We start from the raw sequence: 115,343 nt of genomic DNA on the forward strand, positions 1-115,343 counted from the left end.
GCGTCCCTCGGTGCCGTCACGTCCGACCGGCCCCGGCCCGAGGTCAACCTGACCCTGCGCGGTCAGGGGTACGACTCGACGGAGGAGAGCGAGTCGTCGGGCTGGTCGGCCAAGGTCGGCTTCGTGGGTCGCGGGCGCGGGGCCGGGGCCGCTGGCGTCGGTGGCGGCACGGGACGGGTCGACTACGACTGGTCCTCGTCGCGGGAGCACGGCGAGGAGCACGCCACCAAGGACATCTTCCGGTACGGCACCTCCGGGTCGCACGAGCTGACCAACCAGGTCCACTTCACCGTGGAGATGCGGTACACGCATCAGATGCCGTTGCAGCTGCAGGTGGTCGGGAACGCGGTCCGGTCGCTGCTGATGCCCCTGACGACCGGTTTCCCGACGCTGCGGGCGCTCATCGACCCGCAGCGCAACGCCTGGGAGATGGTCGATCCGCGGCCGCAGGCGGGATCGGTGCGCCGGCTGCTCCCCGCGTTCCTGACCGGGCCGGCCGACAACAACTCGCAGCGCTGGGAGCCGCTGCTCGCGCACGGCGAGCCGATCAGCGCGCAGGCGTGGAGTGAGTCACCGCCGCGCGACATGGGGCTCAACGACCTCGTCTCGACCGATCCCACCTTCATCCCGATCGCCCTGCCGATCACCGCGAACCTCGGCCGGGACCTGATCCGGGCGCTGGAGCCGGGCGGCTCGCAGACGCAGCTCTCCGCCAAGGTGGCGCCGACCAACCTGCTCGGTCAGCTCGTCTTCCGCCATCTGCTGGGGCTCACCGGGTTCGCCCTCGGGGACGTCCTCGTCGACCCCGGGCAGTTCATCGCGGAGACGAACCTGCGCCCGCGGATTCAGCAGCTGCTCGACCACCAGTACCGGGTGCCCGGGACCGACGTCCGGCTCGGCATCGTCCTGACCGACGTCGCGCAGCTGCTCGACGAGAGCGGCATGCCGGTGAACCCCACCGAGAAGGCGCGCCGGTACACCCAGGAGGAGACCAAGCCCGTCGTGGAAAGCGGCTCCTCGCGCGGCTGGGACGCGGGAGTGACTGTCGACGCGGCGGCCGTCCCGGGCGGGAAAACCAGATCCGCCGGGGCCCGGCTCGGTGCCAAGGCGGGCAGCCACTCCGGGGAGAAGTTCACCGCCGAGCTGGCCGAGATCGCCGAGCGCAACACCGAGTACAAGGCCCGGCACACGTTCTACCACTACGGACTGACGCTGGTCGTGCACCTGCCGGACGGCCGGACGGTCAACGTGCCGTCGCCCGAAGGCCTGTACGGGCAGAGCCAGCGCTCGCCGGAGGGCCTGCTCAGTCCCGGCGACCCGCGCCGGGAGCGCCTGACCGTGAACGGGCGCGTGTTAACCCCCGCGCGTCTGCTCCAGGCCACCGACCTGGCTGTCGAGTCGGTCGGGCCGGACGCGGAAGAGCTGGCCGTGCTCGGTGCCCTCGCCGAGCAGCTGTACCCGGCCGGGGTGCGCCCGCCACTCGGCCCGGAACACGTGAACAGCGGGACTCGACCGGATGCCGACGACTTCTCCCGCCTCGACCACTGGAGCCGGACCGCGTCGTGGGAGGCGGTGCCCGAGACGGTGCGCAGGTTGGGGCCGGGCAGCGCGGCGCTCGTCCTCGACCGGGACGGCGACGGCGGCGAACGCGCCTCCGCCGTCTACCACACCGCCGGCGGTCGCATCTTCTGGAGCGACCCGCACGAGACCGGGGACCGGCGGCTGATCCCGGTCCCGGACGACGGGACGGCCGACGGCTGGGCACCGGTGACGGGCGACCCGTCAGACGCCCGGATCCTGTTCATCGACCCGTCGGGTACGACGGCGGAGAACCGTCGACCCGTACCGGAGGGGTTCACGCGCCGCCCGCGGCAGGACGGCCCCACGCTGCCGCCGACGCCGCCTGCCCCGACCATGGACCCGGCGCCAATCGATCCGGCCACCCCGGGGACGACTGTCGCGGAGGGCCACGGCGGCGACCTCCAGCGCGACGACCGGGAGCGGGAAGCGCGGGAACGAGAGTTCCTGGCGCCGCTGCCCTACCCCGTGCCGCCGGCGCCGGCCGCAGCGCAGCACGTCACCGTGGTCCCGGACCTGCCCACGACGCCGGCACCGACGAACGGGCCCGCGAACGCCGCCCCAGCGACACTTCCCCGATCGTTGCCGCAGTCGTCCGATCCTGACGGCCCTCGGCCGAATGACGCTCCTTCGCCGCCCGCTCGACCGTCACCCCCGACGACGAGCGGGGCCGCCCCCGCGGCCGCCACGCCGGCACCTTCCGATCGGCCGAGCGCGGAGGCGGCGAGCGGGCAATCGCTGTGGGCCGGACCGGTCGAGATGCAGGCGGTCGGCCTGCTCGACATCGTGGCCGGGACCGACGGGTCGGCGGTGCTGTCCCGCGGCGAGCTCGCCCGCCACCTGCGGGAGATACGGGGCGCGCACGGGGAGGACCCGGCACCGGATCCGGGAGCCGCCGTGGCCACCGGGACGATCCGGTGGATCAGGGACCGGGCCAGGGCGGCGACGACGGACGCCGCCATGGTGGAGCTGCTCGGCCCCGAGCCGATCGTGGATCCACGGCCACTCGCCGTCGAGGTCGAGATCGGTCTGCAACCCGCACCCGCGGGCGAGGTCCCCGCCGACCGCGCCGCCCGGCAAGCGCGGGAGGCGGACCTCGTCGCATGGCTGACGAGCCAGCTTAACCTCCAGCTCGCCCTCGGACTCACCCGCTGGAGCCAGCGGCAACCGGCGACGCGGGCTGTTCCTCGGGTGCAGGTGCGCTTCTCCGTGGTGCGGGAACCCGCCGCCGCGCCGGGAACACCGGCCGTGGACCGGCTCCGCCTCCGCGCCGTCGACCAGGCGCCGACGGCGATCGAGCCCGGGACGCTACGCGGCCAGCGCGAGCTCATCCCCAACGGCCGAGCTTTCGTGGTGCCACGGGTACCGTCGACCGGGCTGCCCACCCGGGAGGGCGCTGCGGACATCGACGAACTGGCCGCCGAGGTCGCCGTCCGAGCCGTGGCGCAGCAGCGCTTCGGCGACACCCCGGACCCGGTCGGTACGACCAGGGTGCCTTCCCCCATCGAGGTCATCGTCGTCGGGCAGTACGACGAGCGCCACGGGGAACCCGACGACGGGTACGGCGGGGCCGTCCTCGACGTGCAGCCACGGTTCCACCGCAGCCTGGAGGCGGAGGTCGCTCGGCGGATTGCCGAGCTGACCGGCAGGGCGGCCACGCCGGCCGAGGTGCGGGAGACCCTCGCCACCGTCCGCTACGACATCCAGACCCGACCGATGGCGGAGCTGGATCCGAGCCAGCGGAACGCGCCGCCGGTGGAACTTCACTACGTCGTTCCCCCGCCGCGCCCGCCGGTCCAGGCGGAAGACTACGAGTTCCCGCAGTCGGACTACCTGAGCAGCTGGCGCCTCGCGGCGGTGTCGACCGCTGCGCCTGGCTGGTGGCGAGCCGACACACCGGTCCCGAACGTCGACCAGATCCTGACGGTGCTGCCGGAGGCGGCATTCCGGCGAGTCGACGCCGAATCCGCGGAAGCGGGCGAATCGCGTGCTCGCCCGGAGCTGCTCGCCGGCTACCGGTCCAACGTCCGGTACGACGTGGCCCGGGTCGCGGTCGAAGAGACCGACCCGGCTGGCGCACCGATGCCCGCACAGTCCGTCCGGATCTTCCGGCTGCGGATCCACCTCGCCGCCGACGACGACGTCGCCCACGCCGACGTCGAGGCGTTCATGGAGCACGCGCGCGCCGCGGTCACACAGGAGATCAACGGACGCTTCCGATTCCCCGACGGGGACCAGTTCCACCTGGTCGTGGAGTTCACCGACAACAAGGATGACGCGCACCACGTCGTCCAGGTGCCGGCGACCGGCCCGATGAGCAACGTTGCCTGGCCGGTCAGCGCCCTGCGAGCTGCCCGACCGGAGCAGGGTCCGCAGCGCATCCAGGACTGGGTCCTGCACGAGATGATGCACCTGCTCGGCCTGCCGGACGAGTACCTGGCGGCCGGGAGCGCGGCGGGCGTGCACAGCATCGCGGCGGTCTTCCGGAACGCTTACCGCGATCCGGACTCCCCGCGCAGACGCCGGCCCGACCTGCCGTCGGCGTTGATGAAGGACGTCGACCGGCTCGGTGGGCCCGACATCATCGCCGCCCGATACCTGTGGGAGCTGGCGTTCGTCCAGGAGAGCAGCACGATCGCCCCGCTCACCACCGTACGGCGAGGCGACGGCACCGCCGTAAAGGTCGTCTCCGTACCCCCCGACCCGTCGGACGGCGCACGGTACGCGGCGCTGCTCGACCGGATGGCCGGCGAACACTCTGCCGACACCAACGCGCGGGTGGCGGAGAACTGGCGCTACGAACGCGACGCGACCGAGGCGGTGCTCGCTCGGGACGGGCAGCGCGAATGGGGTCGCAATTTCGTGATGCTGCCCGCCGACGTGGGCGCACGCCTCGTCGACGGCGAGCGGTTCCTGCTGCGAGCCGAGAGCAGCGACTTCGACGAGATCCCAGCCGGATACGAAGTCGTCGTCATCGACTCGTACAGCTGGGTGCTCTCGGGTTCCGATCCGGAGCTGAGGTTCGTCGTCGCCGGACCCGAGGAGCCGATCGCCTTCCAGGGACGACGGGGGGACGGCCGGGCACACTTCGGACCGCCGCACGAGAGCGCGCCGACGGAACCGGACGACGCGGACCTGGGCTACCTTGACGAGTTCACGCTGACCGTGGACGACGACCCGGACGCGGACTTGGACCTCGACTTCGACCCGGCCTCCGGCCTGGTGATGGACCTGTCGGACCTGCGGTTGGAGGAGCCCGACTTCGCCGAGCCGGCACCGCACCACCGGCCCCTGCCGCCGCAGCCCGAGACCGCCCGGGTCGGCTCGCCGTCGACCTCCGAAGCCAGCCGGGACGGCTCGCCGTCGGCGCCGGAGAGCGGCCGACCCGACCACGAGCAGCCGACCCGGCTCGCGGCCGACCTCGGCAGGCTCCTCAAGGCGTTGAACAACCCGTTCCGGCTGCCCGTTCAGCACCGGCGCGCCGTCGACGGCCCGTACGAGGCGATCAGCACAAGTCTCGGTCTGCTCGCAGCCGAGTCGGTGGACCCCTCGTGGCGGGAGCAACTGCCAGCGGTCCGGCAGCAGTTGGACGTCCTCGACCGGATCCTGCGGGCGGCCGCCGCGACCGACCCCGAGCTGCGGAGCAAGCTCCCCGAGCTCGACGCGCTCAAGGCCGATCTCGTCCGGCAGATCGACGATGTCGTACCCGAACCGTCCCTCATCGACTTCACCGACGCCGACAAGCGGCCCGCCGACACTTCGGCGGACTCACGCGTCGGCGGGCCAGGCCGTGGCGCAGGGCCCGGAATCGGCGGCGGGCGGGGACCGGCCGGCGGATCGGTGCGGGTTATCCCGTCCCGGTTCGCCGACGACGCGTCGGCGCGGGCCGCGTACCCCTGGCTGACGCTGGTCAACCCGAGCGGGTCGGACACGAACTGCGTGCTGACCGTGATCGTGTCGGACATGAACGCGGCCGAGGGACGGAACTCCAGTTGGCAGGCGCCACCGGAGAGCGCCCAGCCGGAGGAACACCTGCTGAACTACCAGCGGCAGCAGTTGGCGCTGCCGGACGACGCCGCGCCACCGGTGTACCGGACCGACGTCGAGGCGGTCCGGGCGGCGATGGAGGCCGCGCCGGCTGGGACGCGGGGCGTGCTGCTGGTCCGGGATCCGGTGACCGCGGCGGGGCTGGGCGGAACGTCGCACGCCTTCAACGTGCTGCGGGACGAGAACGGTGTGGTGTTCCTCGACGGGCAGCACGGCGGGTTGGCCCGGATGCCGGCGTACGTCGGTGAGCTGTTGTTCCTTCCGCTGAGCAAGGACATCCCCCGGCCGGAGGGCGCGGCAGCGGTCGACCCGGCCGAGTTGGGTGGCGCGGCCGGCACGCTCGGCAACGGCGAGAACGGCGACGGCGCACAGCGCCGCGAGAGCGGCGGCGACGGCCGCTCGTCGTCCGGTCCGACGCCGGGGAGTTCGGGCGCTGGCCCGGGGACGCGCCGCGGCACGTCCGGGTCGCTGCGACCGACGTTGCCGCCGCTGGTCGTGCCGCCACCCCCGCTGCGCAGCGGGAGCATGCTGCCGCCGGTGGACGGACCGGCGGCGGCCCTGCTGAACGAGCTGTACGCCTGGGAACAGCCGAGCGTCGTGCCGCACCCCGCCGACCCGGTGCTCGGACCAGACCTGCTCGGGCTGCTGGAACCGGCGCCGATGCCGAACTTCCTGGCCGACGACTTCTCGTACGACCAGCTGCGCACCGACCAGCTCTACGCGTTCTTCGACTTCCTGGACATGGCGCACCCCGAGCGGGTGGAGGGCTACCAGGTGCGCCCGGAGGACCTGCCAGCCTTCCCCGACACGGTCTGGCAGGACGTACGGGCACCGATTCCGCAGGACGGCACCCCGGACCGGCGGCGGTGGGCACCGAACACCGCACGCCTGCCCGAGGACCTACGCCGCCTGCCGGACGTCATCGAGCTGCCGCTGATGGTGCACGCCATCTGGCTCGGCGGTCCGCTGACCGGTACGGCGACGACGGACGACTTCCGGCGGAACCTGGAGGCCTTCGCCCGGAGGACCGGCCGGGAGGGGTTCCGGACCAACCTGTTCACCGACGTCACCCGGGCGGAGTTCCTCGCCGCCGCCCGGCTGCCGGAGTTCCGCAGCGTCGAGGAGACGGAGAACGACCGCCTCGACGCGGTACGCGACATGCTCGACTGGGCGCAGCGACACAACATCCGCCTGATCAACATCGATGAGGTCTTCCACGCCGAACTCGGCCTGCCGATCCAGCGTTTCCTGCTGGCCGAGCTGAACAAACAGCATGGCCGTGGCTACGCGGCGGGGGCCGACATCATCAAGGTGCTGCTGCTGACCATCTTCGGTGGGTGGCAGACCGACGGCGACAACTCACTGTCGAGGGCGGTGCTCCACTTCGACGATGGGACGAGGACCCCGGCGTGGCTGGACGAGCTGATGACCCTATTCCAGGAGGACGGGTACGCCATCCACGCCCAGCCCGATCGCCAGCTCGTCGGCAACTCGTCGATGTTCTCCTCCCGCGGCCACCCCTTCTTCTGGCGCTACCTGGAGCGTCTGGAGCAGAACTACGGGAAGACGCAACGCGCTTTGGTGCCGATCCCGGACAGCGAGCAGCGCGACGCGGCCGAGATCTGGGTACGACAGCCGATGCTGCGGCCGCGCCGGCACTCGGTGATGAGCCGTACCGGCCCGGACAACCTGGGGCGGTTGAGCCAGGACGTCGGCCACCGGCGGCCGTATCCGGACCTGCCGCACCTGCGCCAGGTCGGGATGGGTACGGCCAACAGCTGGATGTCCCGGCGACCGTTCGACCCGCAGCGGGCGTACCTGCCGCACGAGGTGCCGGAGGTGCTGGCCCGGGTCACCGCCACGCTCATCCGTGGTCTGCACAACCGGGAGGGCGACCTGCACCTGACCGGCGTGGCACCGGTGGTCAACGGTCTACCCGATCCGGCCGCCGCCTGGGAGGCGGTGGTCGAGTACATCCTCGAGACGCCGGACCTGGCGCGACAGGTCCGTACGGTCACCGACCGGGCTCTGGTGCCGCCGGAGCACGAGGACGGCCCGGTGGACGTCGAGGTGCTCGAGCTGCCGCCGGTCGTGCGGCAGCGGTTGGGCCTGACCGAGGTGCCCGGGCAGGATCCGCCCGGGACCTGGCGCCTCGCGGAGCTGGCCCGGCCCGTGACGGTCGTGCCACGGCGGGCCGGCAACACCCCGCTGACCGCGGTCGGCTCGAGCACCACCCCACGCCGGCCGCGCTTCCTCGACAGCCCGCCGGTCACACCGGACACTCCGCGTCGGTCCGGCCGCCCTGAGGGAATCGCGCCGCCCTCGCCGGCGTCGCCCTTGCTCCCGCGCTCGCCGCGTTCCCCCCGATGGCTCGGAGCGCCGGACTCCGGCGGTGCGGCGCCGGCGCCGGACGGGTTCGCCCGGCAGGACTTCGCCGATCAGTTGGTGACCGATCTGAACGCACTGAGCCTCGGTGAGTCCCGGGACCGGCGGCAGCACCTGGAGGCGGTGCGGGACGCGACGCGGTGGTGGAGCGAGACGACCTCGGAGGGTCGGCTCGACGGACTCTTCGCCGCGGTACGCAACCTCGAGGCGCTGCTCGGGCTGGACGCCGCCGACGGCAGGCCGCCGCTGCTGTCGCCGGAGGAGACCGCGACTGTCCTGGTCGGCGTACACACCGCCACGGACGGGAACCTCACGGCGATGTCGGCGCGTCGGCGCGACCGAATCGGTATGGCGGCCGACCAGCTCACCGTGCTCCTGGAGCGGCTGACCGACCTGCGTACGCCCGCCCCCGAGGTCGCGCACCACCTGCTTCAAGCGCAGCGTCACGCGACCGACCTCCGGTCCACCCTGCGCGCCGTCGCCGACCAGGCCGGCACCGCCCTGTCCCCGTCACCCACCGCGACCGGCCCCGGCGGCGCCGGCCCCGCAGGTGTGGCACGCGGTTTGCTCGACCCGTCGACGCGCCGCTATCCGGGCATGGTTCCGAACGGTCCGGAGGTGAGCACCGACCCGTCCGCCGAGGTGTCGCCGGCGATCCGGGCGGCGATTGCCGCCCTACCCGAGTGGGACGGCACCAGTCCCGACTGCGCGCCCCGGGTGCGGCGCCTGCTGATGGCGCTCGGGGCCCGCAACCGGGACCGCGACGACCAGGCCGGGCAGCGGGACGTCGACACGATCGCCGGCCAGTTGGGCGGCCGGTTCCGGGACTCGGATCTGGAGCGTCTGGCGGACCTGCGGCCGGGCGGGGTGACCGCGGTCTGGGTGGCGATCCCGAACGACCAGATGCACGTCGTGCTGGTCGAGCGGCTCGACGAGCACCGCTTCGCGCAGATCGAGACGCAGCCACGGCAGGGCAACGGCGTCACCGTCTTCCGGCTCGACGACCGGTTGTCGGGCCGGGAGCCGCTACCGGCGGTGTTCGGCGGCACGGTGCACCTGGTCCTCGACGAGAACGGCGAACTTGGTCACTTCCTCCCCGCGAGCACCGGCTCGGCCCCGGAGAACCCGGAGGCCACGAAGGCCACGAAGGACTATCCGGGTCCGCCAGGAAGCGCACTGGCCGCCGAGCCGCTGCACCCGAAACTGGCCTCGACCCGGGCGCTGCCGGGCGGCGTACGCCTGCTCCCGCCGCCCCCGGACGGCTCGGTGACCACTGCCGATCTGGAGGCGGCCGCCGCGCGGCTCACCGTGCCGCCGGGCGCGACCGTGCTGGCCGCCGTGCTGCCCTCGCTCGACATGGACCCGCCACACCTCGCGACGACCGGTCTGACGGGTCTGGTCGAGGTCTCCGACCTGCTCGACGACCTGATCCCCAGCAGCACGGACGACGTCCTGCTGCTCTACCTGCACGACGCCGACCTGAACCGGTCGGCGACGGCGGCGCGGGACATCCAGGCGGTGATCGACGAGCGACGCCGCCGGGGCGAGCCTGTTCCGGCCGCGGTCCTGGTGTCGGCGCCGGCCGCGCCGTCGGTGTGGGACTGGGTCGGGTGGCGGTCCGGACCGCGGTGGATCCTGCACGGGGCCGTGTACGAGGACCTGGCCACCGCGCTGACCATGGCGCGGTCGACCGCGCCTCCGCCGATCGATCTGCACGCCGAGGTTCGGGCCCGGCTGCGGGGCGAGCCCAACCGGTACGGCTTCACCGACGCGTCCCTGGCCGCACGGCTCGCCGCCGAACACGGGTTGGACGACGGCGAGTTGCAGGTGGTGCCGAGGTATTCGGCCACGGTCCCGCCGGCCGCACCCGACGGTCCGCTCGGCCCGACGGTCCGGGTGCCCATCGGCGACGCGGAGCACCCCGCCGACCGGCTCAGCCGGGTCCGCGACTGGCTGCGGCTGGGTGCGCTTCGGCCAGTGCCGGGGCCTGGTGAGCGAACCGTCGAGGTGCGGCTGCCCGACGGGCTGCACGGGGGAACCGTCACCCTGCCCCGATCCGGTGCCGGCCCCGAACAGCACCTGGTGGTCCTCGCGCCCAGGTTCCTCACCGTGCCGGACGCGGAAGGCCAACCGGTCCGGCACGAGGTCGACATCTGGGTGAACGAGCACGCCGACGGGCGGCTGGTGGCGACGGAGGCGCACGCCGCGGTCCGGGGTCTGCTGCTCGACAGCATCCCACCGGACTCCATCGGCCGCATTCGCGTCGAGACCGGACTGCTCAACGACCAGACGGTCGACGGCCACCCACCGGGGACGCTGCTGAGGTCGGCGGCGGACGGTGAGTGGATCGCCGCCGAGCAGTACGTGCAGTCGATGCTCCCGCCGACTGGTGACGGTCAGGGCCGGCCGATCGTGGTGCTGCCCTATCCACCTGGCGACGTCCCCTGGCACGAGACCCCGTTCCATCAGGCGCTGGAGCAGCACGCCATCGTGGTCTCCCAGCGTCGCGAGCAGCGGAAGGTCGAGGGACGCGAGTCACCGCAGCACTGGGCCGCCCGGCAGGGCGGTGCGGCGGTGTGGACCAACCGCGATCAGCGCGGTGTCGCCCAGATCCGCCGGTTGACCCTGGCCACGCTGCTCACCGATCTGACCGGTGGCCAGCGGCCCGGTGGTCGGGCGTACTCGGGTGAGGCGGCGGTGCACGCGCTCGCCCGGACGGCCGGCCCGGTGGTTCCCGAGGTGTTGACCGCGGCCCGCCGGGCCTTCGACAGCGCCCCGGTGCCGGTGGACGACCGGCCACGCTGGCTCACCCTGCCGGCGGAGCTGGGGCAGGCCACCGCGCGGAACACCAACGACTGGCTGCGCGGCCAGGAGTTGGCCGCGCTGCACCCCGACGACCGGTACGTCCAGACCCGGATGGCGGTACCCGGCCGGTACGTACGCGACGTGCCGGTCGAGTTCTCCAACGGTCAGCGGCGGACCTACCAGCTGGTCGACCTCGCCGCGATCGTGGCCGACCGGCCACGGGTCCGTGCGTACGCCAACGGGAGCCTGCGGCTGGAGACCACCGGCGCCGGTCGGCAGAACCCGGTGGCGCCTCCCCCGCCCGACTACGTCGACCCGCCGGCCTACGGGACGCCGCCGGCGAGCACATCACAGACCGGCAACGCGGCCGAGTCGCAGGCCCGCCCGCCGGCCGGTGGCGAGCGCGAGCGGCACGCCCGCGAGCCTGTTCGACTGACGCCGCAGGGCCTCGACGACGTCCTCGACGAAGTCGTCGGCGAACGGACCCTGCTGGACGCGCTTCTGCTGGAAGACTGCGCCGACCTGGTCAACCAGTTCGCCGGCGCGGTCTACCGGGACGGGATCCGGCCGGCAGAGGCCGCGGACGACTCGGCGGCCGCCCGGGGCGGTGTCGCCGGGGTACGGGCCGGGCTCGTCGCCGGACCCGGCTGGTATCGGGCAGAGCCGGCGGACGCCCTGCGTGACGTGGTGGAACGGGCCGGTGTCGGTGCCACCGCTCTGGTCGTGGTCAGCCGTGATCACGGTCAGACCGGACACGTGCTGGCACTGCACCACACCGTCGAGGGGGTCCGCTGGGCCGATCCGCAACGGCTCTCGGACGGTCGAAGCCAGACGAGCACCGACGTGACACCGGAGATCGTCCGCCAGGCGATCGACCTCCACTTCGTGCTGATCAGCCCGCACGGTCAGGTCGTCACGGTCGATCACCCCGCGCTGGGCGACGTCGTCGCCTCGGCGACGCGGCCCGAGTCAGCTTCTCCGGGCGCCGCCCTGATCGATGCGGCGCTGAACCACGACGTCGGTTACGGGGCTCCCGAGCTGGAGCTGCACGACGTGGAGGTGGAGTACGCCGACCAGGAGCAGGGAATCGAGATGCTCCGCACCGCGGATGGGCTGGTGCGGGTCAAGGTCGACGGCGCGAGGCACTACAAGGGCTCGGACGGCAGGTGGTATCTCGATCGAGGCAAGATGCCCGCCGGGGTCACGGTGGTGCAACGGGAAGACCTCTACATTCCCGAGATCGTGCCCCAGCCGTGGGGAATGCTCAGGGGCGAGCGAATTCAGAACGCGGCCCGGATCAAGCAGCACATCGAAGAGATTCGGCGCGTCCTGCGCAGCGCCCCGAACGTTCCGCTCGGCGATCTGTTCCGCGACGGCTACGTGCTGGCGGACGAGGCCCGGAATTGGAAGATCACCTCCTGGACGGATCGCTTCCCGCACGAGGACACGCTCTTCCAGCAGATCACCGCGGGACTACCGGTGCACACCCTCCTCAACGTCCTCGCCGGAGTGCACCCGCACATCCGCGACGGCGAGGCGAAGGACATGGTCCGGGCCGGCCGCGACTTCGCCGCCCGGGTCGCGGCGATGTACCTCGGGCGTCCCGGACCGGCGGCCGACGACCGGGCCGATGGTGCCCGCGCCAACGAGGACGCCGACTTCGTCCGTGCCCTCGCGCACTTCGACAAGGACGTCAGCCTGCTGGCGGGCGTGCTGGCACTCGGATTCGTCCAGGCCGCGGCGATCCCGTTGTGGTGGACCCACGGCCGCGGCGCGGGCGGGATCCCGAAGTCGTTCCTCACCGCCGCGTCCCGGGTCTCCCTCCACGATCTCCGCGGCAAGCTGCCGGAGCCGATGCGGACCTGGCTGCACCAGAACCGGCACGCGGTTCGAGCCATCTTCGCCGCCACGCTCCACGAGAACATGAGTAATCGGCCCGAGAGTCCGGCCGACCTGCTCGGCATGTACCTCCGTGCCGGAAAGGGGCTCCCGGATGACGCGCCGCCGTCCCTCGGCACGGTGACCGCTCAGCGCTTCCTCGACCAGCTGCTGGTCGGCGACGAGAACCTGAGCCAGGCGCACGTGCTCGACGTGGCCGACGCGATCGACACCCCGGCGCGCAGCAGGAGGGCTCCGCTCGTCCCGGTCGAGTTCCGGCAGGTCGGTCCACGCCTCACCAACTGGGACCAACACAACAAGGACGTCGAGACGGTGACCGGGATCGTCCGAAGCGCGGACGAGATGGCGACCATCCTCCTCAACCTCCCGGACACGGCGACGGGTCGCACCCTCGTCCAGACGTTGCGGGCGGTGGTGCTGGCCGCGCCCCCGGTGGACCCTTCGGCGGTCATGCCGGCCGGGTTGCGGCTGACCTCACCGGTCCGGGCCCTCCGGACGGCGATCAACGACTTCGTCGACGCGGACCCGAATCACCGGCAGGTCGCCGAGTTCGTGTTGAAGTCGGTCGGCAGACTCATCAACGAGCCACTCGTCGCCCTTCTGCCGCCCGCGGACGGGCCTTCGGCCACCCCGACGTCGCAGCCCGCGCCGGACCGCGGGGGTAGCGACGCGCCGCCGACCGGTACGCCGCGGGAGCGACGGGGCGTGGCACCGCAGCAGCTGACGAGCCGGCCACCGGCTGCCGCGGCCGCCCGCCCCGACGCCGGGGCGCCGGATCGTCCCGTCGGTGGAGGCTTCTTCCTCGGCGACTCGAGTACGACCAGCGCCGACCTACGGTCGGTGGCGCAGCTGACCTCGAACGAGGACGGGACCTGGTTCGCCGACGGCGCCGAGGTGCTGCTGCGCCGGGTGCCCGAACTGCGCAACGGGTGGGCGCTGCTCGCCGACAGCGAGCTGAACCAGCTCGCTGGACGCGACATGCTGGCCGCCGGAACCAGTACCCCGGTGGCCGTGCACCCCGCGGGCGACGGGGTCCGCGTACCGGTCCGTGGATCGGACGGCGACATCCGCGAGGTCCGCGTCACCGCCGGCCAGCTGGCGACCATCCTGGCCGGCCGGCTCCCAGAGGCCACGCCCATCGCCCTGCTCTCCTGCGCCGCCGGCGCGCTCCCGCGCGGCTTCGCCCAGCAACTCGCCACCGCCACCGGGCGCGACGTCGTCGCCGCGCCGACCGACCTCTTCGTCGACGTCACCGGCCCGCAGCCCGAACTCAGCACCGTCGACGGTGAAAGCTGGCAACTCTTCACTCCGGACGGCACACCGTGGGACGTCGTCAACGACGACATCGACGGCGAACGACGACCCTTCGACGGGCTCCTCTCGACGCCGCCGCGCTGGTCGGCCTCGAACGACAGCGCCCGGACCGACAGCTCGGCGGAGACGCCGAACCAGCCGACCCGACAGCAGCCCGAGGCGACCCCCGTCAGGCGACGCCGGGTACTGCGTAAGCCGAATCCGCGTCCCGCGGCGAACCAGCGAGGCACCAGCCCCCGGCACGTGCCGGACCGCCGCGCCCAGAATCCCGCGCTGACCACCCTGGAGCCCACGCGACGCATGCGGGTCACTTCCGGACCGGTGACGCCGCTCAGTGCGGCGACGACCCAGCCGTGGCAGGTGCGGCAGCGGTTGGCGGCCATGCCTCCGGCCGACCTGCGCCGGTACCGGCGATGGGCGGACGAGGTGATCGGGGAGCGGCGACGGCAGCCGGGTGTCACCGCCACCGTCGACACCCTCGCACCGGTGCAGCGCGCCGAACTCGTCGACCGGGTGGTGGACCTGCTGCGGACGAGCGACCACCTGGAACGGCACGAGACCGAGCGCCTGGCGGGCGACCTCATCGACCGGTTCCTGCGGGAGGGTCCGGCACCCCTGCCCGCCCCACCGTTCCGGCGGGATCTCGACACCTCGTTCGCCTTCGATCCGGGCGCGATCGAACTCTCCTGGGCCAACCGGGCCGAGCTGGACGCCTACGTCCGCTCGATCGCGGCCGAAGCGTCCCGCCGGGCCGACGAGGGACTTCCGCCGTTGCGTCTGCACGTGGAGGTCGGGCCGGGCCAGAGCACGCGGCTCGTCGACCGGCTCGTCGAACAGCTGCTGCCCGTGCTACCCGGCGCGAACGGAGGCCGCCGGGGGCCGGGCGGGCGGATCGCCGGCTCCCGCGCGGCCGGGCTCACCGCGGTCCTTCGGGAGCTGCTGACCAGCCACGCCGGGGCGAACGACGCGGTTGTGCTCAGCAGTCGCGTCGCGACCACGCCGCTGCCCGGTGCGGGACCGTTCGGCCAGGGCCCGGGCCGGGACTGGGCGCGGATCTGGGTCAGCGTGCCGGCGAGCGAACACGGTCGCGCCGACGGCGGCACCAGCGCGGATCGGCAACGGCTGGACGACCAGCGCTGGGATCCATGGACGACGGAGGAGACGGTCGATTCGGAGTCGTCCCGGCCCCCCTCGCAGGCGGCACCGGAGAGACGCCGCCGGGGTCGCCGGGGACGGCGGTTCGCCGTACGCAGCACCACCGGCTCGCACTCCGGCACGTCGCGTGGGGCCCGGTCGGCAGTGCGTCCGACCCGTCCGAACACCTCGGGCGGCACCTCGCCGCGTCCCGGCGGCACTTCGCAGGGTCCGGCCGGACCGAGCCGCTCGCAGACGTCGACATCGCCGCCCCTCAGTGCGCTGACCCCCGCCGAAACCAATGGCGCTCTCGACGCCTACCGGGCGTTCCGGGCGAACGCGCTGCCGGCTCTGACCGGCGACGTCGCGGAGCCGGTGGCGGACGACCTCTCCTGGGCCACCCGGCCGGGAGCGCTCACCCGGCCCACCGCGGCCGTCCTCGACCGGTTCGGGTTGCGGGCGGTCGTGGCCCCGGAGGACAACATCTTCTCCGTCGTCGCCGCCACGCTCACCCACTACCAACTGCCGGGCAGCGACCTGCTCGCCGCCCAGCCCCCGGACGCGTGGCCGACCACCATCGCGGGAATGCTCCTGGCGGAGCTGAGCGGCGACGACGCCCCGGGCCCCCGGATCGGCCTGGACCCGACCGACGAGGCAACCGTCCGCGAGGTGACCACCTGGATCGGCAACGGCCTGCGCGCCGACCAGGTGCCCGGGTCGATCCTCGCCGCGCTGGATCTCGACGACGGCATGAACGGCAATCTCGGGGCGATGCTCACGCTCACCGCCAACCTGATCGAGCGTCCGATCGCGGCGGTCTTTCCCAACGGCGAGACCATCCTCACCGGCACCACTGGTCAGGAACGGGGTGCCCTGCTCCTGGTCGCCACCGACGACGGCGAACTGCTGGCCACCGCGCCCCGCAGTGGCATCCCGGCGCTGATGCGGGCCGACGCCGACCAGGTCCTGGTCACCGAGGGTCCCGGCACGGCCGGGCACATGCCCAGCGACGTCGCGTCCTTCTCCGCGCTGGACCTGTTCCTCCAGAACATCCTCGGGCGCGAGGCCGACTCGTCCCTCCCGGCGCCCGAGGTGGCTGCCGCTGCGCTGCCCGAGGCGCTGGCCGGAACCGCCACGCCGACCGGCGGCACCCTCGCCGGACTGCTGCGCGAGACCCGGGCAGCTGCGGCGGCGGAGCCCACGCCACCCGCGCCGGACCCGGCGGGCTGGACCGTGCTGCCCCCGGGCTCGACGACCGTGAACCGGCTGACCGACTCCCAGGTCGCCCGGCTCGCCGAGGCCGGCGTGGGTGCGGTGTGGACCGACCCCGGTCCCGACGCGCTGTTCGAGGCTCTGCTGCGGTCCGCGGCGTACGGGCAGCCGGGGCTGTCCGGACTCGCCGGGTGGACCGCGCCCGCGCTGCGCCACGCCTTCGCCACGCTGCTGCAGGCGGACCTGGCGGCGACCGGCGGCACCGCCGCTCCTCTGCTGGGTCTCTCGCCGCAGGTCCTCGGGGCGCGGCGCGACCGGGTCCTGTCGTGGATCCGGAGGCTCGCCACGCCGGGAGTTCCCCTGCCCGAACACGCTCCCCGGCGGATCGCGCAGACCCTCGCGCAGGTTCTCGGGGTCCGCGTGGAGCTGATCCACCCCGACGGCGTCCAGGTGGTGCCGCGCACCCGTACCGCCGCGCTCGACCTGGCCGGCGCGCCGGTGCTGCGGCTGGTGGTGACCGCGGACGGTCACGTGATGCCCACCGTGCCGGTACCGGACCGGCACGACGCGATCCGCCGGCCGGGCCACGTCGAGGGCGACCCCACCGATGCGGCGCCGAAGCGGGACGAGGAATCGCCGGAGGCGGCGACCGGCGGCCCGCAGTCGTCGACGGTACGCCCGCCGGAGCCGAACTCGATCGTGCACACCATCGGCATCCCGCACCGAACCCTGCCCTACCTCGACGAGGTGGCCGACCGGATCGTGGCGGCCGTACGTGCGCGAGACGTGGAGGTGCCGGACAACGAGCGCAGGGTGCTGCCGGCCCGCCTGCTCAACAACTACCGCGAACTCGTCGGCGGTGGCCACCTCGTCCAGATCGGCACTGTCGAGGTGCTGGTCCAGCTCGACCCGGCCGACCCCGCGCTCGCGCCGAATCCCGCCTACGCGCACCCCGGGCGCCCACCGATCGACGACTGGGACGCCGAGGACGACGGCTCGACCGGTACGGACGAGAAGGGCGAGGGTCGGAGCGACTCGGGCGGCAAGGGCAAGCGGCGTGACGACTCCGACGACCCGAAGAAGGTCTTCCACGCGAACCAGGCGACCACCGGCGGCTTCAACACGGGCGGCACCTCCCACACCAACAGCGGGCAGGCGGGTGCGCTGCGTCTGGGCCTCGGGTTCGGTGTCGGCGTCGGCATCGCCCCCGGTCTGTTGCAGGTCGTCCGGTTCGGCGTGAACGTCGCCGGCACGGCTAACAAGGTCGACCGCAGCACGACCAACGTCAAGGACGCCGAGTCGGGCCGGGTGGAGGACAACCGGATCGACTCGACGCTGGTCTCGTACACCCCGAACTGGACGGTGCGGGTACGCACCGACACCTCGCAGTGGACGCTGACGGGACGCCGGAGCAGCTCTCCCGACTGGGCGGAGGTACCCCCGGACTGGTCCAGCGCGGACGAGCATCCGACCGACCAGGAGCGCCTGGAGGTGTGGATTCCGGACCACTACCTGGAGGGCGGGAAGCCGCAGGTGACCGCCGCTCCGCCCACCGACGAGCAGTTGCGCGCGGAGTTCGAGGCGCGGCAGCAGCGGATCCCGGACACCTATCACGCCACCGGGCTCACCGGGCTGCCCGAGCTCTACCACCAGATCGTCGACGGGCTGCGGAGCATGGGCCTGCCGCTCGACGCGGACGGCCCGGAGCGCCGCGAGCTACGGCAGACCCTGTGGAAGCTGGGCATCAACCTCGACGCGGCGGTCAACGACCTGAACGACGGCTACCCGATCACCCTGCACGACAAGCACGGTGACGTCGTCGCGACGGTGAACGTGCACACCAGCCGGGTGCCGGGCACGCCGCAGCGGGAAGGGGCCACCAGCGCCAAGTCGCACATCGAGCGGGTCAGCACCGCGATCATCGCGCACAGCGGAAACTCGAGTCTCGCGAACCAGAGCGATCTGCGGATCAACGGCGAACTCAACCTCGTACCCCTGCCGGGGCTGGTGCTGGGGCCGAGCGTCGGCCTCGGCTGGAGCTGGACCAACCAGGACGCGATCAACGCTGGACGCACCGGCATCTGGGTGCACGTCTCGCGTTACACCGGTCGGACCGCCGGCTACCGGACTTCGCTCCGGCACACGGCCACCCTGTCCGCGGCGAGCCGTCCCGACGGTGAGCCGCAGTCCGTCGCCGGGGTTACCGGTACGGCCCTGCTCCGCCTGCCGGAGCCGGACGCGTTCGCGCACGGGTTCCCGGTCGACGTCACCGCGTTCCGGCAACCGCTGCCGCCCGGCACGTCGGCGGTCCCCTACGCTCCAGGGTTGATCGACGACGGCAGTACGCCGGCGAGCGAGCTGCACGACACGATCCTCCCGCACCATGTCGCACGGGGTAAGGGCATCGGCATGGGGCTGGCGAAGGTCGACGACGACGTCGCCGCGCAGCTGCGCCGGCAGATCCTCGCCGAGCTGCGCCGCACCGGGTACGTCCCGCGCCGCGCGCGGCACCCGTTCGCGAAGAACCCGAAGCTCGGCAACGACGCGCGCATCGGCAAGAACAGCCGGTTCACGAACCTCTCCGATGTCTACAAGTTCATCTCCAGCAACACCTTCTCCGCCTACTACGACCAGCTCCACCAGGACGGCCTCTCCGTCACGCTGCGTGGCGACCCCAAGGACAGGCGGCTGCGGCAGGCCCGGGTGACCATCCAGGCGACGCAGGACCCGGCCGAGCTGAGCCGGCTCGGCCAGAACAACAACTCCGCGCACCTGCAACGGCGAACGAGCGAATACCACCTCGTGAACCTGTCGATCGGCGGCAGCGCGGGCTCGTACACCGCGAGCGGGTCGCGCACGTTCTCGGTCGGTCCCCGATTCTCCGCCGGCGTGCGGCTGATGCAGACCTGGGGCATCGGGCTGGAGTACGCCCGCACGAAGGGTGCCTCGCAGACCGCCGGCCGGGTGCTCAACGAACCTCAGCTGCTGGAGTACCCGGGGACCTCGAACGAGTACCGCCTACCGAGCCGGTTCCGGGTCCGCGTCGAGTACGACCACCGGACCCGCCGACGGGGGCAGGAATCGGCTGAGCGGACGGCGACGGACGCCGGCGCAACGGCCCGCGGCTCCCGCGCTGGCGACGCATCTCACGCAGGTCGCCACCACGGAGCGACTTCCGCGCGCACCTGGAACAGCGGCGAGGTCGACGGCACCTCGACGGTCCATCTCATACCCGGGATCAACACGCAGCGCCTCGCGGTGACCCCGACCGGTGAACCCACCGACCTCAGTGTGATCGAGCACGCCGTCGTCTACTACGTGGACGCCACGGGTCTGCTCCAGGCGGCGCGCAACCTCCAACCGACGCTGACCGGCCCCGGCCAGCCGGGTGACGAGGACGTGGCGAACTTCGTCAGCACCACCTCGGTACGGTCCTACCTGAAGGAGATCCTGCACGACGAATACGAGTCCGAGAACTTCTTCAAGTCCGGCTTCCTCGGCCACAAGCAGGGCGCGCTCGGGGTGCACGGCGCGCTCGGCCCCAGCGCCTTCGTCGGCGCGACACCCGAGAACTTCGTCGCCGGTCTGATCAAGCTGTACCTGTCCCAGACATCGCACTCGCACAGCAGCGGTCACGGCATCAAGGTCTCGGCCGACGACAAGCTCCACGTCCCGCTGAGCGACGTCGACAACCTCGCCGCGATCACCGGCCAGAGTTCCGCCTGGTTCCGGGTCGGCTCGAACAAGTCGAAGTCGATGTCGCGCACGGGCGGCAAGGAGATCCTGGAACTGAGCTTCCACCGGGCGTACGCCTTCGTGAGCACCGTCGACCTCACGGTGAGCGGGGTCCGTGAATCGCACGGGAAGTTCCGGCCCACGGGGGTGGACCGGCCCGATTCGGAACACGTCGGTCAGCGTCCGATGATGTATCTGCTTCCGGAGCCCGAGGCGCTCGCCCGGTACGGCGAGGGCCAGCTGTCCATCGACCACGACCAGCTGATGGACGCGCTGCGCCGGTGGAAGGACGGCAACGGGAACCCGGACGAGCGGCTCGACCTCAACGCCCAGGTGGTACGTGCCGTCCTGGACCGGATGGACCGGGAGTCGGAGGGGCTGGCGGAGGACCCGAACCGGGGCGAGCGGGCGGCGTTGCGGGTCGTGCTGGCCGACCCCACCCACGACGCTCTCAGCAACCGCCTGCTCGAACTCGGGCTGAACAGCGTCGACGAGCTGAACATCCCCGACTATCTGGAGCCGGATGCCCCCGTCGCCCTCGGGCACAGCGGAATCCACTCGTTGACGTTCTACCGGCCCGCCCCGGAGGCCGACGCGCCCGGCGCGTCCGGAGCCGCCGGCCCGGCGGGCACGGCGACCTCTGCGCCGGCGGCCCCGGCCGGCCCGGCGACCCCGCCGGGCCCACCCGCCCCCGGCCGGCAGACGATCCGGCCGATCGAGATGCTGCGCGAGGCGATCGAGACGGCGGCGCCCGGACTGCTCGGCGCCCACCGCACGCAATGGACCCCGAACAAAGCGGGCCGCAGCGGCTTGAAGCTGTGGTATCGCCGCGTCGTGGGCGAGAAGGCGGTCATGGGACAACTCGTCGGTGGCCTCGATGTCATCGACGGTCTGTTCTCGGGAACCCGCCTGCATCCGATGATCGAGGACCTCGTACAGGTGCACGGCACCACGCTGCTCCTGACGAACCGGGTCGGTCCGTTCCTGGCCGACGCGGTGGAGATCAAACTGAAGTTGAGACTGGACTCCCGTCCGAAGATCTTCGACTTCGTCAACAAGAACGGCATCGAGAACTACAGCCACGCGCACAGTGGGCAGAGTGAGGGCCGGTCGAAGAGCTTCTCCTACGGTTTCTCGCCGGCCAGAACGGAACTCGGTGGCGCCGGGAAGACCTCGAACACCAGCGGTCCCCTCGACGTCAACTTCTCCGGCGGGACCAGCTCAGGCGTGACGCAGTCGCACCAGAGCAGCGAGCAACAGACCGTCTACGACTGGATCGCCCACTACCGTGCCCGCGCGGCCGTCTCGTTCGACATCGAGGTCGTACGCCTCGACACGGCCAACCGGCCGATCAACAACCTCCTCACCCACGGCTACCGCAGATGGACGGAGCGCGGCGAGCCGGTGCGACGCAGCTTCGACGGCGAGCTGGTGCTGAAGCTGCCGCACAGCATCGTCGAGACCCGCCGTCTGCCGAGCTCGCTCGACGAGAGCGACCTGAAGCCGCTCACGCGGCTGCCGGGCGACAAGCACATCGTCAGTGCCCGGCTCGACGACGCGCTCAACGTGGGGTGGGACCTGCTCGGCCGGATGTTCGGCACCGAGGCCAACGACGTCACCTTCCGCTCGGCGGTCACCCTGCAACCGCTGCTCTCGCCGAGCCACCTCAGCAACTTCCTGCACAAGGCGGTGGCCGGCGGACGCCACAAGCTCGCCGACGACATCTTCCTGCCCGGTCACTCCGGCACCCGGGCCAGCCTGTACCTGGTGGGCGACCTCTACCACCTCAAGGTGCTCTACCCCGTCGAAGGCAGCGGCACGGGCCGGTACGCGAAGGACCAGGCCGGTACGAGCGTCAGCGCCAACCGGAGCCATCTGCGCGCTGCCGTGGTGGGCGGCGTCAACCAGGGCGTGCCGCTCGGCGTGAACGACGCCGCGCCCCCGACCGACCCGGCGCACACGCACAGCAGCGGGTTGAACACCGATCAGTCCCGGGTCGCACCGCGCGGCGACGGCATCGGGCAGACCGTCAACTACCGCTACGAGCAGCACCTCAAGCAGCAGGGGCGGCTCTACGCGGTCGAGATGCGGTTCGTGGGCCGTCTCGAGGCGGACCGCACCGAGGGCGGTGTCCCGAACGGCAGGTTCGTCAGCGACCCGATCATGGGCCCGGTCTACGCCCAGCTGTTCGGCTACGAGGTGGCCGACCTGCTGGACCAGCTGGAGAGCACCCCGGAGCCGGGCCCGGCGACCGACCCGAGCGAGTGGCCCCGGCCCGACGCGCACACCCCGCGTCACAACCTCGACCAGCTGTTCAGCGGAGCGCTACGGGCCGGCGGCGACCACCTCACCATCGCCGAGGAGATCTCCCGCTACATCCGCGGCCACGCCCGCACCAACCAGGTCGTCCTCTCCTCCTCCGTCTCCCGGCAGGTCTACGAGCGGTACCTGGTCGTCGAGGAGTGGGCGATCGACCAGCTCAAGTCACACGACCCCGGCGCGGCCGAGCGGCTGCGGCAGCAGCGCGGCGAGGGCCGTTACCAGCTCATGTGGCTCATGGCCGGCATCGCGTCGCCACCGCCGGCGCAGATCGACGCGCTGCGCAACCGCACGAACGCCCTGATCGACCAGGTGCGCAGGTACGATGCCTCGCTCACCCCGCCCGACGGGTTCGCCCCCGAGGCGTACGACCCGTTGCTCACGGCCCGACTGATCGCGCGCAACCTGCACCGGTACGTGCACCTCACGGTGACCCTGACCGACGGCAGCCGGGTACATCTGCGCATCGATCCCTCGGGCCACGCCGTACTCGACGAGGAGCCGGAGGCCTGACGCCGGCATGCCCGCCGCACGGCCGGAGGGAGCGCCCGATCGGGACGCTCCCTCCGTCTCAGGATGTGCCGGGTCAGCCGTTGAACTTGAAGTAGGCGCGGTACTGGAAGCCGTCGTCGAGAGTCAGGACGAACTCACGGCAGGTGCCGGCCCAGGCCGCGTCGGTCTTCCACGGGTAGTTGTACCGCCCCGTGGCGTTCACCGACAGCTTCGACCCGCCCGGGTTGCGGGCGGCGACCGGGAGAGGTCGGGGGGTGACAGCGCCGTCGGGGCCGACGGTCTGCAGGGTGTCGCAGTCGACCAGCCGCGAGTAGGGCGAGCCACTCGCGAGGATGTCCAGGCCCCGGTTGCCGGCCAGCTGGAACTTCATCGGCACGGCGTCACCGGCGTCGACCGGGTTGAGCGCGGGCTGCGCGGCGCGGCCGATGAAGTCGGCGCGGCAGGACGGGTGGGTGTCGAACGCCTCGCTGTTGTCGTTGCGTCCGGTGGTGCCTTGGACGGCGCTGTAGCCGAGGCCGCGCCGGGCGAAGGACGCCCAGAGGGTGCAGGCGTTCTCCCCGCCGGTGAGTACCGCGTCGGCGGCGATGATGGCGTTGCGCCCGGTCACGAAGCCGGGGCCGCAGCCCTGCATCTTCAGGCCGTCGATCACCAACTGGAGGGCGAGGTTGTTGCCGCCGGTGTTCCACGGCTCGTAGACGTTCGGGTTGAACCCGTGCCGGTCGACGAGGTCCCAGGTCATGTCGTACAGCACGGCCGCCCAGCCGTGCCCGATGCCGTGCGGCGCGGCCAGCGAGGTGCCGTCCAGCCAGCCGCCGGTCTTGATGCTGTCGTAGGTGAACGGCTGGATCTCCATGTTCCGCGAGTACGGCCGCGGCCGGATGCCCGGGCCCACCCGGCTGTCCTGGAACAGGGCGTACTGACCGTAGCCGCGGGCGTTCTCCGGGTCGTCGATGGCGGGGTTGAGCAGCGAGGTGATCGCGAGGAAGTCGCTCCAGCCCTCCCCCATCTGCTCCTCTCCGGTCAGGCAGTTGACCGTCGGGCCGCCGGTGAGCCGGTTGGACACGCCGTGGCCGTACTCGTGGAAGATCGTCTCGGAGCGGAACGAGGCGTCCCGCATGGCGGGGCGGGCCAGGTTGCGTTGCACCCGGCCGGAGGCGGGCAGGCCGGCCTTGATGCCGGCCCCGTCGGCCTGGCTCACCATGACGGCGGGAATGCCGACCGCCGGGTCCATGGAACCGTTCATCACCGCGGGTGCGCCCGCGACGTTGTTGACGACCACCACTGCGGCCGCGCCCGCCGTCTCGGCGTTGACGACCTGGGTGTGGTAGTTGCAGGAGCTGCTGCGGTCGACGACGGCGATGGCGCCGCCGGGCAGGGTGTACGGGGTGCAGCCGTCGCCGTTCGCCCCGACACCGTCGTCCACCTGCACCAGCTGACCGGCAAACCCGGCGCTGGTGGGCGCGGGGGTGAACCGCGCGTACTCCGCCTCGTACGTACCGGCGGCGGAGCCCGCGTCGATCGTCACCGTGTTGGGCAGGCCGAACTGGTTGCCCGGCCAGAGGAACATCTGCATCCGCGGGCGACCACCGTCCATCGCCGGGGTGGAGAAGTTGGCGTTGTTCTGGCCGGAGCCGTCGTGCGCCTCGCACTGCACGTCGTCGCCGCCGTTGCCGCCCCGCCCGTAGTTGTTGACCTGGAAGTTGCCGGACGCCTCGTCGAAGCCGTACCGGTAGGTCAGGTCGTGCACGACGTTGCACCAGTAGAACTGGTTGACCACGGCGGCCTGGTTGTACGTCTGCGGGTGCTCGTTCAGGTCGGCCGGGAAGTTGAAGGTGAGGCCGGCTCCGCCGTCGGCCGGGCTGCCCGGGTCGACCTGGTTGTTGGCGTCCTGGTCGGTGTAGGCGTGCGCGTTGTTGCCCCGGGTGGTGGTGTACTCGGCGCCCGGTGTGCCGTCGGTGTCGTGCCACCCGTACGGCGAGGCGTCCCCGTCGGCCGGGTTGGTCACGAGGCTCTGCGGGCCGTCGTTCGGGTCGCCCTTCGGGAACTCGAAGACGCGGTAGCTCGACCCGTCGTCGACCGGGTTCGGCGGGGTGATCCTCGCGGCCGGGACGTTCGTGGTGGCGAGCGTCGCGGTCGGCGCCTCCCGGCGGCCGAGGGTGGTGGCGAGGTCGGCCGGGGCGTCCTGGTGGGTCCAGTCGTCGGCGCCGAGCAGCTCCCCGGTCTCGGCGTCGACTGTGGCGTTCCACAGGTGGACGTCGGTGGAGTCGTCGATCACCATCTGCCAGGCGAGGCGCAGCCCCTTGTCGGTGGGCTGCCAGCCCAGCTTCGCCGGGATGGGCTGCTCGGAGATGCCACTGCCGGAGACGACGGTGCGCTGCGCGGCACCGGCGCTGCGGCTCATCACCCGTGGGGTGGCCGGTTCGGCCAGGTCGAGGCCGTCGGCTGCGGCCCGCACCGCCTCGACGGCGTCCAACGCGGCGACCTTGGTGGCCGCCTCGGGCAGCCCGGTGACCAGCGAGTTGCCGACGAAGACGACGCTGCCGTCGCGGGCCACGTTGACGGTGGCGGTGGCGCCGAAGATCTCCAGGTCCTTGTGGCGCTGGGCCAGATTGACGTGGGTCACGCCGTTGTGCGGGCTGGTGTAGCTGGAGGCCACCGCGAGGTCCGAGAGGTCGGTGGCGGTAACGCCGTGTTCGGCCGGGTGCGCCCGCAGGTAGCGGACGGCGATCTCGTTCGGCGCGCCCTCGTTCGGGCCGGTGAGGAAGGCCGTTCTGCCCGGGGCGGTTTCGTCCGGCTCGGCCCAGGCGGGTTGCGCGACCAGCGGCGTCAGGGACGCGACGAGCGCCGTGGACAGCGCCAACGCGGCATGGCGTCGCCTACGGAACGGTTGTAGGGGCACGTTGCTCCTTCGGGGGTCGGTGCCGGCATGCCCGCCGCCCGTGGGCCGCCGTCGCGGTGCGCCGCCCAGCTCCTGCGGCGGCCACCCGGCGGTCACGTGCGGCGACCACGCCGGCACGAAATGCATCGACGCTACGGCGCGACCCGCGGATCGTTCATCCGACACGTGGCGCAACATCGAAGCAGATCACTCCTACGCCTGTCGCGGCCGGGGAAAGTGGGCAGCCGGCCCCAATGGCTCGTCGCCACGGCCGCCGTACCGACCCGCCCCGCCGATTCGCCGCCTCCGGACCCCACTGTCCACATAGGATGTTGCGCGTTCCGCGCTCGGGACGGTCCCGGCGACCACGTCCGTGCCGGTCGCCGTCTCGCGACTCGAACGACGCGTCTCCTCCCGCCCGAGCTGCGGAATCGCATCCCGTACGTTCCTTCTTGGAGGCCTCACGTGGCCTGGTTCATCAACCAGTCGCTCCTCATCATCCTGGCAGCGTTCCTGCTGGGGCTGCTCGTCGGTTGGCTCCTCTGGGGCAACCGGAAACCGGAACCGAACTCGACCGGCGCCGCCGCGCCGGTGCCCATTCCCGCTGAGCCCGCCCGCACCGGTCACGACGATCTGGAGCGCATCGAGGGCATCGGCCCGAAGATGGCGGCCGCGCTGCGTGCCGCCGGCATCCACTCCTTCGGCCAGCTCGCCGACACCGACGACGACACCCGGCGCGCGGCGATCGAGGCGGCCGGGCTCACCTTCGCTCCCAGCCTCGTCACGTGGGGACGCCAGGCCCGGCTGCTCGCCGACGGCGACGAAGCCGGCTTCCTCGAACTCACCGAGCGACTGGTGGCCGGTCGGGACGTCGACGCGGCGGCACAGGCGCAGGCGGCGGGGCGGGCCCGATGACGAAGACTCCTCTCCCGAGCCACGGGCGCCGGATCAACCCGATCGTCGCGCTGATCGTGGCGATACTCGGTCTGGCCGTGCTCGTCACGGCCCAACAGCTGCCGAACCGGCACCGGATGGAGACGGACCTGACCGAGCGCTCCACGGTGGCGCTCCGCGCGGCCGGCCTCTCCGACGTGCGGGTCACCTTCACCGGGCGCGACGGGAGACTGACGGCGGGCTCGGCCGCCGAAGCCGACCGGGCACTGGACGTCGTCCAGGCGCTGGAGGGCGTACGGACCGTCGAGTCCGAGGCGCCCGCGGCGGCACGGGAGCCGGTCCCCGTGCCACCCACCGTGGTGGTGGCCCTGGGCCACGACACCGCGTCCCTGCGGGGCACCGTACCCACCGTGGGTTCCCGGACCGCGCTGGTCGACGCGGCGACAGCGGTCTCCGGCGCCGCCGACGACGACCTCAGCGTCGACCCGCGCGTGGGCGACGCGGCGCTCGCCGGCCTGCCGGACGTGCTCCGCGCGTTCGGCCGAGACGCTGACCGCGCCCGGGTCGAGCTGGGCGGCGGGACGCTGTCCCTCACCGGAGCCGTCCCCTCCGAACTGCACAGGAACGCGGTGCGCACGGCCGCCCGGCACACCGGGGCCGTGGTCGTCGACCGGATCGAGGTTCCTGACGTTCAACGACAGTTGAACGAGCTGCCGCGGCTCACGTTCGCCTCCGGCGGCGACTCACTCAGCGCCGACACCCGTACGAGTCTGGTGACGGTGGCCAGGATCCTCAAGGTCAATCCGAGCGCTCGGGTCCGCATCGAGGGTCACACCGACTCCACCGGTTCGGCCGACTCGAACCTCGCCCTCAGCCGTGCCCGCGCTCGTACGGTGCAGGATTTCCTGGTCGGGCATGGTGTCACCGCCGACCGGCTGAGCGCCGAGGGATACGGCGAGACCCGCCTCGAAGTCCCCGACGTCACCGGCAGCGGCCGAGCGCAGAACCGCCGCGTCGAGCTGCTCGCCACCGTCACGTCCCCGCCGACCGACAACGACACCTGAGAGCCGACCGTGCGCCCGACGTCGGGTGGCCACGGCTGACGGCGACGTGCCGTCCGGCCCCCGGTGCCCGGCACCGGAGGCCGGACGGCGGCGACTCATCCGGCGGCCACTCGGGCGCGCAGGGTGTTGACCGTGTCGACTGCCGTGCGGACGTCTCGACACGTGATGAGGCGTCGGGTGCCGTCGGTCAACCGGAGGGTCAACACCCGGCCGGGAAGCAGCGGCAGCGTGGGGTCGGTCGCGCCACGCGGCGTTCCGCGGGCGAGCCAGGTCGACGCGTCGAGGCGGGCCTCCTCCGCATGCCCACGAAGGGCACCAGCACGGTCGCGAGCAGTGGACCGGAGAGCGCGAGCGCGGCCGCCGCCCACACCACCGGACGCAGGAGACGCGACTCCCACCAGAGCAGTCGCTCGGCGTTGCGCTCCGCGGCCGGCCCGGTGGGCTCCGCCGCGGCGACGGTAAGAGGCTCGTGGGAATCGGATCGCCGCGCCGGGACCCGGCCTGCCAGCAGCAACGCCACGAAACCCGAGATCACGGCGGCCGCGGCCGGCAGGATCATGGTCGCGGCGAAGTAGGCCCACAGCTCGTCCATGCCGACACCGGCGCGTCGCGCGTCGGCCACCAGCCGCCGCACCCACTCGATCACCTGCGCCTGTTCCCGGGGCGCCGCGCTGGTCACGACGGTGCCACGGCCGCGCCGCAGCTCGATCAGCCCGTCGTCACGCAGCGCCGCGTAGGCCCGTAGCACGGTGTGCATGTTGACGTTCAAGGTGTCGGCGAGCTCCCGGGCCGCTGGCAGCCGGTCGCCACGCCGTACCGATCCGTCAACCAGCGCACGGCGCACGCTGGCGGCGATCTGCTCTTCCAGCGGCATCCCGCTCTCCGGCACGACAGTGAACAACTCGTTCGCGTACTACTAGAACAACTACAGCAGAGGGCGAGAGCCGGGCGACCGCGCGAGGAATGCGATCGATCGATCGTCCAGAGTGGTGGACCGGCGATCCGCTCGACCACCGGGGCGGAGCGCGGCGGCGCCGCGTACATCTGGCGTTACGGCGGTGGCCACGCTCATTTGATGGCGGATTCGGATGCCCTCCGTAGCGTCCCGGCCATGACTGTCCCATCCGCACCCTCACCGTCCGGCCGTGCCGCCGCGAGGCTCGCCGTGACGCGTACCCGCGTCGTCGCCGTCGCCGCCGCGCTCGCCGTGGCCGGCGGCGCCGCCGCGACGGCCATCACCGGCTCGTCCCCCGCCGCCGCCGAACCGGGCGCTGTCGTCGTCTCGGAGAACTTCTCCTCCGGGTCACTGCCCGCCGGCTGGAACGCGGTCGACGGAGCTTGGAAGGTCGAGAACGGCAGGTTGTACGGGACCTCGGCCAGCGCGAGCGCGAACAACAAGGTCACCTTTGGTCGGCACCTGAACGACTTCCGGTTCGAGGCGACCATGCGCTTCGAGTCGGTCTCCGCCGCCACCCGCTGGGCCTCGCTCGGCATCGACGTTCCGGCCGACGGCGCCACGCCATGGTGGATCGCCACCATGCGCAGCGGCACCACCGCCGCCAACGGCCTCGAGTTCGCCCAGCGGACCACGGCCGACGCCTGGGTGGTGACGAACACCGCCTCCGCGCCGTACGCCGCCGGCACCGGCCGGGACGTGCGGGTCGCGGTCGAGGTGCACGGCAACCAGGCCCGCTGGATCTTCGACGGGCGCGAGGCGATGCGGACCAGCAGCCTCCAGCGCTCCACCGACGGCGTCCAGGCGCTGTTCGTCAACGGCGGCACCGTCTCGTACGACGACATCCTCGTCACCGAGCTGCCGCCGAACGGCTACCTCCGCCCCGAGGGCAGCCCGTTCACGGTGATCGCGCACCGTGGCGCGTCCGCCGCCGCGCCGGAGAACACCCTGGTCGCGCAGGAGATCGCGCGCAAAGGCGGCGCCGACTGGATCGAGAACGACGTCCAGCCGAGCAAGGACGGGATCCCGTTCATCCTGCACGACGACACCGTCGACCGGACCACCGACGGGACCGGGAAGATCCGCAACCTGACCGCCGCGCAGATCAAGGCGCTGGACGCCGGCTCCTGGTTCGGTCCGCAGTACGTCGGCGAGCGGGTGCCGACCCTCGCCGAGCAGCTCGCCGACCTGCGTACCCGGGGTGGCAACCTGCTGCTGGAGATCAAGGGCAAGCACACCAAGGACGAGGTCGCGACGATCATCCAGGTGATCCGGGACGAGCAGATGATGGGCCGGGTCTTCGTCCAGAGCTTCGAGGTCGACGCGCTCAAGTACACCTACGAGCTCGCCCCCGAGCTGCCGCTCGGCCTGCTGCGCAGCAGCCTCGACGCCGACCCGGTGGCGATCTCCAAGGAGCTGCACCTGACCGCGTACAACCCGGACGGCAACGCGCTGCTGGCCAGGCCGGAGGTGATCGCCCCGCTGCATGCCGCCGGGGTCGCGGTGATGGCCTGGACGATGGACTCCGCCAGCCTGTGGCAGCGTCTGGAGCGGATCGACACGGACGCGATCATCACCAACCGGGCGTCGGAGTTGGTCGGTTGGAACTCCGCGTTCATGCAGCGGGCCTCCGCCGAGCCGACCGTGGAGATCACTTCGCCGGCCGACGGCGCGCGGCTCGACCGGGCCCAGTCCCCGGTGATCGCGGTCGCCGCGACCAACGCGGACAGCGTCACCGTCACGCTGGACGGCGAGAAGTCGGCCGCCGGGCACCAGCTCGACCTGGCGAAGCTGACCCCGGGTCGGCACACCATCAGGGCGGAGGTGACCGGCCCCGAGGGCACCGCGACCGCGACCAGCACCTTCACCGTGACTGTCAGCCAGGCCGGGCTCGGCTACCTGATCCTCACGTCGGGCGCCGACGAGTCCGCCCTCAACACGATGAGCGTCAAGCTCGCGCACGGCCAGTACGCGCAGCTGGCCGGCTGGGTGGACCGGCAGGCCGGCAAGACCGTACCGGCCGAGGCCGCCGCCGTCATCGCCGCCGACGCCCGGACTCTCGCGCTGGGCTGATTCTCACCACAGTGGAGTCCCCGCCGTCGGTGCCGACGGCGGGGACTCCTTCGTCACGGGGTCAGCGATGCCCTCGGCCGTCCGTGCCGCACCGGCCCAAGGCCGGTTCCGCGCCGCGCGGGGCCGACGCGCCGGCCGATCGCGTGCAGGCATACGCCCCGCGGCCCCGGGTAGCCCGCTGGCATGGTGCGGTACACGGACCCCGAGCTGAGACAGAAGATCAAGGACGAGATCCAGGCCTCCGACAAGGGCGGCAGACCCGGCCAGTGGTCGGCACGTAAGTCGCAGCTGCTCACGAAGGAGTACCAGAAGCGCGGCGGGGGTTACCAGGGTCCACGGGACGAGCGGCAGCGGAATCTGCAGCGCTGGGGTCACGAGCAGTGGCAGACCAGGGAGGGCGGCACACGAGCGCGCAAGGACGGCGAGACGAGCCGCTACCTGCCCAAACGGGCCTGGGCTGAGCTTTCCGACGAGGAGCGTCGCGCGACCGACGTCAAGAAGAGAAGGGCGTCCAGATCCGGCAAACAGTACGTGTCAAACACCGGACCGGCGAAACGGGCCCGCAGCGACACCACGTCGATCGACCGGCTGTTGGACCTGCGAGTCAACGAGGCGGTCAAACGCGTCCCCCATCTTGAGACGGGGCAGCTCAGGGCCGCGCTGCGGCGCGAGCGCGACGGCAAGGGACGTAAGACGCTCGTCCAGCGGCTGGAATCGGAACTCGACAGGCGCTGACCTTTCCCCGCCGGCCCGTACGAACCTCCGGGCGCCTGGAACCGGCGTGGTTTCCCGCCGGTCGGCGACGCAGCCGGCGGCGGCCCGGCGCGTCGCTCACGCCGCGGTGCGGTCCCGATGATGCGCCGAGCCGGGATAGGGCGGCAGGAGCCGCAGGTTCGGTGCCTCCGCCTCGCCCTCCGCCGGAAGACGCCAGTGGGTCTCGTCGTCGCCTCCCCGGCTGGCGGGTCCGTCCGGGCGCAGTCGGGGCCGGGACAGCGCTATGACGATCGCGTAACCCGCGAGCAGGAACCCGTGGCTGACCAGCCGGGCCACCTCGACCCGACCGGTCACCATGTCGTTGGCCGACAGCAGCACCAGGGTGCCGACGAACGCGCTCAACATCGGCACCAGCCCGGTGGGCGGGGTGCGCCGGGCCGCCACGAAGAGGAACCCGGCGCCGACGGCGACGTTCCACGCCGCGGATTCGTGCCAGAGGTGCCCCGACGCCAGCGCCCCCGCCGGGTGCGGGTGTTCGCTGGTGGCACCGCGCCCGATCTGCGCCAACCCCAGAATGAGCTGCATTGCGCCGACCAGGCTCAGCGCCCCTCTGAGCGTGAGCACCAGGCGGTTCCGCCTGTCGCGTTTCGCGGGCGCGGGCAGCGCCGCCAGGACCACGTCGGTGAGGTCGCGGCCGACCGCCGGTACGGAGAGGCGGGCCCGACGGGTCACCGCCGCGGCCCGGTCGTACCACGTCCGGCAGTCGTCGCACCCGGCCAGGTGGGTCTCGGCCGCCGCCCGCTCGGCGGGAGTCTCTTCGCCGTCGAGCTGCGCCGACAGAACCTCACGCCACTGCTCACACCTCATGTACCGGTAGTCGGAACGGCGGCCGCGTTGGTTCCCGCGGATTTGGCTCCGGCGCAGGTCAGCGGGGATGCCGGCGTCAGCCGACCTGACCGCCGCGACGGGCCGTCGAGCTCGACCGGACGTCCATGGCGACGAGCAGATCCTCCCGAGCACGGGCCACCCGGGAACGGATGGTGCCGACCGGGCAGTCGCAGACCTCGGCGGCCTCGGCGTACGACAGACCCAGCACCTGGGTGGCGACGAACGCCTCCCGCCGGTCGTCCGGTAACGCCGCGATGAGTCGTTCCAGCACCACCTGGCGCTCGAAGCCGCCCCTGGCGGCGTCAGCCGTGTCGTACCCGTCGGGCATGGGCACCGTCCGGGGGCGGGACATGGCGGCCCGGACATGATCGACAGCCACCCGGCGGGCGATCGCGAGCAGCCACGTCCGCGCGGAGGATCGCCCGGCGAACGACGGCAGCGACCGCACCGCCCGCAGGAACGTCTCCTGCGCAAGGTCGTCCGCCTCCGAGGGAGCGGTAAGCGCCGCGAGGAACCGCCGCACCTGCGGCTGGGTCGCCTGGACGAACCGGGCGGCCGCGGCGCGGTCACCCTGGGCGGCAGCCAGCGCCCATACGGTGATCTCCGCCTCGTCGTCCGCCATCTCCACCTCCGGTCACGCCGCCGGGCCACGGCCGCAGTACGACGAACTGTAGTAACAGGTTGGCAGCGTATCCCATCCGCGTGAGCGGCAGAGTAGGAAGTTTCGTACCGCTCTCCGACCTGATGGGTCGATCGAGGCAGAACTTTTGGCCATCCGTATAAAAGGTTATCGAAGTATTGATCGAAACTCGACCGTCGTGAGAATGCGATGATGCCTCTCCCCCCGGCTCCCGGACGCCTCGTCTCAGGCCTGCTCGCGCTCGTCCTCAGCTCGGCGGTCGCGGTCCTCGCATCCGCCCCGCCCGCCGCGGCTCACGGCACCCTGGCGACGTCCGCTCCGGCGGACGGCTCGGCGGTGAGCCGGCCGCTCACGGCCGTGGAGCTGTACTTCACCGAGAAGGTCGCCGGCAACGCGTACTTCACCGTCACGGCGCCCGGGGGTGTTCGGGTCGACAGCGGCTGGACCCACGGCGAGCCGAAACCGCTGGACCAGCCGGTACGGGAGTACTTCCTGGTCGACGGCAAGTTCGAGCCGCGCGAGTACGCGACCGGGTTCCCCGCCGTGGTGCGGATCGCGCACCTGCCGGCATCCGGGCAGTACTCGGTGAGTTACCTGACGGTGGCCTCGGACGGCGACACGGTGCGCGGCGCGACCACCTTCCGCTACACCGGGCCCACGACACCGGCACCCCAGGGCTGGCAGCCGCCGACCGACCAGCCCGACCCGGCGCTACTCGCGGCCACCGAGCAGCACTCGGCGCCCGGACCGGGTCCGACGATGTCGGGAAGCCCGTCCGCCGCACCGACCGCGTCGTCGCCCCCCGCGGCCGCTCCCGCCACGGTCGCCGACGACGAGGGTGACCTCGGTCGGGTGGTGTGGACCGGATTGGCGGTGGCGGCCATGGCGGTGGCCGGCCTCGTGGTCTGGCGCCGCCACTCCGCCGGCGGCACCTCGGGCCGGAGCCGCGCGTCGGGCGTGGCCGCCGGCCGCCGGGGTGCCGGCAGCCGTTCCCGAGCAAGGGGTGCCACGACCCGTCGGGATGACGGCGCCCGGACGCTCCGGCCCCAGCTGAGCGCCCCACGTCTCGCGTTGCTCGTCGGCGGGCTGGTGGTTGCCCTGCTGACCGGCTTCGGTCTGGGACGGATCGGCGTGGGCGACCAGCGGGCCACCACCGGAGCGCACGTTCCCGCCACCCGCCCCGGCGAGCCCGTCGCCGCCGGGCAGGCGATGTCGACGGAGGACGGACACCAGCACGCGGCGGGCACCGGACCGCACACGCACCCCGGCGACGGCGGCGCGAGCCGGACGCAGGCGGCCGGCACCACGGTCAGCGCCGGCGGGTACACCCTGCGACCGGTGGAGCGGTCCCAGCCGGCGGGCGTCACAGTGGACTACCGCTTCCGGATCATCGGGACCGACCGGCGGGCGGCCACCGGCTTCGCGGTCGTGCACGAGAAGACGTTGCACCTGATCGTGGTCGGTCGCGACCTGGCCAGTTACCAGCACCTGCATCCCACGATGGCCTCCGACGGCACCTGGAGCGTCCCGCTGAAGCTGTCCCGGCCCGGCGGCTACCTGATCTACGCCGACTTCTCCGTGACCACCCCCGGCGGCAGCCGGCTACCGCTCGTGCTCGGCGTCGACCACCTCGTACCGGGAGCACACTCCCCGACCGCGCTGCCGCCGCCGCACCCCGCGGCGACCGCCGGGCCGTACACCGTGTCGATGGACGGGACACCGGCGGTGGGAATGATGTCCCCCACCTCGTTCCGCGTCGACCGTTCCGGCACACCCGCCCGGATCGAGCGCTATCTGGGCGCCTACGGGCACCTGGTCGTCGTCCGCGAGGGCGACCTGGGCTACGTACACGTCCACCCGGAGCCGGAACTGGTCGACGGGAAGGTCAAGTTCTGGCTGACCCCGCCGAGCCCCGGCCGCTACCGGGCGTTCTTCGACTTCCAGGTCGACGGGACGGTGCACACGGCCGAATACACGATCGATGTGCGCTGAGCACCGCCCCGCCCGCCCGCACCGTCAGCGCGTCGCGGCGACGACCCGGCGTACCTCGTCGCCGTCGGTGGCCTCGCGCCCGTCGAGCTGCACCGGTGCCCGCAGGTGCACCTCCCGCGCCCCGGTCTCCGCGAGCACCTGCCGGACGTTGTGCGACCGGATGCCGCCGCCGGCGATCACCCGCAACCGGTCGCCGGCCCGCTGCCGGAGGGCGGTGATGCGCGCGGCTCCGGCCAGCGCGGTGGGCGCCGCGCCCGAGGTGAGCACCGCGTCCGCCCCGAGGTCGATGATCTGGTCGATGGCCCGCAGCTGGTCGTCGACCTCGTCGAAGGCCTTGTGCACGGTCACCGGCAGCGGGCCGGCCGCCTCGATGAGCCGGCGTAGCACGGCCAGGTCGAGACCGCCGTCGGCGGAGAGGGCACCGACCACCACGCCGACTGCGAGGCCGTGTGGATTGGGCAGCCCCCGGATGGCCTCGATGTCGGCGAGCATGACCTGCTCCTCGACCTCACTCACCCGGAAGTCACCGCCGCGGGGACGGACCATCACCCGTACCCCCACCCTGCGCAACGTCCGCAGGGCGACCGCGACCGTCCCGAGGCTGGGGGTGGTGCCGCCCTGGCCGAGGTCGGCGCAGAGCTCCAGCCGGTCGGCCCCGGCCGCCTCGGCCACCAGGGCGGTCGGCACGTCACTGACGCAGATCTCGACAGTGGTCACGCTGCGGCCCCCGCTTCCGCGGACGCCGCGCTCGACTCCGGACGCAACGGGAAGTGGCAGGCCACCTGGTGCCGGTCGCCAGCCAGGGGCGGCTCCGTCTCGCAGATCTCCTGGGCCAGCGGGCAGCGGGTCCGGAACCGGCAGCCGGTGGGCGGGTTCATCGCACTGGGCAGCTCACCGCGGATGGTGATGCCGTCCCGAGCCGCCGCCGGGTTCGGGGTGATGGACGGGACGGCGTCGATGAGCGCCTGCGTGTACGGATGCCGGGCGGCCCGGACCACCTCGCGGGCAGGTCCGATCTCGACGAGTTTGCCGAGGTACATGACGCCGATCCGGTCGGCCATGTAGTCGACCACCGACAGGTCGTGGCTGATGAACACGTACGCCAGGCCGAGCTCGCGCTGCAGGTCCTTCATGAGGTTGAGGACCTGCGCCTGGATCGAGACGTCCAGCGCGCTGACCGGTTCGTCGCCGACGATCAGCCGAGGCTGCAGGGCCAGCGACCGGGCCAGCCCGATGCGCTGCAACTGGCCGCCGGAGAACTCGTGCGGATAACGCTCCAGCACCCGCCGGGACAGCCCCACCTGGTCGAGCAGGCTCGCTATCCGCGCCCGCCGCGCCGCCCCGTCGCCCACCTTCTGAATCTCGAGCGGTTCGGCGAGGATGGCGTCGACGCGCATCCGGGGGTTCATCGCGGCGTAGCTGTCCTGGAACATCAGCTGCACCCGCCGGTGCATCCGGCGGCGCTCCCGCCCGGTCAGGCCGGCGATGTCGGTGCCGTCCAACACGATCTGCCCGGCGGTGGGCCGTTCCAGCCCGACGGCCAGCCGCCCGACGGTGGACTTCCCGCAGCCGGACTCGCCGACCAACCCGAAGGTCTCCCCCGGAGCGACCTCGAACGAGACGTCCGCGACGGCGCTCACCTGCCCGGCGTCCCGGCGCAGCAACCCACGACCGTGCGCGGCGTAGTCCTTGACGAGCGAGCGCACCGACAGGACCGGCGTCGCCGCCGGCCCGTCCGGTCCGGTCGGCGGGGCCGCCGGTTCCGGTGCCGGCTCGGCCTCGATCCGTGCCGGGGCGGGCAGGGTGACCGGACCGGCGGAGGCCGCCGGCACCGGGTGCAGGCAGGCGTGCTGGTGCGTACCGGGTGAGAGGGTGACCTCGGTGGTCCGGCACTCGTCGGTGACGTGCCGGCAGCGAGGCGCGAACCGGCAGCCGGTCAGCGGTCGGGACAGGTCCGGCGGCAGCCCGGGGATGCTGTAGAGCCGCGCGTGTTCACCGGCCTCCCGGATGGCCGACTCGGGCAGCGCCTCCATCAGCGCCTCGGTGTAGCGGTGCCGGGGCGACCGGAACAGCTCTCCGGTCGCCGCGGTCTCCACCACCCGTCCGGCGTACATCACGGCGACCCGGTCGGCGCGGCCGGCGATCACGCCCAGGTCGTGGGTGACCAGGATGACCGCCATCCCGAACTCTTCGCGCAGGTCGTCGATGAGTTCGAGGATCTGCCGCTGCGTGGTGACGTCGAGCGCGGTCGTCGGCTCGTCGGCGATGAGCAGGCGCGGCGAGCAGACCAGGGCCATCGCGATGGCCACGCGCTGCCGCATCCCGCCGGACAGCTCGTGCGGGTAGTTGTCGACGATCCGGTCCGGGCGTGGCATTCCCACCCGGCGCAGGATCTCGATGGCCCGCTCCCGGGCCTCCGCCTTGCCGACCTTCTCGTGCACCCGGAGCGGTTCGGCGACCTGGACCCCGATCCGCATGGTCGGGTTGAGTGACGTGAGCGGGTCCTGGAAGACCATGCCCATCCGCACCCCGCGGATCCGGCGTACCTCGTCGGCTGCCAACGACCGCAGGTCCCGACCCTCGAACAGGATCTGTCCCCCGGTCACCTGGCCACCCTGAGGCAGCAAGCCCATGATCGACAGTGCGGTCATCGTCTTGCCACTGCCCGACTCGCCCACGACGCCGAGAGTCTCCCCCGGCATGACCTCGAAGCTGACCCCGTCGAGGGCGTGCACCGTGCCGCGACGCAGCGCGATGTCCGTGTCGAGGTCACGCAGTTCCAGCAGGGGCTGTACCCCCGCCCTGTCCCGGTCCGCCGAGGAGTTCCGGACGATCGGTTCGGTCGATTCGCTCATTTCGTGCTCCTGCTAGCGTCGCCGGAGGCGGACCTCGAAGGCGTCCCTGAGCCCGTCGCCGATGAAGTTGAAGGCGAGGACGATGAGGATGATGGCGATTCCTGGCGGGTACAGCAGCCACCAGTGGCCGCTGTAGGTGTCCGCGAGCCCGTCGGAGAGCATCCCGCCCCAGTTCGCCGCCGGCGGGGGTACGCCGAGGCCGAGGAAGGACAGGTACGCGACGTAGAGGATCGCATCGGCCACCTGGAAGGTCGCGTTGACGATCACCGTTCCGATGGCGTTGGGCACGATGTGCCGGCGTACCGCCCGGCCGCCCGTGCCCCCCATGCCCCGCATCGCCTGGACGTACTCGCGGGAGCGCAGGGTCAGTGCCTCACCCCGGACCAGCCGGGCCGGCCCCAGCCAGGCGAAGGCGCCGATGATGACGATGAGCATCGGCACGCTCGGTGTGACGATGGCGGCGAGCAGCATGAACAGGAACAGCGACGGGATCGACATCATCGCGTCGACCACCCGCATCATCGCCGCGTCGGCCCATCCGCCGACGAACCCGGCCACGGCTCCCCAGATCGTGCCCACCGCGGTGGCGAGGATCCCGGCCGCCAGCCCGACGATGATCGAGGTCTGGCCGCCGAGCATCAGCCGGCCCAACTGGTCGTAGCCGACCCCGTCGGTACCGAGCGGATGCCCCTGCTCACCGGGGGCCAGGTGCACGGCGCTGAGGTCCGTGTGCACCTGGTCGGTGTGGTAGAAGACCGGGCCGAGGAAACAGAGCCCGGCCAGCAGGATGAACAGGCCCAGGCCCACCAGGGCGAGCCGGTTCTCGCAGAAGACGACCAGCCCCTGCCGCCAGAGGCCGCGTACCGGGGCCTCGGACGCGTCGGCCGGTTCGGGGGCGGTGCCGGGGTGGGCCGCCTCGGAGAGTGTGGTCATGACGCCCTCCCGCGGAGTCGGACCCGGGGATCGACGGCGGCGTAGAGCAGGTCGGCGACGAGCGCGCCGACGACCGTCGCGATCGAGATGATGACGGTGACCCCGAGCAGGATCGGGAAGTCACGCTTCAGCGCCGCCTGCCAGAACAGCTGCCCCATGCCGGGGAAGTTGAACAGGGACTCGACGACGAGTGCCCCGCTGAACAGCGCGGGCAGGTACATGCCGAGCAGGGTGATGACCGGGAACAACCCGTTGCGCAGGGTGTGCCGCAGCACCACCCGCCGCTCGGAGAGGCCCTTGCTGCGGGCGGTGCGGACGTAGTTCTCGTTGAGGTTGTCGACCATCGTGGAGCGGACGTACCGCGAGTAGACCGCGATGGTGACGATGGCGAGGGTGACCGTGGGCAGCACCAGCCCGGCCGGGTCGGCGAGCACCTCCCCCACCGTGAAGCCCTGCGGCGCCTCGGGTGGCAGGACCGGCCACACCTGCGAGAAGAGGATGATCATCATGAGGCCCATGAAGAAGATGGGCGTGGCGTACGCCAGCAGCGACAGCGACGTGATGGCGTAGTCGGGCCAGCGGTTGCGGCGTACGGCCTGGATGACCCCGAGCGGGATCGCCAGCACGATGGCGAGCAGGGTCGACAGCAGCGACAGCACCATGGTCTTCGGCAGCCGCTGGGTGATCGCCTCGACGACCGACTGGTTCAGCTGGTACGAGTAGCCGAGGTCGCCGTGCAGCAGCCGCTGCACGTACATGAGGTACTGCTGGATCCAGGGCCGGTCGTAGCCCATCTCGTGGTTGAACGCCGCCAACTGCTCCAGCGTCGCCTCTTTGCCGAGGGTGGCTCGCGCCGCGCCTCCGGGCAGCAGGTGCAGGATGAGGAACGCGATCACCGTGACGAGCACGACGACGACGAGGGCCTGGCCCAGGCGCGTGATGAGGTACCGGACCACCTGGTCGGTTCCTCCTCCCCGGTCGGGGCCCCGGCGGCGCGGTACGCGCCGCCGGGGCCGGGACGATCAGTGATCGGTCACTTCCAGGACCAGTCCTGGAAGTACATGAGATTCATCGGGTCCTGCGGCTCGACGCCCTGCAGGCCGGACCGGTACGCCGAGTTCTGGTAGACCGGGTTCGGCATCCAGAGCACCGGCAGGTCCTTGGCGAGGAAGTCGTTGTACGCCTTGAGCGCGCTCTCGTCACCGGAGAACTGCGTGGCCTCGATGAGCCGGTCGGCTTCCGCGCTGCTGTAGCTGCCCAGGTTCACCGGCGCGCCGGTGGCGAAGAGCCGCTCGCCGCTGGCGAAGGCCGGGTAGTACCAGCTGCCCTGCGAGCCGAAGAAGGACATGTCCCACGAGCAGGTCGCCTCGGTCGGCTTGCAGGCCGGGGTGACGGCGACCGAGTCGGGGACCTCCTTGATGTTCAGCTGGATGCCGAGCTTGGACATCTGCGACTTGATCTCGGCGAACATCTTGGTCGTGGCCGCGAAACCGGTCTGGCTGGTCACGGTGAGGTTCAGCGCGGTGCCGGCGGCGATGCCCTCGCCGCACTGGTTGGCCCCGGTGCCCGGGGTCTGGCAGGTGGTCTGCCCGTCCGGGGTCACCTTCCAGCCGTGGCTCTCCAGCAGCTCCTTGGCCTTGGCCGGGTCGAACGAGTACACGCAGCCGGCGGCGTCGGTGCCGTTGGTGCCCGGCTTGGCCGGCACCGGGCCACAGGTGGGCGCCGCCGTGCCGGACCAGATCACCTTGCTGATCGTCGGCTGGTCGATGAGCATCTGCATGGCCTGCCGCAGGTACGGCTGCTTGAACAGCGCCCCGGTCTTCGGGTTGTTGAAGTTCAGCTGCAGGTAGGTGACGGACCAGCCGTACCAGGGCGAGATCGTGTAGCCCTTGGACTTGAGGTAGCTCTCCTGGGAGACGTTGGCCGCCGGGATGTACCCGTAGTCGACGTCCCCGGCGCGCAGCACGTTGAACTCGGCGTCGTCGCTGGTGAACGGCCGCAGCACGATCTTGGCCAGCTTCGGCTTGTCCTCGCCCGAGTACTTCGGCTGGGCGGCGAGGGTGACCTCACCGTTCGGCACGTACTTCGCGAGCTGCCACGGGCCGCTGTTGACCTTCCACAGCTCGTTGGAGTCGTACGTCTTCAGGTCCTTCGACGCCGCGGTGAGGTAGTCGAAGACCTTCTTGGCGCCCTCCGGCTTGCTGGCCAGGTCGCTCACGGCCGCGGTGGCGGAGTCCTTGTCCCAGGCGTGCTGGGGCAGGGGCGTGATCCGGTTGAGCTGGTTGTCGACGAACCACGCGGTGTTGTAGGCCTGCTTGGTGGTGATCGAGAAGGTCTTGTCGTCCTTGATCGACCACTGCGCGATGTTGTCGGGGAAGCCGCCGGCCCGGTAGGACGCCCACTTGTCCTTGTTCGCGCTGACCAGGTCGTACCAGAACTGGATGTCCTTGGTGGTGACGGGCTCGCCGTCGGACCAGGTGTTGTCCTTGAGCGTGATGGTCAGCGTCTTGCCGCCGTCGCTGACCACCGGCGGCTCAGCCATCGACCGCTTCGGGTCGATGTTGTACTGCGCCGTGCCGTCCAACTTGTACTGGTACAGCGACCGGTACAGCGCCTGGCCGAAGATGGCGTTCTCGCCCTGGGTGAAGCCTGGCGCCGAGATCGGCAGGATCCAGTTGGGCGTGCGGAAGGCGACGGTCGCGGTGTCCTTGCCCTGGCTACCGCCGTCCTTCGACGAGCTGCCGCCACAGGCGACCAGCCCCGCCCCGAGGGCGAGCGCACCCGCTAGCGCCACCGCGCCACGGAGGGCGCGCCCGGGAAATCTGCTCCTCATGAGTCTCCTCGATTGATGTGCACGTGCCCCGCGTCTCCGGGCGCTGGCGGCGTTGCCACAGGTACAGCCGCCTTGTGCCGCTGCTCGACGATCAACGCGGAGAATCTATCCAGGCCGAAGTGCTGAGTCAACGAAAAATTCCCTCTTTATTCGCGAACTTTGGCCACGGTATGATCGAAGTCGGCGAGGCATCGAAAGATGCTCTCCGCGCGGACTCCGGAGCGCGACCTTGCTTTGGCACTGCGACACACTGAGGCTGCGGCGCCGGAGTACCGCCCGAACGAGGAGAGACATCTTGGAACCATCGATCTCCGCCACCTTGCGTGATCAGACCCTCGATCTGCTGGCCAGCGGCGCCGCCAGCTCGCGCGCGGACCTCGTCGAGGCGCTGCAGGTCGCTCCCTCGACCGTCACCACCGTGGTGCGTCGGCTGCTCGAGGAGGGCGTGATCCTGGAGGAGGGCGTGGGACGGTCAACCGGCGGACGCCGTCCCCGGATCCTGCGACTGCGGGAGACCGACGGGTTCTTCGCCGTCGCGGAACTGGGCGGCAGGCACGCCCGGGTGGGGTTGTGCGCCCCCGGCGGCGGGCTGCGCGCGACCGAGGAGGTGGCGATCGACATCGCCGCCGGTCCCACGGAGGTCTTCGACGTCGTCGCGGCGACCCTCGCGCGGCTGCAGACGGCGGCCGCTCCCGGCCAGCCGATGCTCGGGCTCGGCGTCGCCCTACCGGGCCCGGTCGAGTTCCCCCACGGGCGGCTGATCGGCCCGGCCCGGATGCCCGGCTGGAGCGGCCTCGACGCGAGGGCCGACCTCACCGCGCGCTTCCAGGTGCCGGTCCTGGTCGACAACGACGCCAAGGCGGCGGCCATCGGCGAGTACGTCACCCGCGGCCGGGAGTCGGCCGACATGATCTACGTCAAGGCGGGCACCGGCATCGGGGCCTGCCTGGTCAGTGGCGGGCAGATCTACCGCGGTGGCCGTGGCCTCAGCGGCGACGTCACCCACGTACGCGTTGCGGACAGCGGCGAGCGGCACTGCTCCTGCGGCAGCAGGGGCTGCCTGGAAACCGTCGCCAGCGGCGCCGCCCTGGCCCGCGAGTTGGCCGAGCAGGGTTCGTCGGCAACCACTGTCCGTGAGATCGTGACGGCCGTCGGCGACGCCGACCCCACCGTGGTGACCATGGTGCGCCACGCCGGCGGGCTGCTCGGGGTGGCGCTCTCCGGCCTGGTCAACTTCCTCAACCCCGACAGCGTCGTCATCGGCGGCGCCCTGTCCAGCCTCGACGTCTACGTGGCCGCGACCCGCGGAATGCTCTACGAGCGCTGCCTACCGTCCATGACCCAGTCCCTGACCATCGAAGCCAGCGTCGCGGGCCCGGATGCGGCCCTGGTCGGCCTCGGGCACCTGCTGCGCACGACGGCCGACGTACGACCTTCCTGAGGAGCCACCACCCGTGCCACGTCCCCTCCGCGTCGCCATCGGCGGCATCCACATCGAGTCCAGCACCTTCTCGCCCCACCTGAGCACCGCCGACGACTTCGAGGTCACCCGCGGCGATGCGCTGCTGGCGCGATACGACTGGCTCTCCGCCGCCCAGCCCTGGGCCGTCGACGTCGAGTGGATCCCGCTCGTCCACGCCCGTGCCCTGCCGGGCGGGGCGGTGGACGCGCCGACGTACCAGGCCTGGGCCACGGAGCTGGTGGAAAAGCTGGCCGCGGCCGGCCCGCTGGACGGCATGCTGCTCGATTTCCACGGTGCGATGAGCGTCGTCGGACTCGACGACGCGGAGGGCGATCTGGTCACCGCCATCCGCTCGACCATCGGGCCGGAGCCGTTCATCTCGGCGGCGATGGATCTGCACGGCAACGTCTCTCAGGTGCTCTTCGACGCCTGCGACCTGCTCACCTGTTACCGCACCGCCCCGCACGTCGACGTGTGGGAGACCCGTGAACGCGCCGCCCGCAACCTGGTCGAGGCGCTGCGCCGGCAGCAGCGCCCGCACAAGGCGCTGGTCCACGTGCCGATCCTGCTGCCCGGCGAGATGACCAGCACCCGCGAGGAGCCCGCCCGGGGCCTGTACGCGAGGATCCCCGAGATCGAGGACCGCGACGGCATCGTGGACGCGGCGATATGGATCGGGTTCGCCTGGGCCGACCAGCCGCGCTGCCAGGGCGCCGTCGTGGTCACCGGCACCGACGCCACCGCCGCCGCCGACGCGGCCCGTGAGCTCGGTGGTCACTTCTGGGCGGCCCGTGAGGAGTTCGCCTTCGTCGCCCCCACCGGCACGATGGACGAGTGCCTCGACACCGCCCTGACCGCGGTCGCCGACCCGGCCCGGCGACCGTTCTTCATCAGCGACTCGGGCGACAACCCCGGCGCCGGAGGCGCGGACGACGTCACCTTCGCCCTCGAACGGATGCTGGCCCGCCCCGAGATCCGCGACGGCTCGCGCCGGGCCGTGTTCGCCTCGCTGGTCGACCCCCAGGCGGTGGCACAGATCGCCGACCAGCCGCTCGGCTCTCCGGTCCGGGTGACGGTCGGCGGACGGATCGACTCCCGCGACCCGGGGCCGCTCCCGCTCGACGGGATCCTGGAGGCGGTGGCCGACGATCCCGACGGCGGACGGTGCGTCAGCGTTCGGGTCGGCGGCCTCAGCGTCTTCGTCACGTCCCGCCGGATGCAGTACCGGCTGCTCAGCTCGTACACCCGGTTGGGCGTCGCGGTCGACACGGTGGACCTGGTCGTGGTGAAGATCGGCTATCTCGAGCCCGAACTGTTCGACGCGGCCGGGGACTGGCTGCTGGCGCTGACACCGGGCGGCGTCGACCAGGACCTCGTGCGGCTGCCGTACCGGAACGTGGTGCGACCGATGTTCCCCCTGGACCGCGACTTCACCGCGGACCTCGCCGTGGTGACCGGGTGATCGCGTGACTCAGCCCGAAGACCGGTGCGTCCTGGCCGTCGACGTCGGCGGGACGACCATCAAGGGAGCGGTGGTCGACGAAGACGGCCGGTTCCGGCATTCGCTGGTCGTGCCGTCACAGGCGGACGACGACCCGGTCAAAGCCGTCCGATCCCTGTGCCTCCGGTTGCGCGACGACGCGCTGGCCCTCGGCGTCACACCCGCGGCGATCGGCGTGGTCACGCCCGGCATCGTCGACGAGGTCGACGGGGTGGTGCGGTACGCCGCCAACCTCCGGTTCCGCGACGTGCCGTTGCGCGCCCTCATCGGCAACGACCTCGGGCTGCCGGTCGCGGTCGGGCACGACGCGCGCGCGGCCGGCGTCGCCGAGGCGGTGGCCGGAGCGGCTCGCGGGCTCGACAACTTCCTCCTGCTACCGCTGGGCACCGGCATCGCCGCCGCCGTGGTGGTACACGGCATGCCGGTGTCGGGCGCGACGGCCTCGGCCGGCGAGGTCGGACACATGCCGGTCTACCCGGGCGGGGAGCCGTGCAGTTGCGGGCAGCGGGGGTGCCTGGAGGTGTACGCCTCCGCCGGCGGGCTGGCCCGCCGCTACGCCCGGCTCGGCGGAACGCCGGGCTCGGACAGCCGGGCCATCGCCGACGCGGTGGCCACCGATCCGGTGGCCCGCGCGGTCTGGGACGACGCGACCCAGGCGCTGGGAACCGCCCTGGCCACCCTCACCCTGACCCTCGACCCGGCCCGCATCGTCCTCGGGGGTGGGCTGGCAGACGCGGGGGCGCTCTTCTTCGACCCGGTACGCGACGCCCTGCGCGCGGCTCTCGCCTGGCGGAACCCGCCCCCGGTGCTGCGCTCCGCCTTCGGCGCGCAGGCCGCACAGGTCGGCGCCGCCGTCATGGCCCGACGGGAGGCGGGTCTGCCCGTGCCCGACGCCTGGGGCGCCCCCGAGCTCGTTCCTCCCGTCGGGTGACGGCGGATCAGCGGATCCGGGCCGACGGCCGCTCAGCCACAGTTGCCCCAGCTGAACCGGCCGGCGCTCTGCCAGCTGGTGAAGTAGAGGACCTCACCGCTGTACATGACGCACTTGTCCCGGGCGGAGCGTTGGATCGCGGCGTAGTACTGGTAGTTCCCGGAGTCGTAGACCCAGGAACCGCCCTCCACCCGCACCCCGGCGGACACCCCGGTCTTCGAGCCGACGGCCACCGACTTGAGCGTGGCGACGCAGTTGTACCCGGTGGCGCTGTTGTACATCAGGTAGACGTCGCCCACCTTGGTGCCGTCCGAAGCGCTGATCGACCGGTGGCCGTCACCGGCGTAGGCCCACGAACCACCGAAGTCGTTGTTGCACGCCTGCGCAGCGGTGAAGGGGTTCGTCGCGGCCTGCGCCGGTGAGGCCAGCGTCACCGCCGCGACGGTCACGGAGAGAATCGAGATGGCCAGTCGTCGCACCGTTTTGCGCACTCAGTCCTCCAAGGAGTTCAGCGCGAAGATCGCGCACTTGGGCCGCCATGATTCCACAATGGGCGGAAATCGAGGGGGACCGGGCGGAGCGGCCCGGCCGCCGACGCACCGGCCGCATGTCGGTAATCCGTCGTTGTCCGCGGGGCAGGCCGCTCCGTAGCGTCGCGACTACAGACCGATGCCGGGTGGAAGGGGTTCCTCGTGACCGAACTCGTCGCTCCGCAGCTCGTCGTGAACAGCAGGATGCTCTACTTCGGGTGGACGCCGGCCGACCCGGAGGCCGTGGCCGCCCTCGTGCCGGACGGGCTCAAGCCGGCCCCGAACCGTCAGGTCTTCATGAACCAGTACGTCGTCGACGATGCGGGCCAGACCTCCGGCTTCGGCGCCTACTCGCTGACCTACATCGGACCGGACCTGTCCGGACTCGACGCCCCCGACGGGATCACTCCCGGCCGATGGTGGACGCACTACTTCAACTCGAGTCCGGTCGTCCGCGCGTACGCCACCGCCCGCGGGGTGCCGGCAACCGCGGGGACCACCACCATCGAGGTACGGGGCAGGCGGCTGGTCGCCACCACCGAGGCGGACGGCGTACCCGTGATCAGGACGACGGCACGTGTCGGCCGCACCGGCGACGCCGTGAACCAGGGACAGCTGCGCTACCTCACCCGGCTGGACGGACGGTTCGTGAGCGGCAACTACCCGTTCGTGGCGGAGCCCGTCGACCCCTTCGAGGTCGAGTCACTGGAGTTCCTCGAGCCCGACCACCCGGTGTACGCGCTGCGTCCGGCCGAGCCGCTGGAGGTCGTCTGGGGCTTCTACTCACCGCGCGCGTCGTTCGCCTATCCGGGTGGCGAGTCGGTCCTCGACTGAGCTGTCCCCCCGCCGGGCCCCGCCCGTGGCACCGGCTCCGGCGCCACGGGCGAGCCCGTTTCAGCGGACGGTCGCATCGTGGGGCAACCGAGGCAGACCAGCTGATCTCCGCGCGGGAACGGGCGGGGGGGCTCGGCGCGCGTCACCCAGCTGTGACGCCAGCCACCCATGGCCGTCAGCACACCGCCGTCCAGCGGCGCCGACCCCCGCCCGCGCTACTGTCTGTAATTGCCGATCAAGGTATGACCGGTGGGAGGAAAAGGGCTAAATGAGCACGTCCATCATTGTCGGCGGAAGCAACGGACTGGGCCGGGTCATCGCGCAGCACTTCGCGGACCGCGGAGACACCGTCGTCATCACCAGCCGGGACAAGGCACGGGCCGAGGCCGTGGCCGCGGAGATCGGCGGCAACACCCGAGGGCTGGGTGTCGACCTCTCCCAGCCGGGCAGCATCGCCGCCGCGTTCGGCGACGTCACGGAGGTCGACAACCTGGTCATCACCGCCACGAGCCAGACGCCGAACACCCTGGGCGGGTTCGACCTGGACGCGGCCGTCACCGCACTGACCATCAAGCTGGTCGGCTACGCCGAGACGGTACGGGTCCTGCGCGACCGGTTCCGCCCCGGCGCCTCGGTGGTGCTCTTCGGCGGGGTCGCCAAGGACCGTCCGTACCCCGGGTCCACCATGGTCACCACCCACAACGCCGGCCTCAGCGGCCTGGTCAAGACGCTGGCCGTCGAGATCGCCCCACACCGGGTCAACGCCGTGCACCCCGGGATCGTCGGCGACAGCCCGAAGTGGCGCCACGTGCAGAACCACCCGCACCTCGCCCGGACCCCGATCGGGCGGCTGGTGACGATGGCGGAGATCGTCGACGCGACCGACTTCCTCCTGCGCAACGGCGGCATCAACGGTCAGGAGCTGACCGTCGAGGGTGGTGTGCTGGCCAACTGACCCCGACCGGCACCGCGGTGGGCCGGGCGGCCCGGCGAGAGCATCGTGCGTACCCCGGAAACCCGGGGTACGGGTCGCCCGGCCCGGCCGTGCGGCGGCATCCGGGGCTGCGCTCTGGCCCGGCTGACAGGTAGGGTCGCGGTGCCTCCGATGTGGACGCGGTCGGCGCGACAGGTCGCGCAGGACCCGGCGGCAGATCGCGGAGGCGAAGCCCGAGGAACCGTGCGCTACCTACGGAAGGGGCCGGCATGGTTGGTGCGAGCGACGGCGGGACGAGGTCAGCGACCGCGGCCAGGATCTACGACTACTACCTCGGCGGCACGCACAACTTCCCGGCGGACCGCGAAGCCGCCGAGGCGATGATGCGGGTGCTTCCGTTGGGGCCACAGCTCGCCAGGACCAACCGGGCGTTCCTGGGGCGGGCCGTGCGCTACCTCGCCGAGTCCGGCGTTCGGCAGTTCCTCGACATCGGCTCCGGTATCCCCACCGTGGGCAACGTCCACGAGATCGTCCAGCAGGTCGCGCCCGACGCCCGGGTGGTCTATGTGGACATCGACCCGGTGGCGGTGGCGGAGAGCTTGGACCTTCTCAAGGACAACGAGCTGGCCACCGCCATCAGGGGCGACCTCCGCGAGCCGGCGGCCATCCTCACGCATCCGCAGGTCACCGAGCTGCTCGATTTCGATCAGCCGGTCGGCCTGCTGTTGGCGGCGGTGCTGCACTTCGTGCCCGACGACGACGTCGCGTACCGCGCGGTGGACGAGCTGCGCGCGGCGCTCGCGCCGGGAAGCCACCTCGTCGCGTCGCACGCGACCACCGACGACGTGCGGCACGATCAGGACGAACTCGACGTCGCCCACGACATCTACCGGCAGCGGACCGAGACCCCGCTAGGCCTGCGCTCGCGGTCGCGGTTCGAGCGGTTCTTCACCGGCCTCGATCTCGTCGAACCGGGCCTGGTGTGGCTGCCGCTGTGGCGGCCCTCCCCCGACGACCCCCAGTACTTCACCGACGATCCCAGGCGTAGTGCCGGTCTGGCAGCCGTCGGCCGGGTCCCCTAGTCGTCGATCACCGTTACGCCGTGACCTCGTACACGCCCACCAACTGGTGAAACACGCGTTAGTCGTCAGCGTTCGCCGGTGGGTTCCCTGTGTTCCAGTCCCAGCTCGTGATCGTGCTGCGCATCAACCGGGCGGCGGTTGACAGGTGGTTGTCGGCGCCCCAGTAGAGGGTGACCGTGCGACGGCAGTCGGGGCTGTCGACGGGGATCCAGGCGACGGGGGCACGCGTGACGCTGCGGCGGGCGAAGGCGGGGGCGAGGCCGATGCCCAGTCCCGCGCTGATCAGGTCGGCGATGGCGCTGTGTTCGTCGCTTTCGCAGACGATCTTGGGGCTGAGGTCTCGTGCGGCGAAGAGTCGGTCGAGCAGCCGGCGCAGCCAGTGTCCCTCACGGGCGGTGACGAAAGGCTCGTCGGCGAGCTCGTCGATGGTCACAGACGTGCGGCCCGACAGTGGATGGTCCAGTGGGGTACCCACCCCCACCGCCTCCTCGAAGAGCTGTACAGACTCCAGGCCCTCAGCATGGATCGGCTGCGAGGCGACGCACAGATCGACCTCCTGGGCGCGCAGGCGGCGAGCCATGTCCTCGGGCGGCGACCAGTGGAGCCCGATCTCAACGCCAGGATGTGCCCGCTTGTAGGCCGCCAGCGGCCCGGTGAGGGTGAGGAAGGTTTCCGATGCCAGTCTCACGCTGCCCAGACCCTCGCTGGTGGCCTCGGCGACGGCGCGCCGTCCCGCCTCGAGCTCACCCAGAGCCCGTTCGACGTGATCGCGGAAGAGCCGGCCGCTGTCGTTCAGCCGGAGCCGGCCGCCCCGATCGAACAGCGGTACGCCCAGTTCGCTCTCGAGTCGAGCGATGGTCCGGCTCAGCGACGGCTGGGCGATGTGCAGCTCGTCGGCGGCCCGGCTGAGGTGCTCCAGCCGCGCCACCACCAGAAACTGCTTGAGCGGGTTCAGCTCCATCATGCCTCCAGCCGCATAACGCCATAGCAATACTGATCTTGGACAAGATAACGCCTTAGCCATAGCGTCGAATCCGTGAGAAGCGCAGGTTCCACAGTAGGGAGGCAGGCTGAGGCAGCGATGACCGTGCAACGCGAGGTGGACGAAGCCAAGATCCGTCAGCACATCGGCAAGATCGTCGAAGGACTCCAAGGCAAGGATCTCGAGAGCCTGAAGCGGCTCTACGCAACGGACATCGTGTCCTTCGACATTGAGCAGCCGCTCCAGCATGTGGGGATCGAGGCGAAGCTCAAGAACTGGTCCCCCGTGTTCACGTTCTTCGAGCGTGTGACTTATGAGGTTCGCGACCTGACGCTCACCGTGGGCGATGACGTGGCGTTCGGGCACGCCTTCGCTCGTCTCGGCGGCACGCTGAAGGACGGTACGGCGACGAGCGGCATGTGGGTCAGGGTCACGTACTGCCTCCAGAAGATCGAGGGCACGTGGTTGATCGTGCACGACCAGGTTTCGGTGCCGCTCGACATCTCCAGTGGTAGAGGAGTCGTCGACCTCGGGCCCTGATCCCGCCACACCGCTCCCGCCCGCAGACGCGGTGCACTCCGAACTCGTATCCAGGCGCACTGCGCGGCGGCTGCTTCGGCTCCGTGCTCGGCAGGTCCTTCGTCAGGGGCCGAAGGTGAAGGCGTACGCGCGGCACCCGGGTTGGTCGGCGATGACCGTCAGCAGGTGATCGTCGCGTGACGCGCCGGCGACGAGCCGGACCATGCGCGGCCGGTCGACCCGGGCTGTCCCGTCGATGTCGACATCGGCGCCGCGCCGGTCACCGATCGGCTGCCCGTCCAGCAGCACCCGCAGTGTGGCCGGGCCGGCGGACCCCGGCTCGACCACGAGGTTCACCTCGCCAGCGTTGAAGGGCAGGGCGATCTCGCCGGCGCCGCCCGCGACTTCGACGTAGTCGCCACCGTCCCGCCAGTCCCCGGTCAGGTCGAAGGCCCCCGGCAGCCGCCGGTCCACGCCGAGGTACGTCTCCTGCGTCACGTCGGCGTACGAGGGCTGCGTGGTCACCGCGAACGTCGCCGCTTCGGGCGTCACCGACGGCAGTTCGATGTCGGGCTCGGCGTCCACGAGAAGCTGCCGGAGCACCGCCTCGGTGCGGTCGTAATCACCCTCGCCGATCCACCGGGCGGCGCACTTCCCGTCAGCGTCGAAGAGGTACCGTGCCGGCCACGCGATGTTGTCGAGGCCGTCCCAGACCCGAAAGTCGTTGTCGAGCGCGATCGGATAGGTGAGCTGGTGCTCCCGGATGCCCCGGTCGATGTTCCCGGCGTGCTTGCCGAATTCGAACTCCGGCGCGTGCAGGCCGACGACGGTCAGCCCCCGGTCGGCGTACTCCCGGTGCCAGGCCTTGACGTAGGGAGCGGTGCGGATCCAGTTGATGCAGGTGTACTCCCAGATGTCGATCAGGACCACCCGGCCGCGCAACTCGTCGGGAGTCAGCGGCGGCGAGTTCACCCAACGCTGGACGTCGAGCGCGGGGATCCGCATGGTCACGACGGGATCCTCAACCGCCGGCCTGCCCAGCCCGGTACGGGGCCAGGAAGGTCGTCAGCGCCGCGAGCAGCTCCTCGGGAGCCTGTTCGGCCAGCCAGTGCCCGGCGCCGGGGATGACCACGGTCTGCACGTTGTCGGCGAGCGGCATCATCGCCTGCCCGGGGAGGTCACCCCAGTTCTTCTCGCCGCCGATACCGAGCACCGGCATGGGGAGTGGCCGGCTCTTGCGCTGCTCGTTCTGGGCGAGGGCCGCGTCCCAGGCACGGTAGAGCCCGAAGCTCCCACGCAGGACCTCCGGGTCGGAGTAGAGATCGAAGTAGTACCGCAGCACCTGGTCTGGCAGGGGCTCCCCGCCTTGGATGGCGAACTCGTAGCCGTAGAAGATCTCCTCCCGCCCCCGCACCAACTGTTCGGTCAGCTCGTGGTTGACCCGGTTGAACGGGATGTGCCACAGCCGGTTGTTGACCGGCTCGGGAACGAACAGCGGCGGCGCGGACGCTACGTCGGGCGGCCCGGGGATCTCCGCGACGGCCAGACGGTCGACCCGGTCCGGATGATCCGCGGCCAACGCGTACCCGATGATGTATCCGGTGTCATGGCCCACCACTGCGAACCGCTGGTAGCCGAGCGCGTCCATCAACGCCACCAGGTCGTTCCCGAGAGTGGCGCTGTCGTAGCCGCCCGTCGGCTTGTCGGTCAACCCGATACCACGCTGATCGACCGCGACGACCGTGAAGTCCCGGGCCAACGCCGGCATCACCATGCGCCACGCGTACCAGTTCTCCGGCCAGCCGTGCACCAACAGCAACGGCGGACCCTCACCACCGACGACCGCGTGCTGTCGAATCCCACCCGCCTCCACGAACCGGCTGGTGAACGTGTCAGTGAACCCGGCTGGCAGTTGCGGGGCATGCGAGACGGAGCCAGGGCCCTCCGCAACGGGGTACCGCGCCGAAGTCGAGCTCACGACGACCTCCTTCCACCGCCGCTGGCGGAGTCGGCGCACGATGGCCGCCGGCACCTCCGCGTTGCCCGGGCCCGGCCTGGCGGGGGCACCTCCGCCCCACCCGGGTGGCCCCTGCCCTCTGAGCAAGCCGGATCCGCGTGCCGCGTCACGGCATGGTCAGCCTATCCGGGGGCGGGGGCGTACGAGTCGAAACGCTGCTTCCCGGCTGTCACCGCCGACGATCCCCGCTCCGGTCCGCTGGCCACACGAGGACGCCGACAATTGACGGCCGGAGCCACGCTGTGATCATTTCGCGGCGTCCGACGCCGAGCCAGGACCGGTGTGGTGCCGGCAGGCCGCGACACCACACCGGAGCCTGTGGCCCAACGCTACGCGCGTCTGTCGCCGTAGGTCTCGGCCTCGCGCCGAGCGGCGCGCTGCCGGCCCTACTCGAGCGGGGGCAGGTTGGACGGCGGAAGGTCCGGCCCGAGATCCGGAGCGGTCTCGGTCGAGACGATCCGCCTGGGTGGCCACTTGACGCCGCGCGGCGGCCAGGACTGCCCGGTCCGCTCCAGGAACCACTTCGGCGGCTCGTACAGCGGCAACTGGTAGTCGTCCGGCAGCATGCTCTTCCATTTGATCTTGGAAGTGCGCCTGTCGAACTCCTCCTTCATCTCGGCGAGGATGGTCGGCTGGGTCAGGAGATCGACGGTGGTCGCCGCAAGGTACTTGGCGGCGGCCATCATCGCGACGTGCCCCGAGTTCGCGGCGGCGGTGGCGGTGTGGTGCCACGAGTGGTTCTTCGTGCCTCCGGGCTGGTGCGCGGTGCCCATGGAGATGGTGGGCACCTGCCAGCTGATGTCGGCGACATCTGTCGAGCCGCCGCCCATGAAGACCGGCGCCGGAGGTCGGAGCTCACTGATCGTGCTCGAGAATCCGGTCTCCGCCGAACCGTTCGACCTCTGCAGCGCCTTACCGAAGCGCTGGTCGGCCTCGGAGAACGTCGGCGCACCGATCTGCGTCATGTTGGCGTACATCAGCTCGGCGCCGCGCTTGTTGCCGAGCTTGTTCCACACCCCACCCATGATGCGGTGCTCCATCCGGGTGCCGGTGGCCAGGGCGGCCGCCTCGGCGCACCTGATGATCTTGTCCATCAAGATCTTGGAGCGGGCCGGGCTGCCCTCCCGTGCGTAGTACCAGATGCTCGACAGCGTCGGGAAGACGTTCGGCGCCTGCCCTGCCTGCCGGATCGCGTGGTGCATGCGAGCGGTGTGCGCCAGGTCGCTCTCCCGGAGGAACTCGGTCAGCATCGCCATGGCCGTGACCGCGTCCTGGGTGGACCGAGTCTCCAGTGGGGAGCCGCCGTGACCGTCCGTGCCGAGGAAGTGGAAGGCGACGCTGTACATCGCGTTGCCCGAACTCCAGCTGGTGCTGTTGCCGCTGGCCGGATGCCAGTCGACGAAGGCGTCGAGCCCCCGGTAGACCCCCGCCTTCACCGCGACCGACTTACCGACCAGCTGCTCCTCCGCCGTGGAGCCGAAGAACTTGATGGTGCCGTCGAGGTCGCGGGCCTTCATCGCCGCCGCCGTCGCCGCCGCGGCACCCGCGGCCGCGGCACCCAGCGCGCAGTGTCCACAGCCGTGCCCGAAGCCGTACGTCGGTGCGTACGGATCATGGTGGTAGACCAGCGGGTTGTGCTTCGGGTTGCCCTTCTCCTGCGACAGTCCGGGCAGCGCGTCGTATTCGCCGCTGAACCCGATCACCGGCTTGCCGGTGCCGTGGCTGAACGTGGCGACGAAGGCGGTGGGCATGCCGCCCGCACCCCACTCGATGGTGAACCCGTTGGCGGCCAGGAACTGCGCCTCGGCCCACGACGAGTTCCACTCCGCCAGTGAGGGCTCCGCGTACTCCCAGATCCGATCGTTCAGGCCGGCGATGCGGTCCGCTTGGCGGTCGATCCAGGAGACGGCCGCATCCTTGGCCTGCGAGTCGACGGCCAGGTTCGTCGGCGCCTCATAGTTGACGAGATCGGACGGCATCGTCTTCGGGTCCAGTGCGAGGTCGGACGCGGCGGCCAGTGCCGGGTCCGACGTCAGCACGGGGGCGACCGCCAGTCCGGCGCCAGCCATGCCGAGCAGGCCCAGCAGGTCCCGGCGGCTGTACCCGGACGAGTCGAGATGATCGGTTTCGCACATGTGCGACTCTCCTCGATTGAGAGCTGGTCGACCGGACGCCGTTGATGGTCATCGACATGCCCAGGCAGGGGGAATCAGCGATCCGAACATGCGGGATCGCATTGGAGAGTTGGCTGGGGTCGGCGGGTCGGGTGGCATGACGATGTGCCGGCTGACCATCGGACGCGGCGGGCGTCCACCGTCCCCACTGTCTGTGTACCTGAGAGCGTCACCGGCGTGCGCCGGCTTCCCCCTTCGGTGAGCGGCACGCGCCGCTACTCTCCAGTGGCGCCTCGGAGCTGCAGTACTTGGGCCTGTGAGTTTCCGGGGAGGTTGCTCCTTCGGCGCCCTCCCTGGCCAGGGGAAGGACTCTCCTACAGCTCCTCTAACGGCTTATTTGATCCAACGCAGAACGGGGCTGAATGTCAACCCTCGTCTCATGGATGCCCGCGCAAGGAGTTTCGCTGCCGTCGATGTACTCCTTGATCATCGAGGTGCCGGAAACCCCATTACCGATCGGTAGCTGACTATGCGTCCATCCCGTGCCGCGCCCACCCGGCGGTCGCGGCGGGCACTCCGAACAGGAGGGTGAGCAGGAGCGGGCCGCCGACGACGAAAGCCACTCGGGCCGGCCGAGGCACTCCGAAGCGCACGAGCGCGAGGCGCGACCCCCGCACGGTGACGCGGCCCGCAACACCGAGTTTCTGATTGGACTCCGGCGCCGGGTCGGTGATGAGCCGGGCGCCGATCCGCTAGGTGCCGCGCGGGAAATGCGCGCTCAACCGGTCATCCCGGCGCGGCGGAAACCGCTCTGAACTGGACGTCGGTTGATGCGGTGCGGTGCGGACGTGCTCGAGCGCGAACGAACTGCCCAGCGCATTCCGCGCAATTTCGGATCGCCGGACCCGCAGACCCTGGTTTGGCGACCGGCGAGTTCGGCCGCGAGTTCCGGGCCGACCGGGCGTCCCGGGCACTCGCTCCGGCCTGGTCACGTCGCCGCGTCCGGCTCCCACCGCGCCGGGTCAGCCGACGGCAGCAGCGCGGCGGCGGCTTGAGCGGTGAGCCACCGCGCCGCCCGCTCCAGCGACCAGCCACGATCCCGCACGAGCGCGGGCCAGGCCGCCTGCCCCAGGTAGAACCAGAGCACGTCCAGCGCGTCGTCACGGCTCAGGCCGGGGCGCAGGGCGCCGAGTTCGGCGAGCCGGCCGGCCGCCACACCGACGGCCTCCTGGTACGCGCGCAGGATCCGCTCGTGCACCTCGGCCGCGGCCGGCTCCGACTGGCTCTGCGGGAACAGCTCGACGATGACGTCCCAGTGGCGCTCGAGGGTCCGCCGTACGCCTCCTCCCAGCAGCGCCACGATCTCGGCGGCGTCCTCGCTGCGCAGGACGGCGGCCGACGTCTCGGCGACGGCGGGATCGCGGGTGATCGGCTCGATCAAGGCCGCCAGGATGTCGGCCTTCCCGCCGGCGCTGGAGTACACGGTGGGCACCGCCACCCGGGCCGCCTCGGCGATCTCCGACACCGTGGTTCCCGCGTATCCCTTGCGCAGGAAGAGCTCCCGTCCCGCGGCCAGAATCGAGGCCCGGGTCGCCGCCGCGGCGTCCGCGCGCCGCGGCGAATGATATCTGCTCGCCCCCACGGAGAGAATTGTATCGAGGCCGGATCGGGCACTGCCGGCCGGCTCGAAAGGGTGGCGGAGTTCACCGCTTCGTCGACCCCGGCTGGATCTATTCCATTATTGGGTAGAGGTGGTTATCACCAATAAAGTCCGCTTTGATAACCAGTGGCCGTCCACCACCCGAATCGCTGCCGAACGGCTCACGACGGCCATCCCGCCGGGTCCGGCGCGAGCCGGACGGCGAGCTGGCCGATGTTGCCGCCGGCCAGCATCTCGATGAGTGCGCCGGGCGCGGAGTCGAGGCCGTCACGGATGTCCTCCAGGACCGTCAGCTCGCCGCTCTTCTGCAACGCGTGCAGCTCACGCTGCGCCGTGCCCCACCGCGGCAGGTAGTCGGCGACGAGGAAGCCCTGCATGCGCAGGCTCTTCACGATGAGCTGCATCGCAATGTCCGTCATCCCCACAGGCGGGCGGTCCGCGTCGTAGTGGGCGGTCACGCCGCAACAGACGATCCGGCCGTGCCGAGCCAGCAGCGGCAGGACAACTTCGCGTACCGGGCCGCCGACGTTGTCGAAGTAGACGTCCACACCCGCCGGGCACGCGGCACGCAGGTCGTCCGCAAACGACGACGACCGCCGGTCCACTGCCGCGGTGTAGCCCAGTTGCCTCCGGAGGATCTCGTTCTTCTCCGCGGAGCTGGTGATGCCGACCACCCGGGCGCCGGCGGCCCGGGCGAGTTGCCCGGCGATGTGTCCGACGCCACCGGCCGCGCCGGAGACCACGACGGTCTCCCCCGCCCGCAGCTGGGCGACCTCGCGAATGCCGAAGTAGGCGGTCAGGCCGTTACGGCCGAGCAGACCCAGGTGGTGGGACAGCTCGCCGACCCGCTCCAGCGGCCAGATCTCGGACGTGGGCACCACCGAGTACTCCTGCCAGCCCCCTGCCCCGCCGACGATGCTTCCGGGCTCGGGGCCGCCCGGCGGCGCGGCCATCACCTCGGCGATGACAGAACTCGGGATCACCTCGCCGGGGACGAGCTGCCGGCGGTAGGCCGCCCCCTGCATCACGGCCCGGGCGCCGGGGGCGACGGACACGAAGATGTTGCGCAGCAGCACCGCGTCGGCTGGGCGCGGCGGCACCGGCACGACCTCACTGCGAAAGTGCCGCATCGCCAGGGAGCCGGACGGACGTTCGGCCATGACGACCTGGCGATGCGTATTTGGCATTAGCACGTTCAATCTCCTGAATTCGGTGCGGCGGCGGTCATTACACTGCGGCCGACGCGTGAGGAGAATATTCCTGGAAACCGCATTCCCCGCCATTAGCAGAATCACGTTCGGGCCGACCGTCATTTTCCGTCGCCGAACGCGACGCCCGGCGACGGGACGGACCCGCGTCCGATCAGGTGCGCGACGAACAGCGCCACCGTGAGGGCCGCCAGCGCCCACATGATCGGCAGCAGGATCGTCACCGGGGCCAGCGCGGCGACGACCAGGTTGGCCGCCCCCCGACCACCGATCGGACGGTGCGCGCGTCGCCAGATGAGGTGGTCGGCGAGGAGGTAGACGACGACACCGCACGCCAGGGTGACCTGTCCGACCGTCACCGCCACGTGCGGTTCGTGCCCCGGCTTCGGCAGGGTCGTACGCAGCCCGAAAGCGACCAGCACCAGGCCGATGACGAGGAACAGGTGCAGGTACGCGTAGGCGTCCCGGGCCAGGGCGCCGCGTTCGCCGCTGGTGTGCAGTTCGGTGAAGCGCTGCCCGACGACGACGTCACTGCCGACGTAGGTCCACCACAACGTGGAGATCAGGGCGGCGCTGAGCGCGACGGCGACGAAGGTGTACATCGAGACGGGCGGATCGCCGGCGGCGATGCCGGTGGAGATGACCGCCTGACCGAGCGCGATGAGGATGATCAGGTTGTAGCGCCCCATCCATCGGCTGACGGATCGCAACCGCCAGTTGCGGGCCCGGATGAGGTAGCCGCCACCCACGTCGACGGCGATGGCGAGGGCCCAGCACACCGCGACGAACATTGCGAGCGAATCGCCCGCGATGGCCGCGGTCAGCCCCGCGCAGAGCAGCAGGGCTATCCCCACGCCGGTCGGCACGGCGGCCCGGACGACGATGGCGCGCAGGACGACGTCCTGCCGGAGCACCCACCAGAACGCCACCAGGTGCAGGATGCGCACCGCCGCGTACGCGGTCACGACGATCAGCGCCCCGGGTAGCCCACCGGGGACGGGTTCGAACGTCTGGGGTGCGGCGATGCCGAGCATCAGGGTGAGCCCCACCGCGGCGAGGACGACGAGCCGTACCGCGTTCCCCGCGCTGCGGACCGTGGTGGTGAACCAGGTGTAGTTGACCCACGACCACCAAAGCAACGCAAGGACGGCCAGCCCCTGGAGCACCAGGAGCGCCGACGGGTTCCGCGCCATCAGCGCACTGACCTGGATGAACGCGTACACGAAGACCAGGTCCAGGAAGAGTTCCTCGGGGGTGGCGTCGACCTCTCGACCGGCCGTCAGTTCGATGTCGCGGTGCAGCTGCCGGTGGCGGCGTCGAAACACCGTCACATGGGCGAGCACCAGAGCGACCAGGGCGCCGGCAAGGAGGACGAGCGATTCCAGAGCTGTCAGGCCACGGGCCGGCACGATCAGCAGTGCCACCATTACGAGGCCGAGCACAGGGCCGCGGCCGATCCGCCGCGCGGTACGCCACTCGAACGCCACCAGTCCGAGCAGGTACAGGAACACGCCGCCGTAGAGAGCCGCGAGGTCCGGCCCGCTCCAGTGTTCCGCCTCACCGGCCGGCGTCCCGCCCAACGCCTTCTTGAGCCCGAACGCCACCAGGATCAGCCCGCCGATCATCGGCAGGTGCAGCAGGGTGTACGCGGCGCGGGCGCGGCGCGACCGCAGGTATCCGGGTGGGATGGACTCCAACGCCTGTTCACCGGCGGGCGAGGCGATGTCGAAGTACGCCCACCAGAGGAACGCCACGACGAGAAGGCCGAGCGCCGCCCCGGCGAGCATGGACCACGTGATGGGAACAACCCCACCGAAGCCGCGACTCGTTCCGATCGAGATGATCGTCTCGCCGAGCGCGACGAGCATGATCAGATTGTGTCGCTCCGCCCAGTGTCGTACCGACGTCAGGTGCCACGTCCCGGTTCCGATCACCCGCAGCCCGAGGTAGTCGACGACGATCGCGACCGCGAAGAGCGCCAGTTGAAGATTCTCCCCGCCCCACCCGGACGGTAGGTGATGGGGCAGTAGTACCGCGCCCAGCAGCAGTAGGGCGCTGCCGACGAGCGGCAGCCAGGCGCGCCGGGCCGGATAGGACGACCAGCGCGGGTCCGTGCGCCGGGCCCGGGACACGACCAGCAGGGAACCCACCCGGGTCGTCAGGAAACCGACGACGAAGACGAGCGGCCCGCGCAACCCGGAGGAGTCGTCGACGAACGCCTCCGGAATGGCGACCGCGACGAGCAGGATCGCGATGGCCACCGCGAAGACGGCGACCGGCAGGGCACCGCGGTCCAACCGGACCAGGTTCCCCACCCAGCAGTACCCGGCCCAGCTGCGCCAGATGAGCAGCACCACCAACCCGCCGTGGAGCAACCCGTCCAGACCCGGGCGTTCCGCCATGAGGTGGGTGACGTTGATGAAGGCGTAGACGTAGACCAGGTCCAGGAAGAGCTCCGAGCGGGTCACGCCCCCGTGTGTGGCGACCTCGACCCGTCCGCCGGCCCCGAACGCGCGCTGCGAGTCCACCTCCCCACCGCTCTCGTCCACTCACCCACTGTGCCTAGGCGGCGGTGGTTCGGAGGTGGAAACAGCCAACGCTCCGGCGTGCGCCGGACCGCTGTCCGCCGGCACGACGGTGCCGCGCCGGTCTGCTGGCGGCATCCCCCGATCAGGGGTGCGTCGGCACGGCCGGAACCGGTCGGCGCACCGCGGCGAGCGAGTGGGTGAGCCCGCCGGGTGTGGATCTGCCGGCAGCGGGTAGCGCGTTCGGTCGGCGCCGGCGACGGGAGGGGGCGGGCACCACGAGGCGGAGTCGCTGATCTGGGTGAGCCGCTGGGTGACCACGGATGGCGTCGTGGAGGCCCGGGAGGCGCTGCTCTTCCCCGGCGACCCCGGCGGCTGGTGTTGTTGCGCCGGGTCCGCGCGCTGGACCGGGACACGGTCGTCCGCGTCCGGCTCGACCCCCGGGCCGACTTCGGCCGTGCCCCGCTGGTCGACATACGTCGCGAAGCCGGCTCGTGGACGGCCCGGACGGGCGATCTGTACGTGCGGCACAGCGAAGGGGAACGGCTACGTCCGACCGACGACGCGGCGCTCGAGGGCGAGCTGCACGTACCGGCCCGCGGGCGGCACGATCTGGTGCTGGAGGTTTCGGCCGATCCGCTCGACGATCCGCCACCGGACCCCGACGTGCTCTGGCGGATCACTGAGCAGGGCTGGCGCGCGGCGATGCCCCGCCTGACCGGCCGCGAGGCGCGGCGGGATGCCGACTTCGCGTACGCGGTGCTGCGCGGCCTGACCAGTCCGGGTGGCGGGATGGTGGCGGCGGCGAGCACCTCGCTGCCGCAACGGGCCCACGCCGGGCGCACCGCCGCCGCCTTCCTCACCGCGCGGGTGCTCGCCGACGGTGAACGGCTCGCGCCCGCCTACACCGTCGCCGGCGGGCCGGTGCCGCAGCAGAACGACCTGGAATTCCTGCCCGGTTACCCGGGCGCTCCGGTGCGGGTCGCCGCACCGGTCACGCCACCCGGTACGGTTCCGCGCGATCGGCACGGAACGTCAGGCCGTTGCCGTGGCCCTCCAGCGGCACCGGCGCGCTGCCACCGGTGGCCCGTACGGTGCCGTCGAACAGCATCGCCTCGATCCGGACGTGGTCGTGGAACCACTCGATGTGCCGCAGGTTGGGGGTGGCCGCGGCGACCGGCAGGTGCTGGTGCGGCGCGCAGTGCGCGGACACCTCCAGCCCGGCGGCTTCGGCCACGGCCGCCGCCCGGATGAACTCGCTGATGCCGCCGCACCGGGTCACGTCGATCTGGAGGCAGTCGACGTAGGGCGCCATGCGGTGGAAGTAGACGAGGTCGTAGCCGTACTCGCCGGCTGCCACATCGGGCCGGACGTGTTCCCGAACAAGCCCGAGCCCGACCAGGTCATCGGAGCTCACCGGTTCCTCGTACCAGCGCACGTCGACCTCCGCCGCGGCGTGGGCCACGCGGATGGCCTGTTTGCGCTGGTAGGCACCATTGGCGTCGACGTACAGCTCGGCGTCGTCGCCGATGGTGCGCCGGGCGGCGGTCATCCGGGCGAGATCCCTCGCCACCTCGCTCCCCGACGACTCCCCAATCTTGATCTTCACTCGGGGGATGCCTTCTTCGTGCACCCAGCCGGCGAGCTGCCGGTGCTGCCGCTCGGCGTCGTAGGTGGTGAACCCGCCGCTGCCGTAGACCGGGACCCGGTGCCGGGCGGTGCCGAGCAGCCGGGACAGCGGGAGCGCGTGGCGGCGGGCCTTCAGGTCCCAGACGGCGCAGTCGGCGGCGGACAGGGCCAGCCCGGCGATGCCCGGCCGGCCGGCGTTTCGCAGCCGTCGCCGCATCGCCGACCAGAGCGCCGGCACGTCGTCCGGGTCGAGGTCGGCGACCACGGGTGCGAGCAGGTCGGTCACCACCGGCACCACGGCCGGCGGGCCGTACGTCCAGCCGATGCCGGTGCGGCCGTCCGCCTCGGCGCGCACCAGCACCAGGGTGGTGCCGTTCCAGCCCAGCGTGCCGTCACCCTCGGGCGCATCGGTGGGCACCCGGTACGCCTCGGCGGTGAGCCGCACCGCTCACCCCCGACGACGCGTGGCCCGCACCGCGAGCGCGGCGGCGGGTCCCAGCGCGGCCAGGCCGGCCAGGCCGACGGCGAGCAGGCGGGTGGGGCGGGACGGCGGGTGGGGTCGCTGTGACCAGCTCCGTTCCGGCTCGGGCGGCACGGTCGGGCCGTGCAGGCCGGCGCGGAGCAGCTCGGCCAGGTGGATCGCCGACCGACCGCCGGCCGAGCTCTGCTCCACCTGGGTACGGCAGCTGAACCCGTCGGCCAGCAGCACGTCGGTGTCGGCGGCGGCCCGTACGGCGGGCAGCAGGACCCGTTCGGCGCACGCCTCGGAGACCTCGTAGTGCCCCTGCTCGAAGCCGAAGTTGCCGGCCAGGCCGCAGCACCCGGAGTCGAGGAATTCGGCGTGCACGCCGGCGGCGGCGAGCACCGCCTGATCGGCGGCGGTGCCCAGGATGGCGTGCTGATGGCAGTGGGTCTGGATCAGCGCGTGGGCCGGCAGCCGGGGCGGCTGCCAGCCCGGGGTGTGCTCGTGCAGCAACTCCGCGAGCGTGACGGTCTGCTCCCGCAGCCGGCGTACGTCCTCGTCGGCGGGGAACAGTTCGTAGGCGTCGCTGCGGAAGACCGCCGTGCAGCTGGGTTCCAGGCCCACCACGGGGGCACCGGCCCGCAGGAACGGACGCAGCACGTCCACCGTGCGGCGCAACACCCGCTTGGCCATGCCGAGCTGACCCGTGGAGATCCAGGTCAGCCCGCAGCAGACCGGGGCGTCCGGCACCCGCACCCGCCAACCGGCGGCCTCCAGCACCTCGACCGCCGCCTGCCCGATTCCCGGGTGGAACCGGTTGGTGAAGGTGTCGGGCCAGAGCAACAGTTCGCCCCGCGACCCGTCGCCGTACGGGCTGTGCCGGCTGAACCACTGTTGGAAGGACGTCCGGGCGAAGGAGGGGATCTGCCGGCGCTGGTCGATCCCGCCGACCAGCTTCGCGAGTCGGGTCAGCCCGGGTGCCTGGGCCAGCGCGTTGACGGCGCGCGGCGCGACCCCGGCGGCTACGGCGACGACCGGCAACCATCCCATCGAGTAGTGCGCGCGTGGCCGGATCCGGCCGGCGTAGTGGTGGGACAGGAACTCGGCCTTGTAGGTCGCCATGTCCACGTTGACCGGGCAGTCCGCTTTGCAGCCCTTGCAGGCTAGGCAGAGGTCGAGCGCGTCCCGAACCGCGGTGGAACGCCAGCCGTCGGCGATGGCACCGCCGCGTCCGGTGCCGTCGAGCATCTCGAACAGCAACCGTGCCCGCCCCCGCGTCGAGTGCTCCTCCTCGCGGGTGACCATGTACGACGGGCACATCACCTCGCCGTGTTCGCGGCGGCACTTGCCCACGCCGACGCAGCGCAGCACGGCCTCGCCGAAACTTCCGCCGTCGTCGGGGTAGGCGAAGACGGTCCGCACGCCGCCGTGGTTGTAGTCCACGCCGAGGCGCAGGTGGCTGTCCAACGGGTACGGCGGCATCACCTTGCCGGGGTTCATCCGGTCGTCCGGGTCGAAGATCGCCTTGAACTGCCCGAACGCCCGCACGAGCCGGTCGCCGTACATCTTCGGCAGTAGCTCGGCGCGGGCCTGGCCGTCGCCGTGCTCGCCGGAGAACGAGCCGTCGTAGGAGACGACCAGGTCGGCGGCGCGCTCGATGAAGGAGCGGAACTGCCGGATCCCCTCGGCGCTACGCAGCCGGAATGGGATGCGGCTGTGCACGCAGCCCTGCCCGAAGTGCCCGTACACCGAAGCCTGTTCGAGGCCGTACTCGCGGTACAGGCCGAGGAGATCCCGCAGGTAGGCACCGAGCCGGTCCGGCGCGACGGCGGAGTCCTCCCAGCCGGGCCAGGTGCTCTCCCCGCCCGGCACGTGTGCCGTGGCGCCGAGCCCCGACTCACGTACCTTCCACATCCGCTGCTCGGAGTCCGGATCTGCGAACTCGTGCACGACCGGCCCGCCGTCGCGGCGGACGGCGTCGACCAGCCGCTCGGCCGCCGCCCTGGCCTGCTCCGGCGTGTCGCCGCCGAGCTGGACCATCAGCCAGGCCCCGCCGGCGGGTAGTTCGTGCAGCGCGTGCGGGTGCAATCCCTTACGTTGCTCGAAGTTGATCAGCTTGTCGTCGATGCCCTCGAGCGCGATCGGCTGATGTGGCAGGATTCGCGGCACGTCGTCCGCGGCGGCGGCGATGTCCGGGTAGCTGAGGAAGACGAGCGACTGGGCCGGCACGATCGGGACCAGCTTGAGCCGGGCGCGCAGGATCGTGACCAGGGTTCCCTCGGACCCGACCAGGGCCTGGGCGAGGTGGAAGTTCTTCTCCGGCAGCAGGCTGTCGAGGTTGTAGCCGGAGACGCGGCGCGGGATGGGCGGGTAGCGGTCGCGGATGTCGGTCAGGTACTCGTCGCGCAGGGCCCGCAACTGCCGGTAGATCTCCGCCGGGCGGCCGCCCCGGCGCTGGATCTCGGCGTACCTCTGGTCGTCGGTCTCCCCCACCCACATCCGGGTGCCGTCGTAGAGCAGCACCTCCAACTCGACGATGTTGTCGACCACCTTGCCGGTGCGCTGTGCGGTGGCGCCGCAGGAGTTGTTGCCGAGCATGCCGCCGAGGGTGCAGTGGTCGTGGGTGGCCGGCTTGGGACCGTACTGGAGGCCGGTCGGGGCGAGTCGCTCGTTGAGCGTGTCGAGCACGATGCCGGGTTCTATCAGGCAGGTGCGCGCGTCGGTGTCGACCTCCAGCAGCCGGTGGCAGTACTTCGACCAGTCGAGCACGACGGCGGTGTTGGTGCACTCGCCGGCCAGGCTGGTGCCACCGCCCCGGGAGAGCAGCGGGGCCCGGTGGCGGCGGCAGACCGCGACGGCCGCGACCGCCGCCTCCACCGATCGGGGTACGACCACGCCCAGCGGCACCTGCCGGTAGTTGGAGGCGTCGGTGGAGTACGCGCCCCGGGAGCCGGCGTCGAAGCGGACCTCGCCGTCGACCTCCGCCCGCAGGTCGGCGGCGAGCGCCGACAGGTCGAGGTCCTGGACCGGGCCGGGTCGCCGCACGACCGGTGCCGGGCGGAGCACCCTGGTCACGGCCGGAGCTCGTTGATCTTGTCGCGGGCGACGCTGGCGAGCGTGGCCATCTTCTTCGGTTGGCCGCGGAGGAAGGCCTCGGTGAAGTGTTTCGCCTGTTCGTAGTGGACCTTGCCGGGCATCGGTGGCTCGTTCGGGTTGACGTCGCAGTCGACAAGCGCGGGTCCGGGGTGCGCGAGCGCCTGCCGGATCGCGTCGGGCAGCGCCTTCGGGTCGGTGACCTTGGCGCCGAACGCCCCGCACGCACGCGCCCAGGCCCCGAAGTCGGCCTCCGGCTGCCGGTGCCGTACGGCGTACTCGGGGTAGCCGAGGATGATCTGCTCCCAGAGGATCTGCCCGTACGAGTTGTTGTTGTTGATGATCACCTTGATCGGCAGCTCGTGTCGGACGGCGGTGAGGAACTCGGCCATGAGCATGGCGAAGCCGCCGTCACCGACGAACGCGATGACCTGCCGTCCCGGGTGGGCATGCTGGATGGCGATCGCGTACGGCAGGCCCGGCGCCATGGTGGCCAGGTTGCCGGACAGGTAGTACTCCCGCCCGCCCCGGATCGTCCAGTGCCGGGCCGACCAGGTGGCGATCGTGCCGGAATCGCAGGTCAGGATCGCGTCGTCGGCGGCGGCCTCGTCGACACAGCCCATCAGGTACTGCGGTGCGATGGGATGCCGCTCCGGGTCCCGAAGGCGCGCCATGTCGGCGAGCCAGGTGTCCCGCTCCCGCTGGTACTTGCCGAGGAACGACCGATCGGTGCGGGTCTGGAGCAACGGCAGCAGCTGCTGCAACGCGAGCCGCGCGTCGGCGGTGACGGCCGCGTCGACCGGCAGCCGCATGCCCATGAGGCTCGGGTCGACGTCGATCTGCACCACCCGCGCCTGCCCCGGCGAGGGCAGGTACTTCGCGTACGGGTAGGACGTGCCCACCATCAGCAGGGTGTCGCACTCCTCCATCAGCTCCTCGCTCGGCCGCGTGCCGAGCAGGCCGAGGCCGCCGGTGGTGAGCGGATGGTCGTCCGGGACGACCATCTTCCCGGGCAACGTCTTCACGATGGGGCTGCCCAACGCCTCCGCCACGGCGAGCACCTCCGCCCGTGCGCCACGAGCACCGATCCCCACCAGCATGGCGACCTTGCTGCCGGCGTTGAGCACCTCTGCCGCCCGCTGCAGGTCGGGCTGGGCGGCGGGCACCGCGGGCAGCGACACCACCGGGCTGCTCTTCGGTGGCTCTCCGGGGCTGACGTGCCGGTACGGGTCCTGGGTCACCGCCGCAACCTGCAGGTCGTTGGGGAACGTCAGGTGCGCCACGGTCCGCTTGGTCAACGCGTTGCGGATGGCGATGTCCAGCACGCCCGGCATCTGCTGCGGGTTGGTGACCATCAGGTTGTACGCGGCCACGTCCTGGTAGAGGTGCGTCGTGTGCACCTCCTGCTGGTAGTTCGAGCCCAGCACCGAGGTCTCCTGCATACCGGTGATCGCCAGCACCGGCACGTGATCGAGTTTGGCGTCGTAGAGACCGTTGAGCAGATGAATCGCGCCCGGCCCCGACGTGGCGGCGCAGACCCCCAGCCGACCCGTGGCCTTGGCGTACCCCGTGGCCATGAAGGCGGCCGCCTCTTCGTGGTGCACCAGCACGAACCGCAGCCGCTCCTGATGCCGGCGGAAACCCTCCATCAAGCCGTTGATGCCGTCACCCGGCAGGCCGAAGATCGTGTCCACCCCCCACTCCAGCAGCCGCCGGGCCAGGCACTCGCCAACGATCTCCTGCACGTCGTCCTCCTGGTTCCGGGTTCGCCCACCCTCGATCGGTGCCGAGCCCGCAGCTCCGCGAGCGCCGAACCGGACAGCGTCCGGCAGAGCAGCCTTTTCGGCGGCTACCCGCCGACCTGGGTGGTAAACACCGGAACGGCGCGAAATTCCACCACCAACGGGCGATCCGCGGGTCAGCAGGCGCGGACGACCCGCCCGCCCCGGCACGGGCAGGCGGGTCCTCCCAGGACGTCGACGTTCTTCAGCGTCGATGGACCGTGTAGACCTTGCCGTCGGTCAGCGAAAGCACGGCCAGGTTGCCGTCCGGGTCGGTCTCGATGTCCGTGACGGCGCCGAAGTCCCGGCCGACCAGGAGGCTCTCGCTCTCCGTGATGTCGTGCTTGGCGACGTTGTCCGCCACCCGGTCCTTCAGGCGCGGATCGTCGACGGCGATCTGCCGGCCGTTGCCGGTCAGGTTGAAGCGGAAGAGGTATCCCCCGTCGAGGGCACCCGTCGCGGCACCCATGAAGAGGTCACCCTCGAACTGTGGCCCGAGCCTCCGGCTGTCGAGAAAGCCCATCCCGCCGGGCGCGACCTCCCATTTCCAGCTGAACTCGGGATCGCTGTAGTGCGCCCCGGGGAGCATGAAGAGCCGGCGGAGCGCCTGCTGCGGGCTGTCCGCGATGTTGGACGGCGGCCAGCGCAGTTGCTGCAGGTTTTGTCCGCCGAACGTCGTCTCGATCTCCTTGAACTGGCCGACCCGCGCCACCGGCCCGGCGATCTGAATCCAGCCGCCGTTCATGCCCGGCTCCAGGCGATTGAGTTCGCTGAAGCTGTCGTCGCCGTTCTCCTGCATCCACACGTTTCCGGTGTCGGGGTCGACAGTCATGCCGAAGCCGTTGCGGTGACCGTACGAGAAGATCTTCTGCACGGTCGCGCCGGCCTCGCCGCCCATGGCCGCGCCCGCCCGGAAGAACGGGTTGGTGATCGGGGTGCTTCCGTCGTCGTTGAGGCGCAGCACGACCCCGCTGAGGTGGGCGCCGTCCGGCTCCGGGCCGCCGAACTGGTCGTCGGGCACTCGCGCCCCGGGGCAGTCGGCGGTCGGGCCGCAGGTGAGGTTCTGCAACTGGCCGCGCCGACCGAGGTCGCCGGTGAAGACGTACAGCTTCCGGTCCCGGCCGAAGGTGATCACCCCGCCGTTGTGGTTGCCGCGTGCGGGCTGGCCCGCGTCCTCCTGAACGGCGCGGATGCGGATCAGGTTGCGGTCGAACGTGAGCGTGCTTCCGTTCCAGACGAACCGGTCGACCCGGTTGCCGAGTAGTGGGGTCTCGCTGAGCACGTTGGTGTCCGCGCCGGTCGTGCTCTCCGTCCAGTACAGATATACCCCGGGGTTCGCCGGGAAGCGCGGGTGCAGGGCGATCCCGAGCAGACCTCGCTCGGAACCGAAGTTGACGGCGAGGTCCAGTGGCGTGCCCGCGAGGGCTCCGTCGACCACCCGCTGGACCCGTCCGGTCGTCTTCTCGATCACGAACATGTCGTCGTCGCCGAGGAACGCCAGGCCGGTGGGGCTGACCAGCCCGCTGGCGGCCGTACGCACCGCCAACTTCGGGTCGAGCATCGTCGGTCCGCCCGGCTCGGCGCTGGCCGGGGTGCCGGCCACGGTCATGGCCAGCGCCGTCGCGGCCAGGGCCAGCATCGCGATGGTCGCTCGCGTACGACGGCGAGCGCGTGGTGCCACGCGACCGCCAGGTGATCCATTCGGTACGTCCAGGAGTTTGCGGCGTGGGACGACGGTACGGACGTGTCGTTCGTGCATGCCAGGTTTCCCTTCTTGCCCGAGTGGTGACGGGTGTTCAGCGGACGGCACCGGACTGGGCGCAGCCGCACTGCCGCGGCCTCGCCCGTCGTGCGTGTGGTCGCCTCCTCTCCGTCCAACGCGGGCGCAAGGGCACGGAGTCACGGCCGTCGCTGCTGGTACCGGCCGGGTCCGGCGACCGCCGGACACCCGGCGGGCCGAGGTCGACACCATGCACCGACAGGTTCGACGGAGATGTGCGTCGATACCTCGGTCCCATTGGTAGGCACGCGGCCGGAGTGGGCCCGGTTCACGATCGATCGATGAATTTTCGACGAGATGCCGCCCCCAGCGCCCCACCGGGCTACTGGGGACGAATCTTCGCCTGCGCGAACGCCGCCTTGACCGCCGCCGAGAGCGCGACGATGTCGTACGCCCCGTGGTGACGCCGGCCGTTGATGAAGAAGGTCGGCGTGCCGGACACCCCGCTGAGGTCGGCCGAATCGACGTCCTCGCTGATCCGGTCGGCGCCCCGACGCTCGTCGAGGTACTCCCGGAACCGGACGAGATCCAGGCCGAGCTGGTCCGCGTAGTGGAGCAGGTCGGCCTTCCTCAGCGCGTTCTGGTGTTCGAAGATCAGGTCGTGCATCTCCCAGAACGCGCCCTGCTCCCCCGCCGCCTCGGCGGCCTCGGCGGCCAGTTGCGCGTGCGGGTGCACCTCGGTGAGGGGCAGGTGTCGCCACACGTATCGGATGTTGGTGAATTCGGCCAGCAGTTCCCGGACCACCGGCTCGGCCTGTCCGCAGTAGGGGCACTCGAAGTCGCCGTACTCGACCACCGTGACCGGGGCGTCCGCCGGCCCGCGTATGTGATCACGGTCGGTCTGGACCGGAACCAGCAGGTCGACGATCTCGTCCGCGGTACCGAGCAGCGCGCGGGCGCGCCGCGTCTCCGGCAACCGGGCGGCGAGCCGGAACACCAACCAGGTGACGACGGACGACACCACCGTCGCAACGAGGATGCCAAGCTTCGCCTCGTCCAGGGCGGGGCCGCTCAGCGCGTGGGAGGCGATCAGGAGGGCGACGGTGAAGCCCACACCGGAGACCGCGCCGACGCCGGTCACGGCGGCCCAGCCGACGGGCGGCCGGAGCCGGTTGTGGGTGAGCCTGGCCACCAGACGCGAGGTGAGAATGATCCCCGCCGGCTTGCCGATGACGTACGCCACCACCACACCTGTCGTGACCGCCGAGGTGACGGCCCGGGCCAGCAGCTCGCCGTCGATCACGACGCCGGCGTTGGCCAGCGCGAAGAGCGGCACGATCAGGTAGCTCGCCCATGGGTGGAACAGGTGTTGCAGCCGGTCGTTCGGTGACAACGCGGCGATGAGCCCGGCCCGCACGGAGTGAGCGAACTGCGGGGTGGGTTGTTCGCGGAAGAGCCGGAACAGGTCGCTCGCCCGTTGCAGTTCGGCCCGGCTGGGAGCGTAGGCGTAGGTGAGCAGGCCCATCAGGAGGCCCACCACCACCGGATCGACACCGGAGACCGACACCGCGACCCACGCCGCCACCCCCAGCAGCAGGTAGACCGGCCCGTAGCGGAGACCCACCATCCGGGCGAGCACGACGACGGCGAAGATTCCGGCCGCGACGAGCAACGCCACCGGCGACGGATGCTCCGGATAGGCGACCGCCAGCACCACGATCGCGACCACGTCGTCGACGACGGCGACCGTCAGCAGGAAACCCCGCAACCGGTCCGAGAAGCGCGGGCCGAGGACGGCGAGCGTGGCGAGCGCGAGCGCGGTGTCCGTGGCCATCACCACGCCCCAACCGTGAGCGGTGGCCGTCCCGGCGTTGAACGCCAGGTAGATCACGATGGGCACCAGCATGCCGCCGAGCCCGGCCAGCAGCGGCAACGTGAACCGCCGCCGCTCCCGCAGCTCTCCGATGTCGAAGTCGCGGCGCAACTCCAACCCGGCGACCAGGAAGAAGAACGTCATGAGCCCGCTGTTGATCCAGCTACGCAGTTCGCGGGACAGGGTCCACTCGCCGACCTGCACCGAGAGAGACGTGTGCCAGAACGACTCGTACGACGACGGGCCCAGGTTCGCCCAGACGAGTGCGACCACCGTGGCGAGAACGACCACTCGTGCGCTACCGGTCTCGGTGCGCAGGAAGGTGCGGAGCGAGGCATCGACCCGGCCGACCCACGTGGTCTGACCCGACCACGGTGAGCGGGACGTGCCTCTCGTCATCGCAGTCTCCTCGACCGTCTCGTCAGCCGCTCAGGAATCGGGCAATTCACCGTAACCGGCTGACCGGGGCGACTCGGCGGAATGCACCCCACGCCCCGGTCCACGGTGCTTTGCCGTAGGGAGCAGCCGGTCAGCCGGAGGCGCCGGCGCGGGCGGCGCGACGACGCCCGCCCGTCACCTACCTGCTTGCGCCTCGGCGCTGAGCAGCGCGGCGAGATCGGCGGCGGAGCCGGGGCGGGCCCCGGCCAGCCCGGGGATCCGGTCGAGCACCCGATGCACCAGCGGAGCCCAGGCGGGCAGCAGGTCCGCCGCGGCGAGGAGACCGGTGTCGGCCAGGCCTTCGGCCGCCGGCATCATCCGCACACCCCCGCCGGCGACCACCGCCACCGCGTTCGCCCAGCGGAAGGCGAGGTCGACGTCGTGGGTGGACAGCACCACGGTCGTGCCGCCGGCGTGCAGATCGTCCAACGTCTGCAGCAGCGCCTCCACCCCGGCCGGGTCGAGCCCGGCGGTCGGCTCGTCCAGGATGAGCAGCCGGGGCCGCATCGCGACCGCCCCGGCGATGGCCACCCGTTTGCGCTGGCCGTAGGAGAGCAGGTGGGTCGGGCGTTCGGCGAGCGACGCCACCCCGAGCGCCGCCAGCGCCTCGTCGCAACGCCGCCGGATCTCCTCCGGAGCCAGCCCGAGATTGACCGGCCCGAAGGAGACGTCCTGACGGACGCTGGCGGAGAAGAGCTGATCGTCCGGATCCTGCAACACCAGTTGCACCTGCTGTCGTACCGCTCGCAAACCCGCCCGGTTGTGCCGAACCCGCGTGCCGGCGACGGCGACATGGCCGCAGCCTGGCGCCAGCGAGCCGGCGGCGAGCCGGAACAGGGTCGTCTTGCCGCCACCGTTGGGCCCGACCACGGCCAACCGCTGACCCGCCTCCACACGGAGGTCCGCGCCGGTAAGGACCGGACGGTCCGGCTGGTAGGCGAAGTGCACCCCGGAGAACTCGAGCAACGGGCCGCTCACCACTGCGACCCCACCACGACGCTCACCGCGACTATCAGCACGAGCAGCCCCACGGTCGCCGCCACGAACGGCGCCGACACCCGCCGGGCCTCCACCTGCACCGCGAGTGAACCGGTGTATCCACGCAACGCCAATCCCTCCTCCAGGCGACGCGCGCGGCTGAACGCCCGCACGAAGATCGCGCCCGCCTGCCCTGCCAGCGACCGGTATGCGGTCCGCCAGGTCCGGAAGCCGAGCCGCGCCGCCTGCGCCTCCCGGACCGCGCGCACGCTGTCCACCAGGAGGAAGAGCATCCGGTACGTCAGCGCGGCGACCTCGGTGACGGCCGGGGGAACTCCCAGCCGGTGCAGCCTCGGCAGCACGTCCGACAACGGTGTGGTGGCACTGAACAGCAGCAGGCAGATCAGCGCCGCCACCGACCGGCCGGCCGTCTGCGCCGCCGGTACGACGCCTTCGGCGTTGACCGTCAGCCGTGCCGGCGCGTGCATGGTGACCAGGAGCGGCACCGTCGAGGTGGCTACGAACAGCAGCGGCACCCGCGCCGCCCGCAGCACCACGGCCGGCGACACCCGGGCAGGCCCCACCAGCAGCACCGCCGCCGCAGCACCCGAGAAGAGCGCGCCCGGCCACGGCGGCAGGGCCACCGCGCAGGCGAGCAGCCCCAGCGACAGCATCGCCTTCTCCGCGGGGTGCCGCGACCGCCACGGTCCGGTGTGCGCCGCGATGTCGAGGGCGAACACCTATTCGTGCGGCGGCTTCGCGGCGGAGCCCCGCAGCCGCTGCCGGGTCCGGGCGACCCCGAAGTAGTAGCCGAGAAAGCCGGCGCCCAACGCGGCCTGGAGGGCGAACAGCGCCGACTCCACCTCACCCGAGGGTGGTTCGTAGATCGGGGAGAACCACGGCTCGTAGTCGGGATGGTTGTCGACGATCGCCCGCTCGGCCAGCGCGTCGGCCCCGGTGAACGGTTCCTGACCCGATCCGAGTCCGAGCGCCACCGGTGCCACCGTCAGGAGCAGCACCGCTAGCACCAGGAGCAGGTTGACCCGGGAGAAGCGCTTCATGCCTGCACCGCCGGCGTCCGCAACACTCCGAGCCGGCGCAGGTCGTCCCCGCTGACCCGGGTCAACAGCCGTACCACCAGCACGGAGAGCAGCCCCTCGCTGATGGCCAGCGGAATCTGGGTGAGCGCGAAGATCCCGCCGAACTTCATCAACGCGCCGAGGAACCCGGTCGCCGGGTCGGGGAACGCCAGCGCCAGCTGGACGCTGGTGACGCAGTAGGTGGCCAGATCACCCAGCGCCGCGGCGGCGAAGACCGCCACGTCCAGACCGCCACCGGCCCGGCGGATCAGCGCGTACACCGCGTACGCCACCCACGGCCCGACGATCGCCATCGAGAAGATGTTGGCGCCGAGCGTGCTCAGCCCGCCGTGGGCCAGCAACACCGCCTGGAAGAGCAGCACGATGCCGCCCAGCACACTCATCACCGGTGGGCGGAACAGCACCGCGCCCAGCCCGGTGCCGGTTGGATGCGAGCACGAGCCCGTGACGGACGGAATCTTCAACGCGGAGAGCACGAACGTGAAGGCTCCCGCCGCTCCGAGCAGCAGTTTCGTCTCCGGGTCCCGGCGAACCTGCTGGACCAGCGCCCGGCTGCCATGGACGACGAACGGTGCGGACACCGCGAACCACGCCGCGGCCTGCACCGGGGGCAGGTACCCCTCGGCGATATGCATCGACGACCTTCCTCTCCAGCACCTCGTGGATGAGATCACTCGTCAAGGCCGGTCTCCTGGCTCCCGGATCGACACTCACTCCGGCCTTCCCAGGCCCGGATGGGCCCAGTGGCGTTTTCGGAGATCGCTACCCGGTCACAGTGGCGAGGGCCGCGCCGGTATCCCACCGGCTTCCCGTGCACCTTGACGGCGAGAGGCTATCGGGCGAGCGCCGAGCGGGGCAAGCGGCCGAGGGGCGCCGTGACCTACGCCGCCTCGCCGCTCACGGCTGCGGCGTCGGTTCGGGTCCACGTCCGTCGAACGGCGACACACCCGCCGGGTACGGCGCGAGCCCGGCCTGGCCGCCCCGACGGGTGACGACGGATGCTGGGCCCGCGACGCGATCCGGCGACGGTGAGAATGGCGACACGCTGACGGAACATCTAGTGTTGCCAAACCAAGGATGGCGCCATATATGGTGTCCCACGCAGCTGGTTCGGCCGCACCTGCACGGTGCGGCCGAGGCAAGAGGGAACCCGGTGCGAGTCCGGGACTGCCCCGCAGCGGTGAGTGGGAACGAACGCCGTCATCAAGCACTGGGCCTTGCCGGCCCGGGAAGCGACGGCCAGTAGGCGACCGGGGTGCCCCGGTCACGCCCGCGAGTCCGAAGACCTGCCAGCGCGCCGTACGCGTTCGCGGACGGCGGTCGGAGGTCGCGTGGGACGACCGACGCCATCAAGTGGACGGCGCACCCCGCCGTCGCCATGGCGTTCTCCCGCGTGCCCGAGGCCATCGGAGACAGGCGAGGAGGCGGCATGACGATCGTGCGGGAGAGGTCCGGGTCCGGTTCGGACGGGCCGGAGCAGCGCCGGCAGGCGATGCGGGTGCGCAAGCGCGACGGCGACACCGAGCCGGTGGACGTCAACAAGATCGTCGAGGCGGTCGAGCGGTGGGTCAGCGATCTGGACGAGGTGGACCCGCTGCGGGTCGCCACGAAGACGATCAGCGGGCTCTACGACGGTGCGACCACCGCGGAGTTGGACAAGCTGTCCATCCAGACGGCGGCCGAGCTGATCGGCGAGGAGCCGCAGTACTCCAGACTGGCAGCGCGTTTGCTGGCCGCGTACGTGGACAAGGAGGTCCGCGGGCAGGACGTGACGAGCTTCAGCCAGTCCATCCGGTACGCCCACGGCCTGGGTCTGATCGGTGACGACACGGCCGCGTTCGTGGCCCGCTACGCACGCGAGCTGGACGAGGCCGTGGACCCGACCGGTGATCTGCGGTTCGAGTACTTCGGTCTGCGTACGGTGGCGGACCGGTACCTGCTGCGCCACCCGGAGTCGCGGCTGGTGGTGGAGACACCGCAGTACTGGCTGCTGCGGGTGGCCTGCGGGCTCTCCGAGACGCCGGTGGAGGCGATCGAGTTCTACCGGTTGATGTCGTCGCTGGCGTACCTGCCGAGCTCGCCGACCCTGTTCAACTCGGGTACCCGGCACACGCAGATGTCTTCCTGCTTCCTGGTCGACTCGCCTCGCGACGAGTTGGACTCGATCTACGAGCGTTACCACCAGGTGGCACGGTTGTCGAAGTTCTCCGGCGGTATCGGGATCTCCTGGTCGCGGGTGCGTGGTCGTGGCGCGCTGATCCGTGGCACCAACGGCAGGTCGAACGGCATCGTGCCGTTCCTCAAGACCCTCGACGCCGGCGTCGCCGCGGTCAACCAGGGCGGCCGGCGCAAGGGCGCGGCCTGCGTCTACCTGGAGCCGTGGCATCCGGACATCGAGGAGTTCCTCGAGCTGCGCGACAACACCGGTGAGGAGTCGCGGCGTACGCACAACCTGAACCTGGCCAACTGGATCCCGGACGAGTTCATGCGCCGGGTCGAGGCGGACGGCGACTGGTCGCTGATCGACCCGACCGAGGCGCCGGAGCTGCCCGACCTGTACGGCGACGAGTTCGACGAGGCGTACCGCGCGGCCGAGAAGAAGGCAGTCAAGACGGTCAAGGCCCGGGAGCTGTACGGGCGGATGATGCGCACCCTCGCCCAGACCGGCAACGGGTGGATGACGTTCAAGGACGCCTCCAACCGGCTGTCGAACCAGACCGGCGCGCCGGGCAACACGATCCACCTGTCCAACCTGTGCACCGAGATCCTCGAGGTCAACAACGACGCCGAGACCGCGGTCTGCAACCTGGGCTCGGTGAACCTCGGCGCGCACGTCGGTGCCGACGGCGTCGACTGGCAGAAGCTGCGGTCCACGGTGCGTACCGCCGTGGTGTTCCTGGACCGGGTCATCGACATCAACTACTACCCGTCCGAGCAGGCGGCGGCGTCGAACCCGCGCTGGCGACCGGTCGGGCTGGGCCTGATGGGACTGCAGGACGCGTTCTTCACCCTGCGACTGCCGTTCGACTCGGCGGAGGCACGGGAGCTCTCCACCCGGGTGCAGGAGGAGATCCTCCTGACCGCGCTGGAGACGTCGGCCGGACTCGCGAAGCGGTTCGGTGCGCACCCGGCGTACGCCGAGACCCGCGCCGCCAACGGCGACCTGCACCCGGACCTGTGGGGCGCCGAGCCCACCCAGGGCGAGCGGTGGGCCGCGCTGCGGGCGGCGGTGGCCGCGCACGGGCTACGCAACTCGCTGCTGGTCGCGATCGCGCCGACCGCGACGATCGCCTCGATCGCCGGCTGCTACGAGTGCATCGAGCCGCAGGTGTCCAACCTGTTCAAGCGGGAGACCATGTCCGGCGAGTTCCTGCAGATCAACACGTACCTGGTCCGTGAACTGAAGGCACGCGGGCTGTGGACGCCGGCGATCCGGGATCAGATCAAGCGTGCCGAGGGGTCGGTGCAGGGGATCGTCGAGTTGCCGCCGGAGGTGCGCGAACTGTTCCGCACCGCCTGGGAGCTGCCGCAGCGGGCGCTGATCGACCTCGCTGCCGCCCGAGCGCCCTACATCGACCAGTCGCAGTCGCTGAACCTGTTCCTCAGCGCGCCGACCATCGGCAAGTTGTCGTCGATGTACCTCTACGCCTGGAAGTCCGGGCTGAAGACCACCTACTACCTGCGCTCGCGTCCGGCGACGCGCATCCAGCAGGCCACCGTCGCCGTCGGTCAGGCGGTCGAGCCGATCGTCGCGGTGAGCGACGACGAGGCGCTGGCCTGCTCCCTGGAGAACCCCGAGAGTTGCGAGGCCTGCCAGTGACCACGATCCCCCAACCACGCACCGACAGCACCGGCACCGGCGAGCGGCACCTGCTGCTCGATCCCGGCATGGACCTGACCCTGCGGCCGATGCGCTACCCGCACTTCTTCGACCGGTTCAAGGACGCCATCAAGAACACCTGGACCGTCGAGGAGGTCGACCTGCACTCCGACCTCGCCGACCTGGCGAAGCTCTCCCCCGCCGAGCGGCATCTGGTGTCCCGGCTGGTCGCGTTCTTCGCCACCGGCGACACGATCGTCGCCAACAACCTGGTGCTCAACCTCTACCAGCACGTCAACAGCCCGGAGGGCCGGCTCTACCTGTCCCGCCAGCTGTTCGAGGAGGCCGTGCACGTCCAGTTCTACCTGAATCTGCTCGACACCTACGTACCCGACGAGAAGGAGCGCTTCGCGGCGTTCGCCGCCATCGAGAACATCCCGTCGATCCGGCGCAAGGCCGAGTTCTGCTTCCGCTGGATCGACTCCATCTTCGAGCTGCGCGAGCTGCGGACCCGGGAGGATCGCCGGGCGTTCCTGCTCAACCTGATCTGCTTCGCCGCCTGCATCGAGGGCCTGTTCTTCTACGGCGCCTTCGCCTACGTCTACTTCCTGCGTTCCCGGGGCCTGCTGAACGGTCTCGCCTCCGGCACCAACTGGGTGTTCCGCGACGAGTCCATGCACATGGCGTTCGCCTTCGACGTGGTGGAGACCGTACGGCGCGAGGAGCCGGATCTGTTCGACGACGAGATGGTCCGCCAGGTGCGGGAGATGCTCGCCGAGGCGGTCGAGTGCGAGACGCAGTTCGCCGAGGACCTGCTCGAACAGGGCGTCTCCGGGCTCTCCCTCGGCGACATGCGGGAGTACCTGCGGCACGTGGCCGATCGCCGGCTCGCCCAACTCGGCATCGCACCGCTCTACGGCTCGGCGAACCCGTTCGCGTTCATGGAGCTGCAGGACGTGCAGGAGTTGTCGAACTTCTTCGAGCGCCGGGTCTCCGCGTACCAGGTGGCCGTCACCGGCAGCGTCACCTTCGACGACGACTTCTGAGCACCGGCCGACCCCGGGGCCGCCGGTGCCCCGGGGTCGGCGCGCACCCACCTGGCGGGCAAGCCCCGCCCGGGGGCGTTGCCTCAAGTAATCCTCAAATCCGCAGCACGTCGGACATCGATGTGAGGAATGCGAATACGATCACCGCACTCGGCTCGCCCGTCGCCCGTCCGATCCGCCTCACGTCCGCGGTCCCGTCCTGCCACGGCCTGGTGCGGGCGAAATTCAGCGCGAATGTCCCAAGTGGAGCGGAGTGGCCGGCGCACGGGCGTGCCATGAGATCAACCACTGGCCGCAAACAGAAGGAGGGAAGCATGCGACGCAGACATGTGCGCATCGGGCTTCTCGCGCTGACCGCCATGGCGGGAAGCGTCCTCATGGCGAGCGCGCCCGCGGGCGCGGATCCCACGCACTCCACAGCCAGCGCGGGTTCGAACCGATCCCAACTGGAGGATCGGGAGGCGGTGAGCCTCGTACGCATCCACCTGACCGGCGCCGACATGCTGGACAAGGTGGTCGCCGCCGGCTTCGACCTCGAGCACGGCGCCAAGCGAGTACCGACCGGCATCGAGGCCGAGGCGGTGCTGACCGCCGAGCAGCGGACCGAACTCCAGTCGATGGGCGTCAAGATCCTCGGCAGCGACGAGGGTTTCGCCTGGAACGAGCAGGCCGACGGCGGCATCCGCGCCGCCGGCAAGCAGGCCGTCCAGCCACTCAACCACGAGCAGACGGTACGGGTCGTCCGCGCCGACTGGTTCACCACCAAGGGGCAGGGCTTCCTCTACGTCGAGGCGCGGACCACCGAGGGGCAGCAGGCCGACCCGGTCGTCCAGATGCAGCTCGAGAACGACTCCGGACCGGACACGTCGTTCGGCTTCGCCCGGACGATGAGCCGGTTCGTCGACTCCGGGCAGTACATGTTCCACCGGAACCTGTTCAAGCTCGACAAGCGCCCGAGCCAGATCCGGGTCACGAGCTCGACCGGCGGCGTCACCACCGGCAAGGTCTCCGACTGGCTCGAGAACGCCCCTCCGCCGCTGACGGACAACCCGGGCTACAAGTCGAACTTCATCGACGGCTACAAGACGCCGCAGCAGCTCTACGGCCGCGCCAAGGAGATCGCTCAGCAGTACCCGGACATCGCCGAGATCGTCTACCTGCCGAACAAGACGAACGGCTACCAGCGCAAGGCGCAGGCGACGATCGGCGGCACCGGCGAGTCCGCGGTGGTCGTCAGCTCGGCGGCGTGGGGCCACGAGGGTGGCAACGACATCACCGTCGAATTCGTCGACCGGCCGGGGGCGAACCTTCCGCTCACCGTCGAGGTGACGGGCAAGGCGATCCGCGTCCTGCTCGCGAAGGACGCCTCCGGCGCGCTCGCGAGCACGGCCGCCGAGGTGGCGGCGGCGCTGGAGACCCGGTCCGCGGGCCTCATCGACCGGGCGCACCCGTACCGCACCAACGCGGGCACCGGCATCGTCGCGCCGTCGGCGCCGGTCGCGCTGACCGACTTCCTCGACCAGAAGCGCGCCGGCGCGCCGGAGGGCGAGGTGCCCCGTGGCCCGGCCACGATCCCCGTCCTGCGGATCGGCAAGCACCGCGACGGCACGAAGCCCGGCGTCCTGATCCAGGCGCAGGACCACGCCCGCGAGTGGGTGCCCGCGACGACCTCGCTCGAGGCCGCCGAGCGGCTGGTGCACAACTACAAGACCGACCGGGAGACCAAGAAGATCGTCGAGGACACCGACGTCTTCTTCATCCTGTCCAACAACCCGGACGGCGCGAACTACAGCTTCTACAACTTCGCCTCGCAGCGTAAGAACCTGACGAACCACTGCCCGGACGAGAACGCCGATCCGGGCCGGCGTGACTCCTGGGGCGTCGACCTGAACCGGAACTACCGGGTCGCCTCGGGCCACGACGGTTACTCCGGTGGCTCGTCCGTGTGCACCAGCGGCACCTACCAGGGCCCGGAGAAGCTCTCCGAGCCCGAGTCGAAGAACATCATCTGGCTGGTCGAGAAGTACCGGAACATCAAGTTCATGATGTCGGTGCACTCGAACGGCGGCCAGCTGTTCTGGCAGCCGGGCGCGTACATCGCCGACGGCCGGATCACCACGCCTCGCCCGCCGCTGGGTGACGAGGCCTTCTACTGGCAGTCGGCCGGTCGGATCCTGTCGCAGGTCAAGGCGTACCGGGAGACCGTCGTGACGCCGGAGAACGTCGGCGGCTCGTCGGACGTCCTCTACTCCTCGGCCGGCAACGTACGCGAGGACCTGTACTACACCTACGGCATCTACGCCTTTGGTTGGGAGGTCGGCGGTTCGGTCTACAACCCGGCCACCGGCAACTGGCAGGGCGGCTCGTTCCAACCGCCGTGGGAGGGTGACCCGGACCTGGTCAGCGGGCACTCCGAGACGATGGAGTACGCCAACGGGATCATGGAGATGTTCCGGGTAGCGGCGGACTGGGGCAAGGACAAGAAGGACCCGAAGTCCACGCTCGTTCCGGGCGGCGGGAAGTACCACGGGCCCGTCGACGTACGGTTCGAGACGAACGAGCCGGCCACCATCTACTACACGACGGACGGCAGCCGGCCCACGCTCCAGTCGCAGCGGTACGAGGCGACCGATTTCCGTGAGCCGGGTCAGGTCTTCCACGTGACCGAGACGACCACGTTCAACTGGTTCTCGGTCGACGCGGCCGGCAACATCGAGCAGAACTACGACCCGACGAAGAACGACAAGCGCAACAACTACCGCACGGCGACGATCAAGATCGACAAGAAGTAGCTGCACCTCCTGGTCATTGCCTCGTCGGTGCGGGGGTAACCCGCACCGACGGGGCAATGGTCGTGCGGGCCCGAGCCCCTCGCTTCGGGGCGGGAGCCCGACCGACCGCCGCGCCCGCGCGATCGGAGTCCGGCTGTCACAACTGCCGAGGCTGTCCTGTCATACGAGGCGAGAGAGCATCCTTCGGAATCAGGAAGGCCAACGAACATGAAGATCGCTGTCATCGGCGGTACCGGGCTCATCGGGTCGCAGGTGGTCAAGATCCTGAACGCGAGCGGGCACGAGGCGGTGCCGCACTCCCCGTCCACCGGGCTGGACCTGCTCAGCGGGAAGGGCCTGTCCGAGGCGCTGACCGGGGCCGACGTCGTGGTCAACCTGACGAACTCGCCGACCTTCGACGAGGCCTCGCCGGCGTTCTTCCAGACGACGATGGACAACCTCCTCGCGGCGGCCGACGACGCCGGCGTCGGGCACGCCGTGATCCTCTCGATCGTGGGTGCCGAGCTTGTGCCGGACCTGGTCTACTACCGGGCCAAGGTGCTGCAGGAGGACATCCTCAAGGCCGGCCCCGTGCCCTACTCGATCGTCCGCGCCACGCAGTTCTTCGAGTTCATGGACGCCACGATGTCGTGGACGTCCGACGAGCACACCGTACGCCTGCCCGCCACGCTCATTCAGCCGATGGCCTCGGCGGATGTGGCCCAGGCCGTGGCCGACGTCGCCGTCGGCGCCCCGCTGCGGGGCACCCGCAACGTCGCCGGCCCCGAGGTCTTCCCCCTCGACGAGCTGGGCCGGATCACCCTCGCCACCCGAGGCGACCAGCGCACCGTCGTCACCGACAACAGCGCCGGCCTGTTCGCCGCCGCCTCCGGTGACGCGCTCATCGCCAAGGAGGACGCCGTGATCTTCAAGACCACCTACCGGGAGTTCCTGGCCCGCTGACGACCCGACCGGGGCCCGCACGTCGTGCGTCGTGCGGGCTCCGTCGGTGGTCGCGGGTGTCCGTCGTGCCGGGAGCGGCTGGCCAGCCGGCGCTCAGCGGCGAGGCCGCCGGCGCAGCTGTTCCGTGACGGCGGGTCAGGCCGGGGCGGGCACCGCCTTGTTCTTCCGGGGGTTCACCATCCACAGCACCTGGTCGATGCCCTCGGTCGAGGCGCTGACCGTGATCAGCCCGTAGACCTCGCCGTCCTGCCGCAGCACGGCGGACGTCTGCCCGTTGGTCGTCACCCACCGCACCTCGACGCTCTCCCAGAACCAGGCGATCGCGGCCAGGTACTTGACCACACGCTCCGCTCCCACCACTGGCCGCCGGGAGACCCGCACCCTGCCGTCGCCGTCGGCGATGTTGGTCACGTTCGCGGCCAGGAGCTGCTCCAACGCGGCCATGTCGCCGGAGCGGGCCGCCGCGATGAAGGTGGTCAGCAGCTCCCGCTGGGCGGCCGCGCTCACCGGCGTACGCCGCTCCTCGGTCATGTGTTTGCGCGCCCGGCTGACCAGCTGGCGCACCGCGGGTTCGGTCGACTGCAGGATGGCGGCGATCTGCCCGTACGGGTAGTCGAACGCCTCCCGCAGGACATAAGCCGCACGCTCGTTGGGCCTGAGCTTCTCCATCAGCAGCAGCGTGGCGAACTCCAGCGCCTCCCCGCGCTCGGCCCCAAGGTACGGGTCCGCGCTCGTGTCGACGGGCTCGGGCAGCCATGGTCCGATGTACGTCTCGCGCCGCACCCGTGCCGACTGAAGTGCGTTGATGGCCAACCGGGTGGTCGTCGTGGCCAGGAACGCGGCCGGGTTGACCACCGCGCCGCGGTCGCACGTCTGCCACCGCAGCCACACCTCCTGCAACAGGTCCTCGGCCTCGGTGGCGCTGCTGAGCATGCGGTACGCGATCCCGAACAGGCGCGGCCGCACGCTCGTGAAGATCGCGGCGGCCTCTTGGAGATCATCGGCCCCAGCCGGCCCAGGATTCACACCGGAATCCGCCATCGCTCGCCCCCGTCCGGATCGTGTCGCGGCTCCCGCCCCCCGACCATCGTGATCCGGAGATTCCTCGGTCGCCAACGCCGGGCGGGCGGCAGTGACGTTGGCGACCACGCGCCGCTGTCACATTCCCCGTGGTTGCGCTGTCTCACTGGCGACGAGGTCCCCGGCAACGTCGCCGGGGGCCTCGCGCCGGCCTCGTGCGCACCGGGGCCAGTCATGGAACCGAGTGGGACCGAGGCAGGCTGTACCTACTGGTATGTACACTGCCCCTGTGGATTCGCGCCAACTCCTGATCGACACGATGAGCGAGCTCATGTGGGAACGCGGCTACGCCGACACCAGCCCGCGTGAGGTACGCCAACGTTCCGGCGTCGGCCAGGGCAGCATGTACCACCACTTCCCGACCAAGCGGGACCTGGCGCTCGCCGCCCTTGAGCGCAACATCCCCGACCTGCTGCCGGCCGCGTCCGAACTCGACGACCCGGGCGACCCGATGGCCCGGATCGAGGCCTATCTGATGCGTCCGCGCGACCCCCTCAAGGGCTGCAAGGTCGGCCGGATGACCCAGGACCCACAGGTCCGGGAGGACCCGGTGCTGCTCGCCCCGGTGGCGCGCGCGTTCACTCAGGTCCACGCCAGCTGGGTCAGGGTGCTACGCGAGGCCGTCGCCGCACGCCAACTGCGGGACGACCTCGACCCGGAGCGCCTCGCCCACACCCTGATGGCCGTCCTGCAGGGCGGCTACGTACTCGCTATCGCACAGCAGGACCCCGGCCCGTTCAACAACGCCGTTGCCGGCGCCCTCGACCTGCTCCGGGCGGCGGCACCAGCCGCGCCCGATCACAAGGACAAGAAAAGGAACTGAACAGCATGACGGTACGCATCGGCATCAACGGGTTCGGACGGATCGGGCGCACCTACCTGCGCGCGGCCCTGGCGAACAACGCCGACGTCGAGGTGGTCGCGGTCAACGACCTCACCGACGCGCGCACGCTGGCCACCCTGCTCGAGTGGGACTCCATCTCCGGCCACCTGGACGGCGTCGCCTTCGACGGCGACGCGATCTCCGTCCAGGGCACCCGCATGAGGGTCTTCGCGCAGTCCGACCCGGCCGACATTCCCTGGGGTGACGTCGGCGCCGACGTCGTCATCGAGTCCACCGGTCACTTCACCGACGGCGTCGCGGCGGCGGCCCACCTCAAGGGCGGCGCGCGGAAGGTCGTCATCTCGGCGCCGGCCAAGGGAGACGTCCCCACCTTCGTGCTCGGGGTGAACGACGACCGGCTCGACCCGGACAGCCATGACGTCTTCTCCAACGGCTCGTGCACCACGAACTCGCTGGCCCCGTTGGCGAAGGTGCTCAACGACGCGTTCGGCATCGAGTCGGGACTGATGACGACGGTCCACGCCTACACGGGCGACCAGCGGCTGCACGACGCGCCGCACTCCGACCTGCGCCGGGCCCGCGCGGCAGCGGTGTCGACCATCCCGACGTCGTCCGGCGCGGCGAAGGCGATCGGCAAGGTCATCCCGGAGCTCGACGGGCGACTCACCGGCGCGGCGCTACGCGTTCCCGTCGCGACGGGTTCGATCACCGACCTGACCGTGGTCCTGCGCCGCGGTGCGAACGTCGAGGAGGTGAACGCGGCGTTCCGCGAGGCCGCCGCCTCCGAGCGGCTGCGGCGCTACCTGCAGTACTCCGAGGCACCGCTGGTCTCGGCGGACGTCGTCGGCAACCCGTACTCGTCGATCTTCGATGCGCCGCTGACCGAGGCCGTCGGCAACCAGGTCAAGGTGTTCGGCTGGTACGACAACGAGTGGGGCTTCTCCAACCGCCTCGTCGAGTTCTCCGAGCGGATCGGGGCGGCCACGGTGGCCTGACGCCGAGGAGGACGACTGCGGCGTGCTCAGCCGCCGGCTGAGCACGCCGTGCGGCGCGGGTGTCCGTCCGCATAGGACCCGCCGACAGGCCACCGGTGATCAACATGTCGGGGTGGCCTGTTACGGTCGCGCCGCCCATGTCGCAGTCGACCCCGGAGGTTGCCGTGATCCGCTCGCACATGTCGTCGTTCGCCGATCTGCCGGTGCCACGCCGCACACCACGGTTCGCCCTGCCGGACGGTACGGTTCTCCGGGTCGCGGACCTCGCCGCAGATCGCGACGCCGGGCAGTACGACTACTCCGTGGTCGGGGAGTGATCGGCGATGGCATTCGGTTCCCACGCGAACTCCTTCGCCGGCCGGCCGGTGGTCGAGGTCCCCGAGGAGGGCCCGCTTCCGGCCGTGGACGGTCCGGTCTCGTGGCGGATCGCCCGCTGGGACTTCGAGGACGACGACGAGGACGTGGTCTCCGAGGAGTTCCAGGCGGCGTTCGAGGAGTTCGTCGCGCAGGCCGGTCCGACGGTGGAGTCCCTGGTCGTCGGTGCCTGGGGGTACGCCGCGTTCAACCCCGCCCCGATCGAGCAGCTCTGCGAGGCGGCGCCACGCCTGCCCGCGCTGCGGGCCCTGTTCCTCGGCGACATGACCGGCGAGGAGTGTGAGGTCTCCTGGATGAAGGTCGGTGACGTCAGCAAGTTGCTGGCGGCGTACCCGGCCTTGGAGGTGCTACGGGTACGCGGTGGCGAGGATTTCCGCTTCTCCCCGGTCCGGCATCCCCGGCTGCGTGAGTTGGCGGTGGAGAGCGGCGGGCTGTCGCGGGAGTTCGTCGGCGCGGTGCTCGACTCCGAACTGCCCGCGCTGACCGACCTTGAGCTGTGGCTCGGCACCAACTACTACGGCGGCGACTCGACGACCGCGGACCTGGCGCCGCTGCTCGCCGGGGAACGGTTTTCGCAGCTGCGCCGGTTGGGGCTGCGCAACGCGGACATCGCCGACGAGGTCGCGCGGGCGCTGGCGTCCGCGCCGGTGGTCCGCCGGATCGAGCGGCTGGACCTGTCGCTGGGCACCCTCGGTGACGAGGGTGCGGCCGCGCTGCTGGCCGGTCAACCGTTGACCCACTTGGCGGAACTCGACCTGCATCACCACTTCATGTCCGAGGAGGTGGCGGCGTCGGTGGTCGCCGCGCTGCCGGACGTCCGGGTCGACGTGTCCGAGCCGCAGAAGCCCGACGAGTACGCCGGTGAGAGCCACCGTTACACGGCGGTGTCGGAGTGACATGCGGCTGACCGTCGTCGGCAACCCCGACAACCGGCGGGTGGGGATGTTCACCCGGGCGGTGCTGGCCGCCGGCCTGCCCCGGCCCGAGGTGCTGCCCTGGGCCGACCTGCTGGCCGGGGCCGCGCCGCCTCCCGCCGGGGCGCTGGTACGGGTGGACTCGCCCGGGGAGGACCCGCAGGTCGACCGGATGCTGCGCCGGGCGGCCACCGCCGCCCGGCACGGTGAGCTGGTCGGCCTCGCCGACGCGTACGCCGGTCTGGTCGGTGGCCTGGCCCGGGTGGCCGCCGGCGGCGCGGACCTGCTCAACCGGCCGGAGGACGTCGCGATGCTCTGCGACAAGCGGCGCTGCCACGCCCTGCTGTCGGCGGCCGGGGTGCCGGTGCCCGCCGCGCTGCCGCCCGTCGCCGGCTACGCCCAGCTGCGGGCGGCGATGGCGGCGGCCGGCTGGGCCAGGGTCTTCGTCAAGCCCGCGCACGGCTCGTCCGCCGCCGGGGTGCTGGCGCTCGCGGTCGGCCCCCGGCGGGTGCAGGCGATCACCACGATCGAACACACCCCGGACGCGCTGTACAACTCGCTGCGGGTGCGCAGCTACACCGACGAGCCGGAGATCGCGGCGATCGTCGACCGGCTCGCGCCGGACGGCCTGCACGTCGAACGGTGGCTGCCGAAGGCCGGCCTCGGCAACCGGGTGGTCGACGTGCGGGTGCTGGTCGTCGCGGGGCGGCCGACGCACGCGGTGGTCCGCGCCGCCCACGGGCCGCTGACCAATCTGCACCTCGGCAACGCGCGCGGTGACCTCGGCGAGCTGCGGGCCGCGGTCGGACCGCGGGGCTGGTCGGCGGCGATGGAGACGTGCGAGCGGGTCGCCGCCTGCTTCCCCGGTTCGCTGCACGTCGGGATCGACCTGATGTTCCTGGCCGGCTGGCGTCGGCACGCCGTGGCCGAGGTCAACGCCTTCGGTGACCTGCTGCCCGGTGTGCTTTCCGACGGGCGCGACAGCTACGCCGAGCAGGTGCACGCGCTGACCAGTGGCCGATGGCGGCGGTGGCGGGCGTCCCTCGGGGCGGAGCCGGCTCGGGAGGTGGTCGCGTGCGGAGCCTGATCGGCAGTCACGACGTGCTCCTGGTCACCCTCGACACGCTGCGCTACGACGTGGCCGCCGAGCTGGCCGCGACGGGGCGTACCCCGAATCTCGTCCGGGCGTTGCCGGAGGGCCGGTGGGGAAGGCGCCACTCCCCCGCCAGCTTCACCTACGCCGCGCACCACGCCTTCTTCGCCGGTTTCCTGCCCACGCCGGTGGAACCGGGCCGGCACGAGCGGCTCTACGCGGCGGCCTTCCCGGGCAGCGAAACGTCCGGCCCGGACACCTGGGTGTTCGACGCGCCGGACCTGCCGACCGCGCTCGCCGGCGTCGGCTACCACACGCTCTGCCTGGGCGGGGTCGGGTTCTTCAACCGGAACAGCCCGCTCGGCGCGGTGCTTCCGGGCCTGTTCACCGAGGCGCACTGGGAGGCGGAGTTCGGGGTCACCTCCCCGACCTGCCTGGACGCGCAGCTCGAACGGCTCGCCGAGGTGCTGCCCCGCGTGCCGGCTACGCAGCCGCTGTTCACCTTCCTCAACGTCGCCGCGTTGCACCAGCCCAACCGGCACCACCTACCCGGTGCCGAGGTCGACAGCCTGGCCAGCCACACCGCCGCACTGGAGTACGTGGACGGTCGGATCGGCCGGTTGTTCAACCTGGTCACCGGCCGCGGCCGGCCGGTGTTCACGATCATCTGCTCCGATCACGGCACGGCCTACGGAGAGGACGGGCACACCGGCCACCGGATCGGCCACGACGTGGTGTGGACCGTCCCGTACGCCCACTTCACCCTGCAACCGGGAGAATGGTGACCAGCACCGACCCGAGCCTCGACGGCTCGCCGTACCAGCAGTACCTGTACGCGTACCCGCACAAGACCTCGTACCGGCCGCTGCGGCCCCGTCCCCGGTTGGCAGACGTGTGGCGAGCCGAGGCGCGAGATGCGCTCTTCCTCTACCTGCACGTGCCGTTCTGCGAGATGCGCTGCGGCTTCTGCAACCTCTTCACCCGCGCCAACGCGCCGGAGGAGCAGGTCACCGCGTACCTACGGCAGCTGCGCCGGCAGGCCGAACGGGTCGCCGACGCGCTCGGCGACGACGCCGGGTACGTCCGCGCCGCGTTCGGCGGTGGTACCCCGACGTATCTCACCGCCGACGAGCTGACCGAACTGTTCGACATCGCCACCGCCACGGTCGGCGCCCGGCTGCCGGGCGTACCCCTGTCGGTGGAGACCTCACCGGCCACCGCGACGCCGGACCGGCTCGCGGTGCTCGCCGCGCACGGCACGACCCGGGTGAGCATCGGCGTGCAGAGCTTCCTGGACGTCGAGGCCCGCGCCGCCGGCCGGCCGCAACGCCGGACCGAGGTGGAGGCCGCGCTGGGCGCGATCCGCGACGCCCGGATCCCGGTGCTCAACATCGACCTGATCTACGGCATCGACGGGCAGACCGCCGACACCTGGCAGCAGAGCCTCGACGCGGCGCTGGCCTGGCGGCCCGAGGAGCTGTACCTGTACCCGCTCTACGTCCGGCCGCTCACCGGCCTCGGCCGGCGCGCCCATGCCCGCGCCGACTGGGACGCCCAGCGGCTCGCCCTCTACCGGCAGGCAGTGGACACCCTCGGCGCGGCCGGATACCGGCAGGAATCCATGCGGCAGTTCCGCCGTGCGGACGCACCGGTGCCGGACGGCCCGGACTACTGCTGCCAGGACGACGGCATGGTCGGCCTCGGGTGCGGCGCCCGCTCCTACACCACCGCGCTGCACTACTCGTTCGACTACGCGGTGAGCGTCTCCCAGGTGCGGGCGGTACTCGACGACTACCTCGCCCGCCCCGCCGACGACTTCGGGTACGCCGAGTTCGGGTTCCACCTCGACGGCGCCGAGCAGCGCCGGCGTTGGCTGCTCAAGTCGCTGCTTCGCGCCGAGGGCGTCGACGCCGACGCCTACCGGACCCGCTTCGGTCGTCCGCCGACCGAAGACTTCCCTCAGCTCGGCGGGCTCGTCGAGCGGGGCTGGGCCACCGCGGACGGGCTACGACTCACCCCCGCGGGGCTGGCCCGGTCCGACGCCATCGGCCCGTGGCTCACCTCCGCCGAGGTCCACCACGCGATGACCGGGTACGTGCCGCGGTGAACCTGGCGATCCTCTACCGCGGGCCGCTGGCGAGCTGCAACTACGACTGCCCGTACTGTCCGTTCGCCAAGCGGCACGACCCGCCCGAACTGCTGCGCGCGGACCGGGCCGCGCTGACCCGGTTCACCGGCTGGGTGGCCGAGACCACCGACGTACGCCTGTCGGTGCTGTTCACGCCGTGGGGTGAGGGGCTGACCCGCAGTTGGTACCGGGACGCGATGGTGTCGCTGTCCCACCTGCCGCACGTGGAGCGGGTGGTCATCCAGACCAACCTGGCCGCCCGCGTCGACTGGCTGGCCGACGCAGATCCCCGCTCCGCCGCCCTCTGGACGACCTACCATCCCGGGCAGGTCACGCGGGAGCGGTTCCTGCGACGCTGCTCCCGCCTGTCCGAACTGGGCATCCGGTACTCCGTCGGCGTGGTCGGCCTGCCGGAACACCTCGACGAGGCGCGGGCGCTGCGTGCCGCCCTGCCCGAGGAGGTCTACCTGTGGGTGAACGCCGCCGAAGGTCGCCGCTACGACGCCACCGAGGAGGCGACCTGGACCGAACTGGATCCGCACTTCGGCTACAGCGTCCGGCCGCACCTGTCCCTCGGCCAGCCCTGCCACGCCGGGGAGACGGCCGTGTCCGTGCTCGGCGACGGCACGGTACGCCGCTGCCACTTCATCCAGACCCCGATCGGCAACCTCTACGACGGCTCGTGGCGCGCCGCCCTCATGCCTCGGCCGTGCGGCACCTCGATCTGCGACTGCCACATCGGATACGTCCACCTCAAGCCGCTCGGTTTGCGGGACGTCTTCGCCGGCGGGGTGCTGGAGCGCATCCCGGCCGACTGGCCACGGCGGCACCTCGTCCAGGCCGGTCCGCGTGAGGTGCAGCGCCGGCCCTGACCGGGCCGGCGCACGTCGTTCGGCCCGTCGCAGAAGTGGCACGACCTCTTCGCCGTCGGGACGGAGCAGCCCCGGGTCGGTGACTTCGACGGTGACGGCCGGGACGACATCGTCGTGTTCACCAAGGGCAGCCTCAACGACGTCTACGTCGGACTCTCCACCGGCACCTCGTTCGGCGGCGGAGCCAAGTGGCACGACTTCTTCGGCCTGACCGGTGAGACGACCCTCTAGGTCCTGCTTGAAAGGCTGCCGTGCCCGCCGGACGCGCCGATCGGGACGGATCCCGATCGGCGCGCCGCGAGCTGCCGACGGTGCGGCTACCGGCCGAGGTGCCGGATGAAGAACCGTAGGGTGCTGTCCAGCTCGAATGCCGGGATGTCCCCGTGCTTGCCGGGATTGGCGTGCAGCGTCTTCTCGGCCGAGGCGAAGGCGTCGAACAGGGCCAGGCTCTGGGCTCGCGGCACCCGCTCGTCGTCCCACTGCACCAGGAACTGCACCGGGACGGTGATCCGCGCGGCGGCCTCGGCCGAGGCCAACGCCCCGGCCAGGCCGAGCACCGCCGCGTGGACCCGAGGCTCGGCGGCGACGAAGGGTACGCCGAGCCCGCAGCCCAGCGACACGCCCCAGTAGCCCACCGGGCCGGCACCGACGTGCTCGAGTTCCTGGACCGCGTCCAAGGCCGCCCGCCATTCGGGGACGGTCTGCCGGGCCACGAGCGCCTGGAAGTCGGCGATAAGCGGAGCCAGATCCTCGCCGGCCTCCACGCGGGCCTGGTTCTCGGTCGCGATCCGGTCGTACTCCTCGTCCTTCGGCCGGTCGCCGTGGCCGGGCACGTCGACCGCGAGCACCGCGAAGTCACCCTCGGCAACGAAGCGGTGGGCACGGGCCACGACGCCGGGGGCCTTCTTGTGCTGGCCGCCGCCGTATCCCATCAGGATCAGGGGACGAGTACCGGCGGCGTTTTCTCGCGTCCACAGCACGCCAGGAATCTCGCCGAGCGTGAAGAGCTGTTCGGAGATGCCGTCGGACGATGTCTCAGCAATGAAGCGCATAGCGTTCCAAGCCTTTCGGGATGCCTTCTGCGGGCACTCCCTAGGCCACGCGCGGGAGGGAGCCCCGACCTGTCACAGCGTTGATCGGTCTCACCTCCTCGGTTCGCAGCAGCGCACGGCGTCGGCGAAGTTATCACAACGGGCCTCGTGTCGCCCCGCCGGATCGATCCACCAGAACCCGGCCCGGTCGCCTCCCCGCGACGTGCCCGGGCGTCGGGGAGCACGGGCGCAAGCCGCGCTCGGCAGATCCGTCCCGTATGGACGCTCGTTGCCTGGAGCCACGAGCCGACGCCCCGACCACGCTTCCTCAGGGCAGGGCCGGGGTGGGGTCACCTGTCGAGGTGGGCGTCGTGCCGCGCAGGCGGGCCGCGTCCTGGCTCGGGGGGACGCCGAACTGACGGCGGTACTCGCGGCTGAACTGCGACGGGCTGTCATAGCCGACCCGATGACCGACGCCGGTGACATCGCTGGAGCGCATGGCGAGGAGCAGCCGGGCCTCGTGGAGCCGGATCTGCTTCTGGAACTGGATCGGACTCATCGCCGTGACCGCCTGGAAGTTGCGATAGAAGGCGGAGGTGCTCATGCCGGCCATGCGTGCCACGTCTTCCACGCGGAACGAGCGGGTGTAGTGGTCGCGGATCCACCGGACCGCCCGCGAGATGTGCGCGAGGCTGCTGTCGGCGAGGCCGAGTTGCCGGACCGCTGCGCCCTGCTCACCGCTGATGAGCCGCCACAGGATCTCCCGTTTGATCAGTGGGGCGAGCACCGCGACATCGCGGGGGCGCTCGAGCAGACGCAGGAGCCGGACCACCGCGTCCAGCAGGTCGTCGGACGCGTCGCTGACCGCGATGCCCAGCGGCGGAGGGCCGGTCACCGGTGGAAGGTCACCGGGGGCGGCCCGCAACAGCAGCTCGGCGACGGCGGCCGGCTCCAGCGTCATGCCGAACCCCAGCGCCGGGAGCTGCGGGCTGGCCTCGGTGAAGTGTCCGGTGACCGGCAGGTCGACCGACGCGACCAGGAACTGACCGGCGTGGTAGTCGTACACCCGGTCGCCGAGCGCGAGACGTTTCGCCCCCCGCGCGATGAGTGCGAACACCGTGCCGGTCATCGACGCCGACGGCGGATCCGCCGCTTCGACCTTCGAGATGAGGACTCCGTCGATGGCGGTGGTGCCATCGGGGCGGGCATGGCGGGTGAGCAACGCACGCAGCTCGTCGAGGTACACGGGCTGATCTAAGCATGCGGCGAGTGGTCTCCACCATTAGAGGATCGTGCAAGAGTCCAAGAGCATCGTTCTACTTTCCGCGCTGGTCCGGTGGTGGTATTGGGCCAACCCCGATTCCTCGGAGCGTCACGGCGCTCCACGAATGAACAGGTAGGCGAACCATGCGGATCGCAATCGTCACCGGCGCCAGCTCCGGCATCGGACAGAGCGCAGCAATCCAGATCGCCAAGCGCGGCGTGGGTGTGATCCTGACCTACGGCAGAAATCAGGCCGGGGCGCTGGACACGGTCGCGCACATCGAGAAGGAGGGTGGCAGCGCTGTCGCGCTGCCACTGGACCTCGGCCGGAGCGAGACCTTTCCGGCCTTCCTGGGAGCGGTCGGCGCGGCGCTGCGCGACACCTGGCAGCGCGACACGTTCGACATCCTGGTGAACAACGCCGGCATCGGCGAGATGGCCATGTTCGAGGACACCACCGAGGAACTCTTCGACCGGCTCATGCGGGTCCTGCTCAAGGGGCCGTATTTCCTCACCCAGAGCCTGCTGCCACTGCTGGCCGACGGCGGCGCCATCGTCAACGTCACCAGCAACGCCGCGCTGCACTCCGGTATGACGGCCGGTTACTCGGCGTACGGCTCCATGAAGGGGGGCCTGACGGTGCTGACCCAGTACATGGCGAAGGAGTTCAGCCCGCGCGGTATCCGGGTCAACTCGGTCGCGCCCGGCGCCACCCGGACCCGGTTCGCCGATGACGCCTTCGAGAAGTACCCCGAGGTGGTCCCCGAACTCGCGGCGAGGACCGCGCTGGGTCGCGTCGGCGAGCCGGACGACATCGGCATGATGATCGCGACGCTGGTCTCCGAGGAGGGGCGCTGGGTCACGGCCCAGAACATCGAGGTCTCCGGCGGTCTCAACCTCTAGCCCTGTCGATCCGTGACCTCCCGGCGCCCGATGGTCGGCTCGGGTTCCTTGGAGTCGGGGCATCCGGCTGCCCCGGACACCCCGACTTTCCAGGAAACCCGAGTCGATCGGCGACCACGCGGAACCAGCGGATCAACGCGGGCGGGACACGCTGGGCGGGTTAGCCTGATGATCATGGTGGACTGGGAGACTCGACCGGCCTCGGCGGCGGACGTCGAGGCGGCGGCCGAGTTGCGGGCCGTGGTGCTGCGGGAGGATCTGGAGCGGCTCGGGCGGTACGACGAGCGGCGGGTGCGGCAGCGCCTGCGCGACGGGTTCGCGCCCGCGCACACCCGGGTGATCGAGGTGGCCGGCGAGTTCGCCGGCTGCGTGGCGCTGCGCCCGGCCGAGGACGGCCACTGGCTGGAGCACTTCTACCTGGCCCCGCACCTGCAGGGCAGCGGCATCGGTACGGCAGTGCTCCGTGGGTTGCTGGAGCGGTGCGACCGCGAGGGCGCCACGGTCCGGCTCAACGTGCTGCAGGGCAGCCCGGCCCGCCGGCTGTACGAGCGGCACGGATTCACGCTCGAGGCCGAGGACCCGGTGGACGTCTTCATGGTGCGTGCGCCGGCCTCCGCAGTGCGCGACGCGTGACCGTCTGACGAAACGTCCCCCGGGTCCCCGGCCCTGGTCGGGTCCGCCATGGCAGCCGGCGGTGTACCCGTCGAGCCACTGCCGACCGAGGACTACCCGCAGGGGCGGTGCGCGGACGCGAAGCGCAGGTCCAGGTATCGCGCCCGGTTGTTGCTGATGTCGCCGTACAGGTCCGCGATGCTCGTGCTGTTCACGTTGTACGAGACGACGAGGTTGTTCCCGTCGCCCAGCGTCGGGTGTACGGCCACGTTGTAGGTGTAGATGTCGCCGTCGGCGTCGGCGTCGAACTCCGGCTGGCCCTCCGGCGTGTCGTAGACCTGCACCCGCTCCGTACCGGCGAAGCCGAACGGCGTCGACGCGGTGTGGACGTAGATCTTGGAGCCGAGGTAGCTGTCCGTGGTGACGAACACGTACCGGCCCTGCACCTCGGCGACGCCGTACGACGAGCCGACCTCGTCGAGGATCGACACGGAGTCGCCCTCGTTCGGGGACCAGCCGCTGCCCGTGTAGAACTCCCAGGCCTCGTCGAGGTGACCGGCCAGGGCCCGCGCGACGTGCGCCTGCTTGCCCGGCCACTGCGATCCCACGCCGTAGATGTAGATGTACTCGCCCACGCGGAGGAGTTCCACACCCCACTGGATGCCGTGCGCGTCATAGGTCGGTGCGACCTGCTGCAGCCGCAGATCGGGCAACGACAGGGACGCCAGGTCCGTCCCGATCCATTCGAAGCCGAAGTGGCCCTCGCCGGCGGCCTGCTGCTGGAACTCGAAGACGTACAGCTTGCCGTCGTCGACGATGCCGTCGCCGTTCCAGTACCACGGGTCGTCGGTGCCGGCCGGACCGACGATCGGCAGCGGGTTCTCCGGGGTTCCCCGCAGGAGGGTCTCGGTCGGCCGGTCGCTTCGGCCGTGCGCGGTCACGATCGTGTTGTGCACCGGCGCGTGCGGGGTGATGCTCCGGCCGGGACCCACCGGGCCCAGGAACGTGTCGTTGAACAGCCACGCGGTACGGCCGTCCGGCAGTGGCGCCGAGTAGGTGCCGTCGCCACCGGCCCACTCCCCCGCACCGGCGCCGTCCCCGAAGTGTGCCCACTTCTGCTGAAGACCCACCGCTGGTCGGGCCGCCGTCACGACCGGCGCGCAGGCGTCACCGGGCGCCCCGCTCGCGCTGGCACCGGCCGCCGGGCCGATCGCCACCGTCGTCGAGCCCACGAGCAGCGCAACGAGTCCTCCGTAGACACGCCTTCGGCGCATGTCCCCTCCCCGATCAGCACAGAATCTCACTGCCAAGATCATCCGACAGTTTCACGCTCCGCGTTCGTGCGTCAAGGTCAGGTTCGCCTCCGTGGCCGCGCCTGCCGCCGACGGCGCGGCGGGACCGCCGCCGGTCATGACGGTCGCCCGCCGAACCGCCAGTTGTGCACCTCGATCTCGGCGTACCGGTCCCGCGTGAGGATCGCGCGCGCCGCGTCCGGGGCTGGCGCGCGGACCAGTGCCGCGGTACCCAGCCAGGTGGCACCGTCGTCGGACAGCAGCGGCCCGTAGGCGATCAGTTCGTCCGGGTCGCCCGGCGGGGTGAGGTCGACGGCCTGCCCGGCGCCGAGGCCGAGCACCAGGTACCGGTCCCCGCCGGACCGCCCTCCGGGAAAATCCCACATGGTACGTCCCAACGTGTTGCGCCACCGGCGTAGCAGCACATCGCGGTACACACCGGCCTGGTAGTTCGGCTCGTCGAAGGCGAACGCACGGGCGGCGGCCGGGTCGGGTAGCTCGACGATGTGCACGCTGCCCGTGGGCAGTTCGCCGTCATCGCTGAACGTCGGGCCACGAGCGATCATCTCCGTCGCGTACCGGTCCATGTAGGACCAGTGCGCTCCGAGCAGCTCGTCGCGCAGCGTCAGCGAGTCGGATCGATCACGGTGGTAGCACAGGAACTCCATGCCCCACAGTGTCGAACGATCGCGGAAGTCGACGTTGACCCGGGTATCGGCGTGGGGGGCATGGCCGGCTTACACCTAGGCGATCCACCACCAGCCGTCGCCGAGATACCGCACCGGCTTTCCCTTGTCGCCGGACGCGGTGGCGATCACGGCGTCCGGAGTCGGTGAGGTCGGGAAGTACGCCAGGCCCACTCCGCTCTCGGCCCGCCAGTCCTGCCACACCGGCAGGTACAACGCGCCATCGCGCTCATGCGCCTGCCCGTCGATGGACAGGTACCTGAGCCGCCACGGCAATGCGACATCAGGAGGCGGCTCGCCGACCCGATAACCAGCGGCCAACTCGGCCAACTGGCTCCGGTGCAGCCGGAACTGGCTGTCGACGTACGCACGTTCCCAGTCGGTCGTCTGCAGGATCAGCCCGGATCCGATGGCGAGGGCCAGGGCACCGGCCGCCCAGACGTACGCCCGCCTGACCAGGAGTACGACCAGCGCGGCGACGGAGGTGCTCACGGCCAGTAGCCAGCACCCGGCCAGCACCGGCAGAGCAAGCAAGGACAGCACGTCGAGCAACGGGTACGCCAGGTAGTTGCAGACCAGCAGGGAGAGCCACCCGCCCGCGACCCCGATCAGGAGAACGGGGCTTCGCCCAGCACGGCGCGCTTCCGCTGTCACCGACACCGCGACAGTCTGCCAGCGAACCGGTGTCGGGGTGAAGGGGGCCGCGCCCGGCAGGACGCGACCCCCTTCGAAACGCGTCCGGAACCTTGCTCCGGCGCCGCTGTCTAGCCGCGCAGCGCGTCCGGCAGCTCGGCTGCGTCCACCGTGGTCGAGGGACCGTGGTAGATCGCGTTGAACAGCAGCTTGCTCGGGTCGCGGGACCAGGTGCGGAAGGTCGGCTCGCTACCGAACGTCACGATCAGGCCATCGCCCACCTGGTGCTTGACGATGTTGGCCTTGCCGTTGAGGTGTTCGCCGCCGATGAGCCAGCCGCTCTGCAACTGCTCGCCCGACTGCGGGAACGAGGAGACGACGTCGCCGCCCTCGACGTCGTACGCCTGGTCGTTCTCGCCGAACCAGACCGGGGTGTCGGGACGCATCCCCCAGGCCACCGGGTCGGAGGTGTCGAACCGCTGGCTGAGGATGCTGCCGGGTGAGAAGAAGACGTGCTCGTCGGTCGGAAGCGCCGGGGTGATCGGCAACGAGGCGAGTTGGCGTGCCGTCGCCACCGAGTCGCCGATGGCCAGCAGGGTCCCGCCGTCCTCGACGAACTTGCGCAGCTCCGCCCAGCCGGCCTCGCCGACGCCGTACGCCCAGGCCCACTCGGCCGGGTAGCGGTCCCGGTTGAGCCCCGAGACGATGTCGGCCCGGCTGATCCCCGCCGGCAGCACGATCGTGTCGAACTTGGCGTTGAGGTCGCCGGCGAAGTCTGCGGCGACGACCTCCTTGAAGCCGATGTCGTACTGCTCGAACAGCCACTTCATCCAGCCGCCGGGGATGTTGTTGACGCCGCGGAAGAGCCCGACCCGGGTGTTGTCCTTGAGCCGCTCCGCGGCCACCCGCGGGGCCTGACCGACACTGAAGACGGGGATGCCGGTCTTCCGGGAGGCGTCCTGCAGCGCGGTCCGGGCCGCCTTGCTCGGCTCGACGATCAGCGTTCCCGGGGCGTAGCTACGCCCGCCGGCCGAGAACTCGGCGCTGGCGCGGAAGGTCTCCGCACCGGCCTTCTGCAACGCCGCGATCATCATCGGCGCGCCGTACGACTCGGGGCCGACCAGGTAGGCGCCGCGGTTGCCCGGGTCGCCGGGGAACGCCGGGGCGGCCGGCTGCACCTTCTTGACCCGGCTGGTCGAGACGGTGAAGGGCTTCGCGATGGTGTCGACCTGGACGCCGAGGAGCATCGGCAGGGTCTGCGCGGTCACGTCGTACGGGTTCTGCGGCGGGCCACCCGGGTACTCCCGCAGGTCCGGGTAGTCCTGGGTCTCCAGGAGCGTCTTCGCGAAGCGGCCGTAGGGCTGCGCGTACCGGATGATCCAGGAGCCGGCCTCGTACCGCTTGCCGTTCGCGGTGAAGTCGGAGATGGCTTTCTCGATCTCGACGTCGCCGGTCTGCAGCGTCTTGAGCAGTTCGTACGTGGCGAACGGATCCCGCTGTCCGGCCGGCGCCACGTAGGCGAACGGCTTGTCGGCGCTCGGGTCGATCGCGTTGCGCTGGGTGCGGTAGAAGTTGTAGAGCCACTCGGTCCGGTACTTGGCGACGTTGCTCAACGCGCCGAAGACCGACGTGTCGAGGTAGTCGACGATCTGCGCCAACGTCCAGGTGGACTGGTCGTACGGCTCGATGAAGTTGGTGTCCGGCTCCTGCGGGCCGATGGGACCGCCGTCGCTGCTCCGGTAGGTGTAGGCGAGGTCCTGCGCGCTCGCCGCCTCGACCAGGATGCGCGGCGCGCCGTGGTAGGTCATGTACTGACGCGACGGAGTCCAGTAGTCGTAGGTCGAGCCCCAGTTGACGCCCTTCTTGCCCTCGGCGGTCAGGCTCCGGGAGATCTCCATGCCGAGGGAGTTGGTCTGCTGGACGGTGATGGGGTCGATGTTCGGGTCGTTCGGCGACAGGTACGGCGGGACGAAGATCCGGCCCCGGGCGTTGCCCATCTGATGCAGGTTCTGGACGACCTGCGGCTTCCACTCGTTCTGCAGGGCGACGCTGATCTGCGTCTCGGGCTGGGTGAACATGAACCAGTCACGGTTGTCGTCGTGCCCGATGTATTTCTGGTAGAGATCGGGATACGTGCGAGCGTAGTTGGTGCCGGCGGTCTCGTTGAAATAGTCACCCACCCACTCCGTACCGTCCGGGCTCTGCGCCGGGACGATGAGCAGCACCACGTTTTCGAGGATTTCCGAAACTGTGGCCGACTTCTCGTCGGCGAGCCGGTGAAGAATGTTCGGAATGACCTGCGCGGTGCCCACCTCGGTGGAGTGGATAGCGGCTTCCAGCAGGAAGACCGGCTTGCTCTGCGCGGCGAGTTTCCTGGCCTCCGCCTCGGTCAGACCACGCGGATCGGCGAGCCGCCTGTTGACCTCCTTGATCCGGTCGAGGTTCTTCAGGTTGTCCCGTGAACTGACCGTGAGGAGGGGGAACGGCCGCCCGGTCGCCGTCTTGCCGATCTCCTGGTAGAGCACCTTGTCGGACCGGTCCGCGACGAGCTTGTAGTACCTCATGAGGTCGTTCCAGCGGGCGAGCTTGCCTTCGGCGCCGAGCGGGAAGCCGAAGAACTGCTCGGGCGTGGTGATACGCGGGGCCGCGTTGGCGGCCGAATTCAAAACGAGACTGCTACTCAGTGGCAGGGTCAGTGCCAGAAGGGCGGCTGCGGGCAGCAGCGCTCTCCTCTTCCAGGTACGCACAGACATTCTCCTCGCGCTGGCCGTCGTGCTGGACGAGTGTCGAATCCCGGCGCGCGTTCCACGCTTCCGGGTTCCGACGGGTGTCGAATCCGGGCAGGGGAAATCCCACCGGGAGCCGAGGAATTTACTCACCTCACTTTCACGGATATGAATATCAAGGCACGTAAGGCGGAGTCAATATCTTGGGCATTACCTTCGGCTCACCGACCCGGCCGAGCCCGGCAGCCGGCCGAGCCGGGTAGTCCGGCCGTTGCTTCGGCGCGGTGCGGCGTCACGGCGACGGGCCGGCGTCAGGAGTCGTGCCGGCCACTCTGTGCGTCACGCACCACCCGGCAGACGGTGCCGAGCGTGGGGGTGGCGGTCACATCCCGCATGACGGTGAGGAAGTCGTCGCCTGTCGCGCTGCTGATCTGCCGGAAGACCCGGTCCAGCATCTCCAGGAAGGTCAGCGAGTCCCCGCCCAACTGGTGGAAGTCGGCGGTCGGATCGGTGGCGTCGACGGGCGTACGCAACACCTGCGACCAGATCCCGGCCACCACCGCGGCGGTCGGGTCCGACCCGTCCGCCACCGGCGAGACGGCAGCGTCGTCCCTGAACACGGCCCGCAGAGAGTCGGTGTCGATCTTGCCGTTCGCGGTCTGCGGAAACTCCTCCAGTACGGCTATCTTCGCCGGCATGACGGCGGGTGGGAGCAGCCCGGCCAGATGGGTCCGCAGCGCGTCCTCGGTGACCGGCGCCCGCGTCGTGACGTACGCGTGCAGTCGGATGTGCCCGTGCGCGGGTCTGTGCGGGAGCACCACGGCATGGGCGACCGCCGGGTGCTCCGCCAACACGGTCGCGATCTCCCCGGGCTCGATCCGGTACCCGCGAACCTTGACCTGATCGTCGGAGCGGCCCACGAACTCCAGAAGCCCGTCGGGGCGGAGCCGGCCGAGGTCACCGGTGCGGTACGCCCGCCTGCCGTCGTGCAGCCGTACGAAACGCTCACGGTCCAGCTCCGGCCGGCCGAGGTAGCCGCGGGCGAGTTGCGCGCCGGTCAAATGGATCTCGCCGACCGCGCCGGGAGGCGCCGACTGTCCATCGCGGTCGAGCAGCAGGACTTCGGTGCCGGGCGCTGGCTCCCCGATCGGCACCACACCGTCAGACCCGTCCCGGTCGGGGTCGAAGGTGCCGACGACGCATCCGATGGTCGCCTCGGTGGGCCCGTACTCGTTGACGATGACGCATCCGGGGCCGAAGAGCCGTTGGGCCCGAGCCGCCACCGCCGCCGACAGCTGTTCCCCGCCGACGACCACGGTCCGGAAGCGGGCCGGGGCCACGTCGAGCCGGTTGATCAGGTCGAGGTAGGTCGGCGTGAGCTTGAGCGCGTTCACGCCGCCGCCCTCGATGATCTGCCGCAGGACCGGTGGCGTCATCTCCCCGGGCACCAGTTCGACGCTGCCACCGGCGAGCAGGGGTAGAAAGTAAGCCGTCGCGCCGAGGTCGAACGCCATCGAGGTGAAGAACGCGTATCGGGTGTTCTCGTCGACCTGGAGGCGCGGCAGCGCCCAGTCGGCGTACGCGACGAGGTTCCGGTGTTCGACCTGGACGCCCTTCGGTCGTCCGGTGGTTCCGGAGGTGTAGATCACGTAGGCCAGGTCGGTCGGTGCGGGAGTGGTGCGCGGTGGGGCCGCGCCGGCCAACGGCAGATCCTCGATCACGATGACGCGGCGCGGACCGAGCCGGTCGACGAACGGACGCTGCACCAGGCAGAGCGCCGCACCCGCGTCGTCGAGCAGGAAGCCGAGCCGACTCGGCGGATACGACGGTTCGAGCGGCAGGTAGGCGGCCCCGGCCTTGAGCACGCCCCACAGCGCGGCCATCGCGGCCGGGGTCCGGTCCGCCAGCAGGCCCACCACGTCGCCCGCCCCGACCCCGAGCCGGCGCAGTCGCTCGGCCACCACGTCCGCGCGCCGGTCCAGCTCGGCGTAGCTGACCGTGCCCTCCGGTCCGATCAACGCGACCGCGTCCGGGTTCTGCCGGACGCATCGGGTGAAGGCGTCCAGCACGGTCGGACCGACGGCATCCCCGGCGGACGTACCACCGGGCCTGGCGGGCGCGGTGCGGGCGCCGGGAGGCGCGGTGCGGGCGCCGGGAGGCGCGGTGCGGGCGCCGGGAGGCGCGGGCCCGTCAGCCTTGGGGGCGAGCGCTGCGGCGACCGCCTCCATCAGGGACTCCGCGGCGCGATCGGCGCCGGTCGGGTGGGACATGGTCAGCTCGATGTGCCCGGGCAACTCGATGGTGCTGAACGAGACCGGGATGAAGGGTCCGTGCACCGGCAGGGTGTAGACCGTGCGGGCGTTGAACGTGTCGGTGGAGAACGCGTCGAGGTCGATCCGGCCCAGGTGGGAGACGGCGGCCGTGCAGATTCCCCGATCCCAGCGGCGGCTGAGCCGCTCGGCGGCGGAGAGACCGGCGCGCAGGACCGGGCGGGGCAGGCGGTCGGCCCAGCCCTCGGCGGCGGAGACGGCGAGTTCCCGACGTTCGGCGAGCGCGCGCAGGAGGAGTTCGTGGACCTCCGCCCAGGGCTGGTCGGGTGTCACGTCGAGGAAGACGGGCAGCGCCAGGTTCCCGGTCGCGGCGAGGGTTCGCTCGTGCCGGCGCAGGTCGACCGGGACCATGAAACGTGATCGCCGGCCGGCCGCCGAGCCGATCGCCGCGATCGTCCGCGCGACCAGGGCGTGCTGGTTGCCGGTGATGATGGCACGCCGCCAGCGGTGCCGACGGTGGGCCGCCGCGCCGACGAGCGGGGTAGGCCACCGCAGTGGGGTGCTCAGCCTGGCGGGAGAGGGTGCGACCCGCCGGCGGAGCGCGTCGTCGGTCAACGGCGAGCGGGCGCCGAGCGGACGTTCGTCTCGCAGGGCCCGCAGGACGTCGGTGGCCCAGACGAGCACGCCCCTGGCGTCCATCGTGGCGTGTGTGGCACGGAAGACGATCGTCGTCGGATCGCCGGTGACCAGCAGTACCTCGCTGAGCGGGCCCGCGGACAGGTCGAACGGACGGCGCAGGGCGGGACCGTCGAGATCCAACGACGGCAGCACCGTGACCGGTGGTGGTTCCCCGCTGTCGATCCACAGTCGCCCGCGGCCGACCAGTCGCGCCCCCGGGCTGGCCTCGGAGGCGACGGCCACCGCCTGGCGCAGCGCCGCCGCGTCGATGGATCCGGCCCCTTCCACCAGGAGCTGGATCGCGAAGGGAGGCAGGAACGGAGCGCTGGCCAGGTAGCCCTGCTCGATCGGGGAGATCGGACGGGAGAAGCTCATTCCCGCGCCTCGCGGGCCAGTGCCGCGACGCCGCCGATCTCCTCGACCCAGTGCTTGAGCTGCGCGAGCCCGGTCTCCAGGTCGACGCCGGGCCGGTAGCCGAAGTCCCGACTCGACGCCCTCGTGTCATAGGTGGACGTCCGGGTGAGCAGGGCCAGCCCGTAGCGGGAGACCGGTGGTGGACGGCGCCGGGCGAGCGGCGGTACCTGCCAGAGCAACTCGACCAGGCCGACCGCGCCGGCGAGTAGTGGGCCAGGGACGCGGCGGGTCGGCGGACGGAGATCGAACAGTTCGGCGACCCGGGCGATCAGTGCCCAGACGTCGATGCGTTCGGCATCGGCGACGAAGTACGCCCGCCCGCCGACCCGGTCGGAGACCGCGGCCAGCCGGCAGGCGGAGGCCGCGTTGTGGCAGTGGCAGAGTGACGCATGGACGGGTTCCGGGCCGGACAGGTCGGGCAGGGTGCCCCGGTGCAGTTTGGCCAGTAGCCGTGGCAGGAAACCGGTCCGGTCCCGGGGTCCCCAGATCCCTCGCGGCCGGATGGCGCAGGTGGTCAGTTGACGGCTGTTCGCGTCGAGCACGATCTGTTCGGCGACGGCCTTGGTCTCCGAGTACAGGTTCAGGAACCGGTCCGGGTAGCGCACGCTCTCGTCGATGTCGATCTGGGGGTCGCCGCTCATCACGGCGCTCGGGCTGCTCACGTGGACGAATCGCGGCACGCCGCTGCTCCGGGCGGCGGCCAGCAGGTTCCGCGTACCGGTGACGTTGGCCGCCCAGAACTGGGCGCGGGTGCCGAAGTCCTGCACCCGGGCGGCCGAGTGGTAGACAACGTCCATCCCGCGGGTCGCCGCGTGCAGCGAGGCGGGGTCGGTCAGGTCGCCGCTGACCAGTTCGATTCCAGGCACCGTGCGGAGGTGGCCGAGGTCGCTGGTCGGGCGGACCAGCACGCGTACCTGGTCGCCCCGGCGCACACACTCGTCGACGAGGTGGCCGCCGAGGAAACCGGAGCCACCCGTGATGAGGGCTCTCACGCTGTCCCCGAACGCCGTGGGCGGCCAGCGGTTCGGCCCGTTCGCGTACGCGCCGCCCAGGCGGCCAGCCGGCCGTGGTCGATCTTCGCGTTGTGGCGTACGTCGACGGGGAACGCGGGGTGGAAGCGGAAGTCGGTGAGGCTCCTCGTCGCCTCGTGCCGCTGCGCCAACTCACGCAGCTCGCGTTCGATCCTGGGCCGCTGCGTCGCCGGCACACCCTCGCGTAGCTCGACGCAGACGACGGGCTGCTGCCGGCCGGGGTCGCCCACCCCGACCAGCGCCGTCCGGCGTACCTCCGGGTGCTCGTCCAGCACGGTTTCGCAGGGGACCGGGTAGAGTGGGCCGCCGGCGGTGCGGACCACGTCGCTGCGCCGGCCGGCGAACCAGACCCGGCCCTGCTCGTCGATCCGGCCCAGGTCCCCGGTCCGGTGCCAGATCCGTTCCGCCTCCACGATCTTGGCGTTGGCGTTCGCGGCGGCCGAACCGACGTAGCGGCGACTCACCGTCGGTCCGCTGACCACGATCTCGCCGATCTCGTCCGGCGCGGCCGGGCGGACGGCCGTCCAGTCGGGGATCGGCCCGTCGGTGGCGCGGATGACGCGCAGGTCGACCCCGTCGACGGGCCGGCCGACGCACGTGCCGGCGCCGCCGTGCCCGGCGGGACGGACCTCGTCGAGCAGCTCGCCGGCCTCGATGGATGCGATCGGAACCGCCTCGGTGGCGCCGTACGTGACGTGCATCCGGCCCTGTTGTGGGGCCAGTACGCGGCGCAGCCGCGCCACGACCTCGTTCGCGACGGGAGCCCCGCCGGAGACGACGAGGCGCAGCGTCGGCACCTGCTCGCCGGTTCCGTCGAGGTGACGGGCAAGGGGGTCGAGCAGCGCGGGCGAGCCGAACATCGCGGTCACCGCGTACCGCCGTACCAGGTCGGTGATCATCGCCGGTTCGGTGTCCGCGACGCGCGCGAAGTCGATCGCCGGTACCACGCAGGTCGCGCCGGTCAGCAGGTGCAGGAAGGCGAAGGAGAGCGAGGTGACCAGGCAGACGTCCGACGCGGTGTGCCGGTAGTGGGTGGCCGCCTGCCGGACCATTTCCGCCAACGCGCCGTGGGTGGACTCGACCCCTTTCGCGCTCCCGGTGCTCCCCGAGGTAAAGCTGATCATGACCAGGTCGTCGGCCTCGATGGCCGGCCTCGGCGGCGCCGCCGCGGTCGCCGCCAGCCCGCTCAACGTCGCGCCGCCCCAGCACCAGCGTCGGCCGGCGGTGACGACGGTCCGGATCCCGGCGAAGGCGTCCGGCCGCAGGAGCCGGACGGCCTGTGCGGCCGGTACGCCGATGAAGGCCCGGGCCCCGGCAACGCGGTAGCAGTCCAGCATCCGGCGCAGGCCCATGCCCGGGTCCACGATGACCGGTACGGCGCCGAGCTTGAGCAGGCCGAAGATCACCGCGAACAGGTCGGCGCCGACCGGCATCATGACGACCGTCCTGGTGCCCAGCGCGACGCCATTGCTGGCGAAGCCGGCCGCGTAGCGGTCGGACTCCGCGTCGAGCTCGGCGAACGTCCTCGATCGGTGCTCCTGCGTCCCGGCGACCGGGAACACCAGCGCCGGCTTGTCTCCGAACGCCGCGGCGTTGGCCCGCAACCGGTCACCGGGAGACACAAGTCCTCGCCGTGCCTCGACCGCGGCCGCTCCCGGCCGCCCGGGCAGCCCTTCCGTGGTCATCGGGTGACCGCCCGCACGCGCAGCGTCGCCCAGCTCGGCAGGGCGGCTCGCCGGTCCACTCTCGCCGCCACCACCACCGGCCGGTACGGAGCCAGCGCGGCCAGCGTGTCAGTGAGCTGGGCTCGCGCGAACCCGGCGCCGGGGCAACTGTGGGTGCCGGCTCCGAACACCAGTTGTGAGATCCGGGGGGCCACCGGGGCGACGGGGTCGGGTCCCATCTTGTGAGCGTACGCGGCGTGCCGGGCGACCAGGATCAGCCGGTCGCCGGCCCGCACCGGGCAACCGCCGATCTCGCCGGGGGCCGCGACCGCTCGCGGCAGCACCGGGCTGGGCGCGGTGACCCGCAGCAGTTCGGCGACCAGCTTCGGCAGCACCTCGTGGTCGGCGGCGTGGGACCAGAGCCGGTCGTCGGCGCACCAGGCGACCGCGCGGGGTATCGAAGCGACGGTCGTGTTGACCGCCGCGACAGCGATCATGCCGGCCAGCGCGGGGCTGACGGTGGCGCCTCGCAGCACGCCGGTCAGCCGGTCGACGGCGGCCCGGGCGGCGCGCCGCTGCCCGGGCGTACGCCAACCGGGTAGTTCCTCGCGTACGGCCGCGGCGGCGGCCGCCCGGGCCGCGGCGGCGACCTCGCGCGGGTCGGCGTTCAGCCCGAGCAGCGACACCGTTGCCACGCCGGCGAGTTCGGCCGCGATGTCCACCAGATCGACGGGCTCACCGGCGGCGAGCGGCGCCACCCGTCGCTGTAGCACGTCGGCCCAGAGCGGACGCGTGCGTGCCACCCCGGCCGAGTCGAACACGTGCGAGATGTCGCGCCGGGCGCGGCGGTGTGCCGCGTCCTCCTGGTCGAAGAGGAGGTCGCCGCCGGTGAGCCGTCGCGCGCTACCGCCGGTCGTGCCGGCCGCGCTGCGGTCCAGGGCCACCTCGGTGAGCGCCTGCCGGTACGCGTCGGTTCCGTTGACCAGCACCGTACGTCCGAGACGCCGCACCGGCATCCGCCGCGACGCGGACACCAGGGCGAAGAGGAGGGGATGGCTCCGCAGGTAGACGTGCCGGTCGCGGCGCCGTCCGGGTGACATCGGGGCCATGGCCTCAGGACTTCTCCCACACCATCGTCGTGATGCTCACGCCGCCGCCCAGACCGAGGCAGAACACCCGGGATCCGCTGGCGAGTTTCTCGTTGATCCGGGCCAACTGCACACCGATGGTGGCACTGGCCACGTTGCCCAGCTCGGGCACGGTCACGATCAGCTTCTCCTCGGGCACCCGGGCGAGTTCCATGAATCGGGTCAGGTACGGCAACGTGACCTGGTGTACGAGCACCTTCTCGTAGTCCGACCAGTCGAGGCCGGTGCGGTGGTGTACCGCCCGGAGCACGTCCAGCCCGATCCGCTCGAAGATCGAGCGCAGCTTCCCGCCGTCGCCGTGGAAGTAGGTGTGCTCGTCGCCGCGTGGGTGCCGGGAGCCGCCGCCGTCGATCCCGCCGGCCGTCCAGTGCTCGGAGAAGGTGGCGGTCTGCACGTCGAGAATGCCGCCGGTGGGTACCTGCTCGACGAGTACCGCCGCGCCGGCGTCACCGAAGGTGTAGCCGGCGAACGCCGAGCGGACCTGCGCCGCACTGGACGCGCGCATCCGCATCGACCGGGTCGGCGTCTCGCCGGTCACCACGAGGACCCGCCGCGCCCGCCCGGCCAGGATGAACGCACGTGCCGTGTCGATTCCATTCAGGAAACTGTTGCAGGCGTTCGTCAGGTCGAAGACGTGGGCGCGGGTGCCCAGGTCCGCCTGGACGATGTGCGCGGTCGCGGGCTCCGCCATGTCACGGGAGGCCGACGCGAAGATCAACAGGTCGACGTCGTCGGGGTCGGCAGCGGCGCTGCCCAGCACGGCACGGGCCGCCCGGACGGCCAGAGTGGAGGCATGCTCCTCGGGGCCCGCTACGCGGCGGGTGTCGATACCGGTCATTCGGGAGAAGAGCCGGGGCGGGAGCGTGATGCCGCTCTCCCGTTCGACCTGTTCCTGCAGCTCCGCACTCGTCACCACCCGTTCCGGCAGGGCTGCGGCGGCGGCCGTGATGCCCACCCTGGTTGCTGGGGACGCGTCGGCGGTTCGGGTGTGGACCATTCTGAAGATGATCGTGCAGGCTTCGGTCCAAGTACAGCGGGCGTTATGTCACGAATTGGTGAGCAGGGTCACGACGGGCGGCACCCCGGCGATCGGGTCAGGTCCCGGCCGCGCCGAGGAGTCGAAGGAGAAGGCGGGGTTCTCCCGGCCACGCCCCGAGCAGCACCTCCCGGGGTACCTGACGTGCGGCGTAGCGCAGTGCCAGGGCGACGACCACGATGTCGTCGAGGGGGCCGATGATCGGGAGGAATTCGGGAATCAGATCTATCGGGCTGACCACCCACAGCCCGGCGATCGCGACGGCCAGCTTCGCCCGGCGGGGCACCCGTGGGTCCTTGCGGAGCCGGCGGGCGGTGGTCACGCAGTCCGGGACGAACGCGGCGAGGTCCCGGAGGATCCCGGGCGGTAGGCGGCGGGCCAGCAGGATGAGCAGCGACCAGCTCGCGACCAGGCAGCCGGCGGCCACGCCGACGGCGATCAGTCCGGTACGCACGACGGCACGGTACGCCCGGACCGGCTGATCGAGCGAGTGGTTCCGCACCAGCCATCCGTCCGCCGAGAACCCGCGGCACTCAGGGCGACGGGCGCGGTCAGCACGTCGGCTCCGGACGGTCGATCGGGGTATTGCCCTGCCTCCATGCCGCCCGTATTCTCCACTAAACAAGTAGGAATAGTAGTCAGTTGTGGGAGTTGCCGACCCGGCCACCGCCCGGCCGTCCCCAACGCCCCGAGGGACTCCGATTCCCCGACAGCTCGGCTCGCACCGACTCGCTGGTTCCTCCAACCTCCTCCGATTGGAGTGCTCGTGCGAAGACTGATCCTGCTCGCCCTGGTCGGCCTCGGCGCCCAACTGGTCGACGGCAGCCTCGGCATGGCGTACGGCGTCACCTCGACCACCCTGCTGCTGGCGATCGGCACCAACCCCGCCGCGGCGTCGGCCACCGTCCACCTCGCCGAGATCGGCACCACGCTGGTCTCCGGCGCGTCGCACTGGCGGTTCGGCAACGTCGACTGGAAGGTCGTCGCGAAGATCGGCATACCCGGTGCGGTCGGCGCGTTCGCCGGGGCCACGTTCCTGTCGAGCCTGTCCACCGAGACCGCCGCGCCGCTGATGTCGATCATCCTGCTCACCCTCGGCCTCTACATCCTGGTCCGCTTCACCGCCGTCGGCCTGCCCAAGGAGAACCTCGGCAAGCCGCTGCGCAAGCGGTTCCTCGCCCCCCTCGGGGTGGTCGCCGGGTTCGTCGACTCCACGGGCGGCGGCGGCTGGGGCCCGGTGGGCACCCCGGCCATCCTGGCCAGCGGCAGGCTCGAACCGCGAAAGACCATCGGCTCGATCGACACGAGCGAGTTCCTCGTCGCCGTCGCCGCGAGCGTCGGCTTCATCATCGGCATCGGGTCCGAAGGAGTGAACTACGCTTGGGTCGCCGCGCTGCTCATCGGCGGCGTCATCGCGGCCCCGATCGCCGCCTGGCTGGTCCGGCACATTCCGCCCCGCGTGCTGGGTTCCGCGGTCGGCGGCATCATCATCCTCACCAACACCCGCACCCTGCTGCGCAGCGACTGGATCGACGCGTCGGACAACGCCCGCTACACGTTCTACACGGTCATCTACGTCGTCTGGGCCGCCGCCCTCGCCTGGTCGTTCCAGCAGTACCGGAAGCACCGCGACGAGGAGCGCCGGATCATCGCCGAGGCCGAGGCGGTCGCGATGGCCGGTGGCGTCCCCGACGACAAGGCCACCACGCCGGCCGTCTGACGTCACCCACGATCCGCACCACCCGCCGTCGGTCCGCCAGGGTGACGGGCCGACGGCGGACCCAGCACGACGTACCGACCGCGAGGCAGGTCCGACCTCTGGCGACACCGACGCACAGCCGTCCGGCACGCCACAGACCCGACTCTCGGCCCCGACCCGCCCGGATGGGCGTACGTGGAGCCAAAGACTTTTGTACGGTTCCTACAAACGGCGCCGCTTCCGGTTCGGCGGTTACAACATGGCGCGGCGGGCCGGGGCCCGGAAGGGTGATCACTGCCGGGGGTTTTCGTCCCGCGGCACGTAAACGTGGGGTCTGCCGGGGGGTCATCGGGTGTTCAGCCGTGTTGCCATCGTCAACCGGGGTGAGGCCGCTATGCGGCTCATCCACGCGGTCCGTGAGCTGGCCGCGGAGACCGGGACCCGGATCGAGACGGTGGCCTTGTTCACCGACGTCGACCGCACCGCCACCTTCGTCCGCGAGGCGGACATCGCCTACGACCTCGGTCCGGCATCCGCGCGCCCGTACCTCGACCTGAAGGTGCTGGAGCGCGCCTTGGTCGAGACCGGGGCCGACGCCGCCTGGGTCGGCTGGGGCTTCGTCGCCGAGGACCCGGCGTTCGCGGAGTTGTGCGAAAAGGTAGGAGTCACCTTCGTCGGCCCGAGCCCGGACGCGATGCGCAAGCTCGGTGACAAGATCGGCGCGAAGCTGATCGCCGAGGAGGTCGGGGTGCCGGTCGCTCCGTGGAGCCGCGGCGCGGTCGAGACCCTGGACGCCGCCATCGCGGCCGCGGCCGAGATCGGCTACCCGCTGATGCTGAAGGCCACCGCGGGCGGCGGCGGGCGCGGCATCCGGGTGATCAACAACGAGGCGGAGCTCGCCGACGCGTACGAGCGCACCAGCCAGGAGGCGGCGCGGGCGTTCGGCAGCGGCATCGTCTTCCTGGAGCGCCTGGTCACCGGTGCCCGACACGTCGAGGTCCAGGTGATCGCCGACGGCCAGGGCACGGCGTGGGCGCTCGGTGTCCGCGACTGCTCGGTGCAGCGGCGCAACCAGAAGGTCATCGAGGAGTCGGCCTCACCGGTGCTCAGCCCGGCGCAGGCGGCCGAGCTCAAGGCGTCGGCCGAACGGCTCGCGGTCGCGGTCGGCTACCGGGGCGCGGCCACCGTCGAGTTCCTCTACCACCCCGGCGACCAGCTGTTCGCGTTCCTCGAGGTCAACACCCGTCTGCAGGTCGAGCACCCGATCACCGAGTCCACGACCGGGTTCGACCTGGTCAAGGCGCAGCTGCACGTGGCCTCGGGCGGGCGGCTCGAGGGCGAGCCCCCGGTGGAGCGGGGGCACGCCATCGAGGCTCGGCTGAACGCCGAGGACCCGGACCGCGACTTCGCGCCCTCCCCCGGCCGCATCGTGCGGCTGGACCTGCCCGCCGGCCCGGGCATCCGGGTGGACACCGGCGTCAGCGAGGGCGACACCATCCCCGCCGACTTCGACTCGATGATCGCGAAGATCATCGCCTACGGTCGCGACCGCGACGAGGCGCTCGGCCGGCTGCGCCGGGCGATGGCGAACACCACTGTCGTCATCGAGGGTGGCGCCACGAACAAGAGCTTCGTGCTGGACCTGCTCGACCAGCCCGAGGTGATCGACGCCAGCGCCGACACCGGCTGGATCGACCGGGTCCGCGGCGAGGGCAGGCTGGTCGCGCACCGGCACTCCGCCGTCGCGCTGGCGGCCGCCGCCATCGAGGCGTACGAGGAGGAGGAGCGCGTCGAGCGCCAGCGGCTGTTGTCGACGGCGGCCGGCGGACGCCCGCAGGTGCAGCACAAGAGCGGCCGGCCGCTCGACCTGAAGCTGCGGGGTGTCGGCTACCGCATGCGGGTGGCGCGGGTCGGAGCGCACCGGTTCCGTGTGGGCATCGAGACGGGCGGTGGCGTCCGCACCGCCGACGTCGAGCTCGACCGTTTCGACGGGCACACCGGGCAGATCGCCGTCAACGGCACCCGGTACCGCCTGCTCACCGGCACGCACGGGCCGATCCACCTCGTCGAGGTGGACGGCGTGACGCACCGGGTCAGCCGCGACGAGGGCGGCGTCGTCCGCTCGCCGATGCCGGCGCTGGTCGTCGCCACGCCGCTGGAGATCGGCGCTGAGGTCGAGGCGGGCGCTCCGGTGCTGGTGCTGGAGGCCATGAAGATGGAGACGGTGCTGCGGGCGCCGTTCAAGGCGCGGTTGAAGGAGTGCGCCGTCTCCGTGGGCAGCCAGGTGGAGGCCGGCGCGCCGCTGCTGCGGCTGGAGCCGCTCACCGACGGGGCCGAGGAGGCCGCGGACGGCCCGGCCGGCGCATCCGTCGAGCTGGACCTGCCCACCGCGCCCGAGGAGATCCCGGCGCGGGAGCGTGCCGCCCGCGGCCAGGAGGCCCTGCGTGGGCTGCTGCTCGGCTTCGACGTCGACCCGCACGACGACCGCCGGGTCCTCGACGACTACCTGACCGCGCGGCAGGCGGCCACCGAGGACGGCCATCGACCGCTCGCCGAAGAGCTCGACCTCGTCAACCTCTTCGCCGACCTCGCCGAGCTGACCCGCAACCGGCCGACGGGCGAGGACAGCGTCGGCAGCCACATCCACAGCGCTCGCGAGCACTTCTACACCTACCTGCAGAGCCTCGACGTCGAGCGGGCCGGGCTGCCGAGCGCGTTCCAGGTCAAGCTCGCCAAGGCGCTCGGACACTACGGGATCACCGACCTGGAGCGCTCCCCCGAGCTCGAAGCCGCGGTGTTCCGGATCTTCCTCGCCCAGCAGCGCGCGTCCGTCGACGCCACGGTCGTCGCGACGCTGCTGCGTGCCTGGCTGCGGGAGCTGCCGCCGGACGAGACGTTGCGTGAGCCCGCCGGCCTCGCCCTGGAGCGGCTGGTGGCCGCGACACAGGTCCGTTTCCCGGTGGTCGCCGACCTCGCCCGCGGCGTGGTGTTCGCCTGGTTCGCCCAGCCGCTGCTGCGCCGCAACCGCGCCCGCGTCTACGCCCAGGTCCGCAAGCACCTGCGCCACCTCGACGCCCACCCGGACGCGCCGGATCGCGGCGAGCGCATCGCCGAGATGGTACGCAGCACCGAACCGCTGGTCCGGCTGCTCGGCCAGCGGCTCGTCCACGACCACCTCGACAACGCGGTGATGCTGGAGGTGCTGACCCGGCGCTACTACGGCAACAGGGCGCTCACCAGCGTCACCACCCACCGGGTCGGCGGCTGCACCCTGGTGGTCGCCGAACGCGCGAGCTCGAGCGTGGTCTCCGCCGCGGTGCGCTTCGACGCGCTGGGCGACGCGCTGCGCGGGCTCGCCGAGCTGGCGAGCGGCGGGGACGCCATCGACGCCGACATCTACCTCGCCTGGGAGAACCAGCCGGAGGACTTCGACGCGATGGCGGCCGCGCTACTCGAAGCCATCAACGCGCATCCGCTGCCGCAGCAGGTCAGCAGGCTCACCGCCACCGTCGCGGGTCGCGGCGGCGCCGTCATGCACCACCACTTCACCTTCCGCCCGTCGGGCAGCGGGATGGCCGAGGAGCGGCTGATCCGTGGTCTGCACCCGTACATCGCCGAGCGGATGCAGCTGGAGCGGTTGCACAAGTTCGACCTCACCCGGCTGCCGTCCTCGGACGAGGAGGTCTACCTCTTCCAGTCCGTGGCCCGGGAGAACCCGTCCGACCAGCGCCTCGTCGCGTTCGCGCAGGTGCGCGACCTGACCGAGCTGCGGGAGCAGGACGGCCGGTTGGTCGCGCTGCCGACCACGGAGGACGCGGTCGCCGCCTGCCTCGACTCGATCCGCCGCGCGCAGTCGCACCGACCGTCGAAGGTGCGCTTCAACACCAACCGGATCGTGATCTACGTCTGGCCGCCGAGCGAGCTGACCCGCGAGGAGATGGAGACGATCGCCAACCGGGTCCGGCCGACGACCGCGGGTGCCGGGCTGGAGGAGATCCTGTTCATCGCGCGCCAGCGCGACCGCGCGACCGGCGAGCTGACCAAGATCGGGGTGCGGATCACCTTCGACGCCACGGGCGGTGCCGAGCTGACCGTGGGTGAGCCGCCGGTCGAGCCGGTGGAGCCGCTCGACGACTACCGGCTGAAGGTGCTGCGCGCGAGCAGCCGCAACACCGTGTACCCGTACGAGCTGACCCGCCTGCTCGGCGACTTCGTCGAGTACGACCTGGACGACGAGCACGCGCTCGTGCCGGTCGAGCGGCCCAAGGGACGCAACACCGCCGCGATCGTCGCCGGCGTGGTCACCACGCCGACCCCGCGGCACCCGCAGGGCATCACCCGGGTCGTGCTGCTCGGTGACCCGACGAAGTCGCTCGGCGCGTTGTCGGAGCCGGAGTGCCGCCGCGTGATCGCCGCGCTGGACCTGGCCGAGCAGATGCGGGTGCCGCTGGAGTGGTACTCGTTGTCCGCCGGGGCCCGGATCTCCATGACGTCGGGCACGGAGAACATGGACTGGGTGGCCGCGGCACTCAAGCGGATCGTCGAGTTCACCCAGGCCGGCGGCGAGATCAACATCGTCGTGGCGGGCATCAACGTCGGCGCCCAGCCGTACTGGAACGCCGAGGCGACGATGCTCATGCACACCAAGGGCGTCCTGGTGATGACGCCGGATTCGGCGATGGTGCTCACCGGCAAGCAGTCGCTCGACTTCTCCGGTGGGGTGTCCGCCGAGGACAACTTCGGCATCGGCGGCTACGACCGGGTGATGGGGCCGAACGGTCAGGCGCAGTACTGGGCGCCGAACATCCCGGCCGCGCGTGATGTGCTGATGGCGCACTACGAGCACACGTACGTGGCACCGGGCGAGCAGACGCCGCGGCGGGCGAACACCACCGACCCGGTCGACCGGGACATCTCCGACTTCCCGCACACCGTGGCCGGCAGCGACTTCACCACGGTCGGCGAGATCTTCTCCGCCGCCGCCAACCCGGACCGCAAGAAGCCGTTCGACATCCGGACCGTGATGCGGGCGCTCGCCGACCAGGACCACGCGGTGCTGGAGCGTTGGGCGGGCATGGCCGACGCGGAGACGGCGGTGGTGCAGGACGTACACCTCGGCGGTATCCCGGTCTGCCTGCTCGGCATCGAGTCGCGTTCGGTGCCGCGGCGCGGCTTCCCGCCCACCGACGGACCGGACACCTACACCGCGGGCACGCTGTTCCCGCGGTCGTCGAAGAAGGCCGCGCGGGCGATCAACGCGGCCAGCGGCAACCGGCCGCTGGTGGTGCTGGCGAACCTGTCGGGCTTCGACGGCTCGCCCGAGTCGATGCGGAAGCTGCAGCTGGAGTACGGCGCCGAGATCGGTCGCGCGATCGTGAACTTCCGCGGGCCCATCGTGTTCTGCGTGATCTCGCGATACCACGGCGGCGCGTTCGTGGTGTTCTCGAAGGCGTTGAACCCCGACATGACCGTGCTGGCGCTGGAGGGCTCGTTCGCCTCGGTGCTCGGCGGCGCTCCCGCCGCCGCGGTGGTGTTCTCCGGCGACGTCGACCGTCGTACCGCTGCCGACCCGCGCGTGCAGGACCTGGAGGCGCGGATCGCGGTGGCCTCCGGCACCGAGCGTGCCGCGCTGACCGCTGAACTCGGCGAGCTGCGTTCGTCGGTGCGCGCGGAGAAGCTCGGCGAGGTGGCCACGGAGTTCGACCGGGTGCACAGCATCCAGCGTGCGGTAGAGGTGGGATCGGTCGACGCGGTCATCCGCGCCGCCGACCTGCGCCCGCGGGTCATCGAGGCCATCGAGTCGTACCTGCGTCGATCGGTCCCGCAGTCACCGCGCCAGGCGCCGTCCGGACGCATCGCGATGACCTGACGGATGGGAATCCGGCTGGCCGGGGCTGCTCCGCATCGCGGCAGGGCCCCGGCCGGCCGGGGCCCCGTTCGTCGGAGCGGATCATGGTCAGTCTCTGGTGTGGGCCGGAGGGAGGATCCGGCGGGCGGCGGCTTGCGGCTGCCCCCGCCGGAGGATGGCCGGTTTCCGGGGCCACGACCCGCCTGCGGCTTGCCGTCACCGTTGGCGTGGGACCACCAGGCCGGATTCGTAGGCGAGGACCACGAGTTGGGCGCGGTCACGGGCGTGGAGCTTCATCATGGCCCGGTTGACATGGGTCTTGGCGGTCAGTGGGCTGATCACCATGCGTTCGGCGATCTGGTCGTTGGACAGGCCCTGCGCGAGGAGGGCAACTGTCTCGCGTTCGCGGTTGGTCAGCTCTTTCAGCCTCGTGTCGACACCCGTGTGGAGCGGCTCGGTGACGTACCGGTCGAT

General features: G+C 71.3%; 69 protein-coding genes, 2 pseudogenes and 3 riboswitches (2 of these 74 running past the window's edge). Of the genes and pseudogenes, 31 read left to right on the forward strand and 40 right to left on the reverse strand.

Features of this window, described 5'->3' with window-relative positions:
* Window positions 1-22,941, forward strand: partial view of a toxin glutamine deamidase domain-containing protein gene (locus tag BXA10_RS08915; RefSeq protein ID WP_139337930.1) — the 3' portion only. 7,212 nt of this gene lie to the left of the window's left edge; the window shows 22,941 of its 30,153 coding nt (coding positions 7,213-30,153); its start codon lies off the left edge, out of view; it ends in the stop codon at window positions 22,939-22,941.
* A 73-nt stretch (window positions 22,942-23,014) separates the two neighbouring features.
* Here BXA10_RS08915 and BXA10_RS08920 read toward each other — a convergent pair whose 3' ends face one another.
* Window positions 23,015-25,840 (reverse strand): M36 family metallopeptidase, encoded by a 2,826-nt coding sequence (locus BXA10_RS08920; protein ID WP_245828181.1) that lies wholly within the window; start codon window positions 25,838-25,840, stop codon window positions 23,015-23,017.
* Between the two features lie 444 nt (window positions 25,841-26,284).
* Between BXA10_RS08920 and BXA10_RS32095 the strand changes: the two genes are divergently transcribed.
* Both BXA10_RS32095 and BXA10_RS08930 read left to right on the forward strand, forming a co-directional pair.
* Window positions 26,285-26,734, forward strand: coding sequence for a helix-hairpin-helix domain-containing protein (locus BXA10_RS32095; RefSeq protein ID WP_076469645.1), 450 nt, complete (start codon window positions 26,285-26,287; stop codon window positions 26,732-26,734).
* The gene (locus BXA10_RS08930) at window positions 26,731-27,777 is read left to right on the forward strand and encodes an OmpA family protein (RefSeq protein WP_076469647.1); all 1,047 of its coding nucleotides are present in this window, start codon (window positions 26,731-26,733) and stop codon (window positions 27,775-27,777) included. Before BXA10_RS32095 ends, BXA10_RS08930 begins: the two co-directional genes overlap by 4 nt.
* Before the next feature lie 199 nt (window positions 27,778-27,976).
* Here BXA10_RS08930 and BXA10_RS08935 read toward each other — a convergent pair whose 3' ends face one another.
* Entirely contained in the window at window positions 27,977-28,678 is a 702-nt protein-coding gene (locus BXA10_RS08935; RefSeq protein WP_245828182.1) for a GntR family transcriptional regulator, read from the reverse strand.
* A 210-nt stretch (window positions 28,679-28,888) separates the two neighbouring features.
* Between BXA10_RS08935 and BXA10_RS08940 the strand changes: the two genes are divergently transcribed.
* Both BXA10_RS08940 and BXA10_RS08945 read left to right on the forward strand, forming a co-directional pair.
* The gene (locus tag BXA10_RS08940; protein WP_076469651.1) at window positions 28,889-30,805 is read left to right on the forward strand and encodes a glycerophosphodiester phosphodiesterase; all 1,917 of its coding nucleotides are present in this window, start codon (window positions 28,889-28,891) and stop codon (window positions 30,803-30,805) included.
* Between the two features lie 183 nt (window positions 30,806-30,988).
* Window positions 30,989-31,540, forward strand: a complete 552-nt coding sequence (locus tag BXA10_RS08945) for a DUF5872 domain-containing protein (RefSeq protein WP_076469653.1) — start codon at window positions 30,989-30,991, stop codon at window positions 31,538-31,540.
* A 96-nt stretch (window positions 31,541-31,636) separates the two neighbouring features.
* On the opposite strand, the gene BXA10_RS08950 is transcribed toward BXA10_RS08945, so the two are convergent.
* Both BXA10_RS08950 and BXA10_RS08955 read right to left on the reverse strand, forming a co-directional pair.
* Complete coding sequence (locus tag BXA10_RS08950; RefSeq protein WP_076469655.1) at window positions 31,637-32,386, reverse strand: zf-HC2 domain-containing protein; 750 nt, start codon at window positions 32,384-32,386, stop codon at window positions 31,637-31,639.
* A gap of 76 nt (window positions 32,387-32,462) precedes the next feature.
* Entirely contained in the window at window positions 32,463-33,029 is a 567-nt protein-coding gene (locus BXA10_RS08955) for a sigma-70 family RNA polymerase sigma factor (protein WP_076469657.1), read from the reverse strand.
* Between the two features lie 210 nt (window positions 33,030-33,239).
* Between BXA10_RS08955 and BXA10_RS08960 the strand changes: the two genes are divergently transcribed.
* Complete coding sequence (locus BXA10_RS08960) at window positions 33,240-35,039, forward strand: copper resistance CopC family protein (RefSeq protein WP_245828183.1); 1,800 nt, start codon at window positions 33,240-33,242, stop codon at window positions 35,037-35,039.
* Between the two features lie 24 nt (window positions 35,040-35,063).
* Here BXA10_RS08960 and BXA10_RS08965 read toward each other — a convergent pair whose 3' ends face one another.
* The 5 genes from BXA10_RS08965 to BXA10_RS08985 form a co-directional block, all read right to left on the reverse strand.
* A complete protein-coding gene (locus BXA10_RS08965) occupies window positions 35,064-35,756 on the reverse strand; it encodes a copper homeostasis protein CutC (protein ID WP_076469661.1) in 693 nt (230 codons plus the stop codon).
* A complete protein-coding gene (locus BXA10_RS08970; protein WP_076469663.1) occupies window positions 35,753-37,894 on the reverse strand; it encodes a dipeptide ABC transporter ATP-binding protein in 2,142 nt (713 codons plus the stop codon). Before BXA10_RS08970 ends, BXA10_RS08965 begins: the two co-directional genes overlap by 4 nt.
* Window positions 37,895-37,906: 12 nt before the next feature.
* Window positions 37,907-38,827: an ABC transporter permease gene (locus BXA10_RS08975; protein ID WP_076469665.1), complete on the reverse strand. Its 921-nt coding sequence runs from the start codon at window positions 38,825-38,827 to the stop codon at window positions 37,907-37,909.
* Window positions 38,824-39,783 (reverse strand): ABC transporter permease, encoded by a 960-nt coding sequence (locus BXA10_RS08980; protein WP_076469667.1) that lies wholly within the window; start codon window positions 39,781-39,783, stop codon window positions 38,824-38,826. The genes BXA10_RS08975 and BXA10_RS08980 overlap by 4 nt, the downstream gene beginning before the upstream one ends.
* 77 nt (window positions 39,784-39,860) lie before the next feature.
* Complete coding sequence (locus BXA10_RS08985) at window positions 39,861-41,660, reverse strand: peptide ABC transporter substrate-binding protein (RefSeq protein ID WP_076469669.1); 1,800 nt, start codon at window positions 41,658-41,660, stop codon at window positions 39,861-39,863.
* A 295-nt stretch (window positions 41,661-41,955) separates the two neighbouring features.
* Between BXA10_RS08985 and BXA10_RS08990 the strand changes: the two genes are divergently transcribed.
* Genes BXA10_RS08990 through BXA10_RS09000 form a run of 3 tightly spaced genes read left to right on the forward strand, consistent with a single transcriptional unit; the run spans window position 41,956 to window position 45,554 of the window.
* On the forward strand, window positions 41,956-43,101 hold the full coding sequence (locus BXA10_RS08990) for an ROK family transcriptional regulator (RefSeq protein ID WP_076469671.1): 1,146 nt from the start codon (window positions 41,956-41,958) through the stop codon (window positions 43,099-43,101).
* A gap of 13 nt (window positions 43,102-43,114) precedes the next feature.
* Window positions 43,115-44,584 carry a M81 family metallopeptidase gene (locus BXA10_RS08995; RefSeq protein WP_076469673.1) on the forward strand — a complete coding sequence of 490 codons (1,470 nt, stop codon included), beginning with the start codon at window positions 43,115-43,117 and terminating at the stop codon, window positions 44,582-44,584.
* A gap of 4 nt (window positions 44,585-44,588) precedes the next feature.
* A complete protein-coding gene (locus BXA10_RS09000; protein ID WP_076469675.1) occupies window positions 44,589-45,554 on the forward strand; it encodes an ROK family protein in 966 nt (321 codons plus the stop codon).
* A 32-nt stretch (window positions 45,555-45,586) separates the two neighbouring features.
* Here the strand turns inward: BXA10_RS09000 and BXA10_RS09005 are convergent, their stop codons facing one another.
* Window positions 45,587-46,045 carry a hypothetical protein gene (locus BXA10_RS09005; RefSeq protein WP_139337932.1) on the reverse strand — a complete coding sequence of 153 codons (459 nt, stop codon included), beginning with the start codon at window positions 46,043-46,045 and terminating at the stop codon, window positions 45,587-45,589.
* Window positions 46,046-46,246: 201 nt separating this feature from the next.
* Between BXA10_RS09005 and BXA10_RS09010 the strand changes: the two genes are divergently transcribed.
* The 3 genes from BXA10_RS09010 (at window position 46,247) to BXA10_RS09020 (ending at window position 48,934) form a co-directional block, all read left to right on the forward strand.
* The gene (locus BXA10_RS09010; RefSeq protein WP_245828184.1) at window positions 46,247-46,918 is read left to right on the forward strand and encodes an acetoacetate decarboxylase family protein; all 672 of its coding nucleotides are present in this window, start codon (window positions 46,247-46,249) and stop codon (window positions 46,916-46,918) included.
* Between the two features lie 268 nt (window positions 46,919-47,186).
* On the forward strand, window positions 47,187-47,873 hold the full coding sequence (locus tag BXA10_RS09015) for an SDR family NAD(P)-dependent oxidoreductase (protein WP_076469679.1): 687 nt from the start codon (window positions 47,187-47,189) through the stop codon (window positions 47,871-47,873).
* A 248-nt stretch (window positions 47,874-48,121) separates the two neighbouring features.
* Window positions 48,122-48,934, forward strand: a complete 813-nt coding sequence (locus BXA10_RS09020) for an SAM-dependent methyltransferase (protein WP_076469681.1) — start codon at window positions 48,122-48,124, stop codon at window positions 48,932-48,934.
* Between the two features lie 58 nt (window positions 48,935-48,992).
* On the opposite strand, the gene BXA10_RS09025 is transcribed toward BXA10_RS09020, so the two are convergent.
* Complete coding sequence (locus tag BXA10_RS09025) at window positions 48,993-49,958, reverse strand: LysR substrate-binding domain-containing protein (RefSeq protein ID WP_217696743.1); 966 nt, start codon at window positions 49,956-49,958, stop codon at window positions 48,993-48,995.
* A gap of 57 nt (window positions 49,959-50,015) precedes the next feature.
* Here BXA10_RS09025 and BXA10_RS09030 point away from each other — a divergent pair, with 57 nt between their 5' ends.
* A complete protein-coding gene (locus BXA10_RS09030) occupies window positions 50,016-50,456 on the forward strand; it encodes a YybH family protein (RefSeq protein WP_076469685.1) in 441 nt (146 codons plus the stop codon).
* Between the two features lie 102 nt (window positions 50,457-50,558).
* Here BXA10_RS09030 and BXA10_RS09035 read toward each other — a convergent pair whose 3' ends face one another.
* The 6 genes from BXA10_RS09035 to BXA10_RS09060 all read right to left on the reverse strand — a co-directional run bounded on the left by BXA10_RS09035 (window position 50,559) and on the right by BXA10_RS09060 (window position 59,983).
* Window positions 50,559-51,440 carry a thioredoxin family protein gene (locus BXA10_RS09035; RefSeq protein WP_076469957.1) on the reverse strand — a complete coding sequence of 294 codons (882 nt, stop codon included), beginning with the start codon at window positions 51,438-51,440 and terminating at the stop codon, window positions 50,559-50,561.
* Window positions 51,441-51,456: 16 nt separating this feature from the next.
* Complete coding sequence (locus BXA10_RS09040; protein WP_076469958.1) at window positions 51,457-52,413, reverse strand: alpha/beta fold hydrolase; 957 nt, start codon at window positions 52,411-52,413, stop codon at window positions 51,457-51,459.
* A 425-nt stretch (window positions 52,414-52,838) separates the two neighbouring features.
* The gene (locus tag BXA10_RS09045; protein ID WP_076469687.1) at window positions 52,839-54,587 is read right to left on the reverse strand and encodes an amidohydrolase; all 1,749 of its coding nucleotides are present in this window, start codon (window positions 54,585-54,587) and stop codon (window positions 52,839-52,841) included.
* Between the two features lie 177 nt (window positions 54,588-54,764).
* Window positions 54,765-54,862: riboswitch (glycine riboswitch) on the reverse strand.
* 692 nt (window positions 54,863-55,554) lie between these two features.
* Window positions 55,555-56,208, reverse strand: coding sequence for a TetR/AcrR family transcriptional regulator (locus BXA10_RS09050; protein WP_076469689.1), 654 nt, complete (start codon window positions 56,206-56,208; stop codon window positions 55,555-55,557).
* Between the two features lie 179 nt (window positions 56,209-56,387).
* Window positions 56,388-57,386 (reverse strand): MDR family NADP-dependent oxidoreductase, encoded by a 999-nt coding sequence (locus BXA10_RS09055; RefSeq protein ID WP_175649144.1) that lies wholly within the window; start codon window positions 57,384-57,386, stop codon window positions 56,388-56,390.
* Window positions 57,387-57,535: 149 nt separating this feature from the next.
* Entirely contained in the window at window positions 57,536-59,983 is a 2,448-nt protein-coding gene (locus BXA10_RS09060; RefSeq protein ID WP_084752420.1) for a low temperature requirement protein A, read from the reverse strand.
* A 244-nt stretch (window positions 59,984-60,227) separates the two neighbouring features.
* Between BXA10_RS09060 and BXA10_RS32560 the strand changes: the two are divergent.
* A pseudogene (locus tag BXA10_RS32560) lies at window positions 60,228-60,940 on the forward strand (glycoside hydrolase family 15 protein); the annotation flags it as partial.
* A gap of 13 nt (window positions 60,941-60,953) precedes the next feature.
* On the opposite strand, the gene BXA10_RS09070 reads toward BXA10_RS32560, so the two are convergent.
* The 9 genes from BXA10_RS09070 to BXA10_RS09105 all read right to left on the reverse strand — a co-directional run bounded on the left by BXA10_RS09070 (window position 60,954) and on the right by BXA10_RS09105 (window position 73,669).
* Window positions 60,954-62,033: an enolase C-terminal domain-like protein gene (locus BXA10_RS09070; RefSeq protein WP_076469696.1), complete on the reverse strand. Its 1,080-nt coding sequence runs from the start codon at window positions 62,031-62,033 to the stop codon at window positions 60,954-60,956.
* A gap of 3 nt (window positions 62,034-62,036) precedes the next feature.
* Window positions 62,037-65,126 (reverse strand): FAD-binding and (Fe-S)-binding domain-containing protein, encoded by a 3,090-nt coding sequence (locus BXA10_RS09075; protein ID WP_076469697.1) that lies wholly within the window; start codon window positions 65,124-65,126, stop codon window positions 62,037-62,039.
* Complete coding sequence (locus BXA10_RS09080; protein WP_076469699.1) at window positions 65,123-66,889, reverse strand: thiamine pyrophosphate-dependent enzyme; 1,767 nt, start codon at window positions 66,887-66,889, stop codon at window positions 65,123-65,125. Before BXA10_RS09080 ends, BXA10_RS09075 begins: the two co-directional genes overlap by 4 nt.
* A gap of 241 nt (window positions 66,890-67,130) precedes the next feature.
* Window positions 67,131-68,684 (reverse strand): PQQ-dependent sugar dehydrogenase, encoded by a 1,554-nt coding sequence (locus tag BXA10_RS09085; RefSeq protein ID WP_175649145.1) that lies wholly within the window; start codon window positions 68,682-68,684, stop codon window positions 67,131-67,133.
* A gap of 343 nt (window positions 68,685-69,027) precedes the next feature.
* Window positions 69,028-70,917, reverse strand: coding sequence for a Na+/H+ antiporter NhaA (nhaA, locus tag BXA10_RS09090; RefSeq protein ID WP_076469703.1), 1,890 nt, complete (start codon window positions 70,915-70,917; stop codon window positions 69,028-69,030).
* Between the two features lie 174 nt (window positions 70,918-71,091).
* Window positions 71,092-71,937: an energy-coupling factor ABC transporter ATP-binding protein gene (locus BXA10_RS09095; RefSeq protein ID WP_084752425.1), complete on the reverse strand. Its 846-nt coding sequence runs from the start codon at window positions 71,935-71,937 to the stop codon at window positions 71,092-71,094.
* Window positions 71,931-72,674: a cobalt ECF transporter T component CbiQ gene (gene cbiQ, locus BXA10_RS09100; RefSeq protein WP_084752428.1), complete on the reverse strand. Its 744-nt coding sequence runs from the start codon at window positions 72,672-72,674 to the stop codon at window positions 71,931-71,933. Before cbiQ ends, BXA10_RS09095 begins: the two co-directional genes overlap by 7 nt.
* On the reverse strand, window positions 72,675-72,995 hold the full coding sequence (locus BXA10_RS30365; protein ID WP_084752430.1) for an energy-coupling factor ABC transporter substrate-binding protein: 321 nt from the start codon (window positions 72,993-72,995) through the stop codon (window positions 72,675-72,677). It abuts the gene before it with no gap.
* Window positions 72,992-73,669, reverse strand: a complete 678-nt coding sequence (locus BXA10_RS09105; RefSeq protein WP_076469705.1) for an energy-coupling factor ABC transporter permease — start codon at window positions 73,667-73,669, stop codon at window positions 72,992-72,994. Before BXA10_RS09105 ends, BXA10_RS30365 begins: the two co-directional genes overlap by 4 nt.
* A 29-nt stretch (window positions 73,670-73,698) precedes the next feature.
* A riboswitch (cobalamin riboswitch) is annotated at window positions 73,699-73,870 on the reverse strand.
* Window positions 73,871-74,123: 253 nt separating this feature from the next.
* Window positions 74,124-74,342: riboswitch (cobalamin riboswitch) on the forward strand.
* A 121-nt stretch (window positions 74,343-74,463) separates the two neighbouring features.
* Between BXA10_RS09105 and BXA10_RS09110 the strand changes: the two genes are divergently transcribed.
* The 4 genes from BXA10_RS09110 to BXA10_RS09125 all read left to right on the forward strand — a co-directional run bounded on the left by BXA10_RS09110 (window position 74,464) and on the right by BXA10_RS09125 (window position 81,634).
* Window positions 74,464-76,854 (forward strand): ribonucleoside-diphosphate reductase subunit alpha, encoded by a 2,391-nt coding sequence (locus tag BXA10_RS09110; RefSeq protein ID WP_076469960.1) that lies wholly within the window; start codon window positions 74,464-74,466, stop codon window positions 76,852-76,854.
* Window positions 76,855-76,922: 68 nt separating this feature from the next.
* Complete coding sequence (locus tag BXA10_RS09115) at window positions 76,923-77,900, forward strand: ribonucleotide-diphosphate reductase subunit beta (RefSeq protein WP_245828195.1); 978 nt, start codon at window positions 76,923-76,925, stop codon at window positions 77,898-77,900.
* A 314-nt stretch (window positions 77,901-78,214) separates the two neighbouring features.
* Window positions 78,215-80,692, forward strand: a complete 2,478-nt coding sequence (locus BXA10_RS09120) for a M14 family metallopeptidase (protein ID WP_076469709.1) — start codon at window positions 78,215-78,217, stop codon at window positions 80,690-80,692.
* A gap of 207 nt (window positions 80,693-80,899) precedes the next feature.
* Window positions 80,900-81,634, forward strand: coding sequence for an SDR family oxidoreductase (locus BXA10_RS09125; RefSeq protein ID WP_076469711.1), 735 nt, complete (start codon window positions 80,900-80,902; stop codon window positions 81,632-81,634).
* Between the two features lie 135 nt (window positions 81,635-81,769).
* Here BXA10_RS09125 and BXA10_RS09130 read toward each other — a convergent pair whose 3' ends face one another.
* Window positions 81,770-82,675 carry a sigma-70 family RNA polymerase sigma factor gene (locus BXA10_RS09130; RefSeq protein WP_076469713.1) on the reverse strand — a complete coding sequence of 302 codons (906 nt, stop codon included), beginning with the start codon at window positions 82,673-82,675 and terminating at the stop codon, window positions 81,770-81,772.
* Window positions 82,676-82,943: 268 nt separating this feature from the next.
* On the opposite strand from BXA10_RS09130, the gene BXA10_RS09135 reads away from it, so the two are divergent.
* The 9 genes and pseudogenes from BXA10_RS09135 to BXA10_RS32100 all read left to right on the forward strand — a co-directional run.
* Complete coding sequence (locus BXA10_RS09135) at window positions 82,944-83,537, forward strand: TetR/AcrR family transcriptional regulator (protein WP_076469716.1); 594 nt, start codon at window positions 82,944-82,946, stop codon at window positions 83,535-83,537.
* A gap of 5 nt (window positions 83,538-83,542) precedes the next feature.
* Window positions 83,543-84,553: a type I glyceraldehyde-3-phosphate dehydrogenase gene (gene gap / locus BXA10_RS09140; protein WP_076469718.1), complete on the forward strand. Its 1,011-nt coding sequence runs from the start codon at window positions 83,543-83,545 to the stop codon at window positions 84,551-84,553.
* A gap of 137 nt (window positions 84,554-84,690) precedes the next feature.
* Window positions 84,691-84,870 (forward strand): hypothetical protein, encoded by a 180-nt coding sequence (locus tag BXA10_RS09145; protein ID WP_076469720.1) that lies wholly within the window; start codon window positions 84,691-84,693, stop codon window positions 84,868-84,870.
* A gap of 6 nt (window positions 84,871-84,876) precedes the next feature.
* Window positions 84,877-85,824, forward strand: coding sequence for an STM4015 family protein (locus tag BXA10_RS09150; protein ID WP_076469723.1), 948 nt, complete (start codon window positions 84,877-84,879; stop codon window positions 85,822-85,824).
* 1 nt (window position 85,825) lies between these two features.
* Entirely contained in the window at window positions 85,826-86,929 is a 1,104-nt protein-coding gene (locus BXA10_RS09155) for an STM4014 family protein (protein ID WP_084752436.1), read from the forward strand.
* Complete coding sequence (locus BXA10_RS09160; RefSeq protein ID WP_175649146.1) at window positions 86,917-87,720, forward strand: STM4013/SEN3800 family hydrolase; 804 nt, start codon at window positions 86,917-86,919, stop codon at window positions 87,718-87,720. The genes BXA10_RS09155 and BXA10_RS09160 overlap by 13 nt, the downstream gene beginning before the upstream one ends.
* Window positions 87,717-89,042 (forward strand): STM4012 family radical SAM protein, encoded by a 1,326-nt coding sequence (locus tag BXA10_RS09165; protein ID WP_245828186.1) that lies wholly within the window; start codon window positions 87,717-87,719, stop codon window positions 89,040-89,042. Before BXA10_RS09160 ends, BXA10_RS09165 begins: the two co-directional genes overlap by 4 nt.
* On the forward strand, window positions 89,039-89,935 hold the full coding sequence (locus BXA10_RS09170; RefSeq protein WP_076469729.1) for an STM4011 family radical SAM protein: 897 nt from the start codon (window positions 89,039-89,041) through the stop codon (window positions 89,933-89,935). The genes BXA10_RS09165 and BXA10_RS09170 overlap by 4 nt, the downstream gene beginning before the upstream one ends.
* A gap of 84 nt (window positions 89,936-90,019) precedes the next feature.
* Window positions 90,020-90,166: pseudogene (locus BXA10_RS32100) on the forward strand (hypothetical protein); the annotation flags it as partial.
* Between the two features lie 86 nt (window positions 90,167-90,252).
* On the opposite strand, the gene BXA10_RS09175 reads toward BXA10_RS32100, so the two are convergent.
* Together BXA10_RS09175 and BXA10_RS09180 are read right to left on the reverse strand one after the other, a co-directional pair.
* Window positions 90,253-90,987, reverse strand: coding sequence for a dienelactone hydrolase family protein (locus BXA10_RS09175; RefSeq protein ID WP_076469731.1), 735 nt, complete (start codon window positions 90,985-90,987; stop codon window positions 90,253-90,255).
* 307 nt (window positions 90,988-91,294) lie between these two features.
* Window positions 91,295-92,212, reverse strand: a complete 918-nt coding sequence (locus BXA10_RS09180; protein WP_076469733.1) for an AraC family transcriptional regulator — start codon at window positions 92,210-92,212, stop codon at window positions 91,295-91,297.
* A 161-nt stretch (window positions 92,213-92,373) separates the two neighbouring features.
* On the opposite strand from BXA10_RS09180, the gene BXA10_RS09185 reads away from it, so the two are divergent.
* Together BXA10_RS09185 and BXA10_RS09190 are read left to right on the forward strand one after the other, a co-directional pair.
* Complete coding sequence (locus tag BXA10_RS09185; RefSeq protein WP_076469735.1) at window positions 92,374-93,132, forward strand: SDR family NAD(P)-dependent oxidoreductase; 759 nt, start codon at window positions 92,374-92,376, stop codon at window positions 93,130-93,132.
* 174 nt (window positions 93,133-93,306) lie between these two features.
* Window positions 93,307-93,765, forward strand: coding sequence for a GNAT family N-acetyltransferase (locus BXA10_RS09190; protein WP_076469737.1), 459 nt, complete (start codon window positions 93,307-93,309; stop codon window positions 93,763-93,765).
* A gap of 92 nt (window positions 93,766-93,857) precedes the next feature.
* Here BXA10_RS09190 and BXA10_RS09195 read toward each other — a convergent pair whose 3' ends face one another.
* The 10 genes from BXA10_RS09195 to BXA10_RS09240 all read right to left on the reverse strand — a co-directional run bounded on the left by BXA10_RS09195 (window position 93,858) and on the right by BXA10_RS09240 (window position 107,776).
* The gene (locus BXA10_RS09195; protein WP_139337933.1) at window positions 93,858-95,018 is read right to left on the reverse strand and encodes a glycoside hydrolase family 183 protein; all 1,161 of its coding nucleotides are present in this window, start codon (window positions 95,016-95,018) and stop codon (window positions 93,858-93,860) included.
* A gap of 134 nt (window positions 95,019-95,152) precedes the next feature.
* The gene (locus tag BXA10_RS09200; protein WP_076469741.1) at window positions 95,153-95,704 is read right to left on the reverse strand and encodes a YciI family protein; all 552 of its coding nucleotides are present in this window, start codon (window positions 95,702-95,704) and stop codon (window positions 95,153-95,155) included.
* A 75-nt stretch (window positions 95,705-95,779) separates the two neighbouring features.
* A complete protein-coding gene (locus BXA10_RS09205) occupies window positions 95,780-96,382 on the reverse strand; it encodes a hypothetical protein (RefSeq protein ID WP_076469743.1) in 603 nt (200 codons plus the stop codon).
* Between the two features lie 104 nt (window positions 96,383-96,486).
* Window positions 96,487-99,102, reverse strand: coding sequence for a M14 family zinc carboxypeptidase (locus tag BXA10_RS09210; RefSeq protein ID WP_175649147.1), 2,616 nt, complete (start codon window positions 99,100-99,102; stop codon window positions 96,487-96,489).
* A 290-nt stretch (window positions 99,103-99,392) separates the two neighbouring features.
* Window positions 99,393-102,404 (reverse strand): non-ribosomal peptide synthetase, encoded by a 3,012-nt coding sequence (locus BXA10_RS09215; RefSeq protein WP_076469747.1) that lies wholly within the window; start codon window positions 102,402-102,404, stop codon window positions 99,393-99,395.
* Complete coding sequence (locus BXA10_RS09220; protein ID WP_076469749.1) at window positions 102,401-103,435, reverse strand: NAD-dependent epimerase/dehydratase family protein; 1,035 nt, start codon at window positions 103,433-103,435, stop codon at window positions 102,401-102,403. Before BXA10_RS09220 ends, BXA10_RS09215 begins: the two co-directional genes overlap by 4 nt.
* On the reverse strand, window positions 103,432-105,159 hold the full coding sequence (locus BXA10_RS09225; RefSeq protein WP_084752440.1) for a fatty acid CoA ligase family protein: 1,728 nt from the start codon (window positions 105,157-105,159) through the stop codon (window positions 103,432-103,434). Before BXA10_RS09225 ends, BXA10_RS09220 begins: the two co-directional genes overlap by 4 nt.
* Entirely contained in the window at window positions 105,156-106,247 is a 1,092-nt protein-coding gene (locus BXA10_RS09230; RefSeq protein WP_245828187.1) for a cytochrome P450, read from the reverse strand. The genes BXA10_RS09225 and BXA10_RS09230 overlap by 4 nt, the downstream gene beginning before the upstream one ends.
* Window positions 106,248-106,251: 4 nt before the next feature.
* Window positions 106,252-107,283 (reverse strand): 3-oxoacyl-ACP synthase III family protein, encoded by a 1,032-nt coding sequence (locus BXA10_RS09235; protein ID WP_076469753.1) that lies wholly within the window; start codon window positions 107,281-107,283, stop codon window positions 106,252-106,254.
* A 97-nt stretch (window positions 107,284-107,380) separates the two neighbouring features.
* On the reverse strand, window positions 107,381-107,776 hold the full coding sequence (locus tag BXA10_RS09240; protein ID WP_076469963.1) for a YkvA family protein: 396 nt from the start codon (window positions 107,774-107,776) through the stop codon (window positions 107,381-107,383).
* A gap of 312 nt (window positions 107,777-108,088) precedes the next feature.
* On the opposite strand from BXA10_RS09240, the gene BXA10_RS09245 reads away from it, so the two are divergent.
* Both BXA10_RS09245 and BXA10_RS09250 read left to right on the forward strand, forming a co-directional pair.
* The gene (locus tag BXA10_RS09245) at window positions 108,089-109,042 is read left to right on the forward strand and encodes a sulfite exporter TauE/SafE family protein (RefSeq protein ID WP_076469964.1); all 954 of its coding nucleotides are present in this window, start codon (window positions 108,089-108,091) and stop codon (window positions 109,040-109,042) included.
* A gap of 331 nt (window positions 109,043-109,373) precedes the next feature.
* Window positions 109,374-114,890, forward strand: a complete 5,517-nt coding sequence (locus tag BXA10_RS09250) for an ATP-binding protein (protein ID WP_076469755.1) — start codon at window positions 109,374-109,376, stop codon at window positions 114,888-114,890.
* A 195-nt stretch (window positions 114,891-115,085) separates the two neighbouring features.
* Here BXA10_RS09250 and BXA10_RS09255 read toward each other — a convergent pair whose 3' ends face one another.
* Window positions 115,086-115,343, reverse strand: the end of a protein-coding gene (locus BXA10_RS09255; RefSeq protein WP_076469757.1) for a response regulator. Its footprint extends 405 nt past the window's final position; the window shows 258 of its 663 coding nt (coding positions 406-663); its start codon lies beyond the right edge, outside the window — the gene reads right to left on this strand; it ends in the stop codon at window positions 115,086-115,088.

This window comes from Micromonospora avicenniae, assembly GCF_900156065.1.
GTDB lineage: Bacteria > Actinomycetota > Actinomycetes > Mycobacteriales > Micromonosporaceae > Micromonospora > Micromonospora avicenniae.

What these genes read in the sequence shown, in the direction of transcription:
- BXA10_RS09235 (WP_076469753.1), bottom strand. Translation starts at nt 107,283, where the DNA reads ATGGTCCACACCCGAACCGCCGACGCGTCCCCAGCAACCAGGGTGGGC.
- BXA10_RS09190 (WP_076469737.1), top strand. Translation starts at nt 93,307, where the DNA reads ATGGTGGACTGGGAGACTCGACCGGCCTCGGCGGCGGACGTCGAGGCG.
- BXA10_RS09085 (WP_175649145.1), bottom strand. Translation starts at nt 68,684, where the DNA reads ATGCACGAACGACACGTCCGTACCGTCGTCCCACGCCGCAAACTCCTG.
- BXA10_RS09045 (WP_076469687.1), bottom strand. Translation starts at nt 54,587, where the DNA reads ATGTGCGAAACCGATCATCTCGACTCGTCCGGGTACAGCCGCCGGGAC.
- BXA10_RS09125 (WP_076469711.1), top strand. Translation starts at nt 80,900, where the DNA reads ATGAAGATCGCTGTCATCGGCGGTACCGGGCTCATCGGGTCGCAGGTG.
- BXA10_RS09230 (WP_245828187.1), bottom strand. Translation starts at nt 106,247, where the DNA reads ATGGCCCCGATGTCACCCGGACGGCGCCGCGACCGGCACGTCTACCTG.
- BXA10_RS09145 (WP_076469720.1), top strand. Translation starts at nt 84,691, where the DNA reads ATGTCGCAGTCGACCCCGGAGGTTGCCGTGATCCGCTCGCACATGTCG.
- BXA10_RS09030 (WP_076469685.1), top strand. Translation starts at nt 50,016, where the DNA reads ATGACCGTGCAACGCGAGGTGGACGAAGCCAAGATCCGTCAGCACATC.
- BXA10_RS08985 (WP_076469669.1), bottom strand. Translation starts at nt 41,660, where the DNA reads ATGAGGAGCAGATTTCCCGGGCGCGCCCTCCGTGGCGCGGTGGCGCTA.
- BXA10_RS09155 (WP_084752436.1), top strand. Translation starts at nt 85,826, where the DNA reads ATGCGGCTGACCGTCGTCGGCAACCCCGACAACCGGCGGGTGGGGATG.
- BXA10_RS08975 (WP_076469665.1), bottom strand. Translation starts at nt 38,827, where the DNA reads ATGACCACACTCTCCGAGGCGGCCCACCCCGGCACCGCCCCCGAACCG.
- BXA10_RS09105 (WP_076469705.1), bottom strand. Translation starts at nt 73,669, where the DNA reads ATGCATATCGCCGAGGGGTACCTGCCCCCGGTGCAGGCCGCGGCGTGG.
- BXA10_RS30365 (WP_084752430.1), bottom strand. Translation starts at nt 72,995, where the DNA reads ATGAAGCGCTTCTCCCGGGTCAACCTGCTCCTGGTGCTAGCGGTGCTG.
- BXA10_RS08945 (WP_076469653.1), top strand. Translation starts at nt 30,989, where the DNA reads ATGGTGCGGTACACGGACCCCGAGCTGAGACAGAAGATCAAGGACGAG.
- BXA10_RS09120 (WP_076469709.1), top strand. Translation starts at nt 78,215, where the DNA reads ATGCGACGCAGACATGTGCGCATCGGGCTTCTCGCGCTGACCGCCATG.
- BXA10_RS09215 (WP_076469747.1), bottom strand. Translation starts at nt 102,404, where the DNA reads ATGAGCTTCTCCCGTCCGATCTCCCCGATCGAGCAGGGCTACCTGGCC.
- nhaA (WP_076469703.1), bottom strand. Translation starts at nt 70,917, where the DNA reads ATGACGAGAGGCACGTCCCGCTCACCGTGGTCGGGTCAGACCACGTGG.
- gap (WP_076469718.1), top strand. Translation starts at nt 83,543, where the DNA reads ATGACGGTACGCATCGGCATCAACGGGTTCGGACGGATCGGGCGCACC.
- BXA10_RS08970 (WP_076469663.1), bottom strand. Translation starts at nt 37,894, where the DNA reads ATGAGCGAATCGACCGAACCGATCGTCCGGAACTCCTCGGCGGACCGG.
- BXA10_RS09025 (WP_217696743.1), bottom strand. Translation starts at nt 49,958, where the DNA reads ATGGCTAAGGCGTTATCTTGTCCAAGATCAGTATTGCTATGGCGTTAT.
- BXA10_RS09175 (WP_076469731.1), bottom strand. Translation starts at nt 90,987, where the DNA reads ATGCGCTTCATTGCTGAGACATCGTCCGACGGCATCTCCGAACAGCTC.
- BXA10_RS08950 (WP_076469655.1), bottom strand. Translation starts at nt 32,386, where the DNA reads ATGAGGTGTGAGCAGTGGCGTGAGGTTCTGTCGGCGCAGCTCGACGGC.
- BXA10_RS08960 (WP_245828183.1), top strand. Translation starts at nt 33,240, where the DNA reads ATGCCTCTCCCCCCGGCTCCCGGACGCCTCGTCTCAGGCCTGCTCGCG.
- BXA10_RS08940 (WP_076469651.1), top strand. Translation starts at nt 28,889, where the DNA reads ATGACTGTCCCATCCGCACCCTCACCGTCCGGCCGTGCCGCCGCGAGG.
- BXA10_RS09020 (WP_076469681.1), top strand. Translation starts at nt 48,122, where the DNA reads ATGGTTGGTGCGAGCGACGGCGGGACGAGGTCAGCGACCGCGGCCAGG.
- BXA10_RS09110 (WP_076469960.1), top strand. Translation starts at nt 74,464, where the DNA reads ATGACGATCGTGCGGGAGAGGTCCGGGTCCGGTTCGGACGGGCCGGAG.
- BXA10_RS09055 (WP_175649144.1), bottom strand. Translation starts at nt 57,386, where the DNA reads ATGGCCGAACGTCCGTCCGGCTCCCTGGCGATGCGGCACTTTCGCAGT.
- BXA10_RS09225 (WP_084752440.1), bottom strand. Translation starts at nt 105,159, where the DNA reads ATGACCACGGAAGGGCTGCCCGGGCGGCCGGGAGCGGCCGCGGTCGAG.
- BXA10_RS09130 (WP_076469713.1), bottom strand. Translation starts at nt 82,675, where the DNA reads ATGGCGGATTCCGGTGTGAATCCTGGGCCGGCTGGGGCCGATGATCTC.
- BXA10_RS09115 (WP_245828195.1), top strand. Translation starts at nt 76,923, where the DNA reads ATGGACCTGACCCTGCGGCCGATGCGCTACCCGCACTTCTTCGACCGG.
- BXA10_RS09185 (WP_076469735.1), top strand. Translation starts at nt 92,374, where the DNA reads ATGCGGATCGCAATCGTCACCGGCGCCAGCTCCGGCATCGGACAGAGC.
- BXA10_RS09150 (WP_076469723.1), top strand. Translation starts at nt 84,877, where the DNA reads ATGGCATTCGGTTCCCACGCGAACTCCTTCGCCGGCCGGCCGGTGGTC.
- BXA10_RS08930 (WP_076469647.1), top strand. Translation starts at nt 26,731, where the DNA reads ATGACGAAGACTCCTCTCCCGAGCCACGGGCGCCGGATCAACCCGATC.
- BXA10_RS09200 (WP_076469741.1), bottom strand. Translation starts at nt 95,704, where the DNA reads ATGGAGTTCCTGTGCTACCACCGTGATCGATCCGACTCGCTGACGCTG.
- BXA10_RS09015 (WP_076469679.1), top strand. Translation starts at nt 47,187, where the DNA reads ATGAGCACGTCCATCATTGTCGGCGGAAGCAACGGACTGGGCCGGGTC.
- BXA10_RS09035 (WP_076469957.1), bottom strand. Translation starts at nt 51,440, where the DNA reads ATGCGGATCCCCGCGCTCGACGTCCAGCGTTGGGTGAACTCGCCGCCG.
- BXA10_RS08955 (WP_076469657.1), bottom strand. Translation starts at nt 33,029, where the DNA reads ATGGCGGACGACGAGGCGGAGATCACCGTATGGGCGCTGGCTGCCGCC.
- BXA10_RS09195 (WP_139337933.1), bottom strand. Translation starts at nt 95,018, where the DNA reads ATGCGCCGAAGGCGTGTCTACGGAGGACTCGTTGCGCTGCTCGTGGGC.